The 113,107-nt window shown below is 62.5% G+C and carries 106 protein-coding genes and 1 pseudogene (2 of these 107 running past the window's edge); 52 read left to right on the top strand and 55 right to left on the bottom strand.

The genetic code is table 11. The features are described from left to right. The 3 genes from EKH55_RS20570 to EKH55_RS20560 form a co-directional block, all read right to left on the bottom strand. Positions 1 to 463 carry the 5' end (the start) of an ABC transporter permease gene (locus tag EKH55_RS20570; protein WP_151612878.1) on the bottom strand. The gene continues 488 nt to the left of window position 1, outside the view, so the window shows 463 of its 951 coding nt (coding positions 1–463); it begins with the start codon at positions 461 to 463; the stop codon falls past the left edge of the window. A gap of 74 nt (positions 464 to 537) precedes the next feature. Beyond that, entirely contained in the window at positions 538 to 2,202 is a 1,665-nt protein-coding gene (locus EKH55_RS20565) for a peptide ABC transporter substrate-binding protein (protein ID WP_151612876.1), read from the bottom strand. Between the two features lie 36 nt (positions 2,203 to 2,238). Then, positions 2,239 to 3,903: an ABC transporter ATP-binding protein gene (locus EKH55_RS20560; RefSeq protein ID WP_151612875.1), complete on the bottom strand. Its 1,665-nt coding sequence runs from the start codon at positions 3,901 to 3,903 to the stop codon at positions 2,239 to 2,241. 228 nt (positions 3,904 to 4,131) lie between these two features. On the opposite strand from EKH55_RS20560, the gene EKH55_RS20555 reads away from it, so the two are divergent. After that, a complete protein-coding gene (locus tag EKH55_RS20555) occupies positions 4,132 to 4,800 on the top strand; it encodes a FadR/GntR family transcriptional regulator (protein ID WP_151612874.1) in 669 nt (222 codons plus the stop codon). Between the two features lie 132 nt (positions 4,801 to 4,932). On the opposite strand, the gene EKH55_RS20550 is transcribed toward EKH55_RS20555, so the two are convergent. Further along, positions 4,933 to 5,817 (bottom strand): LysR substrate-binding domain-containing protein, encoded by an 885-nt coding sequence (locus tag EKH55_RS20550; protein ID WP_192803851.1) that lies wholly within the window; start codon positions 5,815 to 5,817, stop codon positions 4,933 to 4,935. Positions 5,818 to 5,892: 75 nt separating this feature from the next. On the opposite strand from EKH55_RS20550, the gene EKH55_RS20545 reads away from it, so the two are divergent. From EKH55_RS20545 to EKH55_RS20535, 3 genes are read left to right on the top strand one after another with little or no spacing between them, the layout of a single operon-like run. After that, on the top strand, positions 5,893 to 7,062 hold the full coding sequence (locus tag EKH55_RS20545; RefSeq protein ID WP_151612870.1) for a four-carbon acid sugar kinase family protein: 1,170 nt from the start codon (positions 5,893 to 5,895) through the stop codon (positions 7,060 to 7,062). Then, on the top strand, positions 7,059 to 8,060 hold the full coding sequence (pdxA, locus tag EKH55_RS20540; RefSeq protein ID WP_151612868.1) for a 4-hydroxythreonine-4-phosphate dehydrogenase PdxA: 1,002 nt from the start codon (positions 7,059 to 7,061) through the stop codon (positions 8,058 to 8,060). Before EKH55_RS20545 ends, pdxA begins: the two co-directional genes overlap by 4 nt. 1 nt (position 8,061) lies before the next feature. Further along, positions 8,062 to 8,760 (top strand): 4-hydroxythreonine-4-phosphate dehydrogenase, encoded by a 699-nt coding sequence (locus EKH55_RS20535; protein WP_151612867.1) that lies wholly within the window; start codon positions 8,062 to 8,064, stop codon positions 8,758 to 8,760. Between the two features lie 82 nt (positions 8,761 to 8,842). On the opposite strand, the gene EKH55_RS20530 is transcribed toward EKH55_RS20535, so the two are convergent. From EKH55_RS20530 to EKH55_RS20510, 5 genes are all read right to left on the bottom strand, one after another. Next, positions 8,843 to 9,319: an Lrp/AsnC family transcriptional regulator gene (locus EKH55_RS20530; RefSeq protein ID WP_151612866.1), complete on the bottom strand. Its 477-nt coding sequence runs from the start codon at positions 9,317 to 9,319 to the stop codon at positions 8,843 to 8,845. 70 nt (positions 9,320 to 9,389) lie between these two features. Beyond that, positions 9,390 to 10,715, bottom strand: coding sequence for an aspartate aminotransferase family protein (locus EKH55_RS20525; protein WP_151612864.1), 1,326 nt, complete (start codon positions 10,713 to 10,715; stop codon positions 9,390 to 9,392). Between the two features lie 104 nt (positions 10,716 to 10,819). After that, on the bottom strand, positions 10,820 to 11,725 hold the full coding sequence (locus tag EKH55_RS20520; RefSeq protein ID WP_246231960.1) for a phosphotransferase enzyme family protein: 906 nt from the start codon (positions 11,723 to 11,725) through the stop codon (positions 10,820 to 10,822). Positions 11,726 to 12,209: 484 nt separating this feature from the next. Continuing rightward, positions 12,210 to 12,878, bottom strand: a complete 669-nt coding sequence (locus tag EKH55_RS20515) for a haloacid dehalogenase type II (protein ID WP_151612860.1) — start codon at positions 12,876 to 12,878, stop codon at positions 12,210 to 12,212. A gap of 727 nt (positions 12,879 to 13,605) precedes the next feature. Next, the gene (locus EKH55_RS20510; RefSeq protein ID WP_151612858.1) at positions 13,606 to 14,295 is read right to left on the bottom strand and encodes a haloacid dehalogenase type II; all 690 of its coding nucleotides are present in this window, start codon (positions 14,293 to 14,295) and stop codon (positions 13,606 to 13,608) included. Between the two features lie 627 nt (positions 14,296 to 14,922). Between EKH55_RS20510 and EKH55_RS20505 the strand changes: the two genes are divergently transcribed. From EKH55_RS20505 to EKH55_RS20485, 5 genes are all read left to right on the top strand, one after another. Further along, positions 14,923 to 15,924, top strand: a complete 1,002-nt coding sequence (locus EKH55_RS20505; protein ID WP_151613898.1) for a phosphotransferase — start codon at positions 14,923 to 14,925, stop codon at positions 15,922 to 15,924. Positions 15,925 to 15,932: 8 nt separating this feature from the next. Beyond that, on the top strand, positions 15,933 to 17,303 hold the full coding sequence (locus EKH55_RS20500) for an aspartate aminotransferase family protein (RefSeq protein WP_151612856.1): 1,371 nt from the start codon (positions 15,933 to 15,935) through the stop codon (positions 17,301 to 17,303). A gap of 101 nt (positions 17,304 to 17,404) precedes the next feature. After that, the gene (locus EKH55_RS20495) at positions 17,405 to 18,088 is read left to right on the top strand and encodes a GntR family transcriptional regulator (RefSeq protein WP_192803850.1); all 684 of its coding nucleotides are present in this window, start codon (positions 17,405 to 17,407) and stop codon (positions 18,086 to 18,088) included. A 204-nt stretch (positions 18,089 to 18,292) separates the two neighbouring features. Then, positions 18,293 to 19,366: a tartrate dehydrogenase gene (locus EKH55_RS20490; RefSeq protein ID WP_151612853.1), complete on the top strand. Its 1,074-nt coding sequence runs from the start codon at positions 18,293 to 18,295 to the stop codon at positions 19,364 to 19,366. Positions 19,367 to 19,405: 39 nt separating this feature from the next. Continuing rightward, entirely contained in the window at positions 19,406 to 19,882 is a 477-nt protein-coding gene (locus tag EKH55_RS20485) for an Lrp/AsnC family transcriptional regulator (protein WP_151612851.1), read from the top strand. Positions 19,883 to 19,894: 12 nt separating this feature from the next. Here EKH55_RS20485 and EKH55_RS20480 read toward each other — a convergent pair. Further along, positions 19,895 to 20,008: pseudogene (locus tag EKH55_RS20480) on the bottom strand (haloacid dehalogenase type II); the annotation flags it as partial. A gap of 235 nt (positions 20,009 to 20,243) precedes the next feature. Here EKH55_RS20480 and EKH55_RS20475 point away from each other — a divergent pair. The 3 genes from EKH55_RS20475 to EKH55_RS20465 all read left to right on the top strand — a co-directional run bounded on the left by EKH55_RS20475 (position 20,244) and on the right by EKH55_RS20465 (position 23,084). Continuing rightward, positions 20,244 to 20,726: a GNAT family N-acetyltransferase gene (locus EKH55_RS20475; RefSeq protein ID WP_192803874.1), complete on the top strand. Its 483-nt coding sequence runs from the start codon at positions 20,244 to 20,246 to the stop codon at positions 20,724 to 20,726. Positions 20,727 to 21,114: 388 nt separating this feature from the next. Continuing rightward, complete coding sequence (locus EKH55_RS20470; RefSeq protein ID WP_151612847.1) at positions 21,115 to 22,107, top strand: ornithine cyclodeaminase family protein; 993 nt, start codon at positions 21,115 to 21,117, stop codon at positions 22,105 to 22,107. Beyond that, complete coding sequence (locus EKH55_RS20465; protein WP_192803849.1) at positions 22,107 to 23,084, top strand: threonine/serine dehydratase family protein; 978 nt, start codon at positions 22,107 to 22,109, stop codon at positions 23,082 to 23,084. Before EKH55_RS20470 ends, EKH55_RS20465 begins: the two co-directional genes overlap by 1 nt. Positions 23,085 to 23,435: 351 nt before the next feature. Here the strand turns inward: EKH55_RS20465 and EKH55_RS20460 are convergent, their stop codons facing one another. After that, entirely contained in the window at positions 23,436 to 23,858 is a 423-nt protein-coding gene (locus tag EKH55_RS20460) for a MerR family transcriptional regulator (protein WP_151612843.1), read from the bottom strand. 482 nt (positions 23,859 to 24,340) lie between these two features. Here EKH55_RS20460 and EKH55_RS20455 point away from each other — a divergent pair, with 482 nt between their 5' ends. The 7 genes from EKH55_RS20455 (at position 24,341) to EKH55_RS20430 (ending at position 31,458) form a co-directional block, all read left to right on the top strand. Further along, positions 24,341 to 26,671 (top strand): heavy metal translocating P-type ATPase, encoded by a 2,331-nt coding sequence (locus EKH55_RS20455; protein WP_246231958.1) that lies wholly within the window; start codon positions 24,341 to 24,343, stop codon positions 26,669 to 26,671. A 42-nt stretch (positions 26,672 to 26,713) separates the two neighbouring features. Beyond that, entirely contained in the window at positions 26,714 to 26,881 is a 168-nt protein-coding gene (locus tag EKH55_RS29470) for a hypothetical protein (RefSeq protein ID WP_192803848.1), read from the top strand. A 267-nt stretch (positions 26,882 to 27,148) separates the two neighbouring features. Then, the gene (locus EKH55_RS20450; RefSeq protein WP_151612839.1) at positions 27,149 to 27,607 is read left to right on the top strand and encodes a (2Fe-2S)-binding protein; all 459 of its coding nucleotides are present in this window, start codon (positions 27,149 to 27,151) and stop codon (positions 27,605 to 27,607) included. 3 nt (positions 27,608 to 27,610) lie between these two features. Continuing rightward, positions 27,611 to 29,821 carry a xanthine dehydrogenase family protein molybdopterin-binding subunit gene (locus EKH55_RS20445; protein WP_151612837.1) on the top strand — a complete coding sequence of 737 codons (2,211 nt, stop codon included), beginning with the start codon at positions 27,611 to 27,613 and terminating at the stop codon, positions 29,819 to 29,821. Between the two features lie 416 nt (positions 29,822 to 30,237). Next, positions 30,238 to 30,558, top strand: coding sequence for an ArsR/SmtB family transcription factor (locus EKH55_RS20440; protein WP_069457273.1), 321 nt, complete (start codon positions 30,238 to 30,240; stop codon positions 30,556 to 30,558). Next, complete coding sequence (locus tag EKH55_RS20435) at positions 30,555 to 31,001, top strand: SRPBCC family protein (protein ID WP_151612835.1); 447 nt, start codon at positions 30,555 to 30,557, stop codon at positions 30,999 to 31,001. The genes EKH55_RS20440 and EKH55_RS20435 overlap by 4 nt, the downstream gene beginning before the upstream one ends. Positions 31,002 to 31,038: 37 nt before the next feature. Further along, positions 31,039 to 31,458, top strand: coding sequence for a GFA family protein (locus EKH55_RS20430; RefSeq protein WP_151612833.1), 420 nt, complete (start codon positions 31,039 to 31,041; stop codon positions 31,456 to 31,458). Between the two features lie 190 nt (positions 31,459 to 31,648). On the opposite strand, the gene EKH55_RS20425 is transcribed toward EKH55_RS20430, so the two are convergent. From EKH55_RS20425 to EKH55_RS20405, 5 genes are all read right to left on the bottom strand, one after another. Beyond that, positions 31,649 to 32,440: a hypothetical protein gene (locus EKH55_RS20425; protein WP_151612831.1), complete on the bottom strand. Its 792-nt coding sequence runs from the start codon at positions 32,438 to 32,440 to the stop codon at positions 31,649 to 31,651. 113 nt (positions 32,441 to 32,553) lie between these two features. Further along, positions 32,554 to 33,855, bottom strand: coding sequence for an alpha/beta hydrolase (locus EKH55_RS20420; protein ID WP_151613897.1), 1,302 nt, complete (start codon positions 33,853 to 33,855; stop codon positions 32,554 to 32,556). Further along, entirely contained in the window at positions 33,846 to 34,127 is a 282-nt protein-coding gene (locus EKH55_RS20415; RefSeq protein ID WP_151612829.1) for a hypothetical protein, read from the bottom strand. The genes EKH55_RS20420 and EKH55_RS20415 overlap by 10 nt, the downstream gene beginning before the upstream one ends. 2 nt (positions 34,128 to 34,129) lie before the next feature. Continuing rightward, on the bottom strand, positions 34,130 to 34,945 hold the full coding sequence (locus EKH55_RS20410; protein ID WP_151612828.1) for a DUF2092 domain-containing protein: 816 nt from the start codon (positions 34,943 to 34,945) through the stop codon (positions 34,130 to 34,132). A gap of 139 nt (positions 34,946 to 35,084) precedes the next feature. Continuing rightward, positions 35,085 to 36,851 (bottom strand): hypothetical protein, encoded by a 1,767-nt coding sequence (locus tag EKH55_RS20405; RefSeq protein WP_151612826.1) that lies wholly within the window; start codon positions 36,849 to 36,851, stop codon positions 35,085 to 35,087. 143 nt (positions 36,852 to 36,994) lie between these two features. On the opposite strand from EKH55_RS20405, the gene EKH55_RS20400 reads away from it, so the two are divergent. The 11 genes from EKH55_RS20400 to EKH55_RS20350 all read left to right on the top strand — a co-directional run bounded on the left by EKH55_RS20400 (position 36,995) and on the right by EKH55_RS20350 (position 48,528). After that, the gene (locus tag EKH55_RS20400; RefSeq protein ID WP_151612824.1) at positions 36,995 to 37,294 is read left to right on the top strand and encodes a hypothetical protein; all 300 of its coding nucleotides are present in this window, start codon (positions 36,995 to 36,997) and stop codon (positions 37,292 to 37,294) included. Positions 37,295 to 37,490: 196 nt separating this feature from the next. Continuing rightward, positions 37,491 to 38,357, top strand: coding sequence for a peptidyl-prolyl cis-trans isomerase (locus EKH55_RS20395; RefSeq protein WP_151612822.1), 867 nt, complete (start codon positions 37,491 to 37,493; stop codon positions 38,355 to 38,357). Then, positions 38,354 to 39,352, top strand: a complete 999-nt coding sequence (locus EKH55_RS20390) for a HupE/UreJ family protein (protein WP_151612820.1) — start codon at positions 38,354 to 38,356, stop codon at positions 39,350 to 39,352. Before EKH55_RS20395 ends, EKH55_RS20390 begins: the two co-directional genes overlap by 4 nt. A gap of 11 nt (positions 39,353 to 39,363) precedes the next feature. Continuing rightward, positions 39,364 to 40,035, top strand: a complete 672-nt coding sequence (locus tag EKH55_RS20385; protein ID WP_192803847.1) for a hypothetical protein — start codon at positions 39,364 to 39,366, stop codon at positions 40,033 to 40,035. A 25-nt stretch (positions 40,036 to 40,060) separates the two neighbouring features. Further along, positions 40,061 to 41,998 (top strand): DUF3604 domain-containing protein, encoded by a 1,938-nt coding sequence (locus tag EKH55_RS20380; RefSeq protein WP_151612818.1) that lies wholly within the window; start codon positions 40,061 to 40,063, stop codon positions 41,996 to 41,998. 138 nt (positions 41,999 to 42,136) lie between these two features. Next, on the top strand, positions 42,137 to 42,634 hold the full coding sequence (locus EKH55_RS20375; RefSeq protein ID WP_151612816.1) for a hypothetical protein: 498 nt from the start codon (positions 42,137 to 42,139) through the stop codon (positions 42,632 to 42,634). Between the two features lie 3 nt (positions 42,635 to 42,637). After that, positions 42,638 to 43,867, top strand: coding sequence for an HlyD family secretion protein (locus EKH55_RS20370; protein ID WP_151612814.1), 1,230 nt, complete (start codon positions 42,638 to 42,640; stop codon positions 43,865 to 43,867). Positions 43,868 to 43,959: 92 nt separating this feature from the next. Beyond that, positions 43,960 to 46,065, top strand: coding sequence for a mechanosensitive ion channel family protein (locus EKH55_RS20365; protein WP_151612812.1), 2,106 nt, complete (start codon positions 43,960 to 43,962; stop codon positions 46,063 to 46,065). Between the two features lie 115 nt (positions 46,066 to 46,180). Next, entirely contained in the window at positions 46,181 to 47,167 is a 987-nt protein-coding gene (gene nuoH, locus EKH55_RS20360) for an NADH-quinone oxidoreductase subunit NuoH (protein WP_151613896.1), read from the top strand. Between the two features lie 210 nt (positions 47,168 to 47,377). Continuing rightward, a complete protein-coding gene (locus tag EKH55_RS20355) occupies positions 47,378 to 47,944 on the top strand; it encodes an NADH-quinone oxidoreductase subunit I (protein WP_151612810.1) in 567 nt (188 codons plus the stop codon). Positions 47,945 to 48,087: 143 nt separating this feature from the next. Continuing rightward, positions 48,088 to 48,528 (top strand): CBS domain-containing protein, encoded by a 441-nt coding sequence (locus EKH55_RS20350; RefSeq protein WP_069457577.1) that lies wholly within the window; start codon positions 48,088 to 48,090, stop codon positions 48,526 to 48,528. A 78-nt stretch (positions 48,529 to 48,606) separates the two neighbouring features. Here EKH55_RS20350 and nuoG read toward each other — a convergent pair whose 3' ends face one another. From nuoG to EKH55_RS20315, 7 genes are all read right to left on the bottom strand, one after another. After that, the gene (nuoG, locus tag EKH55_RS20345; protein WP_151612808.1) at positions 48,607 to 51,213 is read right to left on the bottom strand and encodes an NADH-quinone oxidoreductase subunit NuoG; all 2,607 of its coding nucleotides are present in this window, start codon (positions 51,211 to 51,213) and stop codon (positions 48,607 to 48,609) included. Between the two features lie 112 nt (positions 51,214 to 51,325). After that, entirely contained in the window at positions 51,326 to 52,594 is a 1,269-nt protein-coding gene (nuoF, locus tag EKH55_RS20340) for an NADH-quinone oxidoreductase subunit NuoF (RefSeq protein ID WP_151612806.1), read from the bottom strand. 4 nt (positions 52,595 to 52,598) lie between these two features. After that, positions 52,599 to 53,114, bottom strand: a complete 516-nt coding sequence (gene nuoE / locus EKH55_RS20335) for an NADH-quinone oxidoreductase subunit NuoE (RefSeq protein WP_151612805.1) — start codon at positions 53,112 to 53,114, stop codon at positions 52,599 to 52,601. 17 nt (positions 53,115 to 53,131) lie between these two features. Then, positions 53,132 to 54,346: an NADH dehydrogenase (quinone) subunit D gene (nuoD, locus tag EKH55_RS20330; protein ID WP_069457580.1), complete on the bottom strand. Its 1,215-nt coding sequence runs from the start codon at positions 54,344 to 54,346 to the stop codon at positions 53,132 to 53,134. A gap of 30 nt (positions 54,347 to 54,376) precedes the next feature. Next, positions 54,377 to 54,910, bottom strand: a complete 534-nt coding sequence (locus EKH55_RS20325; protein ID WP_069457581.1) for an NADH-quinone oxidoreductase subunit C — start codon at positions 54,908 to 54,910, stop codon at positions 54,377 to 54,379. Next, complete coding sequence (locus tag EKH55_RS20320) at positions 54,907 to 55,410, bottom strand: NuoB/complex I 20 kDa subunit family protein (protein WP_069457582.1); 504 nt, start codon at positions 55,408 to 55,410, stop codon at positions 54,907 to 54,909. Before EKH55_RS20320 ends, EKH55_RS20325 begins: the two co-directional genes overlap by 4 nt. Next, complete coding sequence (locus EKH55_RS20315; RefSeq protein ID WP_069457583.1) at positions 55,398 to 55,763, bottom strand: NADH-quinone oxidoreductase subunit A; 366 nt, start codon at positions 55,761 to 55,763, stop codon at positions 55,398 to 55,400. The genes EKH55_RS20320 and EKH55_RS20315 overlap by 13 nt, the downstream gene beginning before the upstream one ends. A gap of 766 nt (positions 55,764 to 56,529) precedes the next feature. Here EKH55_RS20315 and EKH55_RS20305 point away from each other — a divergent pair. Further along, on the top strand, positions 56,530 to 56,880 hold the full coding sequence (locus tag EKH55_RS20305) for a hypothetical protein (protein WP_151612802.1): 351 nt from the start codon (positions 56,530 to 56,532) through the stop codon (positions 56,878 to 56,880). Between the two features lie 163 nt (positions 56,881 to 57,043). On the opposite strand, the gene EKH55_RS20300 is transcribed toward EKH55_RS20305, so the two are convergent. The 3 genes from EKH55_RS20300 to EKH55_RS20290 form a co-directional block, all read right to left on the bottom strand. Then, entirely contained in the window at positions 57,044 to 59,680 is a 2,637-nt protein-coding gene (locus EKH55_RS20300; RefSeq protein WP_151612801.1) for an outer membrane protein assembly factor BamB family protein, read from the bottom strand. 159 nt (positions 59,681 to 59,839) lie between these two features. Beyond that, entirely contained in the window at positions 59,840 to 60,451 is a 612-nt protein-coding gene (locus tag EKH55_RS30180; RefSeq protein WP_345790243.1) for a hypothetical protein, read from the bottom strand. 149 nt (positions 60,452 to 60,600) lie between these two features. Then, complete coding sequence (locus EKH55_RS20290; protein ID WP_151612799.1) at positions 60,601 to 61,416, bottom strand: ion transporter; 816 nt, start codon at positions 61,414 to 61,416, stop codon at positions 60,601 to 60,603. A gap of 286 nt (positions 61,417 to 61,702) precedes the next feature. Here EKH55_RS20290 and EKH55_RS20285 point away from each other — a divergent pair, with 286 nt between their 5' ends. Further along, a complete protein-coding gene (locus tag EKH55_RS20285; RefSeq protein ID WP_192803846.1) occupies positions 61,703 to 62,410 on the top strand; it encodes a LysM peptidoglycan-binding domain-containing protein in 708 nt (235 codons plus the stop codon). Positions 62,411 to 62,448: 38 nt separating this feature from the next. Here EKH55_RS20285 and EKH55_RS20280 read toward each other — a convergent pair whose 3' ends face one another. From EKH55_RS20280 to ehuR, 11 genes are all read right to left on the bottom strand, one after another. Next, positions 62,449 to 62,715, bottom strand: coding sequence for a hypothetical protein (locus EKH55_RS20280; RefSeq protein WP_151612795.1), 267 nt, complete (start codon positions 62,713 to 62,715; stop codon positions 62,449 to 62,451). Positions 62,716 to 62,927: 212 nt separating this feature from the next. Then, the gene (gene doeB / locus EKH55_RS20275; RefSeq protein WP_151612793.1) at positions 62,928 to 63,941 is read right to left on the bottom strand and encodes a N(2)-acetyl-L-2,4-diaminobutanoate deacetylase DoeB; all 1,014 of its coding nucleotides are present in this window, start codon (positions 63,939 to 63,941) and stop codon (positions 62,928 to 62,930) included. 3 nt (positions 63,942 to 63,944) lie between these two features. Continuing rightward, the gene (doeA, locus tag EKH55_RS20270; protein ID WP_151612791.1) at positions 63,945 to 65,126 is read right to left on the bottom strand and encodes an ectoine hydrolase DoeA; all 1,182 of its coding nucleotides are present in this window, start codon (positions 65,124 to 65,126) and stop codon (positions 63,945 to 63,947) included. A gap of 31 nt (positions 65,127 to 65,157) precedes the next feature. Further along, entirely contained in the window at positions 65,158 to 66,147 is a 990-nt protein-coding gene (gene eutC, locus EKH55_RS20265; protein WP_151612789.1) for an ectoine utilization protein EutC, read from the bottom strand. Next, entirely contained in the window at positions 66,144 to 67,148 is a 1,005-nt protein-coding gene (eutB, locus tag EKH55_RS20260; protein WP_151612787.1) for a hydroxyectoine utilization dehydratase EutB, read from the bottom strand. The genes eutC and eutB overlap by 4 nt, the downstream gene beginning before the upstream one ends. Next, entirely contained in the window at positions 67,145 to 67,927 is a 783-nt protein-coding gene (eutA, locus tag EKH55_RS20255) for an ectoine utilization protein EutA (protein WP_151612785.1), read from the bottom strand. The genes eutB and eutA overlap by 4 nt, the downstream gene beginning before the upstream one ends. After that, the gene (ehuD, locus tag EKH55_RS20250; RefSeq protein WP_151612783.1) at positions 67,927 to 68,589 is read right to left on the bottom strand and encodes an ectoine/hydroxyectoine ABC transporter permease subunit EhuD; all 663 of its coding nucleotides are present in this window, start codon (positions 68,587 to 68,589) and stop codon (positions 67,927 to 67,929) included. Before ehuD ends, eutA begins: the two co-directional genes overlap by 1 nt. A 2-nt stretch (positions 68,590 to 68,591) precedes the next feature. Beyond that, complete coding sequence (gene ehuC / locus EKH55_RS20245; RefSeq protein WP_151612781.1) at positions 68,592 to 69,251, bottom strand: ectoine/hydroxyectoine ABC transporter permease subunit EhuC; 660 nt, start codon at positions 69,249 to 69,251, stop codon at positions 68,592 to 68,594. A gap of 106 nt (positions 69,252 to 69,357) precedes the next feature. Continuing rightward, positions 69,358 to 70,209, bottom strand: a complete 852-nt coding sequence (ehuB, locus tag EKH55_RS20240) for an ectoine/hydroxyectoine ABC transporter substrate-binding protein EhuB (RefSeq protein WP_069457596.1) — start codon at positions 70,207 to 70,209, stop codon at positions 69,358 to 69,360. Between the two features lie 64 nt (positions 70,210 to 70,273). Continuing rightward, entirely contained in the window at positions 70,274 to 71,059 is a 786-nt protein-coding gene (ehuA, locus tag EKH55_RS20235) for an ectoine/hydroxyectoine ABC transporter ATP-binding protein EhuA (protein ID WP_069457597.1), read from the bottom strand. A gap of 116 nt (positions 71,060 to 71,175) precedes the next feature. Next, on the bottom strand, positions 71,176 to 72,561 hold the full coding sequence (ehuR, locus tag EKH55_RS20230; protein WP_151612779.1) for a MocR-like ectoine utilization transcription factor EhuR: 1,386 nt from the start codon (positions 72,559 to 72,561) through the stop codon (positions 71,176 to 71,178). Positions 72,562 to 72,665: 104 nt separating this feature from the next. Here ehuR and EKH55_RS20225 point away from each other — a divergent pair, with 104 nt between their 5' ends. Then, positions 72,666 to 73,148 (top strand): Lrp/AsnC family transcriptional regulator, encoded by a 483-nt coding sequence (locus EKH55_RS20225; protein ID WP_069457599.1) that lies wholly within the window; start codon positions 72,666 to 72,668, stop codon positions 73,146 to 73,148. A 48-nt stretch (positions 73,149 to 73,196) separates the two neighbouring features. Here EKH55_RS20225 and EKH55_RS20220 read toward each other — a convergent pair whose 3' ends face one another. After that, a complete protein-coding gene (locus EKH55_RS20220; protein ID WP_151612777.1) occupies positions 73,197 to 73,412 on the bottom strand; it encodes a hypothetical protein in 216 nt (71 codons plus the stop codon). A 216-nt stretch (positions 73,413 to 73,628) separates the two neighbouring features. Between EKH55_RS20220 and EKH55_RS20215 the strand changes: the two genes are divergently transcribed. From EKH55_RS20215 to EKH55_RS20190, 6 genes are all read left to right on the top strand, one after another. Beyond that, the gene (locus EKH55_RS20215) at positions 73,629 to 75,125 is read left to right on the top strand and encodes an NAD-dependent succinate-semialdehyde dehydrogenase (protein ID WP_151612776.1); all 1,497 of its coding nucleotides are present in this window, start codon (positions 73,629 to 73,631) and stop codon (positions 75,123 to 75,125) included. 18 nt (positions 75,126 to 75,143) lie between these two features. After that, complete coding sequence (locus tag EKH55_RS20210; protein WP_151612774.1) at positions 75,144 to 76,520, top strand: aspartate aminotransferase family protein; 1,377 nt, start codon at positions 75,144 to 75,146, stop codon at positions 76,518 to 76,520. A 135-nt stretch (positions 76,521 to 76,655) separates the two neighbouring features. Beyond that, positions 76,656 to 77,105, top strand: coding sequence for an MgtC/SapB family protein (locus EKH55_RS20205; RefSeq protein ID WP_151612772.1), 450 nt, complete (start codon positions 76,656 to 76,658; stop codon positions 77,103 to 77,105). A 178-nt stretch (positions 77,106 to 77,283) separates the two neighbouring features. Then, positions 77,284 to 77,727, top strand: coding sequence for a peptide-methionine (R)-S-oxide reductase MsrB (gene msrB / locus EKH55_RS20200; RefSeq protein WP_069457603.1), 444 nt, complete (start codon positions 77,284 to 77,286; stop codon positions 77,725 to 77,727). Continuing rightward, the gene (gene msrA, locus EKH55_RS20195) at positions 77,728 to 78,234 is read left to right on the top strand and encodes a peptide-methionine (S)-S-oxide reductase MsrA (RefSeq protein WP_151612770.1); all 507 of its coding nucleotides are present in this window, start codon (positions 77,728 to 77,730) and stop codon (positions 78,232 to 78,234) included. It abuts the gene before it with no gap. Between the two features lie 78 nt (positions 78,235 to 78,312). Continuing rightward, on the top strand, positions 78,313 to 78,579 hold the full coding sequence (locus EKH55_RS20190; protein WP_151612768.1) for a DUF2277 domain-containing protein: 267 nt from the start codon (positions 78,313 to 78,315) through the stop codon (positions 78,577 to 78,579). 44 nt (positions 78,580 to 78,623) lie between these two features. Here the strand turns inward: EKH55_RS20190 and EKH55_RS20185 are convergent, their stop codons facing one another. The 10 genes from EKH55_RS20185 to pobA form a co-directional block, all read right to left on the bottom strand. Continuing rightward, entirely contained in the window at positions 78,624 to 80,210 is a 1,587-nt protein-coding gene (locus EKH55_RS20185; RefSeq protein ID WP_151612766.1) for an acyl-CoA dehydrogenase family protein, read from the bottom strand. Beyond that, complete coding sequence (locus EKH55_RS20180) at positions 80,207 to 81,082, bottom strand: amidohydrolase family protein (protein ID WP_151612764.1); 876 nt, start codon at positions 81,080 to 81,082, stop codon at positions 80,207 to 80,209. Before EKH55_RS20180 ends, EKH55_RS20185 begins: the two co-directional genes overlap by 4 nt. Positions 81,083 to 81,093: 11 nt before the next feature. Then, on the bottom strand, positions 81,094 to 82,908 hold the full coding sequence (locus EKH55_RS20175; protein WP_151612762.1) for a feruloyl-CoA synthase: 1,815 nt from the start codon (positions 82,906 to 82,908) through the stop codon (positions 81,094 to 81,096). Continuing rightward, positions 82,905 to 83,282, bottom strand: a complete 378-nt coding sequence (locus tag EKH55_RS20170) for a MarR family winged helix-turn-helix transcriptional regulator (protein ID WP_210249925.1) — start codon at positions 83,280 to 83,282, stop codon at positions 82,905 to 82,907. Before EKH55_RS20170 ends, EKH55_RS20175 begins: the two co-directional genes overlap by 4 nt. A gap of 129 nt (positions 83,283 to 83,411) precedes the next feature. Next, complete coding sequence (locus tag EKH55_RS20165; RefSeq protein WP_069457609.1) at positions 83,412 to 84,734, bottom strand: TRAP transporter large permease; 1,323 nt, start codon at positions 84,732 to 84,734, stop codon at positions 83,412 to 83,414. Continuing rightward, positions 84,731 to 85,273: a TRAP transporter small permease gene (locus EKH55_RS20160; protein WP_069457610.1), complete on the bottom strand. Its 543-nt coding sequence runs from the start codon at positions 85,271 to 85,273 to the stop codon at positions 84,731 to 84,733. Before EKH55_RS20160 ends, EKH55_RS20165 begins: the two co-directional genes overlap by 4 nt. A 2-nt stretch (positions 85,274 to 85,275) precedes the next feature. After that, positions 85,276 to 86,316, bottom strand: a complete 1,041-nt coding sequence (locus EKH55_RS20155) for a TRAP transporter substrate-binding protein (RefSeq protein ID WP_151612758.1) — start codon at positions 86,314 to 86,316, stop codon at positions 85,276 to 85,278. A 43-nt stretch (positions 86,317 to 86,359) separates the two neighbouring features. Next, entirely contained in the window at positions 86,360 to 87,154 is a 795-nt protein-coding gene (locus EKH55_RS20150) for a crotonase/enoyl-CoA hydratase family protein (RefSeq protein WP_245314544.1), read from the bottom strand. A gap of 9 nt (positions 87,155 to 87,163) precedes the next feature. Further along, entirely contained in the window at positions 87,164 to 87,925 is a 762-nt protein-coding gene (locus EKH55_RS20145; RefSeq protein ID WP_151612756.1) for an SDR family NAD(P)-dependent oxidoreductase, read from the bottom strand. Positions 87,926 to 88,010: 85 nt separating this feature from the next. Beyond that, positions 88,011 to 89,183, bottom strand: a complete 1,173-nt coding sequence (gene pobA, locus EKH55_RS20140) for a 4-hydroxybenzoate 3-monooxygenase (RefSeq protein ID WP_151612754.1) — start codon at positions 89,181 to 89,183, stop codon at positions 88,011 to 88,013. A gap of 153 nt (positions 89,184 to 89,336) precedes the next feature. Between pobA and EKH55_RS20135 the strand changes: the two genes are divergently transcribed. Continuing rightward, positions 89,337 to 90,221 carry a helix-turn-helix domain-containing protein gene (locus EKH55_RS20135; protein WP_151612752.1) on the top strand — a complete coding sequence of 295 codons (885 nt, stop codon included), beginning with the start codon at positions 89,337 to 89,339 and terminating at the stop codon, positions 90,219 to 90,221. 83 nt (positions 90,222 to 90,304) lie between these two features. Here the strand turns inward: EKH55_RS20135 and EKH55_RS20130 are convergent, their stop codons facing one another. Together EKH55_RS20130 and EKH55_RS20125 are read right to left on the bottom strand one after the other, a co-directional pair. After that, positions 90,305 to 90,676, bottom strand: coding sequence for a response regulator transcription factor (locus EKH55_RS20130; protein ID WP_069457693.1), 372 nt, complete (start codon positions 90,674 to 90,676; stop codon positions 90,305 to 90,307). Between the two features lie 193 nt (positions 90,677 to 90,869). Next, positions 90,870 to 92,306, bottom strand: a complete 1,437-nt coding sequence (locus EKH55_RS20125) for a polyhydroxyalkanoate depolymerase (protein WP_151612750.1) — start codon at positions 92,304 to 92,306, stop codon at positions 90,870 to 90,872. 622 nt (positions 92,307 to 92,928) lie between these two features. Between EKH55_RS20125 and EKH55_RS20115 the strand changes: the two genes are divergently transcribed. The 5 genes from EKH55_RS20115 (at position 92,929) to EKH55_RS20095 (ending at position 102,622) form a co-directional block, all read left to right on the top strand. Further along, a complete protein-coding gene (locus EKH55_RS20115) occupies positions 92,929 to 93,555 on the top strand; it encodes a response regulator transcription factor (RefSeq protein ID WP_151612749.1) in 627 nt (208 codons plus the stop codon). A gap of 405 nt (positions 93,556 to 93,960) precedes the next feature. Continuing rightward, the gene (locus EKH55_RS20110; protein WP_151612747.1) at positions 93,961 to 99,489 is read left to right on the top strand and encodes a trifunctional serine/threonine-protein kinase/ATP-binding protein/sensor histidine kinase; all 5,529 of its coding nucleotides are present in this window, start codon (positions 93,961 to 93,963) and stop codon (positions 99,487 to 99,489) included. A gap of 144 nt (positions 99,490 to 99,633) precedes the next feature. Further along, positions 99,634 to 100,863, top strand: coding sequence for an ABC transporter substrate-binding protein (locus EKH55_RS20105; protein WP_151612745.1), 1,230 nt, complete (start codon positions 99,634 to 99,636; stop codon positions 100,861 to 100,863). A 32-nt stretch (positions 100,864 to 100,895) separates the two neighbouring features. Continuing rightward, positions 100,896 to 101,798 (top strand): carbohydrate ABC transporter permease, encoded by a 903-nt coding sequence (locus EKH55_RS20100; RefSeq protein ID WP_151612743.1) that lies wholly within the window; start codon positions 100,896 to 100,898, stop codon positions 101,796 to 101,798. Beyond that, positions 101,795 to 102,622 (top strand): carbohydrate ABC transporter permease, encoded by an 828-nt coding sequence (locus EKH55_RS20095; protein WP_151612741.1) that lies wholly within the window; start codon positions 101,795 to 101,797, stop codon positions 102,620 to 102,622. The genes EKH55_RS20100 and EKH55_RS20095 overlap by 4 nt, the downstream gene beginning before the upstream one ends. A gap of 322 nt (positions 102,623 to 102,944) precedes the next feature. Here the strand turns inward: EKH55_RS20095 and EKH55_RS20090 are convergent, their stop codons facing one another. Both EKH55_RS20090 and EKH55_RS20085 read right to left on the bottom strand, forming a co-directional pair. Further along, positions 102,945 to 103,136, bottom strand: coding sequence for a DUF6494 family protein (locus EKH55_RS20090; protein WP_069457621.1), 192 nt, complete (start codon positions 103,134 to 103,136; stop codon positions 102,945 to 102,947). A gap of 348 nt (positions 103,137 to 103,484) precedes the next feature. Continuing rightward, entirely contained in the window at positions 103,485 to 104,240 is a 756-nt protein-coding gene (locus tag EKH55_RS20085; protein ID WP_151613895.1) for a pyridoxamine 5'-phosphate oxidase family protein, read from the bottom strand. Positions 104,241 to 104,243: 3 nt separating this feature from the next. Between EKH55_RS20085 and pdxR the strand changes: the two genes are divergently transcribed. Beyond that, positions 104,244 to 105,716, top strand: a complete 1,473-nt coding sequence (gene pdxR / locus EKH55_RS20080) for a MocR-like pyridoxine biosynthesis transcription factor PdxR (protein ID WP_246231956.1) — start codon at positions 104,244 to 104,246, stop codon at positions 105,714 to 105,716. Between the two features lie 90 nt (positions 105,717 to 105,806). On the opposite strand, the gene EKH55_RS20075 is transcribed toward pdxR, so the two are convergent. Beyond that, a complete protein-coding gene (locus EKH55_RS20075; RefSeq protein ID WP_151612739.1) occupies positions 105,807 to 106,808 on the bottom strand; it encodes a PQQ-dependent sugar dehydrogenase in 1,002 nt (333 codons plus the stop codon). A 369-nt stretch (positions 106,809 to 107,177) separates the two neighbouring features. On the opposite strand from EKH55_RS20075, the gene EKH55_RS20070 reads away from it, so the two are divergent. Next, positions 107,178 to 108,218 (top strand): extracellular catalytic domain type 1 short-chain-length polyhydroxyalkanoate depolymerase, encoded by a 1,041-nt coding sequence (locus tag EKH55_RS20070; RefSeq protein WP_151612737.1) that lies wholly within the window; start codon positions 107,178 to 107,180, stop codon positions 108,216 to 108,218. Positions 108,219 to 108,316: 98 nt separating this feature from the next. Then, on the top strand, positions 108,317 to 108,709 hold the full coding sequence (locus EKH55_RS20065) for a VOC family protein (RefSeq protein ID WP_151612735.1): 393 nt from the start codon (positions 108,317 to 108,319) through the stop codon (positions 108,707 to 108,709). Between the two features lie 75 nt (positions 108,710 to 108,784). On the opposite strand, the gene EKH55_RS20060 is transcribed toward EKH55_RS20065, so the two are convergent. Beyond that, entirely contained in the window at positions 108,785 to 109,588 is an 804-nt protein-coding gene (locus EKH55_RS20060) for an aldo/keto reductase (RefSeq protein ID WP_151612733.1), read from the bottom strand. Between the two features lie 270 nt (positions 109,589 to 109,858). On the opposite strand from EKH55_RS20060, the gene EKH55_RS20055 reads away from it, so the two are divergent. Then, entirely contained in the window at positions 109,859 to 110,437 is a 579-nt protein-coding gene (locus EKH55_RS20055; protein ID WP_151612731.1) for an Hsp20/alpha crystallin family protein, read from the top strand. Between the two features lie 188 nt (positions 110,438 to 110,625). Next, positions 110,626 to 111,126 carry a CopD family protein gene (locus tag EKH55_RS20050; RefSeq protein WP_151612729.1) on the top strand — a complete coding sequence of 167 codons (501 nt, stop codon included), beginning with the start codon at positions 110,626 to 110,628 and terminating at the stop codon, positions 111,124 to 111,126. Here the strand turns inward: EKH55_RS20050 and EKH55_RS20045 are convergent. Next, a complete protein-coding gene (locus EKH55_RS20045) occupies positions 111,104 to 111,604 on the bottom strand; it encodes a DUF2231 domain-containing protein (RefSeq protein ID WP_069457629.1) in 501 nt (166 codons plus the stop codon). The two genes, EKH55_RS20050 and EKH55_RS20045, sit on opposite strands and share 23 nt — an antisense overlap. Positions 111,605 to 111,673: 69 nt before the next feature. Between EKH55_RS20045 and coxB the strand changes: the two genes are divergently transcribed. After that, positions 111,674 to 112,336 (top strand): cytochrome c oxidase subunit II, encoded by a 663-nt coding sequence (gene coxB / locus EKH55_RS20040; RefSeq protein WP_269808421.1) that lies wholly within the window; start codon positions 111,674 to 111,676, stop codon positions 112,334 to 112,336. Beyond that, positions 112,329 to 113,107: the 5' end (the start) of a cytochrome c oxidase subunit I gene (gene ctaD, locus EKH55_RS20035; RefSeq protein ID WP_151612727.1), read on the top strand. 1,735 nt of this gene lie beyond the right edge of the window; the window shows 779 of its 2,514 coding nt (coding positions 1–779); the start codon lies at positions 112,329 to 112,331; its stop codon lies beyond the right edge, outside the window. The genes coxB and ctaD overlap by 8 nt, the downstream gene beginning before the upstream one ends.

The raw sequence follows: 113,107 nt of genomic DNA, 5'->3' as shown, positions 1-113,107 counted from the left end.
CATAGATGCCGATCAGCCCGAACCAGAAGGTCGGGATCGACAAGGCCACCATCGCACCGACCGTCGCCAGATAGTCGAAAGCCGAATAGCGGTGCGTGGCGCCGCGGATGCCGATCCAGGTGCCGATGGCGATGGCGATGACGGTGGAGGACCCCATCAACAACAGCGTCGCAACAAGGTGGCGGCCAATCACGTCCAGCACGGGAGCGCCGTCACGGAAGGAGTGACCCCAGTCACCCTGGACAAGGCGCCAGGCCCAGTCCAGATATTGCATCCACAGCGGACGGTTGAGCCCCAACTGCTCCTTCAGGCGATTGAGATCGTCCTGGGTCATGCTGGGATCGAGCCCGAACTGCGCCAGCGGGCCGCCCGGAAGGAGGTTGAGGACGACGAACCCGATGACCGAAACGATCAGGAGCAGGACGAGGCTCTGTGAAAGGCGATTGAGCAGGAAGCCGCGCATTGGCTCTCCTCCTTCATGACAGCGTCAAAGAATGGCCGCCGCCTGAAGCGGCGGCGGCGTATGCCACGCGTAGGTCAGCTCTGCCAACGCCATCCGGCGGCATGCCAGGAAGCCGTGCGGGTGTTGGAATTGGGCTCCCAGCCCTCGAGACCCTCCTTGCGCCCGACCACATTGGTTGGGGCAAACAGCGGCAGGAACGGCAGGTCCTCGCGGACGATCTCCTGCACGCGGTAGTAGATCTCGCGACGTGCCTCCGGATCAAAGGTGCGGGCACCTTTTTCGAGCAGCGCATCGACTTCCGGGTTGGAATATTGGGCGGTGTTCGAGCCCTTCCCGCCCTTCGCGCCAATGGCGCTGGTGTGGAGGCGGTTGGTGGCGTCCGGGTCCGCCGCGATGAGATAGGTGACACCCGCCATCGCCGAGTCGAACTGCGACTTGAGCCAGAAATCGCCCCACATGACGGCCGCCGGCATGTTCGAGATGGTCATCTCGACGCCGATTTCCGCAAATGTCTGCTGCAAAAACTGCTGCACCTGTTCGCGCAGATTGTTACCCGAAGTTGTCGAATTGGCGAACGAAAGTCGGACTCCGTCCTTGGCACGTATCCCATCCGGTCCCGGAACCCAGCCGGCCTCATCGAGGATTTTGCGAGCCCGGTCGAGGTTGAACTCCTGCGCAGGCAGTTTGGGATTGTGATAATATGACGCCTTCGGCATGAACGTCTCGGTGAGCGTGTTGACGCCGTAATAGATCGCGTCGTTAATGGCGTTTCGGTCGATTGCGGCATAGAGCGCCTGGCGGACAGCCGGGTCCTTGAATTGCGGCTTCTCGAGATTGAGAAAGATTGACTCGAGCGAAGCCCCCGGCTGCAGTGTCACCACACGGCCCGGCAATGTCTTGGCTTCCTCGTAGTGGTCGGCGGTGATGTACGCCTGGTCTGTAAGGTCGATGTCGCCGCTCTTGAACTGAGTATAGAGCACCGTCATGTCGGGAATGTACTTGAAGATCAGCCGCTCGATATAGGGGCCGTCGCCGAAATATTCAGGGTTCGCGACGAGTTCGAGATGGTCGCCGGCAACGCGCTGCGCCCACTTGAAGGCACCGGTGCCGACTGGCGCCTGGTTGAAGGCGGCGGTGTTTGGATCGGCCTCTTTTTCGAGAATGTGCTTGGGCACCATGAAGGTTTCGGCGAGGAACGACAGGTATGGGGCGAAAACCTCCTCCATGCGCCAGGTGAGTTCGGTCGGCGAGACCACCGTAATATCGCGAACCAGCGAATGCCCACCGGTGCGCCACGCGCGGAAGTTCGGATTGGTGATCAGCTCGAGAGTGAACTTCACATCCTCGGCGGTGAAGGGCTCGCCGTCGTGCCAGCGAACGTCGTCACGCAGGCGGATACGCCAGTTCAGGCCGTCCTCCGAAATGCCGCCGTTCTGCTGGGTAGGCACTTCGGCGGCAAGATTGGGCTGGAGAACACCCTTCGGATCCATCCGGAAGAGGGCGTCGAAGACAGAGAAATGGACCGCGTCGTCGACCTCGATATGCGCCATCAGCGGATGGAAGACGGTGGGTTCTTGCGAAAGCCCGACGACGACACGGCCGGTCGGGTTGGCGGTATCGGCAAAGGCAGGCTTGCCGAGCAGGTTGGGTGCGGCAAAGCAGGCAAGGCCACCCGCTGCCATGAGGCGGAGCGCGTCGCGTCGCGAATAGCCCGATTTCGGTGTGGAATCTTTCGTCATGATATTTCCTCCCTAGTGGTACTTCGGCCGTAGCTCTCACGAGTTAACGGCAATTGGTCGAGTGTCCCTCGGTCGCTCCCCGGGGATTGCGGCCACCAGCTCACGCGTGTAGGCCGATTGCGGGTCGAGAAAGATTTGGGACGGCGGGCCGTGCTCGACGATCCGCCCTTTCTGCATCACCGCGATTTCGTCGCAGATCTGGCTGGCGACGCGCAGATCATGGGTGATGAAGATCATCGATACCCCGGTCTCCCGCTGGATCTGGTCGAGCAGCTTGAGGATCTGAGCCTGGATCGACACGTCGAGGGCGGAGACGGCCTCGTCGGCGACCAGCAGCTTGGGCTTGAACATCAGGGCCCGGGCAATGCCGATGCGCTGGCGTTGCCCACCGGAAAACTCGTGCGGGTAGCGGCCGAAGGCGCCGGCATCGAGACCGACATGGGCGAGCAACGCCCGTGCTTCCTCACGCGCCTGGTGATACGGCATGCCATGCGCGACGGGACCGACGGTCAGTATCTGTCCAATGGTCGAACGCGGATTCAACGACGCGAAAGGATCCTGGAAGATCATCTGGATCTGCGGCCGCAGCGACCGAAATTCGGGCTCGGAAAGCTTGGCGATGTCGCGGCCCTGAAACAGAATTTCTCCGCCGTCACTATCCAGAAGCTTGATCAGAAGCCTTCCCAGCGACGACTTTCCGGAGCCGCTTTCGCCGACAACGCCCAGCGTGCGCCCTGCCGCGAGTTCAAACGAAACATCCTTCACCGCAGGCACGATGCGCTGGCTGCCGAACAGGGTACTACCGCTACGATAGGTCTTCGCCAGTCCCTCGACCTTCAGAATCGTCTCCTTGCCGGCCGCTTCCTGGGGTGCACGATCCTTGCCCGTAAGATGCGGGACGGCCGCGATCAGGCGCTGGGTATAGGGATGTGAGGGGGATTTCAGAACCTGCTCGGCGCTGCCTTGTTCGACGATGCGACCCTTCTCCATGACCACGACACTGTCGGCGATCTCGGCCACGACACCGAAGTCGTGGGTGATGAACATGACGCTCATGCCCTTTCGGCGCTGAATGTCACGGATCAGCTTGAGGATCTGCGCCTGCGTGGTGACGTCGAGCGCTGTGGTTGGTTCGTCCGCGATCAGGACCGCAGGTTCGAGGGCGAGCGCCATGGCGATCATCACACGCTGGCGTTGCCCGCCCGACAGCCGGAACGGGTACTGGTAGTACATGAGCTCCGGATCGGGCAGCCCGACTTCGGTCAGCAGTTCGATCGCACGGTCACGCCGCGACGCCTTCGTGCCCACACCATGCGCCATCAGGACTTCGGTGATCTGCTCGCCAACCGTCATCAACGGGTTGAGCGCCGAGAGCGGATCCTGGAAAATCATCGAGACGACACGACCGCGCAGATCCCGCAGCGTCTTCGGCGATGCGCCGATGATGGCAGTGCCGTCAAGATGAATGGCACCGGACGAGACGGGGATCAGCTTCGGCAAGAGCCCCATGATCGTGTTTGCCGTAACCGACTTGCCCGAACCGGACTCGCCAATGATACAGAGGATCTGACCCCGCTTGAGATCAAACGAAATGTTCTCGACGGCATGGGCCCGTTCCATACCTTTCGGCAGGTCGACCGTCAGGCCACGCACCGAAAGCGCTGCTTCGTGTCCAGAAACAGCCTCTGTTCTAGCGGCCATTGAGATTCCTCCCATTTCAACGGAGCCGTCACGTTGCGATCTTAGTCGCTGCTCTCTGCGTGCTGCCATCCGACGATAGTTCTGCCAGCAGTGCTCAGCACGCATTCCCTGTGGGTCAGCGCCATTCGCTACCAATCAGCGCTTAACACGCGATCAATATAAGATTGGTCTTGCTATTGGTGTCAATATAGATCAATTTGGTTGCGACAATTATTTTGGAGAGGGCTCATGAGCGTCGTATTGAAAGACTTCATCGAGGCGGAAGGTCTGGAACCCGGCGATCGCTTGCCTCCTGAGCGCGACCTGGCGCTGAAACTCGGGCTTCCCCGTACCGCACTTCGACGGATGCTCGCTTCGCTGGAGAAGGAAGGTCGGCTTATCAGGCATGTCGGCAGGGGAACGTTTATCGCCGGCAGCGGCGTAAGCTCGGCGGCCCTTCGCCGAACGCCAAGCAGTGCGGGAGACACCTTGCGCACCTATCCGGCGGAGGTTTTCGAAGCTCGGCTTATAATAGAACCCAAGATCGCCGCCTTGGCGGCATTGCGGGCGACGAGGCAGGAGATCGATGAGATGCAGAAATCGATCGATCGGGGCAGCGCGGCGGAAAGCCTGGCCGAATTCGAGAAATGGGATGCTGTCTTTCACCGCATCATCGTCGCAGCCGCCCGCAATGGTCTTCTCGCCTCGCTCTATGAAGGCATTCACGCCGTGCGGACGGGAAATCTCTGGGGAAAAATGAAAGAGCATTCACTGACCCCTGAGCGCATGCAGGCCTACATCGCCAAGCATCAGACCATTCTTGACGCGATCAACGATCGGGACAGCAGAGAAGCCGAGCGAAAGATGTACGACCACATTGTCGAAGCGAGAGCAAATATACTTGGCCCGGTTACGTGAGCAGCTGACAGCGATCTTGTATGGAAAGGTGTTGTTGCGTCGTCACGTCTCCGTCAGGAATGGCCTCTTAAACTGAAAAGGACTTCTTTGCGCGACCTGGACCAATCTTGATCGATGAGCCCGCAACGCCGGTCAAGACGCCGCATTGAAATCTTCTTGAATGGTCGCGCGAAGCCAAGACACGAATTGCTCGACCCCAGCCGTCTTCTTCGCCAGCGCCGAACGAATGATGCCGTAATGTGAGCCATCAGGCTGAAAGCCGAGTGGCGCAGTGAGGCGGCCTTTGCGGATGTCGTCGATGGCAATGATCTTTGGGCACATGGCCACACCCAGACCGCCGGCTGCGGCCTCCGCCATCAGAAAATGATGGTCAAGAAAGCGCGTCGAGCGCGGCTTCGGTGCGTCCGGCTGGGCGGCGGACCACTTCTGCCAGCCATCCGGCCGGGTCTTTGCTGCAAGCGCGATATAATCACCGGCCGCGAACCGATCCGTCATGGCGGGGTGCATGACGGGACCGACTTGCTCTTCGATCAACCGTTCGACATGCCAGCTCGTATCGATCGCGAAATCCAGCCTGCGGATCGCGAGCGTGATACGATCGCGCGCAAAATCGAAGCCCCCACCACCCACGGAAAGGTGAAGGTCGATCTCGGGATGGCGATCCTGGAACTCCGAGAGCCGCGGGATCAGCCAGCGCATGGCGACCGACCGCTCGCAGGAAACGACGATCGGCGGTGACACGTCGACTTTGCGAATATCCTCCAGCGCTGACGCAACGAGCGCCAGCGCATTCGTCGTCGCCTGCGCGAGGCGCGTGCCCTCTCCCGTCAGCCTTAGGCCGCGCCCATCGGGTTCCAGCAAACGGATATCGAGGTGTTCGGAAAGTTTCGAAACGCGCCGGCTGACCGCTCCGTGCGTCAAGTTCAACTCAGACGCGGCCGCACGCACGGAACCCAGGCGCGCAACGACCTCAAAGGCACGCAGATCATCGAGGGAAGGAATATCTGAACGCTTCATTGGTGACAATGTATCACCAGTACGCGTGAAATCATATCGATTTTCCTCTCGAAAATTTGAGAATAGCTTGAGGTCATGGCAGAAACCATTGACCAAATCAAACACATCGGCGTCGTCGCAGACGACCTAACAAGCGCGGCGGACGGGGCAGTCGCTTTCCTGGAACGCGGCTATGTCGCTCGCATCTGCAGGGTGGGATCGCTCGATACCCATGCCAGTCTCGTCTCCATCGATACCGGCAGCCGCACGCTCGATGAAACCGATGCCGCGTATGTGACGTGCCAGGCGGTAACCACGCTTGCAGGCAGACCGTTCCTCTATAAGACGATTGACTCCACCCTGCGTGGCCATATCCGCGTTGAAGTCGCCTCCGCATTCCAGGCCAGCGGCCGGCCACGTCTGGTCGTCGCACCTGCTTTTCCCGCTGCGGGGCGCACGACGATCGACGGCATTCAACTGCTGCATGGAGAACCGGTTGCACAAACGGCGTATAGCCGCGACCCTGTCCATCCCGCCCATACCTCGCGCATCGAAGACTTGATAGAGCCCAGCCTTGGCCGGATCGCCAGAATTTCCGCCCGCGCCGAGGACAGCGAGATCGGCAAGACCATTGGCGACGCTCCGGTGGTCATCGTCGATGCATGCGATCAGGGGATGCTGAATCGCCGGATTGCGGAGATCCAGAAACACGGCCCAGTGCTTTGGGTCGGCTCGCCGGGCATGGCGGAGGCGCTGGCCACGGTGGTCGAACGGCGCGAAGGCCAGGACATCTTCACGCCTGAAGCCACGCCGGACCGTGTTCTCGTGCTTGTCGGCAGCGCAAACCAGGTCAGCCGTTCGCAGTGCGAGAGGTTGGCTGCGACAGGCGCTTCGGTCGCACTGCGTGCGGCGGATCTCGACGAGACAGCTTCTATCGTCTGCATCCGTACACCACACATCCGAACCAGCGACCCGGCGAAGGCTCTCGCCACTCTGGTGGACGAGGCTGAGATCGCTTTGTCCCGGCATCGCTACGACGCCATCGTCGCAACGGGTGGAGAAACGATGCAAGCCCTTTTGGAACGGCTCACCATTCACGCCTTCGATTTGATCCGCGAACTCGAGCCCGGTTTTCCCCTCGGCTGCGCTCGCCTTGCCGATGGACGCATGATGCTGCTCGCCATGAAAGCAGGCGGCTTTGGTTCCGACATGACGCTGCGCAATGCCGCCGACACCATTTGCCGGATTGGAAAGGAACCCGCATGAGCACCTCCCTGCCGCCGCTCGCCGTCACCATGGGCGATCCCTCCGGCATCGGGCCGGAGATCGTGGCAAAGACAATGCTTGCCCGCACCGACCTCCGTCGCAGTGCCGTCGTCGGCGATCCGGTCGTGATGGCGAAGGCCATCGCCAGCCTCGGCGGCGGTCTGCACCTGAACGAGATCCATGACGTCGCCGACGCGAAGCCGGATGGCGCCCTGAATATCCTCGCCGCGTCCCGCGTCGAAACCCCACCTGCAATCGGCAAGGTGAGCGCTATCAGCGGCCGCATGGCATATGATGCCATCGTTGCGGGGATCGAACTCGCCAGGACGGGCAAAGTCGCCGGCATCGTGACGGCGCCGATCCACAAGGAGGGGCTCGCCGCTGCGGGGCTTCCATACCCCGGCCACACGGAAATCCTCGCAGCAAAAGGTGGCGCGGGGCGCGTGGCGATGATGCTCGCCAATGACGATATTCGCTCCGTTCTCGTGACGATCCACTGTTCGCTGGCAGACGCGATCCGACAGGCCGATTTTCCGGCACAGATGTCCGCGATACGCCTCGCCCACCAAGGGGGTCGTGCTTTGGGAATCGCCCGTCCGCGCATCGCCGTTGCGGGGCTCAACCCGCATGCGGGTGAAGGGGGGCTCTTCGGAGATGAGGAAGTCCGCATCATCGCGCCCGCCATCGCGGCAGCCCGCGCGGAAGGCATAGACGCCAGCGGCCCCTGGCCCGGCGATACGGTTTTCATGCAGGCGCGAAACGGCCGCTTCGATGTGGTCGTCGCGCAGTATCACGACCAGGGGCTGATCCCGGTCAAATATCTCGGACTGGAGAAGGGCGTGAACATCACGCTCGGCCTGCCCTTCGTGCGCACAAGCCCCGACCACGGCACCGCCTTCGATATCGCCGGCCGTGGCATTGCCGATCCGAGAAGTCTCGAAACAGCGATCGACTACGCCCACCGACTGGCGAAGGCATCGTACGACCAGGAGGATTGACATGACCCCCATCGATTTCATCTTCATGCTGACCCGCAACGACCGGACGATCCCGGATGCTCTGGCGCAGCTTCCCTCGGTGCTTTCTGCGGGTGTCCGACAAATCGGCTTCAAGGATATCGGCCTGCCCTTCGAAAAGCTCTCCGAGCTTAACCGGGAAATCCGGGCCGCGGGCGCGAAGAGTTATCTCGAAGTGGTTTCACTCGACCGCGCCAGCGAAATCGCCTCGGTGCGGGCCGCCCTCACTCTCGGCGTGGACTATCTGCTTGGCGGCACCCATGTCGACGACGTCCTTCCCCTCCTTAGAGGAAGTGGTATCCGCTACTACCCCTTCCCCGGCCGCATCGCGGGCCATCCCAGCGTTCTGGAGGGGTCCACGACGGAGATAGTTGCAAGCGCAAAAGACCTTGCCGGCCGCGAGGGAGTCCACGGCCTCGATCTCCTTGCCTATCGCGCCGACGTCGATGTCGCAAACCTCATCCGGGCCGTCTGCGACGCCGTCGCCAAGCCCGTCATCATCGCAGGTTCGATCGACCGCGCCGAACGCATCCATGCCGTCGTCAGCGGCCGCGCCGCCGGCTTCACGGTCGGCACCGCCGCTCTGGAAGGCCGCTTCCCTGCAAGCGTTCCAGGCTTGACGCATCAGCTCCTGGCGATCACTTCCATGAAGAACCAGGCGAAAACGTTAATCGATCAGTAACGGAAAATGCAGCCTTGGCCAGGGCGCTACTGCATGTCTCCTTTAATCGACCTCGATTAAGGGAAAAAGTGTTGACGAGATTCTATGGCCGAAACAGGTCCGTCAGCGGCAGGTGCCCCTTCACGATTGGCGATTTCAGCACGACGAAGCTGAAATATTTATCGATGCCGACGTCCAACTCGACCAGCCGTTCCATGATCTCCTGATATTCGCCGATCCCGCCGGTCACGAATTTCAGGAGGTAGTCGTAGCCGCCGGAGACCACATGGCATTGGATCAATTGATCGATCTTCTCGACGGCGGCAAGGAAGCGTGCAAAATCGGTCTGCCGGTGGTTCTTCAGCGTGACCTCGGTGAACACCGTCAGCGTCTGCCCCAGCTTGGCGATATTGATCTGCGCCGAATAGCCCTCGATATAGCCCTCCGACCGTAGCTTCTTCACGCGCATGAGGCAGGGGCTCGGCGATAGATTCACCACCTCCGAAAGCTCCACATTGGTCATGCGGCCATTCTGCTGCAGCACCTGCAGGATCTTGATGTCGATCCGGTCGAGTTTCATGGATTTGGCTTTCGCTGATAAAAATGGCGCGAGGCTATTCGGCTGCCGAGGCAGTTGGTGTCACGCTTGCTCAGACGGCCTTCTTGAGCGCGCAATCCATGGCTTCGAGGAAGCGATCCACATGCTCCGCCAGGCAAACCAGTGGGGGGCGCACCTTCAGCGTATCCTCGTTGGCGCCCGTCGTGCTGATAAGAACGCCATCCTCGCGCATCAGGTTTACGATATCCAATGCCATGGCACGCCGGCCGGCCTCGCCCGTTCCATCCAACCCGATGTCGATGCCGAAGAACAGCCCGGCATTTCGAACGCCGCGAATACCGGGATGCAGCTTGGCAAGATGCTCCAGCCCCGACCTCAGGCGCTCACTCATGGCTAGCGCATGCTCGGGGATTCGATCCCTATGCAAGATTGCCAGGACGGCGTCAGCCGCCGCGATTCCGACGGTATTACCGCCGAAGGTGTTCGAGTACCGTGCAGTAGCGCCAAAGCGATCCATCGGTGCTTTGCGGCCGACGACCGCGCCGATGGGAAACCCATTGCCCATCGGCTTACCGAGGGTGACGAGGTCCGGAACGATGTCGTGCCGCTCGAAACCCCACATGTGTGTCCCCGTGCGTCCGAATCCCGGTTGCACTTCATCGGCGATCACGACGCCTCCCGCCTCCCGCACCGCCTTGACTCCGCCGGCGATGAAGCCAGGCGGATCCACCCAGACGCCGTCGCTGGAGAAAATACTGTCGATGAGCAGCGCCGCGACGCCAATCCCACGCCGATTCAAATCGGCGATAGCGGAGCGAACCTGTTCTTCAAAGAACGCCGCAGCTTGCCCGTCCGGCACGCCCGCGGGCCCGTGCAGCGACACCATCCGCACGGCAGGACTGAGCTTGACGGCGTCGCCGAGATTGGGCGACACCATCGCCGTGGCCGCGCTGGTGCCGTGATAGGCATGGGAAGAGACGATCACGCCCTCGCTGCCGCTGTTCAGTCGGGCGATCCGGAGCGCCAGATCGTTCGATTCGCTACCCGTGCAGGTAAAGACGACGCGGTTCAACTCATGGGGAAAGGTGGCCACGAGCCGTTCGGCATAGTCGACGAGCCTCGGTTCGAGGTAGCGGGTATTTGCGCTGATTCGGCCGGCCTGTTCCGCCATGGCCGCGTTGATCTCTGGATTGCAATGCCCGAGGGAGGGCACATTGTTGTAGAAATCCAGATAGCGACGTCCGTCGGGGTCGTAGAGCCACATACCCTCGCCCCGAACGAAATGGACCGGTCGGCGGTATTGGAGCCTGTAGGAGGCTCCCAGTACGCTGTCGCGGCGGGCGATCAACTCGGATTCGCGGGGGGGAATTGTGGCTTCCCCGGGGGTAAAGCGGTTGGGCATGAGATCTGTGGACATAGCTTTGATCCTGCTTGGGTTTCATCCGCGAAATGGTCGCGAGTTACCGTGCTGATTACCAAGGCGAGTGACGAAACGCTTGGAGCGCCTCCGGCAAATCCGGGCTAAGGCACCGCGCGACGCACAGCCATCTCCGCCTCTTCGACGCCTATCGCCGATAGAATAGCGAGCCCGCGTTCGGCTCGGGCCACGTTCTTCTTGATATAGGCTGCCTCGGCCGGAAACAGCCCGGCTCGCCAGTGGTTGATCAGGATAAGGGCGCTTTGCCGCGCCTTCATCAGCCCGACGAGCAGTTTTGCCTCGAGCGCGGAAAGCGGAAGCACCGAAGCATAACCGGCGATGAGATTTTCTGCGCCGCCGAGAGCCAAAGACGGCTCCGTCACCACGTGGCTTGCCGCAATCGCGAGATCCTGGATCCTTGGGCCCCAGCAGCCGTCGCCGAAATCGATGAACGCAACACCATTATCGGTCAGGAGCGTGTTGAACGGGCTGGGGTCATTGTGCGTGACCTGCCATGCTACGTCGCATAGTTGCGGCTCGATACGCTCGACATAATTGCCCATGGCGAGACGGACGGAATCTGCGACGGACCCTGCCGGCAGATGCTCGGCCAGCTCCATTAGCCTCGGCCAGCATCCGACATGCCAAAGGATCGGGCGGTGCATGGCGGGCAACTTCAGAGGCTCGAGAGCCAAACCGAGTTTGCCAAGCGCCCGCCCGACCCGGTAAAGGACGTCCGGAGTTGCGTTCGCCTGGTGCAGCGGCAGCCCCGAAAGTCGGGTCTGCAGGTAGCCGCAAATCTCCTCCTCTTCGAACATCAGCGCACCACCGCTGGTACGCACGATATGAGGTGCTGCAAAACCGGAAGCGCCTTCCAGCCCTGCGAGGGCCGCAACCTGGAAGCGGAAACTGTCTCTTCCTTCCGGCCGCGATAACGTTTTGAGAATCAACCGATCGCCGTTCACCAGGGTGACGTCCGCCGTACACTCAACTTCCGAGGACAGGACCATGATCGTTCCCGTCAAACCGTAGTGGCGTAGTAGCAGCTCACCCGACGCTCGTGCTTCTCCGGGGCTTGGCTTTGTCGCCAGAATAGCGGCAGCGGCCCCAAAATATGCCTCGGTGAAAGGCCCACCGGCCGACAGTGTGCCGTCGAGATGACCCTCGCAGTCTGGAACCGCATCGTTACAAGCACCCAAGATTGAGACCCTCGCACTGTTTGGAGCCCGGCGGCATGCTCATCCGAAATGCGACCGTCGAGATGGCATTCAGTCCGCGGCGCCCAGCCTCGATAAAAGGTCGGGCGTTTGTTGCTGAAGCCGCCGGAACCACTCTCCCCGCCTCCAGCACGATTGTCTCGGTCCCCGCTTTGGCATTACCTCGCCCGCGCGGGACCGTGATGCCGCTGCCGAACACGGCGCCATCGCGAGGCCCTCCATCGGCCCGCGACACCCGGCAAACCGAGTGTCGTTATCGGCCGCGGAAGAGAGACTTTCAGAGCCCGACAACGCCCGGCAGTTCCGAGATGTTGGCGATCTCGGTATAGCCGTAATAGGGATTGGCCGGTTCGTGACCGCGATTGACCCACACCTTGTTTTTGATCCCGAGGTCATGAGCCGACATCAGATCGTAGCGGAAGGAGGAGGAGCAATGCAGAATGTCCTCCGGACCGCAGCCAAGCATGTCGAGCATGTATTCGAAGGCCCGGAAGTGCGGCTTGTAGGCCTGTGCCTGTTCGGCGGTATAGACCTTGTGGAACGGCGCGCCGAGCTTCTCGACGTTGGACATGATCTGCGAGTTCATTGCATTTGACAAAATGACCAGCGGAATCTCCTTGGCGACCTTGGCAAGACCGGCCGGAACGTCCGGATGCGGCCCCCAGGTGGGAACGCGTTCGTATACCATCTGGGCATCTTCGTCCTTGAAGGCGATGCCGTTGTGTTTGCAGGTTCTCGCCAGTGCGTTATGGACCACCTCCGCATAGGGCTTCCAGTCGGCCATGACCTCATCGAGCCGGTATGCGGAGAAGTCTGCGATGAACTGCAGCATTTTCTGCTCGCTCATGCGGTCGCCGTAAAGATCGCGTGCCGCCTCCGCCATCTGAAAGTTGATCAGCGTGCCGTGGCAGTCGAAGGTGATGTATTTCGGGCGGAAAGTGGTCATGCGCTTCGTCCTTTTTTGGCGGGGATCTGTTTCCGTCGTGAGCAATGATAGGCCCGGCTCAGTCGCTATACCGGCCGTATTCCTCGCCTCGTCAGCAGAAAATTCTGCCCTTGAGGTCCGGTAGGATCTTTCGATTGCGCGTGAACGGTGATCCGAACGTCGGGACGTCGATGGGCGGCGCCGCCATTTCCCAGCCATTAAAGGATGAAAACACTGTAAACCTGCCTTTCAGCACCTACTCCAAACGCTGAACATGCCGCCATGCAGATCCGCCCGCCACATCGACTGACGCTCCCATCGCCTTCGCGCGCTATACACGAGTTGGCGTTCGGGTTCGGGTTGGATGGCGTTGCTGTCCTGCCGGGCATTACGCATCACAGACCCGCGAGCCCGTCGAGCTGTCAGGATGGATGGGAACCGGAAGGATCCACCCGGTCCAGTCACTCCCGCATGCTTCGCGGACGACAGCTGTGCGCCCAAATAGGTCGTTGAGGAACAGCCTTGCTTACTCGAAAGCGGAGATCGATAGCGGCCCCTAACAAACGCCGCCCGAGCCCGACGTGCCGTTGCGTCACGTTCGGATCACGCCATACTCCAACGCCAGCAGGTCACTCGTGCGGAAGGGGTCGCCGGAAGGCCATGTTTTGCTCGCCTGTCGAACAATAAAGAGAAGGGGCGAATGAACCGCCCCGGTCTCATCGTAGCAATAGCGCCCGAGCGCTAGTTTTCAGGCGCGCTTGAGGGCTGGCTCCAGGCCAACGGCGGCGGCTAACCCGCCAATATCCTTGATCTCGGTGTATTCGTAATAGGGATTGGCCGGCTCATGGCCGCGGTTGACCCAGACCTTGCTCTTGATGCCCAGGTCATAGGCGGTCATCAGGTCGTAGCGGAAGGATGAGGACACGTGGGTAATGTCTTCGGGCCCGCAGCCGAGCTTGTCGAGCATGTATTCGAAGCCCTTCATCAGAGGTTTGTATGCCCCGACTTCTTCTGCCGTGATGACCATATGGATGGGCGCGCCCAGCTTTTCCACGTTCGACATGATCAGGCTGTTCATGGAGTTCGACAGGATGACCAGCGGAATTTCCTCGGCCACCCTGGACAGGCCAGCCGGAACGTCCGGGTGGGGCCCCCAGGTTGGCACTTCGTCATAGATGCGTTGTGCGTCTTCGGGTTTGAACGGGATACCGATGCGTTTGCAACTGCGTTCGACGGAATTGTGTACCACTTCGAGGAAAGGTTTCCATGGCCCTAGCACCTCGTCAAGGCGATAGCCTCTAAAGGCCTCGACAAAGCCGGCCATCGCTTCTGGGGAGAGACGCTCGCCATAGACGCGTCGCGCAGCGCCGGCCATATCGAAATTGGTAAGCGTGCCATAGCAGTCGAAGGTGACATACTTTGGTCGAAATTGAGTCATGGCGTGTAGTCCTTCCAAATTTTCACGGCCAAATTTTTGCGGCACAGTGTGCCTATCCAAGGTCATCGTGGTGGGCATGCTGCCTGTCTAAAGAGGTCGCGGCGCCGACAGACCGCAATGCGGCAGCGAAGCACGTACCTTTGAGAGTCCGTATCTGATCAGTTCGTTTCATTTGCCTTTTATCGGGCCAATCCGGCCAGGCGGAGCACTCCAACTTGCTTGCTGCATTCCAGCCAGTGGGAGCACACTGGCATAACTGTGCTGCGATAGCAACTGATTGTCCAACAATTTTTTTCAGGCCTATCATTCTGCCGCTTTTCGACGGCTTGAATGCGTCGCTATTCAAGAAAACAATGTGCTCGCCATGTGGTTGAAAATTCTCGGCATATTGCTGCAGGGGTTCTTCAGAACGCCTGCGCAGTCGTCAATCTTCATTCGGCAGAAGGAGATCCATCCCACCGCGAAGTACCTCTGCAAAGAAGAAATTGTTGTACAAAAAATGAAATGTGAGATACTGAGGCCATCGAGCTGCCAATCCCGAGGCAGGACCTGAATGAGTTGAAGATGGATCACAAGAGTCAGTACGGGCCAGCCCGCGCCCCTGAGCTTTCCGAGGCGTGCCATCCCGTGGGCGCTGCGGAAGCCGAAGAAATCGCCGAGCGACTATATGGCGCGCGTGGCTCGGCCACGCGCTTTGAAACCGAGAAAGACGACACGTTCCTCCTCGACTGTGCGGCCCAAGGGAAGTTCGTGCTGAAGATCGCTCATCCTTCCGAGCGGATGGAGGAGCTCGATTTCCAGGTCGCGCTGATGCGTCATCTCGAGCAGCAGGCCCCTGATCTACCCATCCCCCGTGCCCTTCGCGATGTCGACGGCGCGGATTTGCCCGTCGTCATTACGAGAGCCGGCGAGCGGCGAGTGGTACGGCTCATTACCTTCCTTCCCGGTACTCCGCTCGACCGGACGTCTTGCACAGCCCCACAGCGCGAACGGATCGGCGAAATCCTGGCAAAGCTGCGTCATTCCATGGCCGATTTTTCGCATCCTGCAGACGGCCGGGCGGTGGCATGGGACGTGACCCATCTGCTCGATCTTGCAGATCTGTTGCGCTTCGTCCCCGCGGCCGACAAGCGGGCCTGGACCGTCCGCGCGCTCGAGCGGTTTGCCGAAGTCAAGCCGAGGCTCGACCTGTGCCGGCGGCAGGTGCTCCATAACGACTTCAATACGTCGAACCTAGTCGTCGATCACGCCAGCCCGCAGTTCCTGACCGGCGTCATCGATTTCGGCGATGCGGTCCGTACCGCCATTGCCGTCGATGTCTCCACGGCGTTGATGAATCAGATGCCAAAAACCTCCGATCATGGGAACCGGCGTGACCTGTTCGACGAACCGCGCGACGTTCTGCGCGGCTATCTCCGCCATGCCGAACTGACGGACGAGGAACTCCGGCTCGTCCCCTTCCTGTCAATGGGCCGTCTTGCGGTCCGTGCGCTGCTGACGTGCTGGCGCGCCGAAATCTTCCCGGAGAATAGCCGCTATATCCTGCGCAATACCGAAGCCGGCTGGGCCCACCTCGAGTGGTTCCACTCGATTTCGACCGCACAGATTTCCGACCTTCTGACACGATAGGAACCGTAATGTCCAAGCAAGCGACTACCCTGCCCAAGGGCTTCCGTGGCGACATGCCAAATGGCTTCAATCCTCAGGACACGTCTCATCTCACAAGTGAAGATCTGGCGCATATCATCAAGCGGCAAAGGCTGCTCGGGCCCGCTTATCGGCTCTTCTACAAGTCGCCGGTTGAGATCTCGCGTGCCAAGGGCGTCTTCCTCTATGACAAGCACGGCAACGAATATCTCGACGCCTACAACAACGTTGTATCGCTGGGTCACTCTCATCCGCGTGTCGTCGAGGCGATCCAGAAGCAGCTCGAGTTACTCTGTACCCACACGCGTTACATGCAGGAACCGCTGCTGGACTATGCCGAAGCCCTGATCAATACGTTCGGTGGCGAACTCGGCCGGACCGGATGCGCGATGTTCACATGCACGGGCTCGGAAGCCAACGATCTCGCCTTGCGTATCGCGCGTTACCACACACGCAAGACCGGCGTCATCGTCACGGCCGAAGCCTATCACGGCAACAGCGGCGCGGTGGCGGCAATCTCGCCGTCGCTCGGCAAGAAGTCGGCCCTGGATCCCTATCTTCGCACGGTCGCCGCGCCGGATTCCTACCGCCTGCCCGTCGAGGAAATCGGCCGGCGGATGGCGGAGGATGTCGCGCGGCAGATCGCCGACATGGAGCGGCATGGCGGCGGCCTAGCGGCCTTCATCGCCGACTCCGTCTTCTCTTCCGATGGTCTCTATGTCGATCCGACGGACGTATTGGCGCCCGTGGCGGAAGTGGTGCGCAAGGCGGGTGGCCTGTTCATCGCCGACGAGGTGCAATCCGGATTCGGGCGGACCGGTACCCATTTTTGGGGTCACTCCCGTCACAAGGTCGATCCGGACATCGTAACCATGGGCAAGCCCATGGGCAACGGCTATCCCGTTGCCGGCGTAGTCCTGCGGCCCGAACTCGTCGCCGAATTCGGATCCAACATGCGCTACTTCAACACATTTGGCGGCAACTCCGTCGCTATCGCCGCTGCAAGGGCCGTGCTCGACACGATCCTCGAAGAGGGCCTGTTAGACAACGCCGCCAAGGTCGGCGGCGAAATCCTCGAAGGCCTCCGGGACCTACAGACGAAATATGAATTTGTCGGCGATGTTCGCGGGGCCGGCCTCTATTTCGGCGTCGAACTCGTCAAGGATCGAGACCGGAAAACGCCGGACATGGACCGTGCGCTTGCAGCCGTCAATGCCCTGCGCGACCGGCGCATCCTCATTTCCGCGACGGGAGCGGACGCGCATATCCTGAAGATCAGGCCCCCGCTCATCTTCACATCGGCCAACGCGGCGCGTCTGCTCGAGGGCGTCGACGAGGCGCTTCGGTCCGTGCAGATCTAGAACCCGCCACCATGCAGCCGGGCGGCACAATATCATCTCCCTTGCCCTACGCCGCCGCATATGGCGTAGGTATGCAAAAATCAACGAGCAAAGCCAAAGCCATGCCGACGCCGCACGCCAGGAACCAAGCCGAAGATCTTGAGATCAATGTCGAGCCCTTGCCCGTTAGCGCGGTGGAAATCCTGACCCAGGCCTTGCGACGGCGCATCTTGTCGGGAGATTTCCAACCGGGCGAGTTCCTTCGCGACGTGAAGATGTGCGAGGAGCATTCGACCTCGCGGCACACATTCCGTACAGCAGCCCAGGTGCTCGTCACGCAGGGTTTGCTGCGTCAGATACCGAACCGAGGCTTCGTGGTGCCCGAATTCGGGCCCGACGATATTGTCGATATCACACGCGTGCGCGGCGCCATCGAGGGCGAGGCCATTCGTCTGATCGTGCTCACGGGGATCATCCCGCCTCTGGCGCTGGAGGCGGTCGAGGTTATGCACAGGTCGACTCTATCCTCCGACAGATCCCTGCTGGTTGCCGCGGACCGTGACTTCCACCGCGCGATCATTGCCGCTAGCGGCAGCCCTCGGCTGAAGCGAACCTATTCAGACCTCGAGGGCGAGATCGAGCTTCTCCTCGCACAGCGGCAGGATTTCTACGCGACTGCCGAAGAAATGGCGGAAGAACACGAGCGGCTCATCAACAGCTTGAGAAGCCGCCATTACGATACGGCGCGAGAGGCGTTCCAGGAGCACTGGGAAGATCTCCAGATAAAATTGCTCGATCAACGCTGACCAGCGCTCATAGCCTGCCAGGCGGCGCTGAGGATGCCGGTGCCCCGGTTCGGCGCGGTGGAGGCACTATCGCGGGTGCTTCCGCTCGGCTCGGCCAGAGCCTGATTTGCGGCGGAGTCGCGACGTCGACGCAATCGCATGCGGTGAAGGCGCAGTAACGGCCGCTGCCAACCAACATGAGCGAATAACGTACGGAGAAGTTTGATGCGTGAATACACCATCGCAACCATACCCGCCGACGGCATCGGACCTGAGGTGATCGCCGCCGGCCGGACGGTCCTTGCGACCCTCGAGAAGCGACTCGGCGACGTGAAATTTACCGTAGAAAATTTCGACTGGGGATCTGACTACTACAAGAAACATGGCGTGATGATGCCCTCGGACGGGCTGGAGCAGCTCAAGAAATTCGACGCTATCTATTTCGGCGCGGTCGGAGCACCGGATGTTCCGGACCATATCACCCTTTGGGGGCTCAGGTTGCCGATCTGCCAGGGTTTCGACCAGTACGCCAATGTCCGACCAACCAAGATCCTGCCTGGCATAACCCCCCCGCTGCGCAATTGCGGCCCCGACGACGTCGACTGGGTGATCGTGCGTGAGAACTCCGAAGGCGAATATTCTGGCCATGGCGGCCGCGCCCACCGCGGCCTGCCCGAAGAGGTCGGCACGGAGGTTGCCATCTTCACCCGCGTGGGCGTCTCCCGCATCATGCGCTACGCCTTCAGGTTGGCCCAATCCCGCCCGCGCAAGTTGCTCACGGTCGTTACGAAATCGAATGCCCAGCGACATGGCATGGTCATGTGGGACGAGATCGCTGCTGAGGTAGCGGAGGAATTCCCGGACGTGACCTGGGACAAGATGCTGGTCGATGCTATGACAGTCCGGATGACGCTCAAGCCGCAGAGCCTCGACACCATCGTGGCAACCAACCTGCACGCCGACATCCTCTCCGATCTCGCTGGCGCCCTGTCTGGCAGCCTCGGGGTTGCACCGACGGCGAATATCGACCCGGAGCGTCGCTTCCCATCGATGTTCGAGCCGATCCATGGCTCCGCCTTCGACATTACCGGAAAGGGCATCGCCAATCCGGTCGCCACCTTCTGGACGGCTGCCCAGATGCTTGACCACCTCGGCGAGCAGGACGCTTCGGCCCGCCTCATGCGCGCTGTCGAGCGGGTGACCGGCGCCGGGATCCTTACCCCCGACGTAGGCGGTACCGCCACGACCCGGGAGGTTACCGAGGCCGTCTGCGACGCGATTCATTCATCCAATGTCTAAGGACACGTGGCAGATGATGATGCGGGACGGAGCAAGCCAATGAAACTTGATCGGATCGACGTCAAGATACTCAACGCATTGCAGAAGAATGGCCGAATGACGAATGTCGAGCTTGCGGAAATCGTCAATCTCTCGCCAAGTCCTTGTTTGCTGCGAGTGAAAAAGCTGCAGGCGGAGGGCTATATCGAGGGCTATTCTGCGCAGATCAATATCGGAAAACTGGGGCAGACGTTGACGGTGTTCACCGAAATCACGCTGAAGAACCACCGTCAAGGCGACTTCGCGAGATTTCTTGCTGCGATCGAGAAGGTCGATCAGGTCATCGAGTGCCATCTGGTTTCGGGAGGCTACGATTATCTCGTAAAGTTCGTCACCGCAGGAATCGAAGAGTATCAGACGCTGATGGAGCGGCTTCTCGATTCGGAGATCGGCATCGACAAGTACTTCAGCTTCGTCGTGCTGAAATCGCCCCTGGTCAAAGCGCATTTGCCGCTGGCAAGCCTGTTCCAGCAGTAACCTCGTGGCAGACCTCGATTCCCTCATTCGATCGCCGTAAAGATCGCGTGCCGCCTCCGCTATTTGAAAGTTGATCAGCCTGCCGTGGCAGTCGAAGGTGATGTCTTTCGGGCGGAAAGTGGTCATGCGCTTCGCCCCGTTATGAGCAATCGTAGGCCGCGCTTCAGCCGCTGTACCGGCCGGATTCCTCGAATCGTCAGCAGGAAATTCTGGACTAAGGTCAAGATTGGCTCTTTCGATTTCGCGCGGAGGGATGCAACCTCGAGGCGCCGAGGGCGGAGCCGCCATTTCCCAGTCAGCAAAGGCTAAAAACACCATGACCCGCTTCTCAGCACCTGCCGCAAAGGCTGATCATGCCGCCATGCATATTCGCCCCGTCTCATCCGGAGACGCTCCCGCCGTCTGGTCAATCATCGAGCCCGTGATCCGAGCGGGAGAAACCTATGCGCTCGATCCGAGCCTGAGCCGGGCAGAGGCTCTCGCGTACTGGATGGGAGCAGACAAGGAGGTCTTCGTTGCCGAGCAAGCGGGCGCCATCCTCGGCACCTATTACATGCGTCCCAATCAGGCTGGCGGTGGTCGGCATGTTTGCAACTGTGGATATGTTACAGCGCCTGATGCGACGGGTAGAGGCGTCGCACGCCGCATGTGCGAACACTCAATGGCAACGGCCCGCGCCCACGGGTATCGGGCAATGCAGTTCAACTTCGTCGTGAGCACCAACCGGTGGGCCATTTCGCTATGGCAGAAAATGGGTTTTGAAGTCGTGGGCACATTGCCCGGCGCGTTCAGGCACCCGACGCATGGCTATGTTGACGCCTTGGTTATGTATCAAGCGCTATAAAGGCAGTTGGCGTTCGGGACAGTTCCAATGCCCTGTCCAGATGCTTTGGTGTCATCTTCTAGAGAATGATCGCTCGGTTGGTCATGATGCGGTTCCGGCCCGTATCTTCAAGGACGAAGGTAAGCCGCAAAGACAGCAGCTCCTCCCGACGTACGGACATGCGCACGCGTCCGCGCTAAGCTTTATCGCCTGTGCCGCATCTTATGCCGACCGTGACGGAATCTATACGCCGATGCCTCGGAAGGCGCCGGCTGCAACTCTCTGCCAAAGCCCTTATGCGATACAGAACAATCTGCTTCCGTCGAGGCGCATCCGGCCACTAATCTCACCGCACTCCCACTATCGTGATTGCGGTGCTGTGCCGATGCCAAAAATAGAAAGGTCATGCATGAAAACGCTGCTGCTTAAGAAGGATGAAGTAAGACGGCTGATCGGCATGACGGAAGTCATCGGCGCGGTAGAAGAGGCATACAGGGCCTTTAAGAGCGATCAGGTCGAACAACCGGACTATATCGGAATAGATCTCCCGTCGCCTCGTGGGGAAATCGACTTCAAGCTCGGTTACTACAAAGCCAATGAAGTGATCTCCATGAAAGCCTCTTCCGGAGGGTTCATTGATAACCCGACAGCACACGGGGTACCCAATGGCATGGCGACCATTTTCCTGTTTGATGCCAGGAGCGGTGCGTTGATTTGCGTTATGGACGGAAGCTTGATCCTTGGTCTCAGAACCGGTGCGTCTGGAGCCGTTTCCGTGAAAGCACTGGCGAGGAAAGACGCCAGGAAAATTACATCGGTCGGGACAGGAAACCAGGCACGGATGCAAATCCGGGCGATCAATGAGATCATGAAGATCGAAGAGATCCATGCATGGGACAATCACCGGGATACGCTCTTCAAATACAAGACGGATATCGAAAGCGAGTATGGCATTCCTGTAATCGTGGGCAACTCCAAGAAAGAAGCCGTTGAGCAGGCCGATATCTTGATCACAACGACCCGCGGGAAAGGGTCGCTTGTGGAAGCGGATTGGGTGAAGCCCGGCACACACATCGTTGCGATCGGTACAGACCAGCAAGGCAAACAGGAACTGGACCCGGAGATATTCAGGAATGCGAAAATCGTCGTCGACTCGATTTCGCAATGCACAGAAAAGGGCGAGACGTGGCATCCGCTGAATAGAAATATCATCGCCAAAGACGACATCCATGGAGAAATCGGCGAGGTATTGTTGGGGCGGAAGCCTGGACGAGAAAGTGATGACGAAATCACGATTTTCGATTCCACCGGGATGGCCATACAAGACAATACGACAGCCAGCAAAATCTATCAGAACGCCATCGCCAATAACGTCGGCACCTTCTTTCAATTTTTCGAGTGATGACCATGCGCAATTATCCCACCATTCAGGACATCCGTGAGGCCCAGGAACGGCTGAAACCGCACGTCAGGCACACGCCGCTATTGCGTGCAGAAAAGATTGAGAAATCCGCTGGTTGTCAGCTATATCTCAAACCCGAAACCCTGCAGATTACTGGCGCCTTCAAGATCCGCGGTGCCCTGAACAAGGCTCTCTCGCTCTCGAGAGAAGAGATCGCAAACGGCATTATCGCGACGTCGTCGGGCAATCATGCTCAGGCGCTTGCTTACGCCGCCAGGATGCTCGGCGTAAAAGTGATATTGGTGCTTCCGATCACCACACCCAAAATCAAGATTGAAAATACAAAAGCCCTTGGTGCGGAAGTCATTCTTTTTGATGGTGATAATGCTGCTAGATGGAAAAAGGTCTACGAAATCGCTGAAGGAAACAAGTATGCGGTTATTCACGGCTTCGAGGACCCCATCGTCATGGCCGGTCAGGGAACGATCGGGTGCGAAATACTCGAAGACCTGGACGATGTGGATACGGTCATCGTTCCCGTAGGCGGTGGGGGCCTGATCTCGGGAATCGCTACCGCTATCAAGGAAACGAAGCCCTCGGTGCGCGTTATCGGGGCAGAGCCTGCCTTGACACCGAAGTATTTTCACAGCCGGATAAACAAGCAGCGCACATCGCTTCCCTTGAAGAACACCATTGCGGATGGCTTGAGGTTAAGTGTTCCGGGTCAAAACCCGTATCCGATTATCGAAAAGTATGTCGACGAGCTCGTTCTCGTGGAAGACGAGCACATCATCGCCGGGATGCGCGCTCTTGCCAAGGATGCGAAATTGATCGCTGAACCAGCCGCCTCGATCGGGGTCGGAGCACTGCTGGCGGGTAGCATAGACGTCAAGCCCGACGAAAAAGTCTGCGCGGTGTTGTCCGGCGGAAACTGGGACCTACGCGACCTTGCCGAGATATACAGTATAGCGGGGTAATCAGTTTCAGCTTCGGTCCGTTCACCACCCCGATCGCAGTTGAACGTCCGCAATTTCGCGTCGCCAAGCAAGAATCTGCCGGTCCGGGATGCGGGCCGCGATGTGACGGGTGCCACGGGTGTGTTCCGTCCCGCGTTGGTAGGTGCAGCGGGCCAAGCCGTAGGCGCACTTCCTTTTGGATGACGTTCACTCCGATCCTGGCCGCCACGATGGGGGCCGCGGCCGCAGCTTACCGCCGCGGCGGGTCTTGTTTCTGGGCTTGACAGTCGCCGCCGCTGTGCGGCGTGGTGCTCATCACCGTCCTGCTGTTCGGCCATTCGGCGTTGGAAGCCATGGCAGAGCCTTCTGCCGTCAATGCACCTCGTGGACGCATTTATAATGGTCGGCGAGGACCTCGATGACCCGGCAGTTATGGACGCGACCGTGTACGCCGGAAGCCAGCATCCGCTCCAGTTCCTGCTCCAGAGCTCGGAGCTTTCGGATTCGCGCCTGGACATCCTCGAGGCGTCTCCTGGCAATCGCGTCAGCCGCCGCACAAGGGGCGGCCGGATGTTCCTGGAGTTCGATCAGGGTCCGGATCGCATCGATCTCGAATCCCAGTTCCCGTGAGTGCCGTATGAAGGCCAGTCTGCGAATGTCATCATCCGTGTACGTTCGCCGATTGCTTTCGGTGCGCTCCGGCGCAGCGAGCAGTCCGATCTGTTCGTAATAGCGGATCGTCGGAACCTTCACGCCGCTTTCCCTGGCGGCTTTGCCAATCGATATGGTGCGCATCGCTTTGCCTCTTAATTCTCCAGCGACTAGAGAATGTAGGCTAGGGTGTTCTGATTTCAACCCGATCCACAGTCGTTGATGGGCTGCTTGAGGCTAAAGTGAGAACACAGGAAGCTGTGGCGGCGCCGCCTGCTATGAGGCCGGAGCGGACCCCTCCAAAAATCACGGTCGAACATGCCGACATTCTCGTAGGGACGCCATCGATCGACCGGTGCGGCCGATATCACGTTCTTCAATGACAGCGCGTCTCAACTCACCCTCCTGAACTTGAACGGCGACTTCACACCGGCTTCGTTGCACTTCCAGGAGCCCGGAAGTGGGCGGCACAGCGGCCCGGGCATGGCGACGGCCAAGATTAGCCCGAGATCCAGGATTAAATATCCGTAAGCATAAAGATCATCCCGTTCGGGGCTTGATCCTCTAGCGGTTAGAGCATGTAGGCTTCTTTGGGCGTTATGAATTCGGATCCGAAGGGACGTATCATGGAAAAGCAAGCGATCCAGAGTCGCTACCGGCTTGAAGGCATGGACTGCGCAAGCTGCGCCGCCAAGATCGAAGGTGCCGCGCGTCGGGTTGCAGGCATCGATAATGTCGCTGTTTCTGTCGCGACGCGCAGCATGACGATCAGTCATAAGGCCGATGCCGATCTGAAGAATCTCGAAAAGCGGGTGCGCGCGCTGGGCTATGGCACGAAGCCGCTATCGGCGGGCGAGACGCTTTCTGGTTCTGAGACGGCGGACACTGCCGCCTGCAGCGACCCACATGATCATAATCATGCAGGACGTGGGCACGCCCACGCACATGATAGCGAGGGATGCTGCGGCGGCCACGCGGAGGGCCTCGTTCACAAGCATGCACACGATCACGTGCACGGTCCCGGTGAAGGACCATGGTATCGTGATCCCAAATTAAGGCGCGTCATCGCCAATGGTCTGGCACTCCTTGCCGCCTGGGGTCTGGCGCGGGCGTTTCCGGCCTACGGCTTCTGGTTCTTCTCCGTCGCGATGCTCGTCGGCCTGGTTCCGATTGCGCGCCGGGCCGTTATGGGAGCGGTGCTTGCCGGAGCGCCGTTTTCGATCGAAACCCTGATGACGATCGCAGCGATAGGCGCGGTGGTCATCGGTGCGACACATGAGGCCGCAGTCGTCGTCTTTCTGTTCCTCATCGGCGAACTGCTGGAAGACTTTGCTGCTGGCCGCGCCCGTGCCTCGATCTCCGCGCTCAGCGACCTCGTGCCGAAGACCACCTTGCTAGTGGAGGGGGACGTAACGCGCGAGGTGCCGGCGAAAAGTCTGAAAAAGGAATCGCTTGTCCTCGTCAGGCCCGGCGACCGCATTCCGGCCGACGGGATCATCGAGAGTGGTGAAAGCGGCGTGGACGAGGCGCCGGTCACCGGCGAAAGCGTACCCGTTCAAAAGCAGCCAGGCTCGCAGGTATTTGCCGGGACGATCAACGGAGAAGCCGTTCTTCGTATCCGGGTCACCGCCGCGGCGGCGGACAATACGATCGCCCGCGTGGTGCAACTCGTCGAACAGGCACAGGAATCGAAGGCACCCACGGAGCGCTTCATCGATCGTTTCTCGCGCTACTACACGCCGGGCGTCGTTCTCGTAGCGGCAATTGTTGCGGTCCTGCCGCCGCTCGCCTTCGGAGCACCTTGGGGCGAATGGATCTACAAGGGCCTCGCCATCCTCCTGATCGGCTGCCCCTGTGCGCTGGTGATCTCGACACCGGCTGCCGTCGCGGCGTCACTCGCCTCAGGCGCCCGCCGCGGCCTCCTTATCAAGGGCGGCGCTGCGCTAGAGATGTTTGGCCGTATCGGAGCGGTTGCCTTCGACAAGACCGGCACGCTTACCGAAGGGCGGCCGAAGGTGACGGACATCGTCGGCTTCGGAGCCGACGAAGCTGAAGTCTTGCGGCTTGCCGCGGCGCTCGAAGCCGGATCGAACCATCCCTTGGCGAAGGCTATCCTGGAAAGAGCGGCGGACCTCTCGATCAGTCTGCCACCCGCCGAGAATGCCAAGGCCCTTGGCGGCAAGGGCGTCACCGGCCGCGTCGAAGGGCGGGATCTCTTCCTGGGGTCCGTAAAGGCGGCGGCAGAACTCGCGTCGCTTGATGCCAAAAGCGAATTGCGGCTGCAGGGGCTTCGTGACGAGGGCAAGAGCGTCTCTGTGCTGGTGGCCGACAACAAGGCCTTCGGTGCGCTGGCGATGCGGGATGAGCCCCGATCCGATGCCGTCTCCGCCCTGAAGCGCCTGGCCGGTGACGGTCTGCGCACGATCATGCTGACCGGCGACAACGCGCGCACCGCCCAAGCCGTCGGTCGGGAGCTCGGCATCGAGGTGCACGCGGACCTTCTACCGCAGGACAAACAGCGGATTGTCGCTCAATTGCAGGCCGAAGGCGTTCGCGTGGCCAAGGTCGGCGACGGTATCAACGACGCTCCCGCGCTCGCCGCCGCCGATGTCGGAGTCGCGATGGGCGGCGGGACGGACGTAGCGCTCGAAACCGGCGATGCCGCCAGCCTGCATGGGCGCGTCGACGACGTCGCCGAGATGATCGCGCTGTCGAAGCGGACAATGGCGAATATCCGGCAGAACATCACAATCGCGCTGGGTCTCAAGGCGGTGTTTCTGGTGACGACGGTCATGGGGATCACCGGCCTGTGGCCAGCCATCCTTGCCGACACGGGCGCAACGGTTCTGGTCACGGCAAACGCCCTTCGGCTTCTCGTTGGGGCGCCTGCTTTTTCAGACGTGCTGTCGTCTTCCGGCGACCGAATGGCGGCCGGTGCCCTGACACACGATCATTGAGCGTCAGTTCGATGTCGAAACTTGTCGCAGTCGACATGGTTCATGGCCTGGCCTTCGCCGGCGTGGTGCTGTTTCACCTGGTCTGGGATGGATCTTGAGTTTGCCGGTTTCGTTTCGGCCATCGCACCACATCCCGCCTGGCTGATGTTTGGACATCTGCTCGTCGGTGGCTTCATGGGCACGGGCCAGCAGTTGAGGGAAGCGGGCTAGGCCCAGCTTGCACGTTGCGTGCCCTTAAGCACGAACTGCCTGACGCGGCCCCTGCTTCCATGGGCCACCTGAAGGTGGCCGTTCAACGCCACAGGACATTCGTTTAAATCGACAGGAATAGGCAATAATCCGGCAGGATTGAGTATACCGGCCACCGGGACGGTCTTTTAAGCTTCCGCCGCAGTCGGCCTTGGCCTGGGGGCACAAACCGGTACGCTCCGGATCTGCGCCCCGTGCAGCCATGCGCCACAACGCGAGGAGAACACCATGGTGATTGTAACGATCAACGGCGTCGAACGCTCCGTCGACGCCGAACCGGACATGCCGCTGCTCTGGGTCATCCGCGATCTTGTCGGGCTGACCGGGACGAAATTCGGCTGCGGCATGGCCCAATGCGGCGCCTGCACCGTCTATGTCGATGGTTCGCCGGTCCGTTCCTGCCAGACCTTCATCGGTGACATCGAAGGCGCTCAGGTGACGACCATCGAGGGCCTGAACGGCAAGGTCGCCGAAACGGTGCAGGCGGTCTGGGCCGACCTCGACGTGCCGCAATGCGGCTATTGCCAATCCGGGCAGATCATGTCGGCGACGGACCTTCTGAGCAGCAATCCGAAGCCGAGCGACGCGGATATCGACGCGGCGATGTCGGGCAATCTCTGTCGCTGCGCCACCTATCACCGGATCCGTGCCGGTATCCACGAAGCCGCAAAACGTTTGGAGGCGTAAGTCATGATCCCGAGACTGATGCAATCGGTTTCCCTTCCGTCCCTGCGGATCGAAGCCTCTCGGCGGCAGTTCCTCATCGGCGCGCTTGCCGCCGGCACCGGCATCGCCGTCGGCTTCCGCCTGCTTGCCGCCGCGCCGGCGGCCGCCAGCGAGAACGCGACAGGCTCGCACGCCTTTTCCCCCTACGTGACGATCGACGGCGACGGCAAGGTGACCGTGCTTTCCTCGCAGTTCGAGATGGGCCAGGGCTCCTATAACGGCATCGCCACGCTGGTGGCCGAGGAACTCGATGCCGACTGGTCGGCGATCGAGGTGAAGGGTGCCGCTGGCAATGTGCAGGCCTATGGCAATATCGCCTTCGGCGGCGCCATCCAGGGAACGGGCGGCTCGACCTCGATGTCCACATCGTGGGAGCGCTATCGCAAGGCGGGTGCGGCCGCGCGCGCGATGCTGGTTGTCGCTGCCGCCGAGGAATGGGGCGTCGATGCGGCGGAGATCACCGTCGAGAACGGCCGTCTCGCCCACCCCTCCGGCAAGAGCGGCGGTTTCGGCGACTTTGCCGCCAGGGCGGCGACGATGCCGGTGCCGGGCGATGTGACGCTGAAGCAGCCGGGCGAGTGGAAGCTGATCGGCAATGACAAGCTGAAGCGTTTCGACAGCGCCCGCAAGACGAACGGAACGGAGCAATACACGATCGACGTCAAGCTGCCCGGCATGCTGACGGCGGTGATGATCCATCCGCCGCTGTTCGGGGCGAAGGTGAAGTCCTTTGATGCTTCGGCCGCAAAGGCTCTCAAGGGCGTGGTCGACGTCGTCGAGACGCCGCGCGGCATCGCCATCATCGGCGAACACATGTGGGCGGCGGTCAAGGGGCGCGATGCGGTCACGGTCGAGTGGGACGAGACGGTGGCGGAGAAACGCGGCACGGACGAGCAGATGGCGATGTATCGCGATCTGGCAAAGAAGCCCCCCGCTGCGATGGCGCGCAAGGACGGCGACACGGAGGCAGCCTTCGCCGGGGCCACCAAGGTCCTTGAAGCAAGCTTCGACTTCCCCTATCTCGCCCATGCGGCGATGGAGCCGCTGAATGCGGTTGCGCGCATGAACGAAGACGGGACGCTGGAGATCTGGGGCGGACACCAGTTCCCGGACATCTACCAGAAGCTCGCGGGCGAGATCGCAGGCATCACCCCCGACAAGGTGCGCCTCCACGTCATGAAGTCCGGCGGCAGCTTCGGCCGTCGGGCCGTCTCCGACGGCGATATCGTCGTCGAGTCCGTCTATGCGGCCAAGGCGATTGGTTTCCGTGCACCGGTGAAGGTGCAATGGACGCGCGAGGACGATATGCGCGCCGGACGCTACCGACCCGCCTATGTCCACAGCCTCAAGGCCGCCCTCGACGAGAGCGGGAAACTCGTCGCCTGGGACGATCACATCGTCGGCCAGTCGATCGTGGCAAGGACGGCTCTGCAAGGGATGATTCAGAACGGCGTCGACCCGACCTCGGTCGAGGGGGCAAGCAACCTGCCCTACGCCATCCCGAACCAGACGGTCGGCCTGACGACCACTGATTTCGGCGTGCCGGTTCTGTGGTGGCGTTCCGTCGGTTCGACCCATACCGCCTTCGCGGCCGAAACCTTCCTCGACGAGATCGCCGAGGCGGCGGGGCGCGATCCGGTCGAATTCCGCCTCTCCATGCTCGAACCGGATTCGCGCCATGCGACCGTCCTGAAGCTCGCGGCGGAAAAGGCCGGCTGGGACAAGCCTCTTCCCGAGGGCCGCTTCCGCGGCGTCGCGATTGCCGAGAGCTTCGGCTCCGTCGTCGCCGAGATCGCCGAGGTGTCGGCCGACGGCAATGGTGGAATCAAGGTCGAGCGCGTGGTAGCGGCCGTCGATTGCGGCCTGGCGGTCAATCCCGATCAGGTCCGCGCGCAGGTGGAAGGCGGGATCGGCTTTGGTCTGGGCGCCATTCTCGGCGAGGAAATCACGCTTACCGACGGTCAGGTCGACCAGGGCAATTTCGACCTGTACACACCGCTCAGGATCGACGCCATGCCGCGGGTCGAGGTGCATATCGTCCCCTCCGCCAACCCGCCCTCCGGCATCGGTGAGCCGGGCGTCCCGCCGATCGGCCCGGCCGTCGCCAACGCCGCCTATAAGGCGCTCGGCAAGCGCATCCGCGTCCTGCCTTTCGCGCGGTCGATCAACGCCTGACTCTTCTGCCCGGCCGGCTGCAACGCCGGCCGGGCATTTTCATACAGCGTTCTTGAAACCTGCCTATGCAGGTCTGCAATTCCCCCGATCCTGGACGAAGCATCATCGACGCCGAAGCCATCCCACCCGACCTCCGGCGTTCTGCTGTTTCGAGGATATGAACCACTTCCAGGAATTGCGGGTCCTCGAAGTGGGTCCGCCGACCACATAGCGCATCGGCCCGAAAATCGTACCCGATTTCCGCAAAGCCCGATGCGCAAAGTTTCCCGGAGCAGCCGTTCGCCCTGGATGCGACGATCGCCAGGATGAAGCCCCCCTCGATTGTTCTCACTTCAATTATGCAGGTATTTGCCTGCATCTGTTGACATGCAGGCAAATACCTGCATACATGACTGTCATCGCATACGGAGATATCAATGGATGACGACAAGGTGTTCAAGGCTCTGGCCGATCCCGGCCGCAGGATGCTGCTGGACCGTCTTTGCGCCCAGAATGGCCAGACGCTCGGGCAGCTCTGCGAGGCCATGGACATGAAACGCCAATCCGTGACCCAGCATCTCGGCCTCCTGGAACAGGCCAATCTAATCAGCACGGTGCGCCGCGGGCGCGAGAAGCTGCACTTCATCAACCCAGTCCCGCTCTACGAGGTCTACGAGCGCTGGATCCGGAAGTTCGAGGAAGGACGCCTGAGCCTTCTCCACGACCTCAAACAGGAACTTGAGAGGAAGAAGACATGACCGACAAATCAGCCAGTTTCGTTTACGTCACTTTTATCCGCACGACACCCGAAAAGGTGTTCGAAGCGATCACGCGGCCGGAAATCGCTCGCCGCTACTGGGGCCATGAGAATGTCTCGGAGGACTGGCGGCCCGGCTCCGCATGGCAGCATATCCGCACAGATGAGGCGCGAACCGTCGACCTGGTGGGCGAGGTCATCGAAAGCGACCCGCCGAAGCGGCTCGTCATCAACTGGGCGAATGAGAGCCAAAAGGACGATCCCGACCAATACAGTCGTGTCACCTTCGACATCGAGCCGCAGGGTGAGATCGTCAAGCTGACCGTCATGCATGACGACCTGCAGCCCGGCAGCAGCATGCTGAACGGGATCAGCAAAGGCTGGCCGTACGTGCTGTCCAGCATGAAGTCCTTCCTTGAAACCGGTCGGGGCATGGACCTCTGACCGCACGCCGGCACATCAGGAAAACGGGAGTGACCCGATGAACAGGAAGACCTACACAGGAGGCTGCGCGTGCGGCGCCATCCGTTATGAAACGAGCAGTGAACCCATCTTCGAGAACCACTGCCAATGCAGAGATTGCCAGAAACGAAGCGGCACCGGCCACGGATCTTATTTGACCTTTCCGCAGAAGGCCGACGTAAGAATGACTGGTGAAGCGTCACGGTGGAGCGTGGCCGCGGATAGTGGGAACCACAAGACCCACGCCTTCTGCCCCACCTGCGGAACACCGGTCTATCTGACATTTGCGGCCATGCCGGAACTGATCGCCGTCCACGCGACCAGCCTCGACGATCCGAGCCAATTCAACCCGCAAGCGCTTACATACAGCATCCGCGGCCAGGCATGGGACCCGATCGATCCCTCTTTGCAGAAATTCGAGCGGATGGTGCCCGACTGAATTCCGCAAGACTCATGCAAACGATCGAGATCACGGCGATCCACTTATTCGACGCCGATTGCCGTCCAAACGATCCCGACCACCGCTTTCACCCGACTCTGACCACTTATGAGAGGGGCAGAATGCTGGAACCTTTCTGCAAGGAAGCGAGGTCCGTTCCGTTCGATTGAGCGGCTCGATTGCCTTGGCCCTAAAACCGCACGACGAGCCCCAGGACCGGCCCCTGCTGAACGACGTCGAAGACGAAGCCGTCATCGCTGTAGTCGACCCCCAGGGCGCGGTAGCCGGCGACGGCCGAGATGGTGTCGCTGAAGCGGTAGCCAATCGCCGCGGCGACGTCCCAATCGAGATCGGCGCCGCCCGCCCCGATGAGGCCCCAGCCGGTCAGGTAGATTTCCGGCGTGAACGAATAGGTGCCGCGGAAACCGGCCACGCCGTCCACCCAGGTCGCATCATCGCTTCGGGAGACCCCGTCGAGAACGCCGCCACTGAAGGAAAGCTCCGTCTTGGCGTGCCAGACGCGCAGGCCGCCGACGATATCCAGCCGCGTTGAACTGTCTTCAAAGACCGAATAACCGGCCCCAAGCAGTCCGGCGAATGTCTCGGAAGAGAGTTCGACGTCGGTGGCGAGGATGCCCCGGGGCGTGCCGGCCTGCCCCGAAATCTTCGTATACATCACGTCGCCAAAGATGCTGTAGGGGCCGTTGCGGGCTTCCCCGATCGCCATCGCCCCGAAATCCAGGTGTTCGAAGATATCGCTGAAGCTCGCGTCGACATTGGCCTCCGGCAGCCCGAACGCCGCTACGTCTCCCGAGAGCCCCGCCGCCCAGAAATAGGGCGCAAAGGAGAAGGTCCAACCGCTCTCGGTCGTGGCCTCCTGAACCGCCGGCGTCAGCGGAGAATAGATGTCCGCGGCCATCGCGCCGCCGAAAGCGAGCAAGTTTCCTACGGCCGCCAATGCTGGAAAAAGGCAAGACTTCATCGTTTCCCCCGGTAACAATTGCTTCCGTGATCGATCGATTCACCCCGGCGCGGATGATGACGGAGCGCGGTCGTTCGACCAAGCACTTTCTGGCACTCTTCGCTGGATTTTCATCACCGGCTGCAACTTCCAGTCCTCGCCTGGCTTCGATTGCTGCAGTCGGGAACCGTCGTATCTTGTGTCGACTGGCCGGAAGGCCCGGTCAGGGCCTCGATATAGCGAGCGTAGTTTTCCCGGGTGTTCTGGTCCACCACGGCAATCGGAGCGGCAACGGCCAAGGCGGTTGCCGTACCGACCGTGTGCGCGGCTCCGGCCGTCGCCGCAACGATGTGATCGCCCAGCCCCAACCGGCTGTCGGTCAATGCCTGTCCGGCCGACAGGCGGGTGCCGATCAACTGGACGATTTCCGGCGATTCTGCAAACTTGATGTGGTGCAGCCTGTCGCCGGATTTGACCTTGGTCATGTCGATGACCGCTATGTTGTTCGCGGACAATTCTTCCTTGTAGGGCGACTGCTCCGGATCGATCGCACCCAACCGGGACACATTGCCCCAGACACGCCTGGAAGCGGCGAGCGCACGATCGTCGCGCGAGACGAAAAGCGTGAAGCGCGGAAGCTGCCTGCCCATATCCGCGATCTGCGAGCGAAAGACGTCCACATCGACGTCGGGCGCCGCCAGCATGACATTCTTGAACTTCGCGGGCAGCCCGCCATTGCGGATGGCCATCTGACGAAGTGATTCCAGAGCCAGCCAGTTGCCCATCGAATGGGCGAGGATCGATACTTCCTTTACCTCCGAATCGCGAGCCAGGTACTGGAACAGTCGCTCCACCGCATTGCGCGTATAGTTGGTGCTTTCGCGATCATAGCCATAGGCGAGCAGGCTGCCGCGCGAGGGCCAGGTCGCCAGCACCGGGGCGCTGTGAGCACCCGAATCGTGAACGATCTGCGCAAAACGGAAGACCGCATCCTCGAAATGATTGTTGAAGCCGTGGATGAAGACGAGGACGCTGCGATCCGGGCTCCTGCGCACGGATGAGCTCAACCATTTTTCGGCCGCCGGCCGGTCGATTTCCTCGGCCTTGAGGGTGGCGAAATCCGTGGCCGGATTGGGCGGAAGCCGACGCGGCCATGCCACTTCGCCTTCCTTGCGCACACTTTCAGGCGGAATCGACACCGTAATGTTCGCGAAGGTCGGGCTGCGCGCACGTTCGCCGCTGAACATCTCGCCGCGCTTCTCCGCCCGGCCGCGTGTGGTCGCAACGAGCATCTCCACCTGGCTGGTCGATGGCGAGGCGGCCACGGGTTCGAGTACGCCGGTCGGACGGCTGGCGCATGCCGCCAGGACCGTCGCAAGCAGGCCGAAGGCGAGGGGCAGGCTCAACCGCTTGGTCGGCAACCACTTCAGGGGCATCGGTAACCCACTACATTGCCGTATGCATCCCGAATTTCCACGCATGCGGGACCGTAGTATGTTGCAGCGGCGGCGCCGGCATAGACGGCTCGCCGCGTCGTGCGGCGCGCGACACCGGCATAGCTTATCGGCGTCGCCGGCCTGCCGACCCTCGCCTGCGCTTGCGATACCAGGCCGCCCGCCCGCTCCGGAATGAAGGAGCCGCTCCAGAAGAGGCAGAGGATGCCGCCCAGCATGGCAACCGCAAATATGGCTGTTCGACCCCTGTCCATGGTCATTGCTCCTTCGGTGCTTCCGCAGGCGGTGGCAGTTCGCCGATATCGGTCAAGGCCGTGAACTCGACCGATTTCGCGCCTTCAGGCGGCTTGAAGGCGAAAGCCCCCGCGTCGAGCGCCGTCTTCGTGTCCCATGACTTGATCCGCAAGCTGTATTGCGGGGCAGCCGCAAGGGTCTTGCTGGTGATGACGTATTTTCGCGGAATGGGCGTGGTTCCGGGTTCCACCCAGAGCTGCCAGTCGGTTTCCCGATTGCGGAAGGCCAGGTGCTCGCACTCGACGCCATCCACGACGCCGCGGCCGATATACTTGGCCTCTATGACACCGGCGACCAGTTCCTCGTAGAGGTCGGACAAAAGCAGGTCCGCGCCGGGCATCTCGATGTGGTGCTCGGCTCTCAGCCGATCGATCATCTGGTCGAGCGAGCCCGGCATCTCGACCTGCGCGAAGGCATTGCTGACCTCTCCGTAGACGGTGGCGGTCTTTCCGTCGAAATAGAGTTCGACATGCGTGTAGCCCCCGCTCCGCGTTGCCTGCAACTTGTCGGGCCGGCTGAGCTTGAGATCGCCCGACGACGCAAACTGCAGCTTTTCCAGATGCGGCGTGATCACCTCGATATCCACGTCATAGGTCAACTGGATCTGCCGCTGTGCCGTGACATAGTCGGCCATCGCCTTCAGTATTCTCTTCGCCTCCTCGCCCTGGGCGAGCGCCGGCGACGACACCGAAAGGGCAAGCGGGAGCGCCAGTGACGCGAGCCACCCCCACGTGCGCCGGACCTTGCATGGTGCGCCATGCGACGGAAGACTGTTCATGCGCGCCTCCCTTTCCTCCGGGACCGCCCTCGCAGGCGTCTCGTTCGTCGTGACTTCTATTATGATCGCGCCCTGAGCGCATGTAACATCGCGTAACGTCTATCGACTTGCGCCTCCGCCGGGGCGGAAAGCTGCGGATTTACGGGACTGTCAGACCCGCCTTCGCCAGCCCTTCGAGGAAAAGGCGCTGATCCTCCGGCCGATGGATGCGCAGCGCCACCTCATGGCGAATGTTCTGGAGAATGCCCGGTGCATTCTTCTCGATCCAATCTCTTTCCCTGGCCGCCTCTTCCGTCTTCACAAGTTGCCCGAGGATGGCGGCCGTGATGAAATGATAAAGCGGGTTCGCCTGCACATCGGCCGCCCTGATCCATTGCTCGGCGGCGGCATAGTCCTGTTGCATATAGGCGCAAAGGGCGAGCGAGGCCTCGAAATAGCCAAGCGGCCCCGGATTTCTGCCGACCGCTTCCGCGACAAGGTGACAGCCGCGCGCCCATTCGCCCGACAGCGCGAGCCGAAGCCCATATTCCGCGCTCAGTTCCGGATCGTTCGGATTCAAGGCCAGGGCGCGCTCGCCGATCTTCAGCGCCGTGTCGACGTCGCCGCGCAGGAATAAAGCAAGCATCTCCGCCTGAAGGCCGCGAACGTTCTGCGGATCGAGTTCGACGGCGCGCCTCGCGGCCGCGATGGCGAGATCGAGCGGCGGCGAAGCGGGAGCATCGAGGCGATAGCGGAACCGGAGCTGATCGATGTAGGTCAGCGAAAGCAGCGCCCAGGCGGTGGCGTAGCCCGGGAATTTCTCCACCGCCCGCTTGAGGCAGGCCTGAACCGAAGCGTGGGTCTGCGGATTGAGACTGGCGCGATAACCGTAATAGGCCAAGGTACATCGATAGGCTTCCCAATCCTCCGGCGGCATGTTTGCCGCCGACGAGGCATCCGCCCTGAATACGACGCCGTAGGGCTGCGCCAGCGCCGTGGCAACGGAGCGCGCCAGCTTGGTTTCAAGTTCGAGAAGACTGCGGACCTCGAGGCTCTCGCTGTAGCTTTCGGCCCACAGGACCGCGCCGTCGGCGCGGTTGATGAGGCGGCTTGTCAACCGCAGCCGGTCTCCATCGAACAGGACGCCGCCCGAAAGCGCATAGCGGGCATTCTGCCCAACAGCGCCTGCCGGCGTGTCGCTCGGCGCTTGGGACGGGTCGCCCGCGACGACGACGATTTCTTTGAACTTCGATATCTGTTCGATCACCTTGTCGGTCAGACCCCTCGCGACGATCTTTGAGCCGCCGGTTCCAGACAGGTCCTCGAAAGGCAGGACGATCACGCGCGGCACGTCCGGCACCGCCTGAGCCAGGATCGAGGACGCGTTGGGCACGTCATCCGTGCGCGAGGTGCCGTAGAAAAGAATGGATCCGAGAAGAAGAAATCCTGCGGCGGCGACAAGAACCGGCCGCCAGTGCACCGCCCGGCGCTTGCCAGGCCCGTCGCGCTCATCGGCAGCATTCTCGCCAGTTCCATCGGGGACCGCGCCGTCACCATTCCAGTTGAAGACCGGAACATATCCGCCTTTGGGTACGTCGATCGTGATCGGATCGCCTTGACCCGCAATCAGGTAGTAGCGCTCGAGCGCCCGCCTTATGCGTCCGGCTTCTATTCGAACCACGGGGTCGCTCTGTGCGTCGAATGACGAGTCGCGGCCGAAAACCTCCACCGCGATCGAGTAGGCCTTGATCCGATCCCCTCGGCCGGCAATGGCCTCGTCGACGACATAGGTGAGAAACTTGTGCGCCCGTTCCGGCACGTCGAATTCCGGGCTCGACAGGATTCGCTGCAATTGCAGGCGAACTTCCGGCTCCGGCGGCATCGGCTTTGCCGCCTGATCCACTCGGACGGAACGGGTCTGGAGCATTGCCTCGCCCCCCTTCATAGCCCCCCGCAGGTGCATTGACCGCCGCATACGACTGTTTGCTCACGTAAATTACATCCCTGCATTGACTTGGCGCAATATACTCTTCCTGAAATAGTTTTTAGCTTTGCGAAGGCTAATCGAACATGGGTGCGCGGTCGGAGGGCACTGCCGGGAAAGGTGGACTGCAAGCTGCCATCTGCCGGTTTCCGACGCGAGGTCCGCAGATCGAGGCGTTGCTTGCGCGGGACGAGAATTTCCGCTGCATCTGCGACGATCTTGCGGCCGCCGAAGAGGCGCTCGCTGCGGTCGAGCACTTGCCGGAAAGCCTTCGTGCGGTGCGGCGCCTGGAATACGACGAGATCGTCACGGATCTTGCCGGGGAGATCGCCGAGGCGCTGGAGCGGGCAAATGTCGTCACGATGCCGCGATTGCCGAAGCATTGAAGCAGGTTCGCGTGTCGCTCTCCCGCGCTTCATCTGCTCAGGATTTGATCGCCGCAGTTTATCGGAGCGTCGGACGCTCCGAAACCTGCTTCAGGGCGGGTGCTCAAAGGCATTCACGACCGCCATGTCAGTTTTTTCGTATCGCGTTTCGGGCAATTCCGCCTGACCGGGAGATACTCAAGCGGGATGACTCGCCATGAGGTTACTGAAGGAACCCCTCGTCCACTTCGCCATCGCCGGCGCAGCCCTGTTTGTCGCGCATGCCTGGCTCAACAGCGAAGCCGGGGCGGACCGGCCGGAAATTCGGCTCGATGACGGGCATCTGCGCTGGATCACTGAAACCTGGACCGGCCAATGGGGGCGCGCCCCGTCCGAGGAAGAGTTGCGCGGTCTCGTCGCGGAGTTGGTGAAGGAAGAACTGCTTGCCAACGAGGCCCGCGCCTTGGGGCTCGACCAGGACGATACGATCATCCGGCGCAGACTGGCACAGAAGGTAGCCTTCCTAATCGAGGATACCGCGCGCCTCGCCGAGCCGACCGAAGACGACCTGCGCCAGTTTTATGATGCGCATCCGGACCGGTTCCGCCAGGAGGCACGGGTGTCTTTCGTCCACGTCTTTTTCAGCGGTTCGAAGCGCCAGGATGCGGCGGCCGACGCGCGACGCGTGCTTGCCGCATCCGACGGCCTTGGGGAGACGGCGATCATCGAACAAGGGGACCAGTGGCTGGCTGAGGCACGACTGGAGGATGACACGCAAAGCGACATCGCCGCACAGTTCGGACCTGAATTTTCACAGGAGGTCGTTGCGCTCAAGGCGGGAGAATGGAGCGGCCCGATCGAGTCCGCCTTCGGACAGCATCTCGTCCACGTATCCGAGATTGCCCCTCCCGCGATCAGGCCCTTCGCCGAGGTCAAGAGCGAAGTGCTCGCGCAATGGCAGGACGAAGAGCGGCGCCGGTACCAGGAACGTTACTTCGCGGAATTGTTAGAGAAATACGAAATCGTGGCGGAGCCAAGCGTCGAGCCCTTCATCGGCCATCTGGCGCAGGAGGGTATCCGATGATGTGGCGCGCCATCGTCCGCTTGGCAGCGCTGACGGCCTGCCTTTTGCCGCTGCTGGTCGCCGCGGCTGCATTGGCGCACGAGGTGCGGCCCGCCTATCTCGAACTGCGTGAGCAGGAGCCGGGTATGTTCTCCGTCTTGTGGAAGGTGCCGATGCGCGGCGATATGAGGCTCGCGCTGAAGCCCGAATTCTCCGGAGAGACCCATCCGTCGCTGCCGGCCGTCCGCATCCTTCCGGGTGCGGCGATCGAAATCTGGTCCCTGCAAGCCCCGGCTTTGCGCGGTCAGACCCTGACAATCGCCGGGCTTGCGGCAACGATGACCGATGTGCTCGCGCACATCGAATATGCTGACGGCAGCACCTGGACGCAACGCCTGACGCCGAACGAGCCCTCGGCGACGATACCGGCCCGGGACACCGTCCTCCACGTTGCCGGCATCTACCTGCTGCTCGGGATCGAGCACATCCTCTTCGGCATCGATCACCTGCTCTTCGTCTTCACGCTTCTGATGCTGACGCGGGGTATCGGGCTGCTGGTGAAGACGATTACGGCCTTCACCCTCGCCCATTCCATCACGCTCGCGCTGGCCACCCTCGGGCTCGTGAACGTGCCGCTCGCCCCGGTCGAGGCGGTGATTGCACTTTCCATCGTCTTCGTCGCTGTCGAGATCGTCCATCGGGACCAGGGGCGCGAGGGCATGGCGGCGCGGGCGCCATGGCTCGTGGCCTTCGGCTTCGGCCTGCTGCACGGCTTCGGTTTTGCGGGTGCGCTGAGCGAGGCCGGCCTGCCTGCAGGACACGTCCCTCCGGCGCTGCTGTTCTTCAATGGCGGCGTGGAAATCGGACAGCTTCTCTTCGTGGCAGCGGCACTGGCGCTCGCGGCTGCGGTCCGCCGTATTCCCCTGCCGCTCCCGACGTGGAGGTACCGTGTTCCGGCCTATGCGATCGGCTCCGTTGCCATGTTCTGGACCGTGCAGCGACTGGCGATGTTCTAGAGGAAGCGACCATGCACAGAAAGGCTTGCATTTCCCGGCTGCTCCTACCGCTATCGCTTCTGGCCGCAATTCTGTCGCCATCGGCAAGCTCTGCGTGCGGCTATCACGACGACGTCATGATGGCTCGTGGGCTCCTGAATTGGATCTATCCAGACGCGCTGCATGTGCTCGGCTCCATCTCAGCGGCTGTCGCCGAGCGGCGGCTGCCGCCTCCTGAACCCACGGGCGCGGGCCCGGACCTGTTCGGCGCGAATTATCGCAAGACTGTGCGATCCCTTGAGCACTTTGGCCGAAAATTGCCTTCCGTCTCCGGCGAGACGCCGCTCCCGTCCGTCTCTCTCGTTCTCATCGAGCCCATGCTGTGGACGCGCTTCGAGATGGATACGAGCGGGCTGCACATGCGCGTGCACGTGACGGGGCCCGAACCGGAGGATGTCGTTCTCGTCTCCGGCGAGGCGGTCATCGGTGAGATTGCGAGCGGACGCCTGACTTTCGGCAAAGCCCGCGAACTCGGCCTCGTCCGCCTCTATGGGCCGGCTGCAAAACGGGCGCTGTTCCTGCTTGCCTGTGCCCCGACTGAGGCTCGCCAATCAAAACCGATGACACCCGCGGCGCCAGTGACGGAGGCCGCAATCCCGGACATCCCGTCGCAGCGCAAGACCGACATCGGCCGCGACCGTTGAATCAATCAATCTTCAGGAGGAAATCATGGCAAAGACCTTCTTCTACGGCACGGCGCTGGTCAGTCTCGTGCTATCGGGGCTGGGGCTGCCGGCATCGGCACAGGACGCCGGCACGCTCAGCAAGGAAGACGCCGAGCGCGTACACCAGCGACCCCCGGCCTATTCGCCCTATGTCGGCCGCGACTTCCCGGCCCGCCCGTACTTCGGCGACACGCATCTGCACACGTCCTTTTCCATGGACGCCGGCGCCTTTGGCGCCCGTCTTGGACCGATGGACGCATATCGATTTGCCAAGGGCGAAGAGGTCGTCTCCTCCACCGGACAGCCAGTGAGACTCTCCCGACCGCTCGATTTTCTCGTCGTGGCCGATCACTCGGACAATATGGGCTTCTTCCCGGATCTCTTCGCGGGCAAACCGAATCTCGTCTCCGATCCCACCGGCCGCAAGTGGTATGACATGATCCGGTCCGGCAAAGGAGCGGACGCTGCGACGGAAATCATCATCGCCTTTTCGCACGGGACATTCCCCAAGGATCTGATGTACTTCCCGGGAACCACCGCCTACCGCAGTGCCTGGAAGGAGACGATCGCCGCCGCCGAACAACATAACGAACCGGGCCGGTTCACGGCCTTCATCGGCTACGAGTGGACGTCGAACACGGGCGGCAACAATTTGCACCGCAATGTGATCTTTCGCGACAATGGCGACAAGGCAAGCCAGGTCGAGCCCTTCACCGTCTATCCGCCTTACGGCAGCGACAACCCCGCCGATCTCTGGAAATGGATGGAGGCCTACGAAGAGAAGACGGGCGGCAGCGTGCTCGCGATCGCGCACAACGGCAATTTGAGCAACGGTTTGATGTTTCCGGTCGTGGAAGCCTTGGGCAAGAAACTCGACCGCGAATACGTCGAGACGCGGGCAAGGTGGGAGCGCCTCTACGAGGCAACCCAGACCAAGGGCGACAGCGAAGCACACCCCTATCTCTCACCCAATGACGAGTTCGCCAATTTCGAACGCTGGGACAAGGGCAATCTCGACGGAAGCGTCGCCAAGAAAAGAGACATGCTGGAATTCGAATATGCGCGCTCGGCTTACAAGAACGGTCTGAAGCTCGAAAAGGAGCTCGGGACGAACCCGTACAAGTTCGGCCTGGTCGGCAGCAGCGATGCCCATACCGGGCTCTCCGCAATGGAGGAGGAGAACTTCTTCGGCAAGACGACACCCCAGGAGCCCAGCCCCCACCGCATGACCGCCACCTTCATCAACAACGCCGAGACGGGCGTGAAGATCATGGACTGGGAGGTGTCGTCGTCCGGCTACGCCGCCGTCTGGGCCAGGGAGAACACGCGCGCCTCGCTCTGGGACGCCATGCAACGTAAGGAAACCTACGCGACGACCGGTCCGCGCATGATCGTGCGCTTCTTCGGCGGCTGGGATTTCGCGCCGGCTGACGCGGAAACACGCGCTCCGGCCATCGTCGGCTACGCCAAGGGCGTCCCGATGGGCGCTGACCTCGGCAAGGCCCCGCAGGACAAAGCACCGACCTTCCTCGTCGCCGCGCTGAAGGATCCGATCGGCGCCAATCTCGACCGCTACCAGATCATCAAGGGTTGGCTCGACAAGGACGGCAACCTGCAGGAGAAAATCTACGACGTCGCCTGGTCGGGTGAGCGCAAGCCCGGAAATGACGGCAAACTGCCACCCGTCGGCGACACGGTGGACCTGGTCGCGGCCACCTGGTCGAACTCGATCGGCACGCCGGAGCTTATTGCCGTGTGGCAGGACCCCGATTTCGATCCCAGCCAACCGGCCTTCTATTACGGCCGCGTGATCGAAATCCCGACGCCGCGCTGGACCGCCTACGACGCCAAGCGCTTCGGCGTCACGCCGGCGCCCGGCACGACGATGACATTGCAGGAGCGCGCCTATACGTCGCCGATCTGGTACACGCCGGCGCCCTGAACGCTTTCGCCCACGCGCGAGCCGGGACGCCGGCCAGAGGCGATGGTGCCCGCATCGATCGCTTCGGTCCGGACGAGAAGTGGAGTATTGTTAGCGAGTGATGCGTCGGCAACACGACGTATCGTGGGGGGCCTCGATATGCCAGAATCCTTGCATCCGGCCGCAGTTGCCCACGTGCCGGCGTTTATCACGTCTCCGGGGGAGACGGACGTTCTGATGAACGTGATGATCGTCTTCGTGCTGCTCCTCGTCCTGCTCGTCGGCGTTCTCTATCTGCGCCTGCACGCGCTGCCGGAGCATATGGCGCACGGCGCCAGCAAGGTGCAGCTGCAGCTGGTGGCGGTGCTGTCGCTGATCGCGCTCTTCACCCACAATCATCTCTTCTGGATCGCGGCCCTGCTGCTGGCGCTGATCGAGTTCCCGGACTTTTCCACGCCGGTGAGTTCGATGGCCGACTCGCTGCGCAAGATTGCCGATCGGGAGGAGCGGCCGCTCCCCGAACCGGCGCCGGACGACATTCATGACGATATTCATGTGGTCGCGGCGAAGCCGCAGCCGGTCGAGACCGAGCCGCCATGGGCAGCAGTCGCGCCGGAGGTGCCGGCCGGCGAAACCCGGTCGGAGCGGAGGGGCTGAGCCATGCTCGAATTCATGATCTGCTCGCTGCTGACGATCTTTCCGGACTTCCTCTTCCGCCGCTACGTCCAGGGTAAGCGGATCGGCCGGGAGATCAATCTCTATTCCATGTGGTTCGAGCTTAGATGGGGCATCACCGCCTGCGTCATCCTCACGCTGTCGCTGATCACCCTGATCTTCTACTTCCACCCCTCGACGAAGACCGTCACCGCCGCCTTCCGCACCGTCACCATCCTGCCCGAGGCAACCGGGCGGGTGGCCGAGGTGTTCGTCGGCATGAACGACAAGGTCGCCGCAGGCGATCCGCTGTTCCGGCTGGACGACACCGAACAGCGGGCAGCGCTCGAGACCGCCCGCCGCCGCGTCGCCGAGATCGACGCCGAAACGGCGGTTGCCGAGACCGAACTGGCGGCCGCCGACGGGCTGATCGCCCAGGCCGAGGGCGCCTACCGGCAGGCCGTTGACGAGCTCGAGACGCAGGTCGAACTCAATCGCCTCAATCCGAACGTGGTGGCCAGGCGCGAGATCGAGCGGCGCCAGGTGGCGGCCGACGGCCGCAAGGGTGCCCGCGACGCCGCCGTCTCCAACAAGCAGACGCTCGAGACGAAGATCGCCTCGCTGCTGCCGGCGCAGAAGGCGAGCGCCGAGGCCGCGTTGGCCCAGGCGCAGGTCGAGCTCGACAAGACCGTCATCCGCGCCGGCACCCACGGCATGGTCCAGCAGTTTTCGCTCAGGCCCGGCGACATCGTCAACCCGATGATCCGCTCGGCCGGCATCCTCGTGCCGGACGATCGCCGCATCGGCCTCGTCGCCGGCTTCGGCCAGATCGAGGCGCAGGTCATGAAGCCCGGCATGATCGCCGAGGCGACCTGCGTCGGCAAACCCTTCGCCGTCATCCCGATGGTCGTCACCGAGGTCCAGGAGGTGATCGCCACCGGCCAGGTGCGCCCGACGGATCAGCTCGCCGACGCGCAGCAGTTCGCCCGCCCCGGAACCCTGACGACGTTCCTGGAGCCGCTCTACGAGGGGCAATTCACCGGCATTCCGCCCGGCAGCAGCTGCATCGCCAATGCCTATACCAGCAATCATGACGAACTGCAGTCGCCCGGCATCAGCACGGCGCGCTGGCTGTACCTGCACATGATCGATGCCGTGGGATTGGTGCACGCCATGATCCTCAGGCTGCAGGCGCTGCTGCTGCCGGTGCAGACGCTTGTCCTGACCGGACATTGAATGGAGGGCCGCCGGATGTCCTCGGCGATGCCCGGCCCTTACCGTGGGTTTCGACGCCGTCGGGACCTCGCGCAGACAATGGGGGATATCGCATGGGGGCCGTCTTGAGATACGCGTGCAGAGGCTGCGATCACGCTGCACTGCTTCTGGTTCTGCAGCTCGTCCTCGCGCTGGCAACTCCGCTCGCGGCACAGGAGCCAGGCATGGCCGCGCCGCCGGACAAGGTCCAGCAATTGATCGAGCTGCTGGACGATCCGGAAGTGCGGCAATGGCTCGCTGCCCGCCCGCCCGCGTCCCCGGCGGTTGCAGCTACATCGGCGAGCGATGCGTCCCGCTGGATCGCTGCGATCAAGAGTCACCTCACCGGACTGCGCAATGCGGTGCCTCGGTTGGGCCCCGAGTGGCAGGCGGCAAAAGGCCGCGTCGCGACGGACATTCAGGGCCACGGGCAGATGCCCATCCTCAGGGGTTTCGCTCTCATGCTCCTCGTCGGCTACGGCGCCGAGTTCCTGCTGCGCTATATCTTGCGGCGTGGTGCACGTCGCCACCCCAGAGAACGTGGCCTTGCCGTGTTCGACCGCATCGCGCCGCTCCTTGTCTTTGCGATTGCAGTCGTCGCCGCCTTCGTGCTTGCCGACTGGCCGAGGCAGCTGGAGGCGGCGGTGGCGCCGCTGCTCATCGCCTGGATCGTCGCTCGTCTGCTGATAGCGGTCGTTTCGACCGCGTTGAAGCCGGCATATGAGGATGGAGCAGGGCCTCAGGAAGGAGGGGTCTCGATTGCGCCGGAGGCGGCGCGCTTCTGGCATCGGCGCCTGGTGCTGTTTATCGGTGCATTGGCCTTCATGTGGGCCGTGGTCGACATGATGCATGCGCTCGCGGTCCCCAGCGATGTCAGTGATCTCACAGCCGCCGGCTTTGGCCTTATTGTTCTGGTCTTGGCGATCGACACAACAATCAGACGGCCCGCTCCGGCAATAGCGCCCGGGCGGCGGATGTTGCGCAGCGCCTTGCTCATTGCGCTTCTCGTCCTCACGTGGCTCGTGTGGGTCGCGGGCATGAAGGTGCTGTTCTGGCTCGGCGTCTATGTGCTTACCTTGCCGCCGCTGCTGCGCTTCACGAGTGCCGCGACGAGATCGATGCAGGACAGTGATGTGGCAAGCCACATGCAGATCGTGCGCAACGTTCTGGTCGACCGAGGCGCGCGCTTCGTGATCATTGCGCTCGCCGCCGCCTGGCTTGCACTCGTATTCCAGGTCCGTGGCAGCACGATGATGCAGGACGACGCCTTCAACCGCCTGTTCCGCGGTGCTCTCGCCGGCGTCGTCATCCTGCTCGCGGCGGATCTGATCTGGCAACTGACGAAAGCGTTCATCAATCTTCACCTCAAGCGGGCCACCGTCGACGTCGCGGATCCGGCTGAGATCGCCCGCAACATGCGCCTGCACACCTTGCTGCCAATTCTGCGCAACTTTCTCGCGGCCTTCATTGCCGTGGTCGCGGTCATGATGGTGCTCTCCGGGCTCGGCGTCGAGGTCGGCCCGTTGATCGCAGGTGCCGGTGTTTTCGGCGTTGCCATCGGCTTCGGCTCGCAAACGCTGGTGAAGGACATCATCAGCGGCATCTTCTACATGATGGATGACGCCTTCCGGGTGGGCGAATATATCCAGAGCGGCAGCTACATGGGCACGGTTGAATCCTTCAGCATCCGCTCCGTCAAACTGCGCCATCACCGCGGGCCCGTGTTCACCGTGCCCTTCGGATCGCTTGGCGCCGTCCAGAACATGAGCCGCGACTGGGTGATCGACAAGTTCAGGATCAACGTCGCTTACGACACCGATGTCGCCAAGGTGAAGAAGGTGGTGAAGGGAGTCGGGGCCACGCTTCTCGAAGACCCGGAACTGGGACCCCTGATCCTCGAAACCGTCAAGATGAAGGGCGTCGAGCAATTCGGCGACTACGGCATCACCCTTAGCTTCGCCATGAAGACCAAGCCTGGGACACAGACGCAGGTGAGGCGCCGAGCCCAGGCGCTGATCAAGGAGGCCTTCGCCGCCAACGGCCTGCATTTCGCGTCGCCCACCGTTCAAGTGGCCGGCGACGACAAACAGGCGATGGCCGCCGCCGCCGCAAATCGGGATGCGATGGCCAGGAAGAACGCCGCCGCGGCGCAGGAGAGCGGGGAAGCCGCTGCGGAATAGCGGGCGCAGGAGCCCGCGCGCATTGCAAGAAACACGTCGCCGCTGTACCGTTGTGGTTACGGACAGCTGCGCGAAGTGCTCGGTGTTTCAATCCCTTGCATGAGTGGCCGTGAACATGGAACTTGTCGTCGCCCTCGGCCTGATTGCCTTCAAGGTCGCGTTGCTGATCGCGATCCTGCTGCTATTACCTTTGCCGCTGACCTGGATGGAACGGAAGATCGCTGGGCATATGCAGCAGCGGATGGGGCCGATGCGCGTCGGCTGGCACGGGCTGCTGCAGCCGATGGCGGACGGAATAAAGCTGCTGACCAAAGAGGACCACATTCCGGCCGAGGCCGACCGCTTCCTGTTCAAGCTGGCACCGATCCTGGCTATGGTCCCTCCCTTCGTGGTCTTCGTCGCGATACCCTTCGGCGAGACCGTCTCGGTCCTCGGCGCCGAGATTACGCTCTACGTCTCCAACATGAATGTGGCGCTGCTCTTCGTCTTCGCGGTGGTTGGACTCGAGGTCTATGGCGTCATCTTCGGCGGCTGGGCCGCCAACAGCAAATATGCGCTCCTCGGCAGCCTGCGGACCTGCGCGCAGATGATCAGCTACGAGATCCCGATGGGGTTTGCGGTAATCGGTGTCGTCATCCTAGCGCAATCCTTGAGCCTCGTTGACATCGTGCGGGCGCAAGCGGATCTCTGGTTCATCGTCTACCAGCCGGTCGGCTTCTTCGTGTTCTTCGTCGCCGGGCTTGCCGAAGCGCAGCGCATTCCCTTCGATCTCGCGGAGGCGGAAGGCGATCTGGGCGCCGGGTTTCACACCGAATACAGCGGCATCCGCTTCGCCTTCTTCATGGTCAGCGAATACGTGATCATGGTGCTGGTCTCGGTGCTGGTGGTGATCCTCTTCTTTGGCGGCTGGAACGGCGTGCTGATCCCCCTGCCGCCGCTGCTCTGGTTTCTTCTGAAGGTCGCTTTCTTCGTCTATCTGTTCATGTGGTTTCGCTTTACCTTCCCCCGTTACCGCTACGATCAGCTGATGACGATCGGCTGGAAAGTCTTGCTTCCTCTGTCGTTGGCGAACATAATCATAACCGGAATTGTTTTTTTCTGATCGCATGTCGCGCTGAAGTTTGCGGCGGTCCTGGGCAACGACATGCATGAAAACCCGAAGCGCGTCGCACGAGTACGTTTGATCGCGACGCGCCTTTACTGCGTGTCTTCTTGAATCGACCTCGATTTAAATGACATGCGGCAACGGAAGCATTGCAGCGGCCCTTGCGCCTCTGGATTGACGCGAAGGCCGCCGTAGAGCGGGGCGGCGATGTCGCGCGCATTGGACAGAGTTGGAAAATGGGTCGGCTGGGCGTTCTTCGCCGATCTCGCGAGCGCGCTCGGCCTGACCTTCGGTTACATGTTCTCCAGATCCGTGACCATGCAATATCCGGACAAGGAGAAATGGCTGCCCTATGCGCGCTATCGCGGGCATCATTTCCTGAAACGCGATGCCGAGGGCGAGATCAAATGCGTCGCCTGTGAACTCTGCGCGCGCATCTGCCCCTGCGACTGCATCGAAGTCGTTCCCTACGAAGACGAGAACGGCAACCGCCGCCCGGCCAAATTCGAAATCGACACGGCGCGCTGTCTGTTCTGCGGGCTCTGCGAGGACGCCTGCCCGGCGGATGCGATCGCGCTCGGCCAGCAATACGAATTCTCGAGTTTCTCCTCGCGCGACCTGGTGATCGGTCGCGACGATCTGCTCTTGAAGCCAGGCAAGGCCGCGACCGGCGGTGGCGTGGTCGCCGCCCGTCTGGATACGCAGAAGACCGTTAGGGTCGAGACAAACGAGCCGCGGGGATACAACTGGTGGCGCAACATCCGGCGAAGATGAACGCGCGCCAACCGTCGAACCGCCTCCGCGCATGTTTCCTTGGATCGCCTCCGATTTAAGGAAACATGCGGCGATTGGAGGGGCTGCAACGACCTCTATGCGTCCGAGGCGACGCATGGCGCTTGAGGAGAGGAGGCTTTGAGATGTTTGTCGGCGAAATCGTGAAGGGCAAGGGTGTCGGAGTGATTTCGGTCGCACCCGATCAGCCGATGGTGGAGGTTCTGCGGCTGTTTCGTGAGAGGAATATCGGCTTCGTAGTCGTCAGCGGCGGGCCCGGAGAATATCTGGGAACGCTTTCGGAACGCGATTGCTGCAATGCCGTGGCGGCGCACGGGGCGGAGGCGGCCCTGATGCGCGCAGCCGACATCATGACCCGCAACGTGGCGACCTGTTCGACAAGCGATCTGCTGCCTTTCGTGATGGCGATCATGACCGAACGGCGAACGCGTCATGTGCTGGTCAGGGATGGCGAAGATGTTGTCGGCGTCGTCAGCATCGGCGACGTGGTCAAGCACAGGCTCGATGAGGCGCTGCGCACGGAGCAGGATCTGCACGACTACATCTGCGGCACGAATTATCGCTGACAGGAAAGGCTCTGGCCCTGGGCTTCTTTCTGACGCATGATCTTATCGATCCTCGTTTCACTCCGGTCGGTTCATGCTCTAGGGCGAGCCGGCCACGCCGCCGCCGAGGTCCTCAGGCTTTCCAGAGCCGGCGAGAGGTGCGATCCCATCACTGGCGCCGGCGGCGCGAACCTGCACCGGGCACGGATATTCACCCCGTTGCATCAGGCTGTTGAGGCACAACACCCGATAATTCTCCGGAACGAATACGAGGCCCCGCGGAAAGCGCCTGTTGACCCTCAGCTTCGCCGTCAGTTCGCCCTGAGCGGATTGCACCACCACACGATTGCGATCCGAAAGGCCCAGTTCGGCAGCGTCCTCTGCACTCATCTCGACGTAGGGATCATCCGCAACGGTATTCAGAATCTCCGAGCGTTCGGAATCGTAGCCATTGTGGAACAGGCAATTGCCGGTAATCAGCATCAGCCGCTCGGCCGGCTGCGGGGCGGGCGGCGCCGCAAAGAAGGTGGCCGGCTGCGGCGGCGGGGCGGGCCTGGTGAATGCGCCGTCGGCGCCAAGCCCGTCCGGCGACAACCCCGCATAGGCTGGGACCAGCCGGGCGATCTCGCCAAAGACCTCTTCCTCGGTCGAAGGCTGCAGCGGCCGATTGCCGAGCGCCGCGACGAAATCGAAGATTGCGAGATTGTTCCGCGCATCGAAGGCGGGCTCGCGGAATTTGCGGACCACCTGGGTCCGACCTTCATTGTTGGTGAAGGTGCCCGCTTCTTCGCCGTAACCCGCCGCCGGCAGCACCACATCGGCAAGACCCGCAGTCTCTGTCAGGAACGCGTCCTGCACGATCAGGAGATCGGCGGCATCAAGGGCGGCCCGCACGAATGTCCGGTCCGGATGGGAGATCAGCGGGTCGGTTCCGACGATATAGAGCGAGCCCATGCTCCCGCCGGCACAAAGCTCCAGCATCGCGTCGAAATTCAGACCCGGTTCTGACGGGATTTCCGACCCCCAGGCCCGTTCGAACGTTGCGCGCGCGTGGTCGTCGGCGAGCGCCTGAAGTCCTGGCAGCACCGTCGGCAGGGCCCCCATGTCCCAGGCTCCCAGCTGGTTGGCGCGATCGAAGAGGAACTGCATCGCCGCGCCTTTGCCAAGAAGGCGGAGAAGCTGCAGCAGATTGCCAAGCTGTTGCAGGGTCGCGCGCGCCTCGGGCGATCGCAGCAGATCGACACTCACGAGCACGGCAACCCTGTCGCCTTGCGCAAGCGCGCTCGCCATCCGGTCTGTCCCTGCACCGGCAACCGCCGCTGGCCCGCCGATTGCCACCCGAATTTCGGCACGCACGTCGCCCGGCAAGGCTTCGCCGGCCGCCGCTGCGAGCGCGGCGGTCAAAGCGGCAAGGCAGTGGCCCTGGGCGTTCGGCCGCATGCGAACGACCGCCCGGGCATCGGCATCCAGGCGCGATGGGCGCGCCGAGAGCATCAGCAATCGCGTGTGCCGCCGCCGCGCGGCGTCCCGCAGCAGGTATTCGGTGACCGGGTTTTCCTCGGTCACGTTGCCGCCGATCACAAGCACGGTGTCGTTGCCGATCACCTCTTCGAGCGGCGCGCGGCTGTAGAAGTCCGTGATCAGCGGGACCAGAGCGTCGACCGGCGTGGACCAGCGCGACGAGCAGTCGACATTGTTGGTGCGGAACGCGGTCCGCATCAGCTTCTGGAACCGATAGAGCACCTCGTTGGGCAGACGCGGCGAAATGAGCCCGCCCGCTGCCTTACCGTTGAGAGCCGCGAGGCGGCGGGCCAGATAGTCGCCCGCCTCCATCCAGGAAACCGGCGTGAGCGTGCCGTCCCGGCTGATCATCGGCCGCTTGACGCGGTCGCGGCTCTCGATGAAATCGAGACCGAAGCGGCCGCGCACGCAAAGCGTTTCACGGTTGACACCATGCTCCCAATCCGATCGGACCCGCAGGAATTCGCCCTTGCGGGCCCCAACCGTGAGCTGGCAACCGGTGCCGCAATGAGGGCAGATCGTATCGGTCTCCTTGAGGTCCCAGGGCCGCGCCTTGTAGCGATAGGGGAAGCTCATCAGCGCGCCGACCGGACAGACCTCGACGCAGTTGCCGCACTGGTCGCAGCTCGCGAGACTGCCCTCGAAGCCGGTGACGGCGGTATCCATTCCCTTTTCGACGGTGCCGAGCGCCACCGCACCGACGACATCCTCGCACATCCGCACGCAGCGCTGGCACTGGATGCAGCGGTTGACGTTCATGATGATGACGGGGCTCAGGCGGAGGTCCTTCGAGTGGAACACGCGTTTGGGGTCGCGGAACCGGCTTTCGCGCGGGCCGTAGGCCATCACCATATCCTGAAGCTCGCACTCGCCGCCTTTGTCGCAGATCGGGCAATCGAGCGGATGGTTGGCGAGCAGCATGTCCAGCATGGACGAGCGGGTTTCCTCGATCAAGGGCGTGTTCGTCCGCACCACCATGCCGTCGGCGACCACGGTGGCGCAGGACGGCTGCAGCCGACGCAGCCCCTCGATCTCGACCAGGCACATGCGGCAGGAGGCGAGCGGCGGCAACCGCTTCCAGTAGCAGAAGGTCGGAATCTCGATGCCCAGACTTTCGGCGGCCTGGAGCACCGTGGAGCCGGCCGCGACTTCGAGAACCTGTCCGTCGATCGTAACGCTAACCATGCTTCCTCCTACTGCATTTCTCCTAAATCGACCTCGGTTTAAGGGCAAAGACATGCAGCAATTCAAAGTGCGCGTCTGATTGGACGCGCGGCGCTGTAGCGCCCGTGCCGCCTCATGAGTGGAACGGGCACCTGTGCTCCTCGATATGGGCGACGAACTCGTCGCTGAAATGCTTGAGTGCTGCTCGCAGCCCCATTGCCGCGCCGTCGCCAAGGGCACAGAACGTGTTGCCGAATATGCCCTTGCAAAGCATGTCCAATTGCTCCAGGTCGCCGGCCGTGCCCTCCCCCGCCTCGATCCTGCGCAGAACCTTGACCGCCCAGTTCAACCCCTCCCGGCACGGCGTGCACTTGCCGCAGGACTCATGGTGGAAGAACTCGACGATCCGGGTCGCGACCTTGACCATGCAGGTGGTATCATCGACCACGATCACCCCCGCCGAGCCGAGCATCGAGCCCACGGCGGCGAGCGATTCGAAATCCATGCCGACATCCAGCCCGGTCTCCGGGATGACCGGCGCCGAGACGCCCCCCGGGATCACCGCCTTGACCTTTCGGCCCGGCAGCGGTCCGCCGGCATGCTCCTCGATCAATTCGCGCAGGGCTATGCCCATCGGCAGCTCGTAGAGGCCAGGTCTGCGGACCTGCCCGCTGACGCAGTAGAGCTTCGGGCCCGGGCTCTTGTCCGGCCCGATGCCGCGAAACCAGTCCGCGCCGCGCGCGACGATGTGCGGCACGCAGGCAAGCGTCTCGACATTGTTGATCACCGTCGGGCTGGCGTAGAGCCCGGCCACGGCCGGGAACGGCGGCTTCAGCCGCGGTTGCGCCCGTCTGCCTTCGAGCGATTCCAGCATCGCGGTCTCTTCGCCGCAGATATAGGCGCCGGCGCCGCAGTGAATATGCACATCGAAATTCAAGTCCGAACCGAGGACGCCCCTTCCGAGATAACCCGCATCCCGGGCCTCCGCGATCGCCTGTTCCAGGCGGCGGATCGCCGTCACATATTCTCCGCGGATATAGACATAGGCGGTTTCCGCCCCGATAGCGTAGCCGCTGACCGCCAGCCCTTCGATGAGCTGGTGGGGGTCGCGCTCCATGATGATCCGGTCCTTGAAGGTGCCGGGCTCGCCCTCGTCGGCGTTGCAGCACAGATATTTCGGCTTCGCCGTTTGTTTCGGCACGAAACTCCATTTCATCCCAGTCGGGAAGCCGGCGCCGCCGCGGCCGCGTAAGTTCGATTGCTTGACGAGTTCGACGATCTCCTCGGGCGTATGCTCGCGAAGGACTTTCGCCAGCGCCCCATAGCCGCCGCCGGCTTCGTAGGACCGAAGCAAATGGCCGTCCGGCAGATCGACATTCTTCAGGAGGACCGACTCGAACATCGCGCTACTCTCCCCGGGGCCGCACGGAAGCAGGTTCGGGGCTTGCCGCGCGCCCGACCGCCATCGCCCGGAAGCCTTCCAGCAAGGCCTCCAGCCGCATCGCGTCGAGATTGCCGTAGTACTCGTCGCCGACCTGCATCACCGGGGCCATCTCGCAGGCGCCGAGACACTCGACGGTGGACAGCGTAAACAATCCGTCCCCAGTGGTCTCGCCCTTCCCGATGCCGAGCGTCGCCTCCAGATGCCCGAGCAATGCTTCCGCACCGCAAAGCATGCAGGAAACATTGTCGCAGAGTTGCAGATGAAAAAGACCGACCGGCTCCGTATGGAAAAGCGTGTAGAAGGTCGCGAGCTCATAAACCCAGATCCGCTCGACGCCGAGAATATCGGCGACCTCTTCCAGCACCGGGCCCGGCAGGTGGCCGTGCTCCTTCTGCGCAATCAGCAGCGCGGGCATGATCGCCGAGCGCCGGCTCGGATAGCGCGCCGCCGCCGCTTCGATCTCTTCGCGCATCGTCATCGCATCCGAGCCTCCTGCTACTTGTCCACCTCGGCCATCACCGGATCGAGGCTGCCGAGAACGGCGATCATGTCGGCGAGGTATCGCGCATTGCTGACGCCAAACAGCGCCTGAAGATTGACGAAGGAGGGTGCCCTGACCTTCATGCGGAACGGCTTCGGCGACCCGTCGCTGAGGATGTAGAACCCGAGTTCACCCTTCGGCGCCTCTATCGCCGAATAGACCTCTCCCTTGGGGACGTTGAAGCCGTAAGCCGAGAGATCGAAGTGCTGGATCAGCGCCTCCATCGAGCAGTGCACCTTCTCCTTGTCCACCGGGAAGGCGATGGTCGGCATGTCGATCTGGAACGGCCCATCCGGCAGCCCCTCGACGCATTGTTCGATGATCCGGAGGCTTTCGCGCATCTCATCCACCCTGCACTGCCAACGTGCGTAGCAATCGCCTTCGCCGCGCGTGATGACGTCGAACGCCAACCGGTCGTAGATTTCGTAGGGTTCGTCGCGTCGGATGTCCCAGTCGACACCGGAAGCGCGCAGGTTCGGGCCACTCAAACCGAGATCGATGGCGTCCTCCCCGGAGATCACGCCGATCCCCTGCGTACGTTTGAGGAACACGCGGTTCTTCTCCATGAGCCGCTCATAGTCGCGGATCCGGTTCGGGAAGATTTCGCAGAACTCGCGGATCTTGTCGATAAATCCATCCGGCAAGTCCTCGCGCACGCCGCCGACCCTGCAGTAAGAGGTGTGCATGCGCGCGCCGGTGACCATTTCCAGGAGATCCATGATCATCTCGCGTTCGCGCATGGCGTAGAGCAGCGCGGTCATGGCGCCAAGATCCATCGGCAAAGCGCCGGTGATCAGGAGATGGCCGGAGATCCGCGCCAGCTCCGCCATCAATACGCGGATATATTGCGCCCGCACCGGCGCCTCTATGCCGAGGAGTTTCTCCACGGCGATTGCGAAGGCGAGATTGTTCGAAGGCGGACAGAGATAGTCGAGCCGGTCGGTCAGTGGAAAGATTTGCGTATAGGTGAAGCTCTCCGCCAGTTTCTCGGTGCCGCGGTGGAGGTAGCCGATATGCGGGTCGACGCGCTCGACATACTCGCCGTCCAGTTCGAGGACGAGCCGAAGAACCCCATGAGTGCTGGGGTGCTGGGGTCCGAGGTTGAGAAGCACTTCCTTGGTATCGAGCGCTTCGCCCTCCGGCCTGATGAGCTCGGTGACTTCGGTCATCTCAACGGTCCAATCCGAAAGCGGCCTCCCTCATGGAATTTCCTTGGTGGCGAGATCGGGCTGCGTCGGGGGCGGGCCTTCGGCACCAAAGGGGTTCAGCTTGTCCTTGTAGCCCCGCAACGGGAAATCCTTGCGCTGCGGAAAGCCCTCGAAGCCTTCCCACATGTAGATCCGGCGCAGGTCCGGATGTCCCGTGAAGCGAATGCCATACATGTCCCAGGCCTCGCGCTCGTGCCAATTGGCGGTGCGCCAGACGCCGGTGACCGAGGAAATCTCGGGCGGATCGCCGAGCCGGCACTTGATGCGGACCCGCCATTTGTTCGGCAGCGAATAGAGATGATACACCGCCTCGAAACGAGGCGTTTCGGGATGGTGATCGACCCCGCAAATATCCGAAAGAAAATTGAACCGAAGCGCGGGATCGTCTTTCAGGAAGCGGCAGACTTCGACGATCGTCTCCGGTGGAACGGCAAAGGCGTAAATGCCGTGTGCGGTGCCGAGATCCTCGATTGCTCCCTCGAAGCGCTTCATGATCAGGGCGCGGTCGAGGGGATCGCCGCTCATGATGCCACAACCCGATCGAGAGGCGTCCCTGCCAAGGCGCGGGTTCTCTTGATCTTCTCCTGCAGCATGAGGAAGCCGTGCATCAGCGCCTCGGGGCGCGGCGGACAACCCGGCACATGCACGTCGACGGGCACGAAGGTTTCCGATCCCTGCACCACCGCATAGGTGTTGTAGACCCCTCCGGAAATCGCACAGGTGCCCATTGCGATCACCCAGCGCGGCTCCGGCATCTGATCGTAGAGCCGCCGTACCACCGGCGCGAATTTGCGGGTCACGGTCCCGGCGATGATCATCACGTCCGATTGCCGCGGCGACGGGCGGAACACCACGCCGAACCGGTCGAGGTCGTAGCGCGCACAGCCGGCGGAGATCATCTCGATGGCGCAGCAGGCGATGCCGAAGGTCTCCGGCCACAGCGCCGACCGCCGGCTCCAGCTGATGACGCTGTCGGCCGTGGTGAACAGCACGCTGTCGCGGATCGCGTTGCCTACTCCTCCCATTCCAACGCTCCCTTCAGCCAGGCATAGGCAAAGCCCACAAGAAGCAGCGCTATGAAGACGAACATCTCGACATAGCCGACGATGCCGATGTCCTTGAGCACGACAGCCCAGGGAAAGAGGAACATCGCCTCGACATCGAAGACCACCAGCAGGATCGCCACGATGAAGAATGGCACCCGGAAGCGCCCCCCGGCAGCCTCGCCCGCCGGGTCCATGCCGCACTCATAGGGCATGTTCTTCTCGGGATAGGGATTGGACGGCCGCAGTAGCGAAGAGACGAAAAGCGTCCCTGCCGCCACCAGAACGATTCCGGCGACCATAAAAAGAACAGGCAGGAATTCCATTGCCGTCATAGCACTCGCCCCGCAATCCGCGAGGGGCTTTGCTCAGGCCGCGATCGCTCCCATTCGGGGCCGAAATGCCATCGCCTCGGGAGGCGGCTGGGCAATCCTTTCTCTGGCTAGGACTCTATTCCGTCGTGCGGGGCATTGCAAATCCAATCGACCAAGCCCGTTTCTCCCGTGCAAGCAGCAGCCTGCTGTGATGGCACACCTGAACCTCCGTATAGGTCATCCCCTGCTCGTTGGTACCCGATCGTTCCTCCTGCTCAATAGTCAGGCCGGGAGGCCGGCTGCTATCGTGAGCATAATCTCCCCGTGGGAGCCGTTTCCAAATCAGGTGCGGAATTCGCCGGGGATGCGGAGATGCTTGTTGCAGCGTCTCGGGAACTCGATCGAACGGAAGCTTCGAAGCCGAAGCGGCCCTTTTCACCATCGAGGTGCGGGTCATGGGCAGACCAAAGGCTACTCTTTTTGCACTCGTTTTCGCTGCGCCCGCAGCAGCGCATGACGCGGCGCCGACAGCGGTACAGCCGAATGGATGGACCTATCCGTTTTCATGTTGCAGCGGGATGGACTGCCGCGAAGTCGGGAGCCAAGCCGTTCTCGAAGGACCCCGCGGTTATGTCATCAAGCTTACCGGAGAGCTCATTACGCCGCGAGACACGCGCATAAAGAACAGTCCGGACGGGCAGTTTCACCACTGCACGGTGGGAGGCGAGCCCGAGGGCCGCACCATCTGTCTCTTCGTTCCCCCACGTTCCTTCTGAGGATTGCCGCCATGATACAGGAACTCAACCGCATCGAAATCAATCTGGTCCCATTGGAGGTGTTTTCCGAGAGCGCGTCGGAGGGCTGGAGAATGGTACCCGGCAATCCGGTCCAAAATTCGCCAGACTACTCCTCACGGCCGAATTTCGGCTCCGAGGAGCATCTGATGGCGTTTTCGGTCACCCCACGAGAGACGGCGCGACCCGCGGGCGGGCAAGTTCTGCAATTCAAGCAATCCGCATTTACGCTGTACGTGACAGGACAGTTGTTCGGTCTTTCGCTCTACTCGTTCGAGCTTGTACGCGTCCTGGAGGATTTCGAGGAGTTTTGTCCTCAGGAGTATTCCCGGACCATTCATTGAAGGAAAATCGCCCCCGGCCGAGGCGCGCCTCGAACAGGCCGCGAGAAGGCAAGCGCCTGCAGCGCCGCGTGTCTTTCAGACGCGCTAAGGTCGCTGCAACTTTTTGAATCTCCGCATCGAGCTTTCCGAAAATCGCGGCCGGTCTTCGAGGCGATGCGTTACTCTAGCGCGGCAATGCATAGGCGATGATCGAGTCGCCTGCCTTGGTGCCGGTCGATCCGTGTCCTCCGGCGACGACCACGAGATACTGTCGTCCGTCTGCGCCCCGGTAGGTGGATGGTGTCGCCTGACCACCAGCGGGCAGGCGCGCGCGCCAGATCTCCTTTCCGTTTTGCAGGTCGTAGCCGCGAACATAGTTGTCCAGCGTCCCGCTCAGGAATGCCACGCCGCCCGCCGTCACAATCGGACCGCCAATGCCTGGCACACCCATTTCGAAGGGCAGGGGAATCGGTCCGGCGAGATCACGCACCGTGCCGTTGACGTGCCTGTAAACCGTCTCGCCGGTTGTCAGATCGACGCCGACCACATAACCCCATGGCGGCTGCTGACATGGCAGGTTCAGGGGCGAGTAAAACGGGCCCATTCTCGCCGCATAGGGCGCGCCGAAGTTTTCATTGAAGACGGGCTGGCCCTCCTTGGTGACGACGCGTCCCGTACTATCGCGCGGGATCATCTTGACGGTAAAGGCAAGATAGACGGGCATCGCAAACATCACGTCGCGATCCGGATCGACCGCCACAGCGCCCCAATTGAAAGTGCCGAAGTTGCCAGGATAGACGATGCTCCCCCCCAGGGAAGGCGGTGTGAACGCGCCCTCGTAACGGAGCTGGCGGAAGCGGATGCGGCAATAGAGCTGATCGATCGGCGTTGCGCCCCACATGTCTGACTCCGCCAGCGGCTCGGGCCGGAAGGACACAGCGGAGCGCGGCTGCGTGGCGGCAGTGCGATCCCCTTCCACGGCACCCTGCGGCACCGGCTCCTCTCGGATCGGCAGCACCGGCTCGCCGGTTTCGCGGTTGAGCACGAAGACCTCTCCCTGTTTCGTCGGCGCAACGAGCGCCGGCACGGCTTTCCCGTCTATTGTCAAGTCGACGAGACTCGGCTGGGCTGGAACATCGTAGTCCCAGATGTCGTGATGCACCGCCTGGAAGACCCATGCGACCTGGCCGGTGTCCGCGTGCAGGGCCAGAATCGAAGCGGAAAACCGCTCGGTGTTCTCGCCCCGGTCACCGCCGAACTGATCGGGCGACTCATTGCCCATCGGCAGATAGATAAGCCCGAGCTCAGGATCGTAGCTTGCCACGCTCCAGGAATTCGGCGCGTTCTGGCTGTAGGTTTGCCCATTCGGGATCGGTTCGGTGGCGCCGGGATTCTTGCTGTCGAAATTCCAGACCAACGTGCCGGTAAAGGCGTCATAAGCGCGGATGACTCCGGACGGCGACGTGGTCGCGACATTGTCGTTGACCGCACCGCCGACCACGACGAGATTGTCTTCGGTGATCACCGGGGGCGATGTCGAGTAGACCGAACCGGGCGTGATATTGGGCATGTTCGCCCACAGGTTGACGGTACCGTCCTCTCCACCGAATCCGGGGCAGATGTCGCCCGTCTCCGCACTGATCGAGATCAGCCTGCCATCGGACGTGGACACGAAGAGCCGCCGCATGCACGTTTCGCTCAGCGTCACAGGTGCAGCAGGAGGTTTCTCGCGTTCGACTACGGGCGTCGGCGCGTCCGCTCGCACTGCCCCAGTGACGATGTTTTGCGGCACAGGAGCGGCCTCCGTGGTTACTTCGGCGGCGCTTTCGTCGACGAGACCGCCCGCGTCGGATGCTCCGGCAATGGTCGGCTCAGCTTGCTGCGGGACTTCGGCCGGCTGAGCCTGCTCCTCTGCGGGATTTGCGGATCCGGCATCCACGGGCATCTCTGCGGCGGCCTGCGGTGACGAGGGGCCGGGCGCTTCGGCCGGAAGATCTCCGGGCAAGGCCTCATGATAGGAAACGCCGCGGCAGGTCATATGCTGCGTGGTCGCGGTCGGAGGTTGCTTCAGCTTCGGATCGAAACGCCACTTTTCCTCGCCGGTAACCGGATCGAGAGCGATGACCGTGCTGAAAGGCGTACAGATGTAAACGGTATCGTTCACCATCAATGGTGTGACTTCATAGGTGGTCTCGACGGGATCGTTCTCGTCGCGCACCTCGCCGGTCTGGTAGGTCCAGGCGACCTTGAGCCGTGACACGTTTTCGGGTGTGATCTCGGCAAGCGGCGAATAGCGCTGCCCCAGCGGAGTGCGGCCATATGCCGTCCATTCACGGGCAGGGGCGGTCTGCTCTCTCGGTTCCACCGCCATCCGGGCTTCGGTGAAAGCGCCCGCAAGGTCATGCGGACTGCGGGACATGGAATAGACGCCGACGGCGGCAGCGATCACGACCGCGGCTGCGAGGATCAGGCTGTTGGCCCCGTAGCCCGCGCGAGTCTCTCCGGGCCGGTGCATCGCGTGCACCATCGGCGGAAGCAGCAGCAAGACGGCGATGACGAGCAGCAAGCCACCGCGGGGAGCCAGCGCCCACCAGTCGAGCCCGACTTCCCACAGGCTCCATGCGAGCGTCACCAGTACAGCGAGCCCGTAAAGTCCGAGCCCAACGGCATTACGCAGCATCAGCAGCGCAGCCGACACCGCGATCATCGCCCCGAAAGGAATGTAGAACCATGACCCGCCCAAAGCTGCCAGCCAGACACCGCCGGCGGCGAGCACCATCCCTACCAGGAGGACGAGGACAGAAACCACGAGCCTGTACATGCTGACGCTCCCCATAACGGACTTCGAACGGGCTTTCCCGCGGCGCGAGAGGGCCATGATTGCAAGCTTCACCTCATGGCCGCTGGTTCAATGCATGCGGCGCGACCTCCGGAGTCTTCGAAGCGACCAGCATACCAACTTGCACAAGTTGGCTTGTGGTCACCTTGCAAAAATTGTGACCGCTCCTGACTGCTCGACCTTCGCCGCAACGACATTCGTGGCCGACAGCCCCTTGCTGTTCAAAGCTTGCGACAGTGGATCGCTATTGGCGATCGTCTCCCGCAATGCATCCAGCGCCTGCGCGTGTTCGGCCAACGAGGTATTGAGGGCCGCTGCCTTCGCCCCGCTGAACATATGCGAGACGTCGAGCACCCGTACTTGCGGAGCGGTAAGGGACGACAGCGTCCGGGCGGTGGCTTTTGAGCGGCCGATCGCGGCGACGAGTTCTCGGACGTCATAGGAGCTGTTCCAATCCTCTCCCGCGGTCGCTTTTCCTGCATTCGGGCCGCTTTGCTGCGCGGGAAGTTCTCCCGGGCGGATCACACGTGTCTTCCCGACATCGGGCGCTGGTTCAACGAGCTCGGTGTCACCGACCTTAGGCGGCTTCAGCACGCCATTGCAGTCGTCCAGCTTTTCGGAGAGGGTCCTTTCGTCTGTGCCGGGAGCAACGCGACAGCGATCGGCGTCGGGATCTTCGGACAGGGCCGATGTCGCGAACATGAACGTGAGCAATGTTACCGCGGCAGATTCTCCGAGTCGCCTGTGCCTCATCTGGAAATTCCTCCACCAGCTTCAGCAGGAAGCGCCGCTCTTCCGTAGAATTCGTTTGAACTGGTTAGTTAACCCGTGCTGAGTCCCATTGGTTCCCGGCGGCCCAGCCGGGAGGCGTGTGGCCGGCGGATTTTCGTGCTCGGTGTTGCTCAGTCGTTGGCGCCGCTTTCCTCATTCAGCGTACCCTGTGTCCTCAGCTCCCTTCGCAGGCGCGCAATTTCCCGCCGAAGCTTGTCGATCTCGACGGAACCGGCGATCTCCCCGTCCCTCGCCTGCGCTTCCTGGCCGACGAAGAACGTGGCAAAGCTGGCGGTGATGTAGCCGAACATAGCCAGACCGTACATCGAGAGGAGCAGCGCCAGCACTCTCCCTTCGGGTGTTTCCGGCCAGAAGCCCGATCCCATTGTCGTGACCAGCATCGCGGTCCACCAGAGCGCGTCCCCATAGTCGTTGAAGCCGCCCTCCACCTCTCTTGACGGCTCGAAAGCGAGCATTCCGCCGGCACCGAGCAGAACGACGACCGCTGTCGCGAGGAGCACATAGCCCAGTCCCCTGCGATCGAAGCTCTTGCGCAAGGCCATCAGCCCCCGGTTGGCGGTGCCGACTATGCGGACCAAACGTAGGCCGCGGGCGAGACGCAGGAAGCGAAGCGCATTGAGGAATCGAAACGCCGGCGCGATCAGCGCGATCACCGTCACGGGATTGCGCCGCAGGAATGGCCATTTACGCGGCGCGAGCCAGAAGCGCAGAATGAACTCCAGGACGAATATGATCCAGATAAAGGTGCCTAGCAGTTGGAACACACCCGACGTGGCCCACCCAAGCTCGACGAGCACAAGCGCCAGCCAGATGAAAGACAGGACCCGCATCGGCGTCTCGAGCGACTCTTCCAGCTGGCGAAGGGTTTTCCAGCGCTCCTTTTGTTCGCGAGGGTCATCCTGTGGCAGTTCCGGCCGTGATGCCATTTTGCTCTCCTTCAGGTCCGTAGCAGAGGACCACACTTCAGGAGCCGTCTGTCTCGAGCACGAAGCACACGGCCGCTTCGTTCCAGATGCTCGCAGCCATGCAGTAGCGAAGGCTCGGCGTCCAACCCCTAGCCCGCCGGATTGGTTCCGACGAGCGCCGGACAGCGGCACCGTCGGGGTTCTCGATGGGCCGGGGTTCTTGTTGGGCCAGTCACAACGGCGTGTTTCAGGAACCAGAGGACACAAGCTCTGTTAGATGATGAGAACAGTGAAAAGGAGGCGACGGATGCGTCATCTCGAAGCGACGATGTTTGTATTGGCTGTCACGGTTTGCACTCCCACGTCTTTTGCCCTTGCTCAGGGGTGCGGGAATACCGAGGCGGTGGCGCAAGGTGAGACGCTGGAGCAGCTGGCTACCCGGTGTAACACGTCCGCTGAAGCGATCCTTTCCGCTAATCCTTCACTCGACCGCAGCGAAATCCACGCAGGGCTTCAGTTGAAGATGCCTGCAGACGTCGACGGAGATTGGTTAGGTCGCGCACGAGATGCGGTGCGGGACGCCGGCGAGCGGGTGAATCAGGCGGCGGAAGCCGCAGGCAGGTCCGTCTCGGATTATCTTTCCGATCAGCCGGACCTCAACAGGGATATTCTGGAATTCGGCGAGCGGCTGGGACTGCCTGGTGTTTCCACGAACGAGAGTCGGGGCGCTGACGTGACGGTGACGACGAGGAGCGCCGGCCCGGGTGAAGAAGTGACCCTGAATGCGAGCGGACTTCCGGGTGGGGTAGAGGTATTGATCGGGGTTCGCGTCGGCAACGGGGCGCCTTTCCGAACTATATCACACGCGCAGACCAGCCGAGCTGGAACGCTGCAGGTCATGGTTCCTGTTCCGGAACAGGCGCAAAAGGGACAGGAGATTGCTTTTGCCGTCGAGACGGCGAACGGCCGAGTCCGTGTGGTGTCCGAGCCGTTCAGCGTTGGCGCACGTCAGTAGGCGGCAATCTCGCCGGGCAATTCAGCTCGCCGGGCAATTCAACGCGGCGGGCGAGCTTCGACAGGCTCCAGCTCTCTGATCTGGATTTCGATGACTTTCCTTGTTGGACGCTCCCCAGGTTGTCGAATGAGAACCGTCAAACGACACTGATCCTTGTGCAAACGAACGGAGAGAAGCTGTCCATTGGTCTGCGACAATGCACTGTCGACGGCGTCGGCGCAAACATCGCCGACGGTTCTCGCGCCGGTGCCGCCCGGCGATGCAGCCGCTAACAGCAGGGAAAGGATGAAGCTTTCTCGCAGCATAAGATTCGCTCGAGTCTTGAGTATGCCCGAGGCATACGGAAGGCGCCTCTTCCTGCGCCTGATTGCATTTGATCGGACGGCCCCCGCCGCTTGACCATACCCCAATCACCGGACATCCGGAATGTTCCGAATCCACCGACCATATCACTCGGTCGGCTCTGGTGCCTGGGTCAATACCGGAGCCGGATTCGAAGCCGGCCGGCTGCAGACGCCTACTGCTCCTCGATCCTGACCGCAAGCACCGCGCAGCAATCGCCGGGTTTGATCAGCCCCGGGTGATGTCGCGCGATGAGAATGCCGTCCATCCCGGCGCGTATTTCGAGCGGTTTTGCACCGGTGCGCCCGGTCGGGTGAATGCGCGCGACCACGGCTCCGGACTCCACGGGTTCGCCGAGGTCTGCCATGAACTCGACGAGACCCGCATCCTCTGCGAAGGCAAAGCAGCGAGCGTCCGGCATGTCCAGCCACACCGTCGGCATTATCTCGGGCTCTCCCTCGACGATGCCCGCATTCCGCAGGACGTTCATGGCTCCGCGTCGGGCGATCGCCACGCTTCCGGCGGTCGCCGAGCCGCCGCCGCCGATCTCCGTCGTGATGAAGATCTTGCCCATCTCCTCCGCCGCCGTGTCGAACATCCCGACGGAGTCGATCTCCAGCATTCTCATCGAATAGGGCGCGGCAAAGGCCTTGACGAAGTCGAAGGCTCTCTCCTCCTGCGCCTTGTCGGCAAGAATATGGGCCGCGCAAAACGGCAGGAACTCGAGAGTCCTGCCTCCGGAATGGAAGTCGAGAACGACGTCGGCGAGTGGCAGCATAACCCGCTGAAAATAATCGGCAATTTTCTCCGTCACGGTGCCATCCGGCCGGCCGGGAAAGCTGCGGTTCAAATTGCCCTTGTCGATCGGCGAGGTGCGGGTTCCCGCCAGGAACGCCGGATAGTTCATAGCCGGCACGATGATCACCCTGCCCTGAACTTCAGCCGGATCGAGGCTTCGCGCCAGCTCGAACAGTGCGATGGGGCCCTCGTATTCGTCACCGTGATTGCCGCCGGTCAAGAGGGCGGTCGGGCCCCGCCCGTTTTTGACGACGGTGATCGGTATCATCACCGAACCCCAGGCCGAATCGTCGCGGCTATAGGGGAGGCGCAGAAAGCCGTGCTGGATGCCGTCGGTTTCGAAATCGACCGTGGCGCTGATCGGCGATGGCCGCATAGGCTGCTCTCTCATGTCTCAGTTCTTGACCATCAGTTTGCGCGGCACCGATGCCAGACATTCGACGCCGGTCTCGGTAATCAGAATGCTTTCCGTCGTCTCGAATCCCATGTCCTCGAGCCAAAGTCCCGTCATGAAGTGGAAGGTCATTCCGGGCTTCAGTTCCGTCCTGTCGCCCGGCCGCAGGCTCATGGTGCGCTCGCCCCAATCGGGCGGATAGGAAAGGCCGATCGGATAACCGGTGCGATTGTCCTTGACGATCCCGTATTTCTTCAAGACCGCGAAGAAAGCCTTGGCGATGTCCTCGCAGGTGTTGCCGGGCTTTGCCACCGCAAGACCTGCCTCCATGCCCTCGAGCGTCGCCTTCTCGGCGTCGAGGAAGGCAGGCGTCGGCCTGCCGAGGAAAACCGTTCGCGACAGCGGGACGTGATATCGGTTGTAACAGCCGGCAATCTCGAAGAAGGTGCCCTCGCCCCTCTTCAGCGGCCGGTCGTCCCAGGTCAAGTGCGGCGCGGATGCCTCCACGCCTGAAGGCAGGAGCGGCACGATGGCCGGATAGTCACCGCCTATGCCGTCGACCCCGCGCGTACCGGCATCGTAGATCTCGGCGACCAGATCGCATTTGCGCATGCCGACCTCGATCTTCTCGAAGATGCGCTGATGCATCGCCTCGACGATTCGCGCGGCATTACGCATGTACTTGATTTCCATCTCGCTCTTGACCGCGCGCTGCCAGTTGACGAGCGCCGTGGCGTCGATGAAGCGGGCGTTCGGCAGGTGTTTCGTGAGCGACGCGAAGGCGGCCGCGGAGAACCAGTAGTTGTCCATCTCGACGCCGATCCGCAGCGCCCCCCAGCCGCGGTCTGCGAGAATGCCCGACAGGTAGTCCATCGGGTGGCGCTCCGTCGACTGTACGTAGTGATCGGGATAGCCGACGATGTTCTCATGGCCGAGATAGGCGGTGAGCTTGGCGCCGTTGGCATCCTGGCCGCGGCCGAACCAGATCGGCTCGCCCGATGGCGGCACGATCACCGCCTGATGCACGTAGAACGACCAGCCATCATAGCCGGTGAGCCAAGCCATGTTGGACGGGTCGCTGACGATCAGCAGGTCCACGCCCTTTGCCTCCATGGCCTGGCGGGTCTTCCCGAGCCGGGCTTCGTATTCCCCAAGGGAGAATTTGAGATTGGGTTGGGTCATGTTTCTTCCCTCGTTTCCGGCGGTGCCGGTCTCAACTCTCGAATGTGGTTCCCGCGTCTGCGGCGTTCGCCCGCCCGACAGCGAGCGTGGCGATGGCCGTGTCCTGGATGCCGGTGCCCGTCAGGTCGGCAATAGTGATCTCTTCGGCGGTGGTTCGTCCGGCTTTCACACCCGCAATCACCTCGCCGATCTCCGCGAACTCGGCGTCCTGTGTCACGAGCCCAGCGGCTATCGCGTGATGCAGCTCGCCGAGCCGGCGCGTCTGTTTCAAACTGTCGGCGACGTAGGTGCCGCGAAGGATCGCCTGCGGGTCGAGCTCGTTCTTGTGTTCGGCGTCGGATCCCATGGCGGTGACGTGCTGGCCCGGCTGCAGCCACTCGGCCTTTAGGATCGGCGCCTCCGACGGCGTGGTGGTCACGATGATGTCAGTGCCCGTGACGGCCGCCTTCGCGTCGTTGACACCCTCGACCGGGAAACCCAGCTTCTCGGAGAGTGCCCGCGCCGTTGCTTCGGCCTTTGCCGCGTCGCGGGCCCACAGGCGCGCCTCGCGGATGGGGCGCACCAGCGCCAGCGCTTCGAGCTGCAGCCTTGCCTGCATGCCGGCGCCGAGGATCGCCGCGACCGAAGCATCTTGCCGCGACAGATGCTTGGCCGCGACCGCGCCGGCCGCCGCCGTGCGCACATCGGTGAGATAGCCATTGTCGAGCAGCAGCGCGCGCACGAGGCCCGTGCGACTCGACAGCACCACCATCATGCCATTAGTGCTCGGCAGGTCGATTTTCGGGTTGTCGAAGAAGCCCGGGCTGATCTTGATCGCGAAGCCGTCGAGGCCGGGCACGTAGGCCGTCTTCACGTCCACCTCGCCGCGGTGCTCCGGAATATCGAGCCTCAGGATCGGCGGCATCGCCACGGCTTTCGTGGCGAGCGCATGGAATGCCTCCTCGACGCAGGCAACCGCCTCGCGGTCGAGCGGAACGATACGGCGCAGTTCCCGCTCGGTCAGAATTTTCATCCCTGTCATGCCGTCTCCTCGCGAAACGGATCCGTTTCGCCGTTCATCACGCGCAGATGCAGGCCCATGTCGACATTGCGGCCGGAGAGAATGACCGCGATCGGGCCGTTGATGTTCTTGATCTTGCCGGCGAGAAGCGCCGCGATGCCGACGGCGCCTGCTCCTTCCACCACCTCGCGCTCCTCGGTATAGGCGTGGCGCATGCCGGCGGCGATTTCCGCCTCCGTCAGAAGAACGATGTCGTCGATGAGCTCGCGGCACATGCGAAATGTCACATGATTGTCGAGCCCGATGCCGCCGCCAAGCGAATCCGCCAGGCTTGGATATTCCTCGACGAGCACGGGCCCGCCGGCAGCGAGACTCGCCTTCATTGCCGCGCCGCGCTCCATTGTCAGCCCGATCACCCGCGTCTCCGGCTTGCGCGCTTTGACTGCTGCGGCAACGCCCGCCGCCAGCCCACCGCCCGAAACCGGCACGAGCACCATGGCCGCGTCCGGCATTTCCTCGATGATTTCGAGCCCGAGCGTCCCTTGCCCGGCGACGACGGCCGGATGATCGAAGGGCGGCACCATGACGAGGCCCTTGTCCGCGACGAGCCGCTCGACCTCCTCCTGCGCCTCGTCCTGGGACTTGCCGGCAATGCGGACATCGGCACCAAGGCGACGGATTTCGGAGACCTTGTTTTCCGGCACGAGCCGCGACATGCAGATCGTTGCGACCGAGCCCTCCGCCTTGGCCGCATGGGCGAGTGCCCGGCCGTGATTGCCGGTCGAGGCCGCGACCACGCCACGTGCCCTCTCGTCGGCGGGCAGCGAAAGCACCGCGTTGGTCGCACCGCGCAGCTTGAAGCTGCCGGTCGTCTGGTGGTGCTCCAGCTTCAACCCGACGGGGACGCCGCAGAGCTTGCCGAGCGATGCCGACGCGACGAGGGGCGTCGTCAGCACGCGATCGGAGATGCGCCGTGCCGCCGTTTCGATATGCTCAATCGTCACCGGGAGAGAGGCGCTCATGGCCATTGTCCCAGCCGCAGCGCCATCAGCCGGCCGAGTTCCGGCCGCGCTTGGTCGTCACCGCAAAGGCGGAGACAGGCCCAGGCCGTGGCGAAATTGCTGCTGACGACCGGCTTGCCGACCGCCGCCTCGATTTTCCCAACGACGCCCGCCGCGCGCACGGCCGTACAGGAGATAAAGAGTGCGTCCGACTCAGCCGCCGTCGCTTCCTTCGCGAACGCCACGATCTCCTCGGGGGCGATCCGCGCCATTTCCCGATCGTCGGTAAGCCCCAGGCAGGTGAACCTGTCGATCTCGAATCCCACGTCGGCGAAATAATCCGCCATCGACCGGCTGGTCTCGATCGTATAGGGCGCGAGCACCGAAATTCGCCTGGCATCCAGGGCTCTAAGGCCCTTGACCGCCGCCGCCGTCGGCGTCACGACGGCGGCCCCCGGTTTGGCCGCGTGGATCGCCGTGGCGATCTCCTTGTCCCCGATGACGACGGAGGCGGAGGTGCAGGAATAGACGACGACGTCAAGCGGCTCGTTCGGCAGGATCAATGCGGCCGCCGCCGCAAGCGACGGCTGCATTGCCCTGAGGTTTTCCGGCGTCACCGGATTGGCATAGGCGATGCGCGCAACGTAGACGCCGTTCCGCTCCGACGCCACCAGGCGCGTGAAGTCCGTCTCCGTCGTATGATCCGTGGCAAGGACCACAAGTCCGATGCGCTTTTCGAACGGTCGGTCGTCGAGGCGCGGTGTGCGCGCTGTCATGGTAAGGGTGTTGTTTCTTTCCATCAGCGTTCGTCCACCCGGGCGTAGCGCTCTTCCAGCCAACGCAGGAAGAAGACCGAAATAAGGCTCATGATCAGGAAGAACACGCCGACCAGCGTCATCGGTTCGATATAGCGGTAGTTGCTGTTGGCGATGCTCTTTGCCTGGTTCATGAGTTCGAGCACCGTGATTGCCGAAAGCAGCGGCGTCTCCTTGAACATGGCGATCAGATAGTTAGCGAGCGCCGGGATCATCGGCGGGATCGCCTGCGGCAGGATCACATGAATCCAGGTCTGGCGCGCCGTGAGGTTCGTCGCCTTGGCGGCCTCCCATTGCCCGCGCGGAACATTCTCGATGCCGGCGCGATAAACTTCGGCGGCATAGGTGCCGTAGTGGATGCCGAGGCCGATGACGCCGGCGACGAGGGCAGGCAGACGGATGCCGACATCCGGCAGCACGTAGAAGATGAAGTAGAGTTGCACGAGCAAGGGCGTGCCGCGGATAAACTCCACCGCAAAACTCGTCGCCCGCGCGATCGGCGCCGGCGCCACCATGCGCAGGATGGCGAAGACGAGGCCGATCGCCGCGGCGACGCCGGCGCCGAGAACGGTGGCGAGGATGGTGATCTTCAGTCCCTCGATGAGGGTCGGCATGATCTGGCGAACGAATTCCCAGTCCCATTCCATGGTCAAACCCTCACGCCATCGAGGCCACGGGTCACGCGCCGCTCCAGCCAGCGCATGCCGAGCGAGATCAGCCAGGCCATGATGAAGTAAAGCACCAGGATCGTGGCGAACGGGATCAGCGTGCTGCCCGTTTGCGCCCGGACCACCTGGGCCTGAAACGTCATATCGGTAAGAGAGATCAGCGAGACGACGGCGGTCCCCTTCAAGAGCTCGATGGCGTTGTTGCCGAAGGTCGGCAGCATCAGCGGCAATGCCTGCGGCAGGATGATGTGGCGCATCGCTTGATAGCGCGTGAGATTGAGCGCGACGCAGGCTTCCCGTTGCTCGCGGCCGATCGCCTTCACCGCGCCCCGCACCACTTCCGCACCATAGGCGCCGACATTCAAGCCCAGCGCGAGCACGCCTGCCTGCAGCGGCGTCAGCGTGATGCCGACGAAGGGCAGCACGAAATACGCCCAGAAGAGCTGAACGAAAATCGAGGTGCCGCGGAAGAACTCGATATAGACCGTGGCTAGCGCGCGTACCGCCCCGAAACGGCTGACGCGCCCGAGGCCTGCCGCAAAGGCGGCGACGACGGCCAGCGCCGAGCCCATCAGGGTGAGCTCAACGGTCACCCACGCGCCTTGCAGGATCAATCCGATATAGCCGGACCAGTCGATCATACCCGTGTCGTTTCCCCTGAGAATTCGGCTCGTTCATGCGGCCGGCCGCTGCCGCCTTCCCGCCGGCAAACCGGCGGAAAGGCATTGGAAGCGGTGGCGCTCAGGCTTACTGTGCGGAGCAGAGCTTTTCGCGAGACGTCGACATCGCGGCCTTGGCCGAGAAGCCGTAGGGCTCGATGATCTTGGCGAACTCGCCCGACTCCTTCATCTTGGCGAGCTCGACGTCGAAGGCGTCGCGCAAGGCCTCGTCGCCTTTCCTGAAGGCGGCGCCATCGCAATAAACCGGGGCACCCTCGACGGGCGCTACGACTTCGAGATTAGGATCGTTCGCCTTCGAGATGAGGTCGTTGATCGAGAGCACCGGCAACGAATAGACGTCGATGCGACCGTCCTGCAGCATTTTCATCCCACTTTGACCGTCCGGCACGACGATGACGCGATCGCGCGGCACGCCGGCTTCGAGCGCCAGTTTTTCTTCGGTGCCGCCGCCCGGCGCGCCGATCTTCGCATCCGGGTTGTCGGCGATGTCCTTGTAGCTTTTCAGTCCCAGCGGGTTGCCCTTCTTGAGCGCAAAGGCCTCGGCATCGCACAGGATCGGCTCGGAATAGGCAACCGCCGCGCAACGCTCCGGCTTCATGAAGAGACCGGCGGTGATCGCGTCATGGCGTCCGGCCTGGAGTCCCGGGATCATCGCGCCGTATTCGGAGATCGAAGCGACGATTTCCGGAACGCCGAGGCGCTTGAAGATTTCGCGGGCGACGTCGGGCGCTGCACCGGAGACCTTGCCGTCGGCACCGACTGCCGTGAAAGGCGGTTCGTTCGCGATCGCCACGCGCGCAAATCCCTGTTCCTTGAGTTCCTCCAGTTTGGTTTCGTCCGCTGCGGCCGGCGCAGCCGCGGCCACTGCCATCAGCGCGGTGGCCCCTGCCGCCATTGCCATCAAGTCTCTCAGTTTCATGGTTCCCAACTCCTCTGTTGTTCTCTCGATGTTTTTGTCTGAGGCAATGTCGGCGCCTTCAGGCTTAGACGCGGTGCCCTGCCGCTATGATCTTGCGCAGGAAGATCTGCGTGCGTTCCTGTTTCGGGTGCCGGAAGATGTCCCCAGGCTTCCCCTCCTCGACGATCTTGCCGCGGTCGAAGAACAGCACCCGGTCGGCGAAATCATGGGCAAAGCCCATTTCGTGCGTGACGAGCAGCATGGTCATGTCCGTCTCGGCGGCAAGCTTGCGCATGACGCTCAGCACTTCCTCGACAAGTTCGGGATCAAGCGCCGAGGTCACCTCGTCGAACAGCATGATCTTCGGGGAGAGCGCCAGCGCCCGGGCAATCGCCACGCGCTGTTTCTGGCCGCCGGAAAGCTGCGCCGGCATGCTTTTCGCCTTATCGGCGAGGCCGACCATGTCGAGAAGCTCCATCCCCCGCTTTTCGGCGGCCGCCCGGTCCATGCCCTTGGTCAGCATCGGCGCCAGGGTAATGTTGTCGAGCACGCATTTGTGGGGGAACAGGTTGAAGTGCTGGAAGACCATGCCGATCTTCTCGCGCATCCTGTGCAGATGCCGCTCGTCGGCCGGAACGAGGCTTCCCGCCTTTTTCATGTGGTAGAGCTGCTCGCCATCGATCTGGATGAAGCCCTCGCTGATCGTCTCCAGGGTCATCAGGATGCGAAGGATTGTCGTCTTGCCCGAGCCCGACGGGCCGATCAGCGCAAGCTTCTCCCCCGGCATCACCTCCATCGACAGGCCGTCGAGAACGGTCAGAGGACCGTATCTCTTGACGATGTTGTCGATGCGGATGATCGGCTCGGTCATGCGTGTCCCTCCGAGGCATTCACGCGCTAACGATGGGACGCATCCGAAATCATGTCAATCCCAATAATAATATCATGACAATTGCGCTGGCAGAGCCAGAAATCTCGCAATCCCACTCAGATCGCCAGCAATAGCGCCTCCGGATCGCCCAGTGCCAGGGAGGCGACGGTACCGAGCCCCGTCTTGAGCTCCTCTTCCGTCGTCGAACCGAGCGATATCCGCACCGCCGGGCGCCAACCGCTATCGGCCGTGCGGAAAGAAGCGCCCGGGGCGATCGCCACCCCGCGCAGCCGCGCCTGTGAGACGAAGGCATCTTCCTGATGCCCCTCGGGCAGCGGCAACCAGGCATGGAGGCTTTGGGGGTGGCTGCGATAGGCAAGCCCGGCAAGCGCCTGCGCGGCAATCCGCTGGCGCGCGGCGAGTGCGCGGCGCTGCCAATTCACGAGCTCGAGCGCCGTGCCGTCGCTCACCCAGCGCATTGCGATCTCCGCAATCGAGGGCGTGGCCATCCAGCTCGACACGAGATGCCGGTTGGCGACGGCCGCGACGTAGCGGTCCGGCGCCACGAGATAGCCGATCCTCAAACCCGGCACCGTAATCTTGGTGAAGCTGGTGACATAAAGGGTTCGCTCCGGCGCGAGGGCCGCCACCGGCGGCAACCGGCCTTCCACCAGGGGGCCCAGGATGTCGTTTTCGATGATCGCGACGTCGTGCCGTCGCGCCACCTCTGCGAGCGCGCCCCGCCGTTCGGCACTCATCAGGGTCGCGGTCGGATTGATCACCGACGGCTGCAGGAACACGGCACGCACGACGCCTTTGCGGCAGGCCTCGTCCAATGCATCCGGAATCATGCCGTCGTCGTCGATCGCCAGGCCCTGTAGGTGAATGCCGAGATAGCTGGAAAGCGGCACGAGCGTGTGATGGCTGACGGCTTCCGTCGCAACCGTCGAACCCGGCGGGGCGACGCTCATCAGCGCCACGGTCATCGCCGAGGTCGCACCGTTGGTAAGATTGACATTGAGCGGTGACACGGCGAGCCCACAGCGTGACAGCCACTCGGCGGCGACATTGCGGTGACGCGGGAACACCATGTTCGGCCGGAAGGACAGTGCCGAACTGGCGGGAAGGTTCTCCGCGAGCCAGGCAAAGGCCTGACGCAGCTTTTCAAGATGAAGCTGCTCGCAGACAGGCTTGAGGATCGAAAGATCGATCAATTCGCCGAGGCGCTCCGGCAGATAGGGAGGGTCCGGCTCGCGCGGGCTCGTCTGAACGAAGCTGCCGCGGCCGACTTCGCCCGTGACGAGACCCCGGCGGATAAGCTCCTCATAGGCGCGGCTTACCGTTTGTACCGAGAGCTGCAGCTCCTCCGCGAGCTTTCGATGCGTAGGCAGGCGCGCCCCGGTCTGAAGTTTGCCCTCCTGAATGGCGCGGGAGAATTGGTCGGCCAAAGAGAGATAGGCCGGACGGCTGAGGAGCGTGATGTCGGGGGTCCAACTTGTCATGATTTGACACTGATAAAATTCATCTCAATTGACAATGCAAAAGTGAGACTCCAATCTCTTTTCTCGACTTGTCACTTGAACAATCAAGCCTCGAAAGCCAGCCAATGAAACTCGACGCCATCGATCTGCGCATCCTGGAGGCGATTCAGGCCGATGGGCGCATTACCAAGCTGGCGCTCGCCGAGAAAGCCGGGCTGTCGCCGACACCGTGCTGGGTGCGGCTCAGGAAGCTCGAAAAGGCCGGCATCGTCACCGGTTATCACGCCCGGCTGGCGCTCCGCCGTGTTGCACCGGTTGCGAGCGTCTTCGTCGAGGTGACGCTGGGCAACCATCGCCAGGCGGATTTCGACCGCTTCGAGCGCGCGATCGCCTCCACTCCCGAGATCGTCGCCTGTTGGTCGGTCGGCGGCGGGGTGGACTATATGCTCAAGGTGGTGACGGCCGACATCGATGCTTATCAGCGACTTGTCGACGAGCTGCTCGGCCGGGACATCGGCATCGACCGCTATTTCACCTACATCGTCACCAAAACGGTCAAGGAAGAGGCCGTGCTGCCGCTCGACTCGCTCTTGCCTCAGGTGAATTGAAAAGGATGGAGGCAGGCAGCCCGCCGATGACCCCGGGGCCTCTTTGCGCTAGCTTGTGTGATCGTCCAAAATGTCGTGCCGCTTCAATTCGTCGATCGCCTCGAGCGCTTCGTCGGCGGACCAGCCGGCGGAAATCGCCGCCTCGATGAGCGCGGCTTCCACCTCTTGCTCTAGCTCGACATACAGCGGCTCCAGCGCCTCCTGCACGGTCAGGATGTGCTCATCAGCCGTGGCGGCGGGGCGATGGGGCGATGACGGATTCATGGCGCAATCCTCCCTCGTTCACGCGGAGACGTGTTTCGCACAACGGCCGAGGAGAGCTTCTGTTCCACAACCTGAAGCGATTTTCCTGGACGCGGAGACAATCTCTCTCGCGACCGCCGCTACTTTGGTCAAAGTCTCCGGCACGCAGCGGGTGTTTGGTCAATCTCTCGCGGCAAGGCTGGCAAACTTGTGGAGACCAGACCGAGGAGACCCGCCATGACCGCAGTCTTTGCCCGAACCGCGTTTCACGAAGCCCTGAAGCAGCTGAACGACCGGCAATTGCTGCGCGAGCTCGCCTATGTCGGCGGCCGTTGGGTTGGCGGACGCGACGGCAAGTGTATCGAAGTGGACGATCCGGCCAGCGGCGCGGCGCTCGCCTTCGTCGCTTCGGTCGATGAGGCCCAGACGGCCGAGGCCATCGATGCCGCTGCCAAGGCATTCCCCGCATGGCGCAGCATGCTGCCGCAAGCACGGGCCGCCATTCTGCGCAAGTGGTACGAACTGATGCTTGCCGCCAAGGAGGACCTTGCCCTGCTGATGACGCTGGAGCAGGGCAAGCCGCTTGCGGAATCGCGTGGCGAAATCGACTACGCCGCCTCGTTCATCGAGTGGTATGCCGAGGAAGGCAAGCGTCTCAACGCCGAAAGCGTGACGAGCCATCTGCCGGGCGCGGAGATGATCGTGCGCCGCGAAGCGCTTGGCGTCGTCGGCATCGTCACGCCCTGGAACTTTCCCTCCGCCATGGTCACCCGCAAGGCGGCTGCCGCACTTGCGGCCGGTTGCACCGTCATTGCGCACCCCTCTTCCGAAACGCCTCTTTCGGCTCTGGCCCTTGCCGAACTCGGCGAACGCGCCGGTCTCCCGCCGGGCGTATTCAATGTCGTTCCGGGAAAGGCGTCGACCGTCGTCGGGCACATGTGCGAAGACGCCCGCGTCCGCGCGATGAGCTTCACCGGGTCGACTGAGATCGGTCGGCTCATCGCGGCGAGCTCCGCGCCGACGATGAAGCGGCTGGTGATGGAGCTCGGCGGCCAGGCCCCGCTGATCGTCTTTGCCGACGCCGATGTCGGGAAGGCAGCCGACATTGCGGTCGCGGCGAAGTTCGCGACCTCCGGGCAGGACTGTCTCGCAGCCAATCGCATCTACGTCGAACGACCGATCCTCAACGCCTTTGAGGAGGCTTTCGCAGCGCGGATCGCGCGCCTGAAGACGGGCCCCGGCCTCGAGCCCGGCACCGACATTGGACCCCTGATGCATGCGCGGGCCATCGCCAAGGTCGAAGAGCACGTGGCCGACGCCTTGAAGCGGGGCGCCAGGCTCGTCGCCGGCGGCAGGCGCCACCCGGCAGGGTCGCTGTTCTTCCAACCGACGCTGCTGGCCGACGTGCCTGACGAGGCTCTCATCATGCGCGAGGAGACGTTCGGCCCGGTCGCGGCGATCGCCGGCTTCGACAGCGAGGACGAAGTGATCGACCGCGCCAACGACACCGAGTACGGGCTCGTCGCCTATGTCGTCACCGAAAACGGCGCCCGCCAGCTGCGGCTCGCCCGGGCGTTGGAATACGGCATGGTCGCGGTCAATCGGGTGAAGATCACCGGCGGACCGATCCCCTTCGGTGGCTGGAAGCAGTCCGGTCTCAGCCGGGAGGGCTCGCGCCACGGCATGGAGGCCTTCACCGAGCTCAAATATCTCTGCATCGACACCGCTGCCTGACCGCGAAAGGAAAGACCAATGCTCGAAAGAAGCAATGAACTCACCGCCTGGGACCGCGACCACTTTTTCCATCCCTCCACCCATATGGGCATGCACGCGCGCGGCGAGAGTGCAAGCCGCGTGATCGCTGGCGGCGAAGGCGTCTACATCACCGATATTGCCGGCAAGCGTAGCCTCGATGCTTTTGCCGGCCTCTACTGTGTCAATGTCGGCTATGGCCGCCAGAAGATTGCCGAGGCGATTGCCGAACAGGCAAAGAATCTCGCTTATTATCACGCCTATGTCGGCCACGGCACGGAAGCCTCGATCCGGCTTTCCAAGATGATCATCGAGCGGGCCCCGGAAGGGATGTCCCGCGTCTATTTCGGGCTTTCCGGCTCGGACGCCAACGAGACCAACATCAAGCTCATCTGGTACTACAACAATATTCTGGGCCGGCCGGAAAAAAAGAAGATCATCTCGCGCTGGCGCGGCTATCACGGCTCGGGCGTGATGACCGGCTCGCTGACAGGCCTGCACCTCTTCCACAACGCCTTCGATCTGCCGCGTGCGCCGATCCTGCACACGGAGGCCCCCTATTATTTCCGCCGTCCCGATCGCGCGATGAGCGAAGAGCAGTTCTCGCAATATTGCGCCGATAAGCTCGAGGAGATGATCGTCGCGGAAGGGCCGGATACGGTCGCCGCGTTCATCGGCGAGCCGATCCTCGGCACCGGCGGCATCGTGCCGCCGCCGAAAGGCTATTGGCAGAAGATCCAGGCGGTGCTCCGGAAATACGATGTCCTGCTTGTCGCCGACGAGGTCGTGACCGGCTTCGGCCGCCTCGGCACGATGTTCGGCGCGGATCACTATGGCATCAAGCCGGACCTGATCACCATTGCCAAGGGGCTGACCTCGGCCTATGCGCCGCTTTCCGGCTCGATTGTCTCCGACGGCGTCTGGCAGGTGCTGGTGAAGGGCTCGGACGAGCTTGGTCCCATAGGCCATGGCTGGACCTATTCGGCGCACCCGATCTCAGCCGCGGCCGGTATTGCCAATCTCGAGCTGATCGACGAGCTCGGCATCGTCGAGAATGCGGGTTCGACCGGGGACTATTTCCGATCCGAACTGCAAAAGGCCGTCGGCGACCACGCCCATGTCGGCGAGGTGCGCGGCGACGGCCTAATGGCAGCGGTCGAATTCGTCGAGGATCGCGACGATCGCAGGTTCTTCGATCCGGGGCGCAAGATCGGGCCGCAGGTGGCGACGGCGCTCGCCGAGCGCGGCGTCCTCGGCCGTGCCATGCCGCAGGGCGACATCCTCGGTTTCGCCCCGCCGCTCTGCCTGACGCGCGAAGAAGCCGATATCGTGGTCGAGGTAGCAGCCGATGCGATCCATTCCGTCCTCGGCCGCTGACGGGCGGGCATGCGGGCGAGCCCTTGGAACCTATCCAGCGCACTCAGGTTGGAGCTTTAATTCTGTTCCGAGGAGAGTTCAAACTCCGCAGAGCGCGGCGGCGCGATGGGCCGTCTCCCGGTGGGTGCAGCGAAAATGGAGCTGGGTTTTGATCTCGAGCGTCTGATCCAGGATCTGACCAAGATCCTGATTGCCTTCGCGCTGGCCCTTCCGATCGGATGGGAAAGGGGCCGCGGCCGCTACAGCGTCGGCTTCAGGACCCTTCCGATCGTCGCCGTGGCAGCTTGCGGCTTCGCGCTCGTGGTCAACACCGACTTTCCGGGGAGCGCCGAAGCTCAGGCGCGCGTCCTCCAGGGCGTCGTAACCGGCATTGGTTTCATAGGAGGGGGTGCCATCGTCAAGCTGCGGCACAATGTGAAGGGACTCGTTACCGCCGCCAGTATCTGGAACGCCGGCGCCAACGGCGCGGCCGTCGGGCTGGGAAACCTGAACGTAGCGGTCGTCCTGAGCGTCATCAATCTGAGCAGTCTCGTGGTCCTGGCTTATCTCAACGTCGACGGCGGTAAAGACGAGAGCAGCCAGTAGTCAGACAAGATCGGCCATGATCGGAAGGCCTTCTCCGGGTCGCAACGCGGACACCGCCGTCATCTTCCGCATTTGTACCGCTTTTCCGGGGGGCATCAAATCCATGCACGCCCCGCATTGGAAATCCTCGTGGGCAATCGCCATATTCAGGCGGCATATCCGAGGACGGAGATAGGCAATGAACTATGCAAAGACTGACGACGCCATCAGGAAGCTTTCGCCCGAACAATATCGGGTGACGCAGCAGAACGGCACGGAGCGCCCGTTCACGGGGGAATATCACGACAACAAAAGGCCGGGGATCTATGTCGACGTCGTTTCCGGCGAACCGCTGTTCGCCTCGGCCGACAAGTTCGATTCCGGCTGCGGCTGGCCGAGTTTCACCAAGCCGATCGTACCGGCAAACATCAACGAATTGCGGGATAGCTCCTATGGTATGATCCGCACCGAGGTGCGCTCCGCGCATGGCGACAGCCACCTCGGCCATGTGTTTCCGGACGGTCCGCAAGACCGCGGCGGACTTCGCTATTGCATCAATTCCGCTGCACTGCGCTTCATTCCGCGCGAGGAAATGGAAGCCGAGGGCTATGGCGCGTTTATCGACCAGGTGGAGGAAATCTGAATGACCGAGAAGGCTGTGTTGGCCGGCGGCTGCTTCTGGGGGATGCAGGACCTGATCCGCAAGCTCCCGGGGGTCATATCGACCCGCGTCGGCTATACCGGTGGCGACGTGCCGAACGCGACCTATCGCAATCACGGCACGCATGCCGAGGCGATCGAAATCGTCTTCGACCCCGGGACCATCAGTTACAGACGGATTCTGGAGTTCTTCTTCCAGATTCACGATCCGACCACCAGGAACCGGCAGGGCAACGACATCGGCCTCTCCTACCGGTCGGCGATCTACTACGCCGACGATGAGCAGAAGCGAATAGCAGAGGACACCATCGCGGACGTCGAGGCGACGGGCCTTTGGCCGGGCAAGATCGTGACCGAAGTCGAGCCGGTTGGAGACTTCTGGGAGGCGGAGCCGGAACATCAGGACTACCTGGAGCGCTACCCCAACGGCTACACCTGCCATTATCCGCGCCCCGACTGGGTGTTGCCGCGTCGCAGGGCCGCCGAATAGGCCGGCAGCCGGGATTGGGCTTTGCCGGCCGCGGTCCACCGCAAACCATTTGAAGACGAGGATAAGCGGGAGCAAGCGATGTGCAGAAACATAAGGACGCTCTTCAATTTCGAACCGCCCGCAAGCGACCGGGAAATTCACGATGCTGCGCTGCAATTCGTGCGCAAATTGAGTGGAACGACCAGGCCGGCGAAACGGAATGAAGCGGCATTCGATCGCGCCGTGAATTCAATCGCGAAATCCGCCCGCGAGTTGCTCGACTCCCTGGAGACATCGCAACCGCCTCGCAACCGTGAGGAAGAAGCCGCAAAGGCGCGCGCGAGGAGCGCCATCCGGTTCGGGTGACCTGCTGGCGGTCAAGAGGATCGTGCTGCTGTCGGAAAATGGGCTCACTCGGTTGAGCTTGCAACCCCATCGGTGCTCTTCATCGGCAGGGCCACGGGCAACGGCACGGACAGGACCATATTGAACAGTCGAGCGATATCCGGATCATCGCTGGTCGCTCGGTATCGGGCCCAGACGGCTCTATAGAACAGCGTGGCGGTCAGGGCCGTGAAATCATGTGCCAGTGCCGCCGGATCGGTCGCCGCCAAGACCAGGGAGCGCCCTTCGCGCCACGTAGCGCGTAAATCCATGATCTCGGGGCGGTCGGACAGTCGGCCGATCAGCGCGTCGAAAGCATCGGCCCCCGCGCCCTGCCGTGCACGCAAGCCCCTGGTGGCGGTCACCAAAGCCTGTATGCCGTTCGCGCCTTCGTAGATGGAGGTAATCCGGGCGTCGCGCCATGCCTGGCTCACTCTGTACTCGGTGAGATATCCGTAGCCGCCGAGGACCTGGATGGCGAGATCGGCCGCCCTGATGCCGGCATTCGTGCAGAAGACCTTGCAGACCGGCGTCAGAAAGTCCGCGAGGGCCTCTCCGCCACGCGCCTGCTCCACCAGCGTCACATGGATCATCGCCCGAGCGCCCAGCGCCAGCGCGCGCTGCTCGTCGAGCATCCGCCGCACATCGGCGTGGTCGGCAAGCACCGCATCGCCGCCGTCGGCCCGGCGCCCCTGTGTCCGCTCGGCCGCATAGGCCGAGGCGATGGCGAACGACCGTGCAGCATGGGCAACCCCCTGCAGGGCGACGTCAAGCCTTGCGTGGTTCATCACCGTGAACATGGCCTTCAACCCCTCGCCCTCAACACCGACCAGTTCAGCCGCGGTGGCATCGAAGGCCATCTGGCAGGTGGGCGATGCGTGGAGACCGAGCTTCTCCTCGATCCGCGTGATCTTGATCGAAGAGCCCGCCTGTGACTTGCTGGCGAGGAACAGCGAAAGGCCCTTCACGCCGTCGTCGATCGTGCCGCTACGGGCAAGAATGAGATGCAGGATGTCTTCCGACATGTCCTGATCGCCGCCGGAGATGAAGATCTTCTCCCCGTCGATGCGCCAGCCGTCCGCCCGCCGCGTCGCCCGCGTACGGATGCGTGAGAGATCAGACCCGGCGCCGGACTCGGTCAGGCACATGGTGGACAGCGCGCGGCCTGCCGCCAGACGCGGTATCCAGACCGCCTGCTGCGCCTCAGTGCCAAACTTCAGCAGTGTGGAAATGGCGCCCGGAACGAGATTGCAGACCATCTGAAGGGAATGGCAGGCACCGGAAAAGATCTCCGACACCATTGCGGCGACGAGCGGGCCCTGCCCCATGCCGCCGAAAGATTCCGGGGCGCTCAGCCCCTGCCAGCCCATCTCCGCGAGCCGACCGAAAGCCTCGCCGAAGCCGTCGGGCATGCGGACACGACCATTCTCCAGCCGGCAGCCCTGCCGGTCGCCCGGCTCGTCGAGCGGCGCGATCACCCCTTCCGCGAACGCCGCGAAATGGCCGATGATCCCCTCGGCCAATTCGTCGTCCCAATCCGGCAGCGAGGGGGCATCGGCCACGTGCCGGAGCGAGAACAGGATGTCGTCGACCGGCGCGGTGAAGGGAATCACGTGCCGACACCAAGAAGCCGCATTGCATTCTCCTTGAGAATCAGCGGCCGCACCTCGTCCTTGAAATCCGCCTTGTCGAAGGCATCGAGCCATTTCTCGGGCGCAATCATCGGCCAGTCCGAGCCGAAAAGCATCTTCTTCTTCAAAAGGCTGTTGGCGTAGCGCACCAAGATCGGCGGGAAATATTTCGGCGACCATCCCGAGAGGTCGATATAGACATTCGGCTTGTGTTGCGCGACGGCAATTGCCTCTTCCTGCCAGGGAAAGCTCGGATGGGCCGCGATGATGTTCATGTCGGGAAAATCGACCGCGACGTCATCGAGGTACATCGGGTTGGAGTATTTGAGGCGCATCCCGTTGCCGCTGCGCATGCCGGACCCCACACCCGTTTGTCCGGTGTGGAAAAGTGCGACGCAGCCGTGTTCGGCCAGCACCTCGTAGAAGGGATAGGCCATCCGGTCATTCGGATAGAAGCCCTGCATGGTGGGGTGAAACTTGAACCCCCTGATGCCGTGCTGCTCGATCAGCCGGCGCGCCTCGCGCACGGCCATCTTCCCCTTCCAGGGGTCGATCGAGGCGAAGGGGATCAGGACGTCATCGTTCTCTTTGACGAGTTCGAGCACCTCGTCGTTGGAGTAACGGCGATAGCCCGTTTCACGTTCGGCGTCGACCGGGAAGATCACCGCGGCGATGTTCATGGCGCGGTAGTGCGCGGCCGTCTCCGGAATGGTCGGAGGGTGCTTCCATGGAGCGCCGAAATAGCTCGCCATCCTTGACTGCAGCTCATCATAACCATCATCCGCGTGACAGCCGCAGGGCTCTTCGGCGTGGGTATGGATGTCGATCGCGCGGACCTTGGCAAAATCCACCATTCTAACCTCCGTCAGACGCGTATCAGCGCCGGGTCTTCGTTGTCATAGAGGCGCTCGAGCAGTGTGGCCCTGCGCATGATGATCTTGCGGACGTTGAGCGAGCCCTTGTCGGTGATCTCCGCATCCTTCAGCGAAGGCGGCTCTGAAAGGATGATCGCGCGGCTGATGCGCCGGCCCGATCCGGTGGCCGCCGCGGCCATGTCGCGCAGCCGCGCCTCGATCCTGGCCTGCAGCGCCGCATCGATAACGGCGCCATCCGAACTGTTCTCGCCGCGCAGCTGATCGGGGCGCGGAAAGATGAAAAGTCCGATCGCATCGCGGTCATGGCCGCAGACCACCACATCCTGAACCAGCCCCCGCAGGGCCTCCAGTGCTTGCAGCCGTAGCTTGCCAGCCTGGACCCAGGTGCCGGTCTGGAGCTTGAAATCCTCCGAAACGCGGCCGTCGAAAGTGAGGCCGCGGTCGGGATCGTCGTTGCTGACGAACCGGACCGCGTCCCCGGTCCGCAGAAAGCCCTCCTCGTCGAAGGCCTCGGCGGTCTTGGCCGGGTCGCCGAAATATCCCGGCATGATGTTCGGTCCCTTCACGCGCAACTCGCAACGCATGTCGCCGTCGGGGATCAGCTTGACCTCGGTTCCCGGCAGCGGCACGCCGACGACGCCCGAACGCCCGATGGGCTCGTGCACCATGATGGTGGCCGGCGCCGTCTCGGTCATGCCCCAGCTCGAGATCATAAGCGGGAGGCGCCCGCGAACCTCCATGGCCATCGTCTCCAGGCGGGTCCAGACGTCCTGCGGCAGCGACGCGCCGGCATAGAAGATCATGTCGAGATCGCGGAAATAGGCTTGGCGAAGGGCATCGTTGGTTTCCATTTCGCGTACCAGCATGGAGAAGCCGACCGGCACGTTGAAAGAGAGCGTTCCGGCTCTTGCAATGATGTTGCGTACCGTCTCGCTGAACAGCGTCCCGGTCGGCTTGCCGTTGTCGATGGTCAGCGTTCCGCCATGCGCCAGCATCATGTTGACGTTGTGCGAGCCGCCGAAGACATGGTTCCAGGGCAGCCAATCGCAGATGCGCGGCGGCCGGTCCTTGAGAAAGGGCAGGACGGAGCCCATCTGCGACTGGTTTGCGCACAGCATGCGCTGGGTGGTCAGCACTCCCTTCGGGTCGGATGAAGATCCGGAGGTGAAGAGTATCTTGGCGACCGTATCCGGGCCGACCGTGGCAAGGCGCCCGTCGATATCGGCCGCCGTGTCTCCTTCGAGCAGCTCCGCGAAGGGAGTGACGGGCCTGGAGGCGCCTTCGGTTCTGGTCGCGACGATCTCGATGCCGTCGAACTGCGGCAGGGCCAGCGCGCCGGCATAACGCCCCGCATCGTCGGCGAAGACGAGCCTCGGCCGGACCTTCTCGATGACGTAGACGAGCCGCGCATGGGCCTCCGGGATCAGCGAATACTGCTCGGCGAGCGGCACCGTCGGCACGCCGGCATATTGTGCAGCGAAGGAAAGCAGCGCGTGGTCGACGGAGTTGCCGGAGAGGATCGCGATGGGCGTTTCCTGGCCGAGACCGCGTGCGATAAGCGCGGCGGCAATGGTCCGCACATGCCCGAGCGTCTCGGCGTAGGTGATGTCGCGCCAGCCTTCGCCGGCACGCTCGGAAAGAAACACCCGTTGGGGCGCCTGCTCGGCCCAGCGGTGCAGCCAGTCGGCGGTACGCCTTGCGACCGGATCGAGCGGCAGGTTCGAGGTCAGGAGCAGATGCCCCGGGAGCTGGCGCATGGAAACGGAATGCGGGACAGTCCGCAGCCCGGTCATCGCGTCGATCATTGCCTTTCCCCCCGTCGGCGCCGCGCCCCGCGGGCGGCGCGGTCAAGCAAGCCCCGAAGGACACGCAGTTCCTCCGGGTCGAGTTCGGAAAAAAGTGCCGCCTCGTGCGCCCGAACGGCGAATTCGGCCCGTTGCCACAGTTCCCGTCCTTCCGCCGTTACCTGCAGCGCATAGGCGCGCCGGTCGGATTCGACCGGCATTCGCTCCACGGCACCCATTCCCTCCAGTTCGTCCACGACGAGCACGACGCCGGAACGCTTGATATTCAGGATCTGGGAAAGCTGGGTCTGAGAGATGCCGGGGCTCGCGACGACGACCGCAAGCGCCGAGAACGTACCGACCCGCAGTCCCAGCGGTGCGAGGGTGTCGCTCACGTCCTCCTGGACCGGAATGAACGCTCGCTTGATATTGTATCCCACGAACTGGCGGAGCAGCCTGTCGTCCGGCTCCACGGCATCCGTGACTGGATCAGAATTGGCGGTCGCAGGAATGGTCGGGCCTCCTCAGTTCGCGACGACATCAACGAGCCAGTAGCTCAGGGCCGGAAAGCTGATGATGACGGCAATGCGGGTGAATTCGGCAATGATGAACGGCAGCGTGCCTCGGAAGATCTCGGTCATCGGGATGTCCTTGGCCAGGGCCGAGATGACGAAGAGGTTCATGCCCACCGGCGGCGTGATCAGGCCCATCTCGACGACGATGAGGGAGAGGATTCCGAACCACATTGCCAGGTGCTCGGGGGTCAGACCGAAATCGAGGGCCATGATCGTCGGGAAGAAGACGGGTACGGTCAAAAGGATCATCGACAGGCTGTCCATCAGGCAGCCCATGACGAGATAGAAGACGACCATCGAGAGCAGGACCAGCATCGGCGGAATGCCCGAGCCGGCAAAGAACCCGGCCACCTCGACCGGCATGCGGCTGAGCGCCAGCGCCACGTTGAACAGATCGGCCCCGAAGACGATCGCGAAGATCATCGCGGTCGATCCGGCGGTGTCGATCAGGCTGTCGATGACCGACCGGGCAGTGAGCTTGCCCTTCAGACGCCCGAGGATCAGGGTCAGCACGACTCCCACCGCCGCTCCCTGCGCCGGGGTGAAGAAGCCGCCATAGATGCCGCCGAGCACGATCGCGAAGATCAGGACCACGTGCCAGATGCCGCGCAGCGACCGCAGCCGCTGACGCAGGTCTGCGCGCTCGCTGGTCGGCCCCTCTTCGGGATAGAGCCGCACATAGACCGAAATGGCGAGCATGAAGCCGATGACGGCCAATATGCCGGGAACGGTTGCGGCGAGGAACAGTTTGACGATGTTCTGCTCGGTCAGCAGTGCATAGATGATCAGAACCACGGAAGGCGGGATGAGGATGCCCAGCGTTCCCCCCGCCGCCAGCGCTCCGGAGGAAAGTGCGCTGGAAAAGCCGTGTTTGCGCATCTCCGGCATGGCCACGCGCGTCATGGTCGAGGCAGTTGCGAGCGACGAGCCTGAGATCGAGCCGAAAAGTGCGCAACCCGCGACCGCCGCCATCGCAAGGCCTCCGTTCAGATGCCCGATCCAGGCGCGCGCGGCCGCGAAGATCGATGCGGAGATGCCGGAATTCGTCGCCAGATGCCCCATCAGGATGAAGAGCGGAACGACGGCGAAGTCGTAGGACATGAATTTGTCGACCCAGGCCGTATTCAGATATGCCAACAGGCTCGCCGTCGAGCTCAGCTGGACGTAGCCCACCGCGCCCACCAGTCCCATGGCGAGTGCGATCGGCATGCGAATGAAGATCAGAAGGAATAACGCGACGACCAGGATGATCGCGATGGCAAAAGGAGTCATGCAGCAGTCCTTATCCGGAAAGTGCGAGGGAACAGCGTTGAAAGTCCCTGCAGGGTCGCAACGACGGCCGACAGTCCGGTGCCCAGGACCGCCGGAGTGTAGACCCACCAGATCGGGGCGCCGAGGAGCATCGTCCGGTCACCATAGCCACGCACTTCGACCAGGCCTTCAAGGAGCCGCCAGCACAGGAAGGACCAGGCGAGCGCGAAGATCGCCGTCCAGATCGCGTCGATGGTGCGGTTGGTCGCGCCGGGCAACCAGTTGGTGAACACGTCAACCATGACATGTCCCTTCACCAGCTGACACAGCGGCAGAAACAAGGAGGCGCAGGCCGCGCAGGAGAGCTCCACCAGTTCGAACTCGCCGCGAATGGCGCCGAGGCCCAGGGTCGCACTGGCAACCGACAGGGTCACCATCAAGGCGGCGCCGAGAACGACCAGCCCGCCAAGACCTGCGAGCGCGGTACAGGCGACATAGAGCAGCCGGAACAGGAGGGAATCTCCCCCCTGCTCGCCCTCGATGCGAAAGCGTTCCGCCATGGTCAGCCCTCGTCGAGCAGTTCGTTCGCACGGGCCATGATGGCGGCGCCATCGTGGCCCGCATCGTTGAGCTTGGCGATCCAGGCGTCATAGATCGGCGCGGCGGCCTCGCGCCAGACCGCGATTTCCTCTGTGGGAATCTCGACGATCTGATTGCCCTGCTTCTCGACCACCGACTTGCCGAGGGCTTCGAATTCGTCGAACTGCTTGCCGAGCCGATGCGACAGCGACATGCCGGACGCAGCGTCGATGACGCCGCGCAGATCGTCCGAAAGGCCTTCGTATTTGGCCTGGTTCATGACCAGTGCAAAGGTATTGGCATAGAGCCCGCGTGCCGCCGGCGCCGGCGCCGCGCTGTAGGAGGTCAGTTCCTGCAGCTTGAAGGCGGGTACGACTTCATAGGGCAGGCAACAACCGTCGATCACGCCGTTCGAGAGACCCACCACCATTTCCGTCACCGGGAAGAAGACCACCTCCGCACCGAGATTGGTCAAGAGATCGCCGGTCGACTGGTTCGGCGCCCTGAGCTTCAGGCCCTTCAGATCGGCCTTGCTCCGCACCGGCGCGTTGCGGGTGTGCAGCTTGCCACCATCATGGGTGTGGAAGGCCAGGACCTTCATGCCGCGGTATTCGTTCTGCCCGAACTCGTCCATGAGCTTGTGCATGGCCACCGAGGTTTTCTCGGCGTTGGTCACCATGAAGGGATTCGCCATGGTCTCGGCAACCGGAAACCGGCCGGGCGTATAGACCGGCAGCGTCCAGGCGATGTCGCAAATGCCCTGCCGCGTCTGGTCGGCAAGCTGCGGCGGCTTGCCGCCAAGCTGCATGGCCGGGAAAATCTGGACCTCGATCGCCCCGTTCGAGGCGGCGGTCAGTTCGGCGGCCCATGGCTCGAAGAACTTCGTCTGCATCGGGGCGACGCCCGGCAGGAAATGATGCAGCCGAAGGGTCACTTCGGCGGCATGCGCCCGCGTCAGGATTGCGGGCGCGGTCAGAGCCGCCCCGATCGAGGCCAAGATTGTCCGTCTTGTAAAGCTGGTCATCGATATTCCTCCTCTATCTCGACCTTTCACTCTGTCCCGCGATCTACCGGAACTCCGGCTTCCGCTTTTCTAGGAAGGCCCGCAGGCCTTCCTGTGCATCCGCACTGGTCTGCGATACGGCGGCCGCCAGGCTTTCGGTAAAGAGGCCGTCGCTGCGCGACATGTCGGAAATCCGGCTGATCGCCTGGATCATCATGAAATTCGATAGCTGGGCATTTTCCGCGATCTTCAGGGCCAGCTCGCGCGCGAGCGACATCGCCTCGCCTTCGCCCACCGCATAATGGGCGAGGCCCAATGCCAGTGCTTCCTCGGCGCCGTATTTACGACCGGTCAGCATCATCTCGCACATCCGGTCGGAGCCGAGGATGCGGCCGATGCGGACGCTGGCGCCGCCGCCGACATAGATGCCGCGCCGCCCCTCCGGCAGCTGGAAGATGGTGGAGGGTTCGGCAATCCGCACATGCGTCGAGGCCGCAAGCTCCAGTCCGCCGCCGATGACGGCGCCGGACATGGCCGAAACGACCGGCAGGCCCGAAAACTGAACGAGATCCATCACCCGGTGCCAATTGCGCGAATGTCGCATCGTGCCCTCGGCATCGCGGGCCACATGCTCGCTGAGATCGAGCCCCGAACAGAAGTGCCCCGCCGTGCCGGTCAGAATGACGACACGGACCCCCTGGGGCGGCCTGGCAAAAAATGCGTCGATCGCATCGAGCAGCGCGTCGCACATTGCATTGCGCTTCTCGGGCCGGTTCATGGTCAGGATGGCCAGCGGACCCTCGATCTCGACGGTCAGGATCGGTGCTGCGTCCTTGGGTGTGACATGCGCCTGTGACAAGTGCATCTCCTATTTGATGGGCATGCGCACGGCCGCATCCAGGCGGATCACCGAGCCGTTCAGCATTGGATTTTCGACGATGCATTGCACCAGCCGGGCGAATTCGTTCGCGTCGCCCATCCTTGCAGGAAACGGCACCGCCTTGAGGATTTCCGCACGGGCGTCGTCGGGCAGACCCGCGCTCATGGCGGTTTCGAACAGTCCCGGAGCGATGGTCATGACCCGGATACCGAAGCGCGCCAGCTCGCGGGCGGCCGGCAGCGTCATCGACGCCACTCCGCCCTTTGAGGCGGAATAGGCGGCCTGCCCGATCTGTCCGTCTTGATAGGCGATCGAGGCGGTATTGACGATGACACCCCTTGCTCCATCCCTGTCGAGCGGCTCGGCCGCCGCCATTGCCCGCGCAGCAATGCTCATCACGGTGTAGGTACCCACGAGATTGACCCGGAGCGTGCGCTCGAACTGGCCCACGGTGAGGCTGCCGTCCCGCGGCAGAATGCGGGCCGCCGTTCCGATGCCGGCGCAGGAGACGGTGACGCGCGGCACGCCCAGCGTGCCCAAGATGCGATCGAATGCAGCCTCCACTGCCGCCGCGTCGGACACGTCCGCGCCCAAGGCCAATCCGCCGATATCGGCCGCAACAGCCGCCGCCGCATCCTCGATCAAATCGATGCAGGCGACCTTGGCGCCGAGCCTGGCAAGGTGCCGCGCGGTCGCCGCCCCAAGGCCGCTGCCCGCTCCCGTCACCACGGCCACATGCCCTTCGATCATCGCACTTCCTCCCTCATCAATTTGTTATGCAGGAATATTGTTATCTCAATGAACAATCTTTTTCCATAACCAACTGTCTTCCCCTTCAGAACGGCAAGCCCACGTAGTTTTCCGCCAATGCCGTCGCCGCAGCCCGCGAATGGGTGAGATAGTCGAGCTCGGCTTCCTGGATCTTCTGGTCGAAATCGCTGGTGTCGGGGAAGCGGTGCATCATCGTCGTCATCCACCAGGAAAAGCGAACCGCCTTCCAGATGCGCGCCAGGGCTTTCGCCGAATAGGCATCCAGACCGGCATTGGAGCGGTCCTGATAGTGCTCGAGCAGGGCCTCGAACAGGTAGTGCACGTCGCTCGCTGCAAGGTTCAGCCCCTTGGCACCGGTCGGCGGCACGATATGGGCGGCATCGCCGACGAGAAACAGCCGGTTGAACCGCATCGGCTCGGCGACGAAGGAGCGTAGCGGCGCTATCGATTTTTCAAAGGAGGGCCCGGTGACCATGCGCTCGGCATGGTGAGCCGGCAGCCGGCGCCGCAATTCGTCCCAGAAGCGCTGGTCGGTCCATTCATCGATGTGCTCATCGAGCGAGCACTGGATGTAATAGCGGCTGCGGCTCGTCGATCGCATCGAGCAGAGTGCGAAGCCGCGTGGGTGATTGGCGTAAATCAGTTCGTGGCTCACCGGCGGCACGTCGGCGAGAATGCCGAGCCAGCCAAAGGGGTAGACCTTCTCGAAAGTGCGGATCGCCTTCTCCGGTACCGACTTGCGGCTCACTCCATGAAAGCCGTCGCATCCGGCAACGAAATCGCAGTCGATGCGGTGGGTGACGCCGTCCTTTTCATAGGTGACGTAGGGGGCATGTCCTTCGAAGTCGCACGGCGTCACGTTCGCCGCCTCGTAGATCGACAACGCTCCCGCCTTTTCGCGATGGTCCATCAGGTCGTGCGTGAGTTCGGTCTGGCCATAGATCATCACGCGCTTTCCGCCGGTCAGGCCGACGAGGTCGATGCGGTGATCGCGGCCATCGAAGGCGAGCGAGAAGCCGTCATGCGGCAGGCCTTCCGCATGCATGCGGGCGCCGGAATGCGCCTCGTCCATCAGCCGAACCGTGCCCTCCTCGAGCACGCCGGCCCGTACCCGGCCGAGAATGTAGTCCTTGCTCGCACGGTCGAGAACGACGTTGTCGATCCCCGCCCGGGTGAGCAATTGCCCGAGCAGCAGGCCTGACGGCCCGGAGCCGATGACGGCGACCCGTGTACGCATGCTTTCCTCCCTTACCGGCCTGTCGGCCCGGTCGATGTCCTGCCGCCATCGGGGCCTGACACTTGTCAAATTCTGCGCATCGTCGGCACGCGCCTCAATGGACTTTTCCGCCAACAAATTGCACAAATCGAACATTGATCCCGAGAGAGTCCGATGAAGCGCCCCGTCCCGACCTATGAGCTCTATGGCGAAGAATTCGGAGAACGGCCGGAATTTTGGCTGCATTGCGAGACGATCCCGTCGCGCAGCAGCCTTCACCATTGGGAGATCGGACTGCACCGACACGAGAACTTCTTTCAGATCCTGTACATCGCCGGCGGCTCCGGCGATGCGACCTTCGGCGGCCGGTCAGAGGCGATCTTGCCGCCGGCGATCGTCACCGTCCCGGCGGGCGCCAGTCACGGCTTTCGTTTCTCTCGCGACGTGGACGGCTTCGTCTTCACGGTTCTCGCATCCCATCTGCCGGCTTCGGGCGGACGAAGCAGGCTGGGTGCATGGCTGGCCGCACCGCGCCTGACGCCGCTCGGTGATGGAGAAGACGGGCGATATATCGCCGACACATTGAAGCGTCTTGCGGCAGAATGGGAGGGGCGGCGCAGCCACCGCACCGTACTCCTCGACAGCTATCTGATGACCGTTTTGACCTTGACGGAGCGGCTTGCACAAGCGCCGCCGAACGAGAAGGGGCTGGGGGAAACCAATAATGAGCGGCGGATGGAGCTCTTCGACGCGCTCCTTCAGCAGCATTATCTCACGCACCAGCCGGCCGCCTTCTATGCGCGAGAACTCAGCCTGTCGCCGACGCATCTCAACCGCATCACCCGAGCGATGACAGGAAAAAGCGTGCAGGAAATCATTGCCGCAAGGCTCCTCACCGCCGCCCGGCGCGAGCTTGTCTTTACCCGCGCAAGCGTGCAGGAAATCAGTTTCCGTCTGGGCTTTTCCGACCCGGCCTATTTCTCGCGCTTCTTCGTCCGCCACAACGGCATGACGCCGCGCGCTTGGCGCATCGCCGAGCGGCTGAGGCTTGGCGCCTGAAACCTTAAAGCGAGGACCTGCGACCCCCGCTGTGAGCATCCCGCGACCTAGAATGACCGCTGGCCCTGACTGGATAGCGACAGCTACCGCGCCAGCGCAGAACGGATGCAGTTCAGCAGGTCCTGCTCGCCGAACGGCTTTGTTAAATGGCCCACGATACCCGGACCCAACTCACGCGCGTGCACGTTTTCATCCGGAAAGGCGGTGATCAGAACGGTCGGAATATTCTCGCCCAACGAAATGAGTCGGCGGTGCAGATCGAGCCCGCTCATTCCGGGCATATGGATGTCCGTCACCAGGCAGGCCGTGCAGGAGATATGGGGGGACCTCAAGAAATCTTCTGCGGATGAAAAGACATCGGCGTCAAAACCCAGCGATCTTATAAGCCCCTTTGTAGCCTCCCGCATCGACTCATCGTCGTCGACAATCGCAATCAGAGGCTTGTTGGTCAGCACCGCCGCCTCCCAATTCGCGGCCAGGGTTGTGCAAAATTCCATTTTCATGGCCACGTTGTAGGATCACCCTAATATGCCGACCACGGCATCGAAAGCTATACGATGGTATAGACTGCAGCGCCGTGCGTTTTTCAGACGCACAAAGGTCGAGGTAGAAAGTTGAAAATGCTGCATGTTTTTATGCTTGAATCAGCTAGGATCCAAGGAAACCTGCAGCAGGGTCCTGACCCTCGCCATGACTTGCGGTGGCCGCTGCGACCGGCGTGTCCAGCCGTCGCTCGGACATGCCGCCCGGATCGATGTCCCGTTCGGAACCTGCGTGCATCTGCTGTTCCAGGATGAAATGGGTGATACGGGGCGCGATCTCGGCACGAAAGCGGGAGCCGTTGAACACCCCGTAATGCCCGGCCCCCTTCTGGAGATGGTAGACCTTTTTGTCCCGCGGCAGATTGGGGGTGAGTTCGAGCGCCGCGCGTGTCTGGCCGACGCCGGTGATATCATCCTTCTCGCCCTCCACGACCATGATCGCGCATCGCCGGATCGCGCCCAGGTCCACCCGTTTCCCGCGATGGATCATCGCGCCCTTGGGCAGATCATGGCGGAGGAAGACCTGTTCGACCGTCTGCAGGTAGAATTCGGCAGTCATGTCCATGACGGCCAGATATTCGTCGTAAAAGTCCCGGTGCTTCTCAGCCGCTTCTCCGTCGCCATTGACGAGATGCTTGAGCATCTTGCAATGCGCAGTGAGATGCCGGTCGATGTTCATCGCCATGAAACTGGAGAGCTGCATGAAGCCCGGATAGACATCGCGCAGAGATCCCGGATAGTCAGAGGGCACCTTTGCGATGCAATGTTTCCTGAACCACTCGATGCTGCGCTTCTCAGCGAAACGGTTCACCGCCGTCGGGGAACGGCGGGCGTCGATCGGGCCTGCGATGAGGGTCACGGAGCGTGGCGTGAGCGGGTCGTTCTCTGCCTCCATAGAGGCAATGGCGGCGATCACCGGCACCGAGCTTTGGCAGACCGCCAAGATGTGGAGATCAGGCCCGAGCGCCCGGCACATGGCGATGAGGTAGTCGATGTAATCGTCGAGATCGAACCGCCCCTGCGAAAGCGGCACCATACGTGCGTCGGTCCAGTCTGTGATGAAGACCTGGTGGGTTGGGAGAAAGGCTTCCACTGTGCCGCGCAGGAGGGTGGCGAAATGGCCGGATAGGGGGGCGATCATCATCAGCTTTGGCTGCGGCTTCGCGCGGTGCCGCGCCTGGTCGAACGGGATCACCTGCCCGATCGGAGCATTCGGTTTCGGCGTTGGCTGCCCGAGATCTCGATCGAATGCGATCAGCCGGCCGAAGGGCCGTTCCCAGACGACGCGTTCGCTCACACAGCACTGTTGGCCGTCGACGACAGTGGTGGAGAATCCGAACGTCGGTTTGCCGTAGCGCTGCGTCGCGTTCTCGAAAAGTTCGCAGGCGGCTGCAATGGTCCGGCCGTACACCGTGCGGCTGATGGGGTTGCTCGGGTTCCCGAATATGACCTTCATTCCCCGCGTCGTTGCCCGTGCCGGGGTGAGCATCCGATGAGCCGTTTCGTACCAGAAATAGGCGGGGTTGGCGAAGGCGAGATTCATCGGGGTCTCCTGGTGCAGCCTGCGTGATGCCCGACGGCTCTGGCATCCACTGCCGTTTCGAAGCAGCCTGCCACTGGCGGCCAGACTTGCTGCTGGACCCGATGATAGTGTGGGGGAGACCCTCTTTTCGATTATACATATAGGCCGGCGGAGCAGCCAAACGGTTCGTAATACTTATACAGACGTCTACCGACGTTCAGCCTTCGCGGCGATCCCCGGCAAGTACTTCGCCTGTTCCTGCCTCATGGTTCCGGGTCGCGAACGTGGCCGGCCTTGCTGCGGCCCTGGCACGCCACCGAAGACGGAAGGCGGATGGCGAACGTTCTCGCGGAGACGTCTGGCCTTGTTTCCGAAGCGCTTGATGCGCATTCTGGCACTCGGTGCCGGGACTACGGCGCCGCGCGTCTAATCAGACGCGCAAAGGTCGCTGCAGCACTTTGAATTGCTGCATGTCTTTGTTATTGAATCGATATCGATTTGAGGACAAAGACATGCAGCAAGGGAGGAGAGAACAAGGAGTGTGCGCGTGGCGTGAATGGTGCTCTGCTGGTCGGGCGTTGCCGCAGCGCGTTCAGACAGCGCACGTCCAAAAGAGGCAGTTTCATTTCGGGGGAGGCTGACGATGGCCGAGGCACCAGAAACCGTCATCGTCATCGATGATGATCAGGCGATACGCGAGGCGCTTGGCAGCCTGCTGCGGTCCGTTGGCTTCGACGTAAAGCTCCTCGCTTCGGTGGGCGACTTCCTTAGGTCTGGGAGGCCCAACGGACCGACCTGTCTCGTGCTCGATGTCCGGCTGCCGGGGCAAAGCGGTCTCGACTTTCAGCTCGAGTTATCGCGGGAAAACATTCAGCTGCCGATCGTCTTCATCACCGGGCACGGCGACATTCCCATGTCCGTCCAAGCGATGAAAGGGGGCGCGGTCGAGTTCCTGACGAAACCGTTTCGCGATCAGGATCTGCTAGACGCCGTTCACCTCGGCCTCGCACGCGACCGCGTGTGGCTTGAAAATGAAAAGGCATTGGCGGAGTTGCGCAGGCGTTTCGATAGCCTGACCCCGCGGGAGCGCGAGGTGATGGCCTTGGTGGTAACCGGACGGCTCAACAAGCAAATCGCAGGCGATCTGGGTGTGAGCGAGATTACCGTGAAAGTTCACCGCAGCCAAGTCATGCACAAGATGCGTGCCAGGTCCTTGCCTGAACTTGCCCGCATGGCGGACAAGCTGGAGCTCGCGCAGGAAAAGCCGTAAGGTGGGGTACAGGAGCTTTTGGGCGCGCGGATAGGTTTTCCCTCTTTGGTTTCCGATCCTTCCTTCCTGCCAATAGTCAGGTGCCGCAGCGTACCAGGGGCCGACCCTCTTCCGACAGTGGGCCCCTTGAAGCTCTCCCGACGGCTCCCTGTGAGGGGGTCGGCTGCTGCATGTCCACGTGCCCGTGCTGAAGACGCATCCGCTCTAACGCACGAAGAAATCTGGTGGAAAAGACATCGTCACACCATGTCGTGTGTGGTAAAAGTCCTCGTTTAAGCTCGCTCTGGCTAGCCTTGGAGGACGAATCTTGGCGCTCAAAGTTGCTGTCAGCCTGTCGAGAAACGCTAAGTTGTCGACCGGGTCCGGCAGTTGAACCTATCGTTCGGCGCTGATGGAGATGGCACCTTGGAGGTCCTGTGGGAGGATGGCGAACGCGTGCTGTGCCGCGGACGACGTCGGGGTGCCGGCGGGCGGTGGAACACTGCGCTGATCATCCTTCCCGCCGGCGAGCACCCGACACCCTCGAGCCTCGATCGCCTCGCCCACGAATATGAACTGAAGGACGATCTGGACGGTGCATGGGCCGCGCAGCCACTGGAGTTCGTGCGCAAAGGCAGCCGGACGATGCTGGTTCTCGACGACCCCGGCGGCGAGCCGCTCGCCCGGCTGCTCGACGGCCCCATGGAGGTCGGAGACTTCTTACGAATCGCTATCGGCGTCGCCGCGACCCTGTGCAAGGTTCACCGGCGCGGTCTCATCCACAAGGACATCAAGCCGGCCAATATTCTGGTAAACGGCGCGAGTGAAGAGGTGCGGCTGATCGGCTTCGGCATTGCCTCGCGCCTCTCCCGCGAACGTCAGGCACCCGAGCCGCCCGAGACCATCGCAGGGACGCTCGCCTACATGGCACCGGAGCAGACCGGCCGCATGAACCGATCGGTCGACCATCGCAGCGATTTCTACGCGCTCGGCGTCACCTTTTACCAAATGCTCACGGGTGTGTTGCCGTTTGCGGCTGCCGATCCGATGGAATGGGTGCACTGCCACCTCGCCAGGAAGCCGTTGCCGCCCCAAGAGCGGCGGAAGGAGGTGCCCGGCGCCATCTCAGCGATCATCATGAAGCTGCTCGCGAAAACCGCCGAGCAGCGCTACCAGACCGGCGCCGGCCTGGAGCACGACCTGCGGCGCTGCCTCACGGCCTGGGAGGCTCGGGGCCGCATCCATGACTTCCCGCTCGGCGAACACGACACGCCGGACCGAATCCTGATTCCGGAGAAACTGTACGGGCGCGAGCGCGAGATCAAGATCCTGTTCGCCGCCTTCGACCGCATCGTCCAGGGTGGCGCGCCGGAACTAGTGCTGGTGTCCGGCTATTCCGGTATCGGCAAATCCGCCGTCGTCGACGAACTGCATAAGGTGCTCGGGCCGCGCGGGCTGTTCGCCTCGGGCAAATTCGACCTGTACAAGCGCGACATCCCCTATGCGAGCCTGGCGCAGGCGCTGCAGGAGCTGATCCAGCCGCTGCTGGGCAAGAGCGAGGCCGAGCTGGCGCCCTGGCGTAAAGCCCTGGGCGAGGCGCTTGGCCCGAGTGGACATCTCATGGTGACACTCGTCCCTGAGCTCGAACTCATCACAGGCCCACAGCCGCCGCTGCCGGAGCTGCCGGCACAGGACGCGCAGCGCCGCTTCCAAACGGTGTTCTGCCGGCTGCTCGGTGTGTTCGCTCGGCCGCAGCATCCGCTCGCGCTGTTCCTCGATGACCTGCAGTGGCTTGATGCTGCGACGCTCGACCTGCTTGAGCACCTGCTGACCCGGCCCGAGCTGCGCCACGTACTGCTGGTCGGCGCCTACCGGGATAACGAAGTCACGGCAGCGCACCCGCTGATGCGGCGGCTGGCGGCGGTCCGCGGCGCCGGCGCGTCGGTACAGGAGATTGTGCTGACGCCGCTCAGGCTGGAAGATATCGGCGGGCTCGTTGCCGATGCCCTGCATAGCACGCCAGCCTGTGCCGCGCCGCTGGCCCGGCTGGTGCATGAAAAGACCGCTGGCAATCCCTTCTTCGGCATCCAGTTCCTCACTGCACTGGCCGAAGAAGGACTGGTCGCCTTCGATCATGAGCAGGGACGCTGGTCCTGGGACCTGAATCGCATTCAGGCAAAGGGTTACACGGATAATGTCGTGGATCTTTTGTTGGGGAGGTTGCGCCGCCTCCCCGGTGCGACTCAGGACGCCCTGCAGCAGTTGGCCTGCCTGGGCAACGCTGGCGAGAGCGCCACCCTCGGCCTCATGCGGGGCGAGACCGAGGTTGCACTGAACGCAGCACTATCGGAGGCGGAACGAGCCGGCTTGGTATTCCGGAGGGATGGAGCCTATCAATTCCTGCACGACCGCGTCCAAGAGGCGGCCTATGCGCTGATCCCCGAAGCCGAGCGGGCTGCGGCGCACCTTTCCATTGGCCGGCGGCTGGCCGCCCACGCGCCGCCGGAAGCTGTCGAGGAGCATGTCTTCGAGATCGTCGGCCAACTCAACCGCGGCGTCGCACTGATCGCCTCGGCCGAGGAGCAGGAGCGAGCTGCCGAGCTGAATTTGATTGCCGGGCGGCGCGCCAGAGCTTCGACCGCATACGCCTCGGCGCTGACGTATTTCACCGCGGGGCTAGCAATATTGCCGGACGACAGCTGGGAGCGCCGGCACGAGCTGACCTTCGCGCTCGAGCTGCACCGGGCCGAGTGCGAGTTCCTCACGGGAGCGCCGCGGGAAGCGGAGGCGCACCTCGCCGGACTGGCAAACCGCACTGCCAGCCTCCCCGAACTGGCGACCATAACCCAGTTGCAAGTGGACCTCTTCATGACGCTCGGCCGAAGCGACCGCGCCGTCTCGGTGGGCCTCGACTATCTCCGCCGGGTCGGCATCACGTGGTCGGCGCATCCGACGAAAGAACACGTCCGGCGGGAATATGCGCGCATGTGGCGACTGCTCGGGGATCGCCCGATCGAGGCACTGCTCGAACTGCCCCCGATGGCCGATCCGGTCGCATCCGCCACGATGAACGTTCTTACCTCGCTCGTGTCCCCTGCCTTGTTCACCGACGAGAACCTGCGCCCGCTCGTCATCGGGCGCATGGTGACCCTGAGCCTTGAACACGGCAACAGCGACGCATCGTGCTACGCCTACGCCACGGTCGGCAATGTGCTGGGGCTGTTTTTCGGTGACTACAAGGCCGGACTCCGATTCGGCCAGCTCGGTCTTGACCTGGTTCAGCAGCGTGGGATCGATCGCCTGAAGGCCCGCGTCTATCTCGCCTTTGGAAACCTCGCAATGCCGTCGGCACGGCACTTCCAGCCGGGCCGGCCGATCGCACGGCACGCCTTCGATGCGGCGCATCAGGTAGGTGACCTGACCTACGCGGCCTTCAGTTGCAACAACATCCTCACGCAACTCCTCGCCGGCGGTGATCCGCTCACCGAGGTGCAGCGCGAGGCTGAAGCCGGGCTCGGCTTCGCGCGCCAGGCCCGGTTCGGTCTTGTCGTCGACCTCATCACCGCACAGCTCCGCCTTGTTCGAACTCTCCGCGGCCAGACTGCCATCTTCGGCTCTTTCAATGATGCGCGCTTCGATGAGGATCGGTTCGAGCAGCATCTGGAGGAAGATCCGCGCCTGTCGGTCGCCGCATGGTTGTACTGGATCCGCAAGCTGCAGGCCCGCTTCCTCGCTGGCGACCATCCCGCCGCCGTTCTGGCGGCGACCAAAGCAGAAAGCCTCCTGTGGATGTCGCCGGCCATCTTCGAGCGGGCGGAATATCATCTCTATTCTGCGCTGGCGCGGGCCGCGCTCTGCGACACCGCCTCCGTCGAGGAGCGAGCCCTTCACCGGGACGCCCTGACCGCCCACCGCCGCCGACTCCGGGAGTGGGCCGAGAACTGTCCTGAAAACTTCGCAAGTCGCGCCGCGCTGGTGGAAGCCGAGATCGCCCGCCTCAAGGGGCGGGAGCTCGACGCGCAGCGTCTCTACGAGCAGGCGATCCGCTCGGCTCGAGACAACGGCCTTGTCCACCACGAGGCGCTCGCCCACGAACTGGCCGCGCGCTTCTACGCGGCGCGTGGCTTCGAGACGAATTTCCACGCCCATTTGCGAAGCGCGCGACACTGCTACCGAAGTTGGGGGGCTGTTGGCAAAGTGCAGCAACTCGATACTTTATATCCCGATATGCCGGATGACGCGCCGGTGCGCCGCCAGACGGGGACGATCGGGGCGTCGATCGAACATCTCGACCTCGCCACCGTGATCAAGGTGTCGCAAGCCATCTCCGGCGAGATCGTTTTCGAAAAGCTGCTGAACACGCTCATGCGCACTGCCATCGAGCAGGCGGGGGCGGAACGCGGCCTGTTGATCGCGGGCGGTGAGCCACGGATCATGGCGGAGGCCATGACCCGCGGAGACGCGGTCGTCGTGCAGCTCCGCGACGAGGTGCCAAGCGCGATCACGCTACCGGAATCGATCCTGCAACATGTTCTGCGCACAAAGGAGAGCGTGATTCTCGGCGACGCCGCGGCTCGGAGCTCGTTTTCCGCAGATCCATACATCCGTCAGCACCAAGCCCGTTCCGTGCTTTGCCTGCCGTTGCTGAACCAGGGTCAGTTGACGGGCGTGCTCTACCTCGAGAACAACCTTGCGGCTCGTGTCTTCGCGCCGGCCCGCATCGCAGTACTGAAGCTGCTCGCCTCTCAGGCAGCCATCTCGCTCGAGAATACCCGGTTGTACCGCGATCTCGTCGAGCGCGAGGCAAAGATACGGCGTCTCGTCGAAGCCAATATCATCGGAATCATCATCTGGGATCTCGAAGGCCGCATTCTCGAGGCCAATGACGCCTTCCTCCATATCGTGGGCTACGAGCGCGATGATCTCGTCTCGGGTCGCCTCCGCTGGACGGACCTGACGCCGCCGGAATGGCTCGATCGCCCGGCAGGAGGAGCGCAAGATTACGAACCGGCCGGGAGCCAGCCCCCTTACGAGAAGGAATATATCCGCAAGGACGGCAGCCGTGTGCCCGTGCTGGTCGGCCGGGCGTCGTTCGAAGAAACCCGGAACCAAGGGGTCGCCTTCGTGCTCGATCTGACCGAACGCAAGCGCGCCGAAGAGGCGCTGCGGGAGAGCGAGGAAGCCTTGCGCGAGGCTCAGGGGCACTTGGCCCACGCAAACCGCGTCGCCACCATGGGCCAGCTCACAGCCTCCATCGCGCATGAAGTCAACCAGCCGATCGCCGCATCGCTCACGAATGCCCAGGCTGCCTTGCGCTGGCTGGGAGCCCCTGCGCCCAACCTGGAGGAAGGGGTTCAGGCGCTCCGCCGGATCGTCGAGAACGCCAACCGTGCCGGCGAGGTAATCGACAGGATCCGTGCCCTGGTCAAGAAGGCCCCCCCTCGCAAGGTGCAGTTCGACCTCAATGAAGCCGTTCGTCATGTGATTGCCTTGACCCGCAGCGAAGTGCTGCGGCAAGGCGTGTCGCTGCGGAGCGAGTTCGCGAAGAACCTGCGCCCCGTGGAAGGAGATCGCGTCCAGCTGCAACAGGTCGTCTTGAACCTGATCATGAATGCCATCGAGGCGATGAGCAGCGTTGACGAGGGCGAGCGGGAGTTGCTGATCAGCACCGAGACAGCGGCCTCGGGAGGCGTGACCGTCGGCGTGCGCGACTCGGGCCCTGGCCTGGACCCGCAGTGCATGGACCGCCTGTTCGAGGCTTTCTACACGACCAAGTCCAGCGGCATGGGCATGGGCCTGGCAATTTGCCGTTCGATCATCGAGGCTCACGGAGGGCGGCTGTGGGCTGCCGGGAACGAACCTCGTGGGGCAGTGTTTCAGTTCACTCTGCCAATCGAACGGGAGGACGCCGGTGGCGCAGAAGATACCGCCCCAATGGCGGTACTGGGAAACTAGCGCAGCGGCGGCGCTGTAACGGCACGAGCGGCTGGATGAAGCTCTCGCATGCGGTGCATGTTTCAGCTAGGGACGGCAAGAGAGGGTGATCGGGTTTGATTCGCCCTTATAGCGGGGTCGTCGGATCACAAAGAGGAGGAGACCATGAATATCCGCAAATGCGCCATGCTCAGCGCTCTCGTGATGGGTAGCGTCCTGGGCTTCTGTGTTCCGGCCATCGCCGAGGATGTGACGATCTCGGTCTGGTCCCACGACAACGACCGGCCGGCTTCTAGTCTGGTCGCCGACTACAACAAGCTCGATACGGGCATCAAGATCGAGTACCGAGAGGTCCCGTTCGATGACCTGGTCAGCGAGGCCCTACGCGCCCACTCGACGGGCCAGGCTCCGGATATCATCGCGATTGACAATCCGGAACATGCCCTGTTCGCCTCGCGCGGTGCCTTTCTCGATCTGACTGACATGATCGCGAAGTCTACGGTAATCGAGCCGAAAAACTACTTCCCCGGCCCGCTCGCCTCCACGATGTGGGAAGGCCGGCAGTACGGCGTTCCCAAGGCGACGAACACGATCGCACTTTACTACAACAAGGATATGTTCAAGGCGAAGGGCCTTGATCCCGACAAGCCGCCGCGGACCTGGGCCGAATTGGTGGACGCTGCCCGAAAGCTGACCGATCCGGCCGCCAACGTTTATGGCATAGCGTTTTCGGCCAAGGGAAACGAAGAGGGCACCTTCCAGTTCCTGCCCTGGGCGCAGATGGCCGGTGCCAGCTACGAAAACATCAACACCGATGGTGCGGTCAAGGCGCTCGATATCTGGAAAACGCTTCTCGACGAGGGGCTCGCTTCCCGGGATACGCTGACGCGCAGCCAATGGGACTCGACCGGCACCTTCAATTCCGGGAACGCGGCCATGGCCATTTCCGGGCCCTGGGAGCTCGACCGCATGGTCGCTGAAGCCAAGTTCGACTGGGGCGTGGCATTGCTGCCGGTGCCGGAAGAGGGTGCAGAACGATCCTCGTCCATGGGCGACTACAACTGGGCGATCTTCTCAAGCACGGCTCACCCCGAAGAGGCCTTCAAGGTGCTCGAATTTTTCGTCTCTCAGGATGACCGCATGTTCGGCGACTTCGGCCTGCTTCCGGCTCGAGCCGATATCGATATTGGAGAGACCGGCCAACCGCTCAAGGATGCGGCGCTCCACGTCTTTCTCGAGCAGCTCAAATACGCCAAGCCTCGCGGCCCGCACCCTGAATGGCCGAAGATCTCCAAGGCGATCCAGGATGCCATCCAGGCGGCGCTCACCGGGCGGATGTCGTCCAGAGAAGCGCTTGACCAGGCGGCGAAGAAAATCAAGGCCGTGCTCGGCTGAAAGGAGAAGCGTTGCGAGCGGAGGTGCCGCACATGAAGGGCCGCTGGTCCAGCATCGTGGACGGCAAGGGCTTCGACATTGCGCTCGTTGCGCTGCCGCTCACCTTCCTGCTCGCCCTTTCCGGCGTGCCGCTCATCTATAACGTGCTGATGAGCTTGCAGCAGGTGGACCTGTTCAGCCTCGGAACCTTCTGGCGGCCCTACGTCGGCTTCAAGAACTACTCCGAGCTCTTCGCGCAGCAGGAGACCTGGCCGATTCTGGCCAATACCGCGATATTCGTCGCCGCATCCATTGTCGGTCAGTTCCTGATCGGTTTCGGGCTGGCACTGATGTTCTCGACGAATTTTCCAGGTGCCTCCTGGCTGCGCGGCCTCTTCCTGGTCTCGTGGGTGATGCCGGGTCTCGTCGTGGGGGCGATCTGGAGCTGGATTCTTTCCGGCGACTTCGGCGTCCTGAATTACCTCTTGCGCGAAAGTGGCCTGATCAACGGCAATATCTTCTGGCGTTCCGACCCGAACTACTCGTTGTTGGGGGTGATCATCGCCAATATCTGGCTTGGGATCTCCTTCAATATGATCCTCCTGTCGGTCGGTCTGTCGGCCATTCCAGCCGACCTCTACGAAGCAGCCGAGCTCGACGGCGCGAATGCGTGGCAGCGTTTCTGGACCATCACCCTGCCTATGATGCGTTCCTCGATTGGTGCAGTCATCGCGCTCGGTATCATCCTTACGCTGCAGCAGTTCGACCTCTTCGCGGCCATTACCTCCGGCGGGCCGAACGACTCGTCGAATGTGGCCCAGTACTGGGCCTGGGAACTGTCCTTCCGCCAATATGATTTCGCCAAAGGCGCGACCATCTCGGTCATCATGATCGTCTTCGTTATGGTCGCCGCTTTCGTCTATGTCCGATCGACGCGCCACGAGATTCGGGGATGAGACACACTCTTCGCGAAAGGCTGATGCTGGCCGCGGCGCTGGTGCTCACGACCGTCTATCTGTTCCCGCTTTACTGGATGTACATCACCACGCTCAAGTCCGGCTCGGCTATATTTGCCAGCCCCCCGGCTTTCTGGCCAACCGACCCGCAGTGGCAGATCTACGGCCACGTCTGGCACAGCCGCAACATGGGCCGCTATATCTTGAATTCGCTGGTCATCGCCTCGGGTGCCGTCGCCATCGTCTCGGTTCTCGGTGTCGGCTGCGCCTATGTGCTGGCGCGCTACCGCAATATCTGGGTGGATGCCGGACTCTTCCTCGTCCTCATGCTGCAGGTCCTGCCCGCATCGCTGATGATCACGCCGATCTTCGTCGGCTTCTCACAAGTCGGGCTGCTCCACTATCCGCGCCTGGCGGTCATTATCGCGATCGCCGCCAAGGGCATGCCCTTCTTCATCGTGCTGGTGCGCGCGACCTTCATGAACGTTCCGCGGGAGTTGGAGGAGGCGGCGCTCGTGGACGGCGATTCCCGTAGCGGCGCCTTTTTCCGCATCGCCCTGCCGCTCGCGCGCAAGGGCATCCTCGTCAGCGGCATGCTGATCTTCATGCAGGCCTTCGGCGAGTTCGTTTATTCGAGGTCCATGATCCAGAGGGTCGAACTGCAGCCGGCCAGCGTCGGGCTCTACAGCTTCATGGCGCCGAACGCCAACGAATGGAACAGCATAATGGCCTATGCGGCCATCTATATGACCCCCCTGCTCGCTGTCTTCGTGCTCCTGCAGCGCGGCATCGTCTCCGGCCTCACCTCGGGAGCCCTGAAATGATCAGCCTTGGGACTACTGCATGTCTCCTTTAATCCTCCTCGATTTAAGGACAAAGACATGCAGCAATACAAAGTGCTACAGCGACCTTTGCGCGTCTGATTCTAATAAAACGCGCGGCGCTGTAGCAGGCTGTCCATCCTGCCGCGATCCGCACGACTGACCAGAACGGCCGACAATGGCAGCATGAAGCAGGCCTTCAATCAATCGCCGCGACGTTGCTGTGTTGCTCTGTCGGAATCGAGCCTGACCAACCAGCTTTCCCGAAAATCCGGCAGCATTTTCTGGCCTATACGCCGATTTAATGCCGGCTCGCCGGCCGGGCCTATGGAAGCTCGATCTCGCCGTCAACGACGTGGTTGAGGCCGGTGCCTTCCGCCGTCAGCGTCATGCGGACCTTCAGCGTCTTGCCGCCGATCCGCCCTTCGCGCACCGTCTCCTCGATTTTGCGCTGCGAGGTGACACCGACCTCCTTCAGGAACTTGCGGACCGACATGTTGAAGGCGTCTTCGCTCATGGCAGAACTCCTTTGTGTCCGCATGGGATTGTAAGGGAAGGCATGCGGCCATGAAAGCGGGACGTGACGTGTAGTGCCGTAGAAGAAGACCCCGAGCCTGGCGAAGGCGTCGGGGTCTTTGGTCCGATCGGTCCCGGGAGGGGCGTGCAACCGATCGACGTCTCGCGCAGTTGGGAGGAGTTGCTGCGCATTAACGAAGGTGAGAATAGAGCATTCTCCGCAGGAAAATGTGCCCTGGGTTACATCGCTTCCTTACAAAGCGTGATCCGACCGCCCGTGGGCGTGCCGACAGTAGCGCGGCGTCCGGAAGGAAGCGGCCGAGACAGGCTACAGGGCACGGGACCAACGTCAGCCGGCGCTCATCTCGTAGAGCCGCTGGTTTTCCAGCAGAACCTCGTCGAGCCCGCGACCCGGCGCAAAGCCCGAAAGCCCCTCCGGCACCGGCACATCCGACAACAGCCGCGAACAGGCCTTGAGCGGGTCGACGACCGTGCGGACGGGAATAACGCCCGCCCAGATCGGCAGCGCATAGTCGTCCTCGTCATCGCCAACGCCTGCCGCGCGCATCTTGGCCGAAGCCTCCTCTATCTCCATGCCGATCACCATCGTCGCCTTGATTTCCTGAGGCTCCAATGGGCGAAGAAGGCGCGCGCGTCCCGGATAGAAGCGCTCGATGAGCGTCTCGAGCGCATGCTCCTTTTCATGCCGGTCATCGACGATCCGCGCCGTACCGAAGCACATCGCCGAGCGGTAATTCACCGAATGGTGAAAGCCGGAGCGGGCCAGAACGAGGCCGTCGAGATGGCTGACCGTCAGGCACACGTGCGCGCCGGCCTTGAGCTGACGCAGCATGCGGCTTGCCGATGAACCGTGCCAGTAAAGACGGTCACCCTCGCGCCAGTGGATCGTCGGCGTGCAATAGGGCTCGCCCTCGATCGAATAGGCGACATGGCAGAGCATCGCCGCGTCGAGCACTGCATGAACCGCCTCGCGGTCATAGCGGCCACGCTCGTGCACCCGGCGCAGCTTGTTGCGCTCGGAAACGGGATAGGAGCCTCGACTCGTTTCGTTTTCGCGGGGAGGAAGGGTCGTATCGCCGGGCATCGAATGCTGCGCCTTGTGTTCATGAGCCTGTTGGTTCATGACTGGACCATCCAATTGGTCCAAACTAGAGCCAATTCAATGGGAAAAAATCAGACCATTTTGCCGGACCTGTCGGCGCTGATTCCTGTGATGCCGGAGGCCGGCAAGCGATCGCGTGCGCTTTACACGGCCATTCGCCGGCTGATCGAGACGGGCCAATTGCCGGCAGGCGCCAAGCTTCCGACGACGCGCGATCTCGCCCGCCGCCTCAGCCTTTCGCGCGGGGCGGCAGTGGAGGCCTATGAAGTACTGGTTGCAGAAGGCTTTGCCGAGGCGCGCGTCGGCGCCGGCACCTTCGTGGCGGCCAAGGTGCCTCGGCTCAGTCCGGACATGCCGAAAACCGCCGGAGATGAGCCGCACTATTCCGGACCGCCGCACCCTTGCACCCTCGGCATCGCCATGGCGGATGAGCGCACCCGGCAGCTGTTTCGCCAGCTTCTGCATCGCCGCCTGGAGCGGCCCCAGCCCAACTTCTACGACTACGGCGATCCGAGAGGTGAGCGCGAATTGCGGCAGGCGATCGCCGACTACGCAAAAGTGGCGCGCGGCGTCCGCTGCCATCCCGGTCAGATCATCGTGACATCAGGCATCCGCCACGGGCTGGACCTCGTGATGCGTGCCATTTTACGGCCCGGCGACGCGGTCTGGCTGGAAGATCCCTGCTACCTTTCGGCTCACGCGACCGTTGCGGGCCTGGGCCTTGCCATCGTGCCGGTGCCGGTTGACCGGGAGGGCATCGATGTTGCCGCCGGCGAAGCAGTCGGCGGAAAGGCTGCGGCCGTCTATTGCACGCCATCGCACCAATTTCCGCTCGGCGTGACCATGACCATGCGCCGCCGGCTCGCCCTGATCGACTGGGCCAAGCGCAACGGAGCGTGGATCTTCGAGGACGACTATGACAGCGAGTTTCGGTTTTCCGGCCCGCCGCTCGCCTCAATCCAAGGCATGGACGATGCCGGGCGGGTGATCTATCTCGGCAGTTTCTCGAAAGTGCTCTTTCCAGGACTTCGCGTCGGCTACGCGATCCTGCCGGAACCGCTGGTCGAGCCCGTATTGGCGCAGCGCCGGCAGATGGACCGCCAGCCGCCGAGCTTGCCGCAGGGCGCAATTGCCGATCTCTTGAACGAGGGCCACTTCGCGGCCCATCTGCGGCGGGTGCGCAAGCGCGCGGAAGCCTGTCGGAATGCCCTGGTCGAGGGGCTCCGAGACAAAGCGTCCGCGCCGGAGCAGGGGCTGCACCTGATCGCCGGCCTTGCCGACGATAGCGACGACGAGGCTCTGGCAGCAGCGGCCCTGAAGCTGGGCATCGGCGCGTCGCCGCTTTCGACCCATTGCCTTGCCGCCCCGAAACGAAGAGGGCTGATCCTCGGCTATTCCGGTTTCGAGCCGCAGGAACTGCATCGGGCCGGCAGGAGCCTTGCGGAAATTATGCGGTGATTCCGTCCTGCCCGCGGGAGGGCCACCAATGAGCTTGCAGAACCGGTGCGGTCCTGCTGACCGGTTATTCGTTGCCGCAGCCATTCGGCGTCACCGCCTGAATATGTGAATTGCGCCTCCGGCATCGTCGGAGACTAGAATGGAGCCGTCCGGCGCTTCCTTGACATCCACGGGCCGGCCGACATTTCCGATGAACGGCGTTGCCGAGACCGGGCGGCCGCCGCGGAAGCGCACCCGCACGACCTGATAGCCGACCGGAACCGACCGGTCCCAGCTGCCGTGCTGGGCGACAAGCGCATCGCCTCCGAGGCTGCGGAAGAAGTGAATGCCGAGCGCCGCGACATGGGCCTGGAAGTCGAAAACCGGTGGAATCTGCCTTGCGGGCGGCGTGGCGTCCTCGAAACCTCTGAGCCGGATTTGCCCTCCGAAATAGGGGAAGCCATAAAAGCCGCCCGGCCGAAGCACGTTCAGCTCGTCGGGTGGGATGTCGTCGCCCATGCGGTCGGCGCCGTTATCGGTAAAGTACATGGTGCCCCCGCGCCAGTCGAAGCCGACGGAATTGCGCACGCCCCAGGCGACGCGCCGAAGACCGGACCCGTCCTGGTTCATGCGTACGATTGTGCCTTGCAGGCCCCGCGGCAGACAGATGTTGCAGGGCGATCCGAACGAGACATAAAGCCGGGAATCGGGGCCGACAGCGATGTAACGAAGGCTGTGGGCTCCCGAATTCGGCAATCCGCGCCGAATATCCCGCCTGCCGCTCAGAGAGCCCCCGCTTCCGATCTCGAAGGCGGTTATCCTGTCCCTGGAAGCGACGAACAGACGGCCGCGAGAGCACGCGACGCCGTTCGGGGCGGAAAATCCGGAGGCGACCCGGCGGGCGCGGCCACCGGACAGGGGGACGGCATAGACCGATGACCCTTTGGTTCCGACGAACAAAGTGTCGCCGCAGACCGCCATTGCCCGCGCCGCCGGAACGCGCGCGAAGAGCTCGGCGCGCACCTCACCGGAGGCAAACGCCGCAACCGAGGCGAGTGCGAGGAAGGCGGTTCTGGCGAGGAGAAAACCGGCTTTGGAGGAAAAGACATCCATCGGCGCGCCCTCCGCAGATATAGCTGAGTTTTGCGAGCGCATCGGGCCGAACACGGTACCCGATGTCGGGAAAGCCCGATGCAGATGCAAAGAGTTACAGCTTTGCACGTCTGAAAAGACGCGCAGCGCTTCAAGGAATTGGAGCGGCCTTCCGCCGTTTCAAGCCGGCGGCCGCGCCTCACGCAGAAGTGATCCGCCCGATCGTTGTGCCGGCAAATTTATTGTGCACCGCAGCAACCATTTGCCGCAATTCAGCGTTTCCTTCAGCATGTTTCACAAAGCCGTATTCGATCTGCGGATAAGAACGCAGCATTTAAAAGGGCCAGAGCGGCCCCTCGCCACCGGCGCGCGGCCGTCAATGGAGGCAGCATGAGATCTCTTTCGGACACAGTGAAGCGGCTATCCCGGCGGCGCCACGCCAGCGAATTTACGGAAACCATCCCCACTCCGCTCAGGCCCCTGGAGCGCTTTGGATCTAATCCCGGCGAGCTTCAGGGCTGGTGGTACACGCCCGGTAGCATAGCACCCTCCCCCGCCCTCGTCGTGGTTTTGCACGGATGCACGCAGACGGCCGCCGTCTACGACGCTTGCTCGGGATGGTCGCGTCTCGCCGACGATTGCGGCTTTGCGCTTCTTCTTCCGGAACAGGTTCGCTCCAATAACAGCAACCTCTGCTTCAACTGGTTCAATCCGGCCGACGTCAGACGAAACTCGGGAGAAGCTCTGTCCATCCGCCAGATGGTCGAGCACATGATCGAGCGCTGCAATGTGGACCGGAGTCGTGTTTTTATCACCGGCCTCTCCGCGGGCGGGGCGATGGCGAACGTGATGCTCGCCGCCTATCCGGACGTGTTCGCCGCCGGCGCCATTCTCTCGGGCCTGCCATACATGGCGGCGTCGACGATACCCGAGGCCTTCGATCGGATGCGGGGATATGGCCTTCCGAGTACCGATGCACTGCAAGCCAAGATCCGTGGCGTCTTCGACCATCAGGGGCCCTGGCCGAGGATTTCCGTCTGGCATGGCACCAAGGATGACACGGTGGTGCCCGCCAATGCGATGGCGATCGTCGAGCAGTGGCGCGGCGTGCACGGAAGCGGCCGCCATCCGTCGTCGACGAAGCGGCGCGGCAGTCGAACGCTGCAGATCTGGAAAAATGCAAGCGGGCGTCGCGTCATAGAACTTCATACACTGTCGGGCATGGCTCACGGCGCCCCGCTCGATCCGGCCGGAGGCTACGGCAGGAGTGGAGCCTTCTTTCTCGATGTGGGGGTCTCCTCGACTGTCGAGACCGCAAGGGCCTGGGGCCTGGGCGGGTCGAAGCTGCCAACCTATTCGGTCGACGGCATCCAGGCAGCGGCTGCGAGTGCCTTGCGCTGGACAGGCCTTATTCCTCGGCCCCGATCCTAGCGCGCGAACGCGTCTCCGGATTCGGAACAGGAGGCGTGCGGGCGTGTTAACCGGTCGAAACTACGCGAATCGATGCCCTCGTCACCGTGAGATCAAACATGGCTATCCACTTCAACCATACGATCCTGGCGGCGCGTGACGCCAGGGCCTCGGCCAATTTCCTGGCTGAGATGCTGGGTCTGCCTGCACCGCGGCGCTGGGGACCGTTCCACATGGTCACGACCGACAACGACGCCAATCTCGATTATATGGAAGCGGAACGCAAGATTGTGCGGCAGCACTACGCCTTTCTCGTCGGCGACGCCGAATTCGACGCGATTTTCGATCGAATTCGCAAGCGGAGGCTGGATTACTGGGCGGACCCTGCCCAGAAAAAGCCGGGCGAGACCAATGATCACGACGGCGGGCGCGGCCTCTATTTCGAGGATCCGAACGGGCATCTGCTAGAGATCATCACACGTCCCTATGGCAGCGGCGGCTGGAATCCGTGAGCCCTCGACAAGAGCTGCAGGGCCGAGATCGGTGCCCTCCTCCACCTTCTTCAATCATCTCCACCTTTGCCTTGCCTAAAAGTATGGGAGCGTTCCGAGCGAGGAATAGTGCTCGTTCAAGTCGTTGAGGATTTCCATGTCTCCCTCGCTGATCTCGAAATCGAACACATCGATGTTCTCTTCGAGGTGCCGGCGCTGGTTGGCCTTGGGAATAGGAACCGTGGCGCGCCGCAGGTTCCAGCGAATAAGCACCTGCGCCGGCGATTTGTTGTATCTGGCGGCGATCTCGGCAAGCGCCTCGTCCCGCAGCCGCTTCGTGCGCGTAAGCGGGCTATAGGCCTGAATGACGATATGCCTTTCCGTGGCGTAGCGCAGCATGTCCTCGCTGTAGCCGAACGGGCTCCATTCGATCTGGTTGACGGTGGGTACTACCCCCGTCGCCTCGATCAGCGCATCGATCAGGTCCGTCGAATAGTTGCTGACCCCGATATCCCGCGTCAGCCCTTCCTCTTTCGCCCGCATCAGGCCGCGCCACAAGTCTTCTCCCGCCCCGGTTTTTGGCGGGCGATGTATCAGCATGAGATCGACGTGGTCCAACTGCAACTCGTCGAGATTCTTGCGGGTCGCCTGGTAGGCGTCATCCACTTCCTCGACCTTGGTGACCAGATAGAACTCACCGCGTTCGATGCCGCTCCTCTTGATGCCCTCGGCGATGCCCAGTTGGGTCCCGTAATCGCCCGACGTGTCGATCATGCGATAACCAAGCTCCAGGGCCGCTTCGATCGCGCCGGCCGTGTCGTTCGTCAATTGCCATGTGCCGACGCCCATCACCGGCATCCTGTTGCCGGTGCGCAACGCTATCTCGGTCCTCGGATCCATGATTTTCGCCCTCGGATTTTGAGCAACGGCTTGCCTCTGACGCGGCGTCCTGCTCTCGGGGTCCAAACATCGGGAGGGACGAAGTGTTCCGGCCGACAGCGTATCGCGAAAATCGTACCCGAAGTTCGGAAAGCGCGATGCGCAATTTCAAAGAGTTACAGCGACCTCCCCAAGGGAACCTAAACTCTCATCCGGAGTTCGGAGTGCGCACCCAAACGGGCGCGCCGGATGCAATCTCCGACGCCCCGAACCCAGCCCAAGGAGGACATCATGGCACGAAATCCTTTATCTCCCTTCCGTTCCGGTGGCCTGACCTCGCGTGGCTTGGGCGATCCGTTCCTCTCTCTGCACGAGGAGATGAATCGTCTGTTCGACGATGCCTTCCGCGGCAGGTTCGGCGGCCCTTCCCAGCGCGGCTCGGAGGCCGGCAGCATGATCATGCCGGACATCGACGTGAGCGAAACCGAGAACCAGGTCCGCATATGTGCCGAGTTGCCCGGGGTCCGAGAGGAGGACATCGACGTGTCGCTGAACGACGATACGCTCACCATCCGGGGCGAGAAGAAGTTCGAGCGCAAGGACGACAAGGAGAACTACCACTTCATGGAACGCTCATACGGCACATTCCAGCGCTCGTTGCGGCTGCCCTATTCGGTCGATCCGGACAAGGTCGAGGCGGACTTTGCCGACGGCGTGCTCACCGTGACCCTGCCCAAGGGTGCCGAGCAGGAAAGAAGCCGGAAAATCCAGGTGCAGCGCGGTAAGCGGCAGGAGTCGATCTCAGCCGAAGGCTCGCAGTCGGGCAAGCAGTCCGAAGGACAGCGAGGCGGGAAATCCGGAAAAGGTTAGAGGGAGTGGCGCCGATGGCTCCGGGTGCTTGGCGCACCGGGCTCAAAAATCGGGCACGCTTCTCGGGCCGATGCGCTAGACCGGCCACTGGCTTGCCCTATGTGTGCTCCCATCCAGGAGGTGAATTCCCGCGCCATGGGACCCAACCTCAACACGTAAGCTTGTGCCGGAGCGATTGGACGCGAAGAATGATGACCACTCTCAAATTCTTCCACATCGCGGCTATCGCACTATGGGCGGGTGGCCTCATAAGCTTGCCCGGGCTGTATGCCCAAAGGGCGAGCGTGCGAGACGAAGAGTCGCTCTACCGGCTACAGATGATGGTCCGTTTTGCATACGTCGCCGTCATCTCGCCGGCCGCATTCATCGCCATTGCGACCGGCACCGTTTTGATCTTTGGTCAGCAGACATTTGCAGGCTGGTTTTCAATCAAGCTCTTTTTCGTTTCGGCGCTGGTCGTCCTCCACGTCCTTGCCGGGCTAGTCATCATTCGGTTGTTTCGCCAAGGTGAGACATACCCGCAGTGGCAGTTTGTGTTGACGACCGCCGCCACGAGCGCTGTCGTCCTGGCAATAATGTTTATGGTTCTGGCAAAGCCATCCATCCACGCCGGGGGTTCGCTGGCGATGTTCGAACCGGGCGGACTGCACAGGCTCGCCCGGGCGGTCAGTCCTTGGACGATACCATGAGCCCGACGCCATGATGGAAAATGAGCTTGCCACCGTGCCAGCCGGCCATTCCCGTCATACCCGCCGTGAGAATGGAGACGAGAAGGCCGTGCGGCAGGACCACATCACCGTCGGTCACGCGCAGTCCCCAGTTCAGCCCGGTGAGTGCGATCAACATCATGGCGGCTATCGCATGGGCCCAACTGGCCACACGCTCTCTGATCCCCGCTACGGAAATAAGCTCAACCGTCCCGACGGCACCCGCGGCAATCCCCATGAAGAAGGCACCCCCGGAGGACCAGAGTCCCGCCCGGAGCCAAAAAGGATCGGCCGACCACCAGAACAGAACGTCTATAGCGAGAGTGACGAACACCAGCGCGATCGGAAAATGAACGCTCATCGCATGCAACGGGTGGCCGGCGACGGCGATCGCAGAGCTCGCGTCCTTCTCCTCGAGCTCGGCAACCACCGGGTTGGCACTGTCACCTGTTTCGTTCACCGCCGACTTCCCCTTTCGCGCTCAATTCTTCTCTCCCGCCGTTGGTTCCCGAAAATCGCAAGCGTCGCAGTGATTGCCATTGGCGCCGGATGCGCCGGGGACCTGTCGACGCTTGAGCCAGCAGGTCCTTCCGCCAGCGCCGTCGCGCGTCTGTGGTGGGCAATGCTGATGGCGGCGCTCCTCCTGTTTCTTCTGGTGGTCGGCCTGTTCCTGGCCATCGTTTTCGCTCCCGGGATCGGCAGAAGGATCTCACCGGAGTCCTGGATCGTGGGAGGCGGTCTTGCGCTTCCGCTGCCGATCCTGGTCGCGCTGACGGTTTATGCTTTCTGGCTGGGCGAACATCAGTTGAGAGGCGGAGACAGGCTACCGTCGGAAATGATCCGCATAGAGGCGCTCGCCACCCAATGGAACTGGCGGTTTGAGTATCCGGATCTTCCGGGAGCACCGACAACCCTCGGGACCGTGCATATTCCCGCGGGGCGGACCGTGGAAATTGCCGTGACCAGTGACGACGTCGTCCACAGCCTCTGGGTTCCGCGCCTGGGCGGCAAGATCGACGCGGTGCCCGGCCATACGACCTATGTTCGTCTGAGAGCCGATACGCCCGGCCGCTACGGCGGCCAATGCTCGGAATATTGCGGCACCGGCCATGCGGGGATGCGCTTCGAAGTGCTTGCCCATTCGCCCGAGGACTATCCGGCTGCCTTGAACACGAGCAGCGCCAATGATTGAGGAGGACATGAAGCAACCGTCGCCCGTCGCCCTTCACAAAGCCCTGGAGCGCGTTTGGGGCACGCCACCGGGCCTCGCTCGCCTGGCCGCCGTCAACCACAACATCCTCGGCAAACGCTTCATGCTGACGGCGCTTGTGTTCTTCGCGGTCGGGGGGCTGCTGGCGATGCTGATCAGGACACAGCTGGCCTCGTCCGAAAGCGCCTTCATGGATGCGGAGCAGTATGCACAGAGCTTTACCATGCATGGCTCCATCATGATGTTTCTATTCGCGATTCCGTTTTTCGAAGGTGTCGCGATCTATCTGCTGCCGAAACTTCTGGGAACCCGCGATCTCGCTTTTCCGCGGCTGACGGCCTACGGCTACTGGTGCTACCTTTTTGGTGGCGGCACGCTCATTGCCGCTCTGCTCGGCGGCGTTGCGCCGAACAGTGGTTGGTTCATGTACCCTCCGCTGTCATCGAACAGTTATTCTCCGGGTATCAACTCCGACGTCTGGCTGCTGGCCATCACCTTCGTCGAGATTTCGGCCCTTTCTGCCGCGATCGAGATCATGGTGACTGTATTGAAGCTAAGGGCAGCCGGCATGTCACTGGACAAAATGCCCATTTTCGCTTGGTACATGCTCGTTGTCGCCGCGATGATGCTGGTGGGCTTCCCGCCGCTCATCATCGGCTCGGTGTTGCTCGAGTTGGAACGTGCGTTTCACCTGCCCTTCTTCGACCCGAGCCGCGGCGGCGATCCTCTTTTGTGGCAGCACCTGTTCTGGCT

The organism is Sinorhizobium alkalisoli, from assembly GCF_008932245.1.
GTDB lineage: Bacteria > Pseudomonadota > Alphaproteobacteria > Rhizobiales > Rhizobiaceae > Sinorhizobium > Sinorhizobium alkalisoli.
Note: the sequence above shows the minus strand (reverse complement) of the source record. Positions and strands in the feature narration are given on the sequence as shown.

What these genes read in the sequence shown, in the direction of transcription:
- EKH55_RS20565 (WP_151612876.1), bottom strand. Translation starts at nt 2,202, where the DNA reads ATGACGAAAGATTCCACACCGAAATCGGGCTATTCGCGACGCGACGCG.
- EKH55_RS20560 (WP_151612875.1), bottom strand. Translation starts at nt 3,903, where the DNA reads ATGGCCGCTAGAACAGAGGCTGTTTCTGGACACGAAGCAGCGCTTTCG.
- EKH55_RS20555 (WP_151612874.1), top strand. Translation starts at nt 4,132, where the DNA reads ATGAGCGTCGTATTGAAAGACTTCATCGAGGCGGAAGGTCTGGAACCC.
- EKH55_RS20550 (WP_192803851.1), bottom strand. Translation starts at nt 5,817, where the DNA reads ATGAAGCGTTCAGATATTCCTTCCCTCGATGATCTGCGTGCCTTTGAG.
- EKH55_RS20545 (WP_151612870.1), top strand. Translation starts at nt 5,893, where the DNA reads ATGGCAGAAACCATTGACCAAATCAAACACATCGGCGTCGTCGCAGAC.
- pdxA (WP_151612868.1), top strand. Translation starts at nt 7,059, where the DNA reads ATGAGCACCTCCCTGCCGCCGCTCGCCGTCACCATGGGCGATCCCTCC.
- EKH55_RS20535 (WP_151612867.1), top strand. Translation starts at nt 8,062, where the DNA reads ATGACCCCCATCGATTTCATCTTCATGCTGACCCGCAACGACCGGACG.
- EKH55_RS20530 (WP_151612866.1), bottom strand. Translation starts at nt 9,319, where the DNA reads ATGAAACTCGACCGGATCGACATCAAGATCCTGCAGGTGCTGCAGCAG.
- EKH55_RS20525 (WP_151612864.1), bottom strand. Translation starts at nt 10,715, where the DNA reads ATGTCCACAGATCTCATGCCCAACCGCTTTACCCCCGGGGAAGCCACA.
- EKH55_RS20520 (WP_246231960.1), bottom strand. Translation starts at nt 11,725, where the DNA reads ATGGTCCTGTCCTCGGAAGTTGAGTGTACGGCGGACGTCACCCTGGTG.
- EKH55_RS20515 (WP_151612860.1), bottom strand. Translation starts at nt 12,878, where the DNA reads ATGACCACTTTCCGCCCGAAATACATCACCTTCGACTGCCACGGCACG.
- EKH55_RS20510 (WP_151612858.1), bottom strand. Translation starts at nt 14,295, where the DNA reads ATGACTCAATTTCGACCAAAGTATGTCACCTTCGACTGCTATGGCACG.
- EKH55_RS20500 (WP_151612856.1), top strand. Translation starts at nt 15,933, where the DNA reads ATGTCCAAGCAAGCGACTACCCTGCCCAAGGGCTTCCGTGGCGACATG.
- EKH55_RS20495 (WP_192803850.1), top strand. Translation starts at nt 17,405, where the DNA reads ATGCCGACGCCGCACGCCAGGAACCAAGCCGAAGATCTTGAGATCAAT.
- EKH55_RS20490 (WP_151612853.1), top strand. Translation starts at nt 18,293, where the DNA reads ATGCGTGAATACACCATCGCAACCATACCCGCCGACGGCATCGGACCT.
- EKH55_RS20485 (WP_151612851.1), top strand. Translation starts at nt 19,406, where the DNA reads ATGAAACTTGATCGGATCGACGTCAAGATACTCAACGCATTGCAGAAG.
- EKH55_RS20475 (WP_192803874.1), top strand. Translation starts at nt 20,244, where the DNA reads ATGCATATTCGCCCCGTCTCATCCGGAGACGCTCCCGCCGTCTGGTCA.
- EKH55_RS20470 (WP_151612847.1), top strand. Translation starts at nt 21,115, where the DNA reads ATGAAAACGCTGCTGCTTAAGAAGGATGAAGTAAGACGGCTGATCGGC.
- EKH55_RS20465 (WP_192803849.1), top strand. Translation starts at nt 22,107, where the DNA reads ATGACCATGCGCAATTATCCCACCATTCAGGACATCCGTGAGGCCCAG.
- EKH55_RS20460 (WP_151612843.1), bottom strand. Translation starts at nt 23,858, where the DNA reads ATGCGCACCATATCGATTGGCAAAGCCGCCAGGGAAAGCGGCGTGAAG.
- EKH55_RS20455 (WP_246231958.1), top strand. Translation starts at nt 24,341, where the DNA reads ATGGAAAAGCAAGCGATCCAGAGTCGCTACCGGCTTGAAGGCATGGAC.
- EKH55_RS29470 (WP_192803848.1), top strand. Translation starts at nt 26,714, where the DNA reads ATGGCCTGGCCTTCGCCGGCGTGGTGCTGTTTCACCTGGTCTGGGATG.
- EKH55_RS20450 (WP_151612839.1), top strand. Translation starts at nt 27,149, where the DNA reads ATGGTGATTGTAACGATCAACGGCGTCGAACGCTCCGTCGACGCCGAA.
- EKH55_RS20445 (WP_151612837.1), top strand. Translation starts at nt 27,611, where the DNA reads ATGATCCCGAGACTGATGCAATCGGTTTCCCTTCCGTCCCTGCGGATC.
- EKH55_RS20440 (WP_069457273.1), top strand. Translation starts at nt 30,238, where the DNA reads ATGGATGACGACAAGGTGTTCAAGGCTCTGGCCGATCCCGGCCGCAGG.
- EKH55_RS20435 (WP_151612835.1), top strand. Translation starts at nt 30,555, where the DNA reads ATGACCGACAAATCAGCCAGTTTCGTTTACGTCACTTTTATCCGCACG.
- EKH55_RS20430 (WP_151612833.1), top strand. Translation starts at nt 31,039, where the DNA reads ATGAACAGGAAGACCTACACAGGAGGCTGCGCGTGCGGCGCCATCCGT.
- EKH55_RS20425 (WP_151612831.1), bottom strand. Translation starts at nt 32,440, where the DNA reads ATGAAGTCTTGCCTTTTTCCAGCATTGGCGGCCGTAGGAAACTTGCTC.
- EKH55_RS20420 (WP_151613897.1), bottom strand. Translation starts at nt 33,855, where the DNA reads ATGCCCCTGAAGTGGTTGCCGACCAAGCGGTTGAGCCTGCCCCTCGCC.
- EKH55_RS20415 (WP_151612829.1), bottom strand. Translation starts at nt 34,127, where the DNA reads ATGGACAGGGGTCGAACAGCCATATTTGCGGTTGCCATGCTGGGCGGC.
- EKH55_RS20410 (WP_151612828.1), bottom strand. Translation starts at nt 34,945, where the DNA reads ATGAACAGTCTTCCGTCGCATGGCGCACCATGCAAGGTCCGGCGCACG.
- EKH55_RS20405 (WP_151612826.1), bottom strand. Translation starts at nt 36,851, where the DNA reads ATGCTCCAGACCCGTTCCGTCCGAGTGGATCAGGCGGCAAAGCCGATG.
- EKH55_RS20400 (WP_151612824.1), top strand. Translation starts at nt 36,995, where the DNA reads ATGGGTGCGCGGTCGGAGGGCACTGCCGGGAAAGGTGGACTGCAAGCT.
- EKH55_RS20395 (WP_151612822.1), top strand. Translation starts at nt 37,491, where the DNA reads ATGAGGTTACTGAAGGAACCCCTCGTCCACTTCGCCATCGCCGGCGCA.
- EKH55_RS20390 (WP_151612820.1), top strand. Translation starts at nt 38,354, where the DNA reads ATGATGTGGCGCGCCATCGTCCGCTTGGCAGCGCTGACGGCCTGCCTT.
- EKH55_RS20385 (WP_192803847.1), top strand. Translation starts at nt 39,364, where the DNA reads ATGCACAGAAAGGCTTGCATTTCCCGGCTGCTCCTACCGCTATCGCTT.
- EKH55_RS20380 (WP_151612818.1), top strand. Translation starts at nt 40,061, where the DNA reads ATGGCAAAGACCTTCTTCTACGGCACGGCGCTGGTCAGTCTCGTGCTA.
- EKH55_RS20375 (WP_151612816.1), top strand. Translation starts at nt 42,137, where the DNA reads ATGCCAGAATCCTTGCATCCGGCCGCAGTTGCCCACGTGCCGGCGTTT.
- EKH55_RS20370 (WP_151612814.1), top strand. Translation starts at nt 42,638, where the DNA reads ATGCTCGAATTCATGATCTGCTCGCTGCTGACGATCTTTCCGGACTTC.
- EKH55_RS20365 (WP_151612812.1), top strand. Translation starts at nt 43,960, where the DNA reads ATGGGGGCCGTCTTGAGATACGCGTGCAGAGGCTGCGATCACGCTGCA.
- nuoH (WP_151613896.1), top strand. Translation starts at nt 46,181, where the DNA reads ATGGAACTTGTCGTCGCCCTCGGCCTGATTGCCTTCAAGGTCGCGTTG.
- EKH55_RS20355 (WP_151612810.1), top strand. Translation starts at nt 47,378, where the DNA reads ATGTCGCGCGCATTGGACAGAGTTGGAAAATGGGTCGGCTGGGCGTTC.
- EKH55_RS20350 (WP_069457577.1), top strand. Translation starts at nt 48,088, where the DNA reads ATGTTTGTCGGCGAAATCGTGAAGGGCAAGGGTGTCGGAGTGATTTCG.
- nuoG (WP_151612808.1), bottom strand. Translation starts at nt 51,213, where the DNA reads ATGGTTAGCGTTACGATCGACGGACAGGTTCTCGAAGTCGCGGCCGGC.
- nuoF (WP_151612806.1), bottom strand. Translation starts at nt 52,594, where the DNA reads ATGTTCGAGTCGGTCCTCCTGAAGAATGTCGATCTGCCGGACGGCCAT.
- nuoE (WP_151612805.1), bottom strand. Translation starts at nt 53,114, where the DNA reads ATGACGATGCGCGAAGAGATCGAAGCGGCGGCGGCGCGCTATCCGAGC.
- nuoD (WP_069457580.1), bottom strand. Translation starts at nt 54,346, where the DNA reads ATGACCGAAGTCACCGAGCTCATCAGGCCGGAGGGCGAAGCGCTCGAT.
- EKH55_RS20325 (WP_069457581.1), bottom strand. Translation starts at nt 54,910, where the DNA reads ATGAGCGGCGATCCCCTCGACCGCGCCCTGATCATGAAGCGCTTCGAG.
- EKH55_RS20320 (WP_069457582.1), bottom strand. Translation starts at nt 55,410, where the DNA reads ATGGGAGGAGTAGGCAACGCGATCCGCGACAGCGTGCTGTTCACCACG.
- EKH55_RS20315 (WP_069457583.1), bottom strand. Translation starts at nt 55,763, where the DNA reads ATGACGGCAATGGAATTCCTGCCTGTTCTTTTTATGGTCGCCGGAATC.
- EKH55_RS20305 (WP_151612802.1), top strand. Translation starts at nt 56,530, where the DNA reads ATGATACAGGAACTCAACCGCATCGAAATCAATCTGGTCCCATTGGAG.
- EKH55_RS20300 (WP_151612801.1), bottom strand. Translation starts at nt 59,680, where the DNA reads ATGTACAGGCTCGTGGTTTCTGTCCTCGTCCTCCTGGTAGGGATGGTG.
- EKH55_RS30180 (WP_345790243.1), bottom strand. Translation starts at nt 60,451, where the DNA reads ATGAGGCACAGGCGACTCGGAGAATCTGCCGCGGTAACATTGCTCACG.
- EKH55_RS20290 (WP_151612799.1), bottom strand. Translation starts at nt 61,416, where the DNA reads ATGGCATCACGGCCGGAACTGCCACAGGATGACCCTCGCGAACAAAAG.
- EKH55_RS20285 (WP_192803846.1), top strand. Translation starts at nt 61,703, where the DNA reads ATGCGTCATCTCGAAGCGACGATGTTTGTATTGGCTGTCACGGTTTGC.
- EKH55_RS20280 (WP_151612795.1), bottom strand. Translation starts at nt 62,715, where the DNA reads ATGCTGCGAGAAAGCTTCATCCTTTCCCTGCTGTTAGCGGCTGCATCG.
- doeB (WP_151612793.1), bottom strand. Translation starts at nt 63,941, where the DNA reads ATGAGAGAGCAGCCTATGCGGCCATCGCCGATCAGCGCCACGGTCGAT.
- doeA (WP_151612791.1), bottom strand. Translation starts at nt 65,126, where the DNA reads ATGACCCAACCCAATCTCAAATTCTCCCTTGGGGAATACGAAGCCCGG.
- eutC (WP_151612789.1), bottom strand. Translation starts at nt 66,147, where the DNA reads ATGACAGGGATGAAAATTCTGACCGAGCGGGAACTGCGCCGTATCGTT.
- eutB (WP_151612787.1), bottom strand. Translation starts at nt 67,148, where the DNA reads ATGAGCGCCTCTCTCCCGGTGACGATTGAGCATATCGAAACGGCGGCA.
- eutA (WP_151612785.1), bottom strand. Translation starts at nt 67,927, where the DNA reads ATGGAAAGAAACAACACCCTTACCATGACAGCGCGCACACCGCGCCTC.
- ehuD (WP_151612783.1), bottom strand. Translation starts at nt 68,589, where the DNA reads ATGGAATGGGACTGGGAATTCGTTCGCCAGATCATGCCGACCCTCATC.
- ehuC (WP_151612781.1), bottom strand. Translation starts at nt 69,251, where the DNA reads ATGATCGACTGGTCCGGCTATATCGGATTGATCCTGCAAGGCGCGTGG.
- ehuB (WP_069457596.1), bottom strand. Translation starts at nt 70,209, where the DNA reads ATGAAACTGAGAGACTTGATGGCAATGGCGGCAGGGGCCACCGCGCTG.
- ehuA (WP_069457597.1), bottom strand. Translation starts at nt 71,059, where the DNA reads ATGACCGAGCCGATCATCCGCATCGACAACATCGTCAAGAGATACGGT.
- ehuR (WP_151612779.1), bottom strand. Translation starts at nt 72,561, where the DNA reads ATGACAAGTTGGACCCCCGACATCACGCTCCTCAGCCGTCCGGCCTAT.
- EKH55_RS20225 (WP_069457599.1), top strand. Translation starts at nt 72,666, where the DNA reads ATGAAACTCGACGCCATCGATCTGCGCATCCTGGAGGCGATTCAGGCC.
- EKH55_RS20220 (WP_151612777.1), bottom strand. Translation starts at nt 73,412, where the DNA reads ATGAATCCGTCATCGCCCCATCGCCCCGCCGCCACGGCTGATGAGCAC.
- EKH55_RS20215 (WP_151612776.1), top strand. Translation starts at nt 73,629, where the DNA reads ATGACCGCAGTCTTTGCCCGAACCGCGTTTCACGAAGCCCTGAAGCAG.
- EKH55_RS20210 (WP_151612774.1), top strand. Translation starts at nt 75,144, where the DNA reads ATGCTCGAAAGAAGCAATGAACTCACCGCCTGGGACCGCGACCACTTT.
- EKH55_RS20205 (WP_151612772.1), top strand. Translation starts at nt 76,656, where the DNA reads ATGGAGCTGGGTTTTGATCTCGAGCGTCTGATCCAGGATCTGACCAAG.
- msrB (WP_069457603.1), top strand. Translation starts at nt 77,284, where the DNA reads ATGAACTATGCAAAGACTGACGACGCCATCAGGAAGCTTTCGCCCGAA.
- msrA (WP_151612770.1), top strand. Translation starts at nt 77,728, where the DNA reads ATGACCGAGAAGGCTGTGTTGGCCGGCGGCTGCTTCTGGGGGATGCAG.
- EKH55_RS20190 (WP_151612768.1), top strand. Translation starts at nt 78,313, where the DNA reads ATGTGCAGAAACATAAGGACGCTCTTCAATTTCGAACCGCCCGCAAGC.
- EKH55_RS20180 (WP_151612764.1), bottom strand. Translation starts at nt 81,082, where the DNA reads ATGGTGGATTTTGCCAAGGTCCGCGCGATCGACATCCATACCCACGCC.
- EKH55_RS20175 (WP_151612762.1), bottom strand. Translation starts at nt 82,908, where the DNA reads ATGATCGACGCGATGACCGGGCTGCGGACTGTCCCGCATTCCGTTTCC.
- EKH55_RS20165 (WP_069457609.1), bottom strand. Translation starts at nt 84,734, where the DNA reads ATGACTCCTTTTGCCATCGCGATCATCCTGGTCGTCGCGTTATTCCTT.
- EKH55_RS20160 (WP_069457610.1), bottom strand. Translation starts at nt 85,273, where the DNA reads ATGGCGGAACGCTTTCGCATCGAGGGCGAGCAGGGGGGAGATTCCCTC.
- EKH55_RS20155 (WP_151612758.1), bottom strand. Translation starts at nt 86,316, where the DNA reads ATGACCAGCTTTACAAGACGGACAATCTTGGCCTCGATCGGGGCGGCT.
- EKH55_RS20145 (WP_151612756.1), bottom strand. Translation starts at nt 87,925, where the DNA reads ATGATCGAAGGGCATGTGGCCGTGGTGACGGGAGCGGGCAGCGGCCTT.
- pobA (WP_151612754.1), bottom strand. Translation starts at nt 89,183, where the DNA reads ATGCGTACACGGGTCGCCGTCATCGGCTCCGGGCCGTCAGGCCTGCTG.
- EKH55_RS20135 (WP_151612752.1), top strand. Translation starts at nt 89,337, where the DNA reads ATGAAGCGCCCCGTCCCGACCTATGAGCTCTATGGCGAAGAATTCGGA.
- EKH55_RS20125 (WP_151612750.1), bottom strand. Translation starts at nt 92,306, where the DNA reads ATGAATCTCGCCTTCGCCAACCCCGCCTATTTCTGGTACGAAACGGCT.
- EKH55_RS20115 (WP_151612749.1), top strand. Translation starts at nt 92,929, where the DNA reads ATGGCCGAGGCACCAGAAACCGTCATCGTCATCGATGATGATCAGGCG.
- EKH55_RS20105 (WP_151612745.1), top strand. Translation starts at nt 99,634, where the DNA reads ATGAATATCCGCAAATGCGCCATGCTCAGCGCTCTCGTGATGGGTAGC.
- EKH55_RS20100 (WP_151612743.1), top strand. Translation starts at nt 100,896, where the DNA reads ATGAAGGGCCGCTGGTCCAGCATCGTGGACGGCAAGGGCTTCGACATT.
- EKH55_RS20095 (WP_151612741.1), top strand. Translation starts at nt 101,795, where the DNA reads ATGAGACACACTCTTCGCGAAAGGCTGATGCTGGCCGCGGCGCTGGTG.
- EKH55_RS20090 (WP_069457621.1), bottom strand. Translation starts at nt 103,136, where the DNA reads ATGAGCGAAGACGCCTTCAACATGTCGGTCCGCAAGTTCCTGAAGGAG.
- EKH55_RS20085 (WP_151613895.1), bottom strand. Translation starts at nt 104,240, where the DNA reads ATGCCCGGCGATACGACCCTTCCTCCCCGCGAAAACGAAACGAGTCGA.
- pdxR (WP_246231956.1), top strand. Translation starts at nt 104,244, where the DNA reads ATGCTGCGCCTTGTGTTCATGAGCCTGTTGGTTCATGACTGGACCATC.
- EKH55_RS20075 (WP_151612739.1), bottom strand. Translation starts at nt 106,808, where the DNA reads ATGGATGTCTTTTCCTCCAAAGCCGGTTTTCTCCTCGCCAGAACCGCC.
- EKH55_RS20070 (WP_151612737.1), top strand. Translation starts at nt 107,178, where the DNA reads ATGAGATCTCTTTCGGACACAGTGAAGCGGCTATCCCGGCGGCGCCAC.
- EKH55_RS20065 (WP_151612735.1), top strand. Translation starts at nt 108,317, where the DNA reads ATGGCTATCCACTTCAACCATACGATCCTGGCGGCGCGTGACGCCAGG.
- EKH55_RS20060 (WP_151612733.1), bottom strand. Translation starts at nt 109,588, where the DNA reads ATGGATCCGAGGACCGAGATAGCGTTGCGCACCGGCAACAGGATGCCG.
- EKH55_RS20055 (WP_151612731.1), top strand. Translation starts at nt 109,859, where the DNA reads ATGGCACGAAATCCTTTATCTCCCTTCCGTTCCGGTGGCCTGACCTCG.
- EKH55_RS20050 (WP_151612729.1), top strand. Translation starts at nt 110,626, where the DNA reads ATGATGACCACTCTCAAATTCTTCCACATCGCGGCTATCGCACTATGG.